The organism is Nitrososphaera sp. (assembly GCF_013388945.1).
Lineage (GTDB): Archaea > Thermoproteota > Nitrososphaeria > Nitrososphaerales > Nitrososphaeraceae > Nitrososphaera.
Map to the genome: position 1 here is coordinate 330,090 of NZ_JACAEH010000004.1, position 97,664 is coordinate 427,753.

106 protein-coding genes and 1 tRNA gene (1 of these 107 only partly in view) are annotated in these 97,664 nt (G+C 51.1%); 50 read left to right on the top strand and 57 right to left on the bottom strand.

Going from position 1 to position 97,664, the window contains the following annotated elements:
• From HXY31_RS03535 to HXY31_RS03565, 7 genes are all read left to right on the top strand, one after another.
• On the top strand, window positions 1–363 hold the 3' portion of the coding sequence (locus HXY31_RS03535) for a V-type ATP synthase subunit E (RefSeq protein ID WP_292639722.1). Its footprint begins 264 nt before the window's first position; only the last 363 of its 627 coding nucleotides appear in the window; its start codon lies beyond the left edge, outside the window; its stop codon occupies window positions 361–363.
• Window positions 363–2,165, top strand: a complete 1,803-nt coding sequence (locus HXY31_RS03540) for a V-type ATP synthase subunit A (protein WP_292639724.1) — start codon at window positions 363–365, stop codon at window positions 2,163–2,165. The genes HXY31_RS03535 and HXY31_RS03540 overlap by 1 nt, the downstream gene beginning before the upstream one ends.
• Window positions 2,158–3,549 carry a V-type ATP synthase subunit B gene (locus tag HXY31_RS03545; RefSeq protein ID WP_292639726.1) on the top strand — a complete coding sequence of 464 codons (1,392 nt, stop codon included), beginning with the start codon at window positions 2,158–2,160 and terminating at the stop codon, window positions 3,547–3,549. Before HXY31_RS03540 ends, HXY31_RS03545 begins: the two co-directional genes overlap by 8 nt.
• Window positions 3,549–4,211, top strand: coding sequence for a V-type ATP synthase subunit D (locus HXY31_RS03550; RefSeq protein WP_292639729.1), 663 nt, complete (start codon window positions 3,549–3,551; stop codon window positions 4,209–4,211). The genes HXY31_RS03545 and HXY31_RS03550 overlap by 1 nt, the downstream gene beginning before the upstream one ends.
• A complete protein-coding gene (locus tag HXY31_RS03555) occupies window positions 4,208–4,333 on the top strand; it encodes a hypothetical protein (RefSeq protein WP_292639731.1) in 126 nt (41 codons plus the stop codon). The genes HXY31_RS03550 and HXY31_RS03555 overlap by 4 nt, the downstream gene beginning before the upstream one ends.
• Window positions 4,334–4,462: 129 nt before the next feature.
• A complete protein-coding gene (locus HXY31_RS03560; RefSeq protein ID WP_342816047.1) occupies window positions 4,463–4,756 on the top strand; it encodes an ATP synthase subunit C in 294 nt (97 codons plus the stop codon).
• Window positions 4,757–4,854: 98 nt separating this feature from the next.
• Window positions 4,855–6,954 carry a V-type ATPase 116kDa subunit family protein gene (locus tag HXY31_RS03565; protein WP_292639736.1) on the top strand — a complete coding sequence of 700 codons (2,100 nt, stop codon included), beginning with the start codon at window positions 4,855–4,857 and terminating at the stop codon, window positions 6,952–6,954.
• A 1-nt stretch (window position 6,955) separates the two neighbouring features.
• Here HXY31_RS03565 and HXY31_RS03570 read toward each other — a convergent pair whose 3' ends face one another.
• The 7 genes from HXY31_RS03570 to HXY31_RS03600 form a co-directional block, all read right to left on the bottom strand.
• Window positions 6,956–7,123 carry a hypothetical protein gene (locus HXY31_RS03570; protein ID WP_292639739.1) on the bottom strand — a complete coding sequence of 56 codons (168 nt, stop codon included), beginning with the start codon at window positions 7,121–7,123 and terminating at the stop codon, window positions 6,956–6,958.
• An 85-nt stretch (window positions 7,124–7,208) separates the two neighbouring features.
• Window positions 7,209–7,526, bottom strand: coding sequence for a DsrE family protein (locus HXY31_RS03575; RefSeq protein ID WP_292639742.1), 318 nt, complete (start codon window positions 7,524–7,526; stop codon window positions 7,209–7,211).
• Between the two features lie 44 nt (window positions 7,527–7,570).
• Window positions 7,571–8,311 (bottom strand): sulfite exporter TauE/SafE family protein, encoded by a 741-nt coding sequence (locus HXY31_RS03580; RefSeq protein ID WP_292639745.1) that lies wholly within the window; start codon window positions 8,309–8,311, stop codon window positions 7,571–7,573.
• Between the two features lie 5 nt (window positions 8,312–8,316).
• A complete protein-coding gene (locus tag HXY31_RS03585) occupies window positions 8,317–8,619 on the bottom strand; it encodes a PadR family transcriptional regulator (protein ID WP_292639747.1) in 303 nt (100 codons plus the stop codon).
• Window positions 8,620–8,649: 30 nt separating this feature from the next.
• Complete coding sequence (locus HXY31_RS03590; RefSeq protein ID WP_292639750.1) at window positions 8,650–9,867, bottom strand: MFS transporter; 1,218 nt, start codon at window positions 9,865–9,867, stop codon at window positions 8,650–8,652.
• A 56-nt stretch (window positions 9,868–9,923) separates the two neighbouring features.
• The gene (locus HXY31_RS03595; RefSeq protein ID WP_292639752.1) at window positions 9,924–10,982 is read right to left on the bottom strand and encodes a V-type ATPase subunit; all 1,059 of its coding nucleotides are present in this window, start codon (window positions 10,980–10,982) and stop codon (window positions 9,924–9,926) included.
• A 55-nt stretch (window positions 10,983–11,037) separates the two neighbouring features.
• Window positions 11,038–11,274, bottom strand: a complete 237-nt coding sequence (locus HXY31_RS03600; protein ID WP_292639755.1) for an Lrp/AsnC ligand binding domain-containing protein — start codon at window positions 11,272–11,274, stop codon at window positions 11,038–11,040.
• A gap of 135 nt (window positions 11,275–11,409) precedes the next feature.
• Here HXY31_RS03600 and HXY31_RS03605 point away from each other — a divergent pair, with 135 nt between their 5' ends.
• Window positions 11,410–11,553: a hypothetical protein gene (locus tag HXY31_RS03605; RefSeq protein ID WP_292639757.1), complete on the top strand. Its 144-nt coding sequence runs from the start codon at window positions 11,410–11,412 to the stop codon at window positions 11,551–11,553.
• A 40-nt stretch (window positions 11,554–11,593) separates the two neighbouring features.
• Window positions 11,594–12,025, top strand: a complete 432-nt coding sequence (locus HXY31_RS03610) for a winged helix-turn-helix transcriptional regulator (protein WP_292639760.1) — start codon at window positions 11,594–11,596, stop codon at window positions 12,023–12,025.
• Here the strand turns inward: HXY31_RS03610 and HXY31_RS03615 are convergent.
• Both HXY31_RS03615 and HXY31_RS03620 read right to left on the bottom strand, forming a co-directional pair.
• Entirely contained in the window at window positions 12,015–12,263 is a 249-nt protein-coding gene (locus HXY31_RS03615) for a hypothetical protein (protein WP_292639762.1), read from the bottom strand. The genes HXY31_RS03610 and HXY31_RS03615 overlap by 11 nt on opposite strands.
• Window positions 12,264–12,317: 54 nt before the next feature.
• Window positions 12,318–12,575 carry a hypothetical protein gene (locus tag HXY31_RS03620; RefSeq protein ID WP_292639763.1) on the bottom strand — a complete coding sequence of 86 codons (258 nt, stop codon included), beginning with the start codon at window positions 12,573–12,575 and terminating at the stop codon, window positions 12,318–12,320.
• 306 nt (window positions 12,576–12,881) lie between these two features.
• Here HXY31_RS03620 and HXY31_RS03625 point away from each other — a divergent pair, with 306 nt between their 5' ends.
• Genes HXY31_RS03625 through cbiT form a run of 3 tightly spaced genes read left to right on the top strand, consistent with a single transcriptional unit; the run spans window position 12,882 to window position 14,300 of the window.
• Window positions 12,882–13,352, top strand: coding sequence for a hypothetical protein (locus tag HXY31_RS03625; RefSeq protein WP_292639765.1), 471 nt, complete (start codon window positions 12,882–12,884; stop codon window positions 13,350–13,352).
• 45 nt (window positions 13,353–13,397) lie between these two features.
• Window positions 13,398–13,697: a hypothetical protein gene (locus HXY31_RS03630; protein ID WP_292639767.1), complete on the top strand. Its 300-nt coding sequence runs from the start codon at window positions 13,398–13,400 to the stop codon at window positions 13,695–13,697.
• A 21-nt stretch (window positions 13,698–13,718) separates the two neighbouring features.
• Window positions 13,719–14,300: a precorrin-6Y C5,15-methyltransferase (decarboxylating) subunit CbiT gene (gene cbiT / locus HXY31_RS03635; RefSeq protein ID WP_292639769.1), complete on the top strand. Its 582-nt coding sequence runs from the start codon at window positions 13,719–13,721 to the stop codon at window positions 14,298–14,300.
• Here cbiT and HXY31_RS03640 read toward each other — a convergent pair.
• The 4 genes from HXY31_RS03640 to HXY31_RS03655 form a co-directional block, all read right to left on the bottom strand.
• On the bottom strand, window positions 14,287–15,123 hold the full coding sequence (locus tag HXY31_RS03640; RefSeq protein ID WP_292639974.1) for a site-specific DNA-methyltransferase: 837 nt from the start codon (window positions 15,121–15,123) through the stop codon (window positions 14,287–14,289). The two genes, cbiT and HXY31_RS03640, sit on opposite strands and share 14 nt — an antisense overlap.
• 33 nt (window positions 15,124–15,156) lie before the next feature.
• Window positions 15,157–16,224 (bottom strand): hypothetical protein, encoded by a 1,068-nt coding sequence (locus tag HXY31_RS03645; RefSeq protein ID WP_292639770.1) that lies wholly within the window; start codon window positions 16,222–16,224, stop codon window positions 15,157–15,159.
• Window positions 16,225–16,250: 26 nt separating this feature from the next.
• The gene (locus HXY31_RS03650) at window positions 16,251–16,835 is read right to left on the bottom strand and encodes a hypothetical protein (protein ID WP_292639771.1); all 585 of its coding nucleotides are present in this window, start codon (window positions 16,833–16,835) and stop codon (window positions 16,251–16,253) included.
• Window positions 16,836–17,116: 281 nt separating this feature from the next.
• A complete protein-coding gene (locus HXY31_RS03655; protein WP_292639773.1) occupies window positions 17,117–17,431 on the bottom strand; it encodes a rhodanese-like domain-containing protein in 315 nt (104 codons plus the stop codon).
• Between the two features lie 475 nt (window positions 17,432–17,906).
• On the opposite strand from HXY31_RS03655, the gene HXY31_RS03660 reads away from it, so the two are divergent.
• Genes HXY31_RS03660 through HXY31_RS03670 form a run of 3 tightly spaced genes read left to right on the top strand, consistent with a single transcriptional unit; the run spans window position 17,907 to window position 19,500 of the window.
• A complete protein-coding gene (locus HXY31_RS03660) occupies window positions 17,907–18,488 on the top strand; it encodes a hypothetical protein (RefSeq protein ID WP_292639775.1) in 582 nt (193 codons plus the stop codon).
• Between the two features lie 3 nt (window positions 18,489–18,491).
• Window positions 18,492–18,851, top strand: coding sequence for a hypothetical protein (locus HXY31_RS03665; protein ID WP_292639777.1), 360 nt, complete (start codon window positions 18,492–18,494; stop codon window positions 18,849–18,851).
• Entirely contained in the window at window positions 18,838–19,500 is a 663-nt protein-coding gene (locus HXY31_RS03670) for a hypothetical protein (protein WP_292639779.1), read from the top strand. The genes HXY31_RS03665 and HXY31_RS03670 overlap by 14 nt, the downstream gene beginning before the upstream one ends.
• A 130-nt stretch (window positions 19,501–19,630) precedes the next feature.
• On the opposite strand, the gene HXY31_RS03675 is transcribed toward HXY31_RS03670, so the two are convergent.
• The 3 genes from HXY31_RS03675 to HXY31_RS03685 form a co-directional block, all read right to left on the bottom strand.
• On the bottom strand, window positions 19,631–20,362 hold the full coding sequence (locus HXY31_RS03675) for an LLM class flavin-dependent oxidoreductase (RefSeq protein ID WP_292639781.1): 732 nt from the start codon (window positions 20,360–20,362) through the stop codon (window positions 19,631–19,633).
• A 96-nt stretch (window positions 20,363–20,458) separates the two neighbouring features.
• On the bottom strand, window positions 20,459–23,284 hold the full coding sequence (locus HXY31_RS03680; protein WP_292639785.1) for a DEAD/DEAH box helicase: 2,826 nt from the start codon (window positions 23,282–23,284) through the stop codon (window positions 20,459–20,461).
• A 70-nt stretch (window positions 23,285–23,354) separates the two neighbouring features.
• Complete coding sequence (locus HXY31_RS03685; protein WP_292639787.1) at window positions 23,355–24,074, bottom strand: hypothetical protein; 720 nt, start codon at window positions 24,072–24,074, stop codon at window positions 23,355–23,357.
• A gap of 230 nt (window positions 24,075–24,304) precedes the next feature.
• Between HXY31_RS03685 and HXY31_RS03690 the strand changes: the two genes are divergently transcribed.
• The 3 genes from HXY31_RS03690 to tmk all read left to right on the top strand — a co-directional run bounded on the left by HXY31_RS03690 (window position 24,305) and on the right by tmk (window position 27,152).
• Window positions 24,305–25,450, top strand: a complete 1,146-nt coding sequence (locus tag HXY31_RS03690) for a hypothetical protein (RefSeq protein WP_292639789.1) — start codon at window positions 24,305–24,307, stop codon at window positions 25,448–25,450.
• A gap of 46 nt (window positions 25,451–25,496) precedes the next feature.
• Window positions 25,497–26,438, top strand: a complete 942-nt coding sequence (locus HXY31_RS03695) for a radical SAM protein (RefSeq protein WP_292639791.1) — start codon at window positions 25,497–25,499, stop codon at window positions 26,436–26,438.
• Between the two features lie 78 nt (window positions 26,439–26,516).
• Window positions 26,517–27,152, top strand: coding sequence for a dTMP kinase (tmk, locus tag HXY31_RS03700; RefSeq protein WP_292639794.1), 636 nt, complete (start codon window positions 26,517–26,519; stop codon window positions 27,150–27,152).
• Here tmk and HXY31_RS03705 read toward each other — a convergent pair.
• Window positions 27,133–28,104 (bottom strand): DUF2797 domain-containing protein, encoded by a 972-nt coding sequence (locus HXY31_RS03705; protein WP_292639795.1) that lies wholly within the window; start codon window positions 28,102–28,104, stop codon window positions 27,133–27,135. The genes tmk and HXY31_RS03705 overlap by 20 nt on opposite strands.
• An 81-nt stretch (window positions 28,105–28,185) precedes the next feature.
• Window positions 28,186–28,557: a hypothetical protein gene (locus HXY31_RS03710; RefSeq protein WP_292639797.1), complete on the bottom strand. Its 372-nt coding sequence runs from the start codon at window positions 28,555–28,557 to the stop codon at window positions 28,186–28,188.
• A gap of 270 nt (window positions 28,558–28,827) precedes the next feature.
• Here HXY31_RS03710 and HXY31_RS03715 point away from each other — a divergent pair, with 270 nt between their 5' ends.
• From HXY31_RS03715 to HXY31_RS03735, 5 genes are all read left to right on the top strand, one after another.
• Window positions 28,828–30,327: an ATP-binding protein gene (locus tag HXY31_RS03715; protein WP_292639798.1), complete on the top strand. Its 1,500-nt coding sequence runs from the start codon at window positions 28,828–28,830 to the stop codon at window positions 30,325–30,327.
• Between the two features lie 81 nt (window positions 30,328–30,408).
• Complete coding sequence (locus HXY31_RS03720; RefSeq protein ID WP_292639799.1) at window positions 30,409–30,630, top strand: hypothetical protein; 222 nt, start codon at window positions 30,409–30,411, stop codon at window positions 30,628–30,630.
• A 19-nt stretch (window positions 30,631–30,649) separates the two neighbouring features.
• Window positions 30,650–31,333, top strand: a complete 684-nt coding sequence (locus tag HXY31_RS03725) for a hypothetical protein (RefSeq protein WP_292639800.1) — start codon at window positions 30,650–30,652, stop codon at window positions 31,331–31,333.
• Between the two features lie 62 nt (window positions 31,334–31,395).
• Entirely contained in the window at window positions 31,396–32,241 is an 846-nt protein-coding gene (locus HXY31_RS03730; RefSeq protein WP_292639801.1) for a hypothetical protein, read from the top strand.
• Between the two features lie 50 nt (window positions 32,242–32,291).
• The gene (locus HXY31_RS03735) at window positions 32,292–33,803 is read left to right on the top strand and encodes a hypothetical protein (protein ID WP_292639802.1); all 1,512 of its coding nucleotides are present in this window, start codon (window positions 32,292–32,294) and stop codon (window positions 33,801–33,803) included.
• Between the two features lie 171 nt (window positions 33,804–33,974).
• Here the strand turns inward: HXY31_RS03735 and HXY31_RS03740 are convergent, their stop codons facing one another.
• Window positions 33,975–34,355, bottom strand: a complete 381-nt coding sequence (locus HXY31_RS03740; protein WP_292639804.1) for a hypothetical protein — start codon at window positions 34,353–34,355, stop codon at window positions 33,975–33,977.
• Between the two features lie 195 nt (window positions 34,356–34,550).
• On the opposite strand from HXY31_RS03740, the gene HXY31_RS03745 reads away from it, so the two are divergent.
• Both HXY31_RS03745 and HXY31_RS03750 read left to right on the top strand, forming a co-directional pair.
• Window positions 34,551–34,694, top strand: a complete 144-nt coding sequence (locus tag HXY31_RS03745; protein ID WP_292639805.1) for a hypothetical protein — start codon at window positions 34,551–34,553, stop codon at window positions 34,692–34,694.
• The gene (locus tag HXY31_RS03750; RefSeq protein WP_292639806.1) at window positions 34,694–36,100 is read left to right on the top strand and encodes a hypothetical protein; all 1,407 of its coding nucleotides are present in this window, start codon (window positions 34,694–34,696) and stop codon (window positions 36,098–36,100) included. Before HXY31_RS03745 ends, HXY31_RS03750 begins: the two co-directional genes overlap by 1 nt.
• Window positions 36,101–36,198: 98 nt before the next feature.
• On the opposite strand, the gene pcn is transcribed toward HXY31_RS03750, so the two are convergent.
• The 5 genes from pcn to HXY31_RS03775 all read right to left on the bottom strand — a co-directional run bounded on the left by pcn (window position 36,199) and on the right by HXY31_RS03775 (window position 46,248).
• Window positions 36,199–36,981, bottom strand: a complete 783-nt coding sequence (gene pcn / locus HXY31_RS03755; RefSeq protein WP_292639807.1) for a proliferating cell nuclear antigen (pcna) — start codon at window positions 36,979–36,981, stop codon at window positions 36,199–36,201.
• 143 nt (window positions 36,982–37,124) lie between these two features.
• Entirely contained in the window at window positions 37,125–40,238 is a 3,114-nt protein-coding gene (locus tag HXY31_RS03760) for a helicase-related protein (RefSeq protein WP_292639808.1), read from the bottom strand.
• Window positions 40,235–44,398, bottom strand: a complete 4,164-nt coding sequence (locus HXY31_RS03765; RefSeq protein WP_292639809.1) for a hypothetical protein — start codon at window positions 44,396–44,398, stop codon at window positions 40,235–40,237. The genes HXY31_RS03760 and HXY31_RS03765 overlap by 4 nt, the downstream gene beginning before the upstream one ends.
• Before the next feature lie 68 nt (window positions 44,399–44,466).
• On the bottom strand, window positions 44,467–45,966 hold the full coding sequence (locus HXY31_RS03770) for an MBL fold metallo-hydrolase (protein WP_292639810.1): 1,500 nt from the start codon (window positions 45,964–45,966) through the stop codon (window positions 44,467–44,469).
• 138 nt (window positions 45,967–46,104) lie between these two features.
• Window positions 46,105–46,248, bottom strand: a complete 144-nt coding sequence (locus HXY31_RS03775; RefSeq protein ID WP_292639811.1) for a hypothetical protein — start codon at window positions 46,246–46,248, stop codon at window positions 46,105–46,107.
• Between the two features lie 213 nt (window positions 46,249–46,461).
• On the opposite strand from HXY31_RS03775, the gene HXY31_RS03780 reads away from it, so the two are divergent.
• Window positions 46,462–47,931: a toll/interleukin-1 receptor domain-containing protein gene (locus tag HXY31_RS03780; protein ID WP_292639812.1), complete on the top strand. Its 1,470-nt coding sequence runs from the start codon at window positions 46,462–46,464 to the stop codon at window positions 47,929–47,931.
• A gap of 75 nt (window positions 47,932–48,006) precedes the next feature.
• Window positions 48,007–49,554, top strand: a complete 1,548-nt coding sequence (locus HXY31_RS03785; protein WP_292639813.1) for a hypothetical protein — start codon at window positions 48,007–48,009, stop codon at window positions 49,552–49,554.
• A gap of 438 nt (window positions 49,555–49,992) precedes the next feature.
• Here HXY31_RS03785 and HXY31_RS03790 read toward each other — a convergent pair whose 3' ends face one another.
• The 3 genes from HXY31_RS03790 to HXY31_RS03800 are packed head-to-tail and all read right to left on the bottom strand — an operon-like array spanning window position 49,993 to window position 51,654.
• Window positions 49,993–50,316 carry a hypothetical protein gene (locus tag HXY31_RS03790; protein WP_292639815.1) on the bottom strand — a complete coding sequence of 108 codons (324 nt, stop codon included), beginning with the start codon at window positions 50,314–50,316 and terminating at the stop codon, window positions 49,993–49,995.
• Window positions 50,309–50,680, bottom strand: a complete 372-nt coding sequence (locus HXY31_RS03795) for a PPOX class F420-dependent oxidoreductase (RefSeq protein ID WP_292639816.1) — start codon at window positions 50,678–50,680, stop codon at window positions 50,309–50,311. The genes HXY31_RS03790 and HXY31_RS03795 overlap by 8 nt, the downstream gene beginning before the upstream one ends.
• Before the next feature lie 32 nt (window positions 50,681–50,712).
• Complete coding sequence (locus tag HXY31_RS03800; protein ID WP_292639818.1) at window positions 50,713–51,654, bottom strand: flippase-like domain-containing protein; 942 nt, start codon at window positions 51,652–51,654, stop codon at window positions 50,713–50,715.
• A 76-nt stretch (window positions 51,655–51,730) separates the two neighbouring features.
• On the opposite strand from HXY31_RS03800, the gene HXY31_RS03805 reads away from it, so the two are divergent.
• From HXY31_RS03805 to HXY31_RS03815, 3 genes are all read left to right on the top strand, one after another.
• Window positions 51,731–52,273, top strand: coding sequence for a hypothetical protein (locus tag HXY31_RS03805; RefSeq protein ID WP_292639820.1), 543 nt, complete (start codon window positions 51,731–51,733; stop codon window positions 52,271–52,273).
• 34 nt (window positions 52,274–52,307) lie between these two features.
• Entirely contained in the window at window positions 52,308–52,502 is a 195-nt protein-coding gene (locus HXY31_RS03810) for a hypothetical protein (RefSeq protein ID WP_292639822.1), read from the top strand.
• A 233-nt stretch (window positions 52,503–52,735) separates the two neighbouring features.
• Window positions 52,736–53,422, top strand: coding sequence for a hypothetical protein (locus HXY31_RS03815; RefSeq protein ID WP_292639824.1), 687 nt, complete (start codon window positions 52,736–52,738; stop codon window positions 53,420–53,422).
• A 118-nt stretch (window positions 53,423–53,540) separates the two neighbouring features.
• On the opposite strand, the gene guaA is transcribed toward HXY31_RS03815, so the two are convergent.
• From guaA to HXY31_RS03835, 4 genes are read right to left on the bottom strand one after another with little or no spacing between them, the layout of a single operon-like run.
• Window positions 53,541–55,073 carry a glutamine-hydrolyzing GMP synthase gene (guaA, locus tag HXY31_RS03820; protein WP_366933073.1) on the bottom strand — a complete coding sequence of 511 codons (1,533 nt, stop codon included), beginning with the start codon at window positions 55,071–55,073 and terminating at the stop codon, window positions 53,541–53,543.
• A gap of 14 nt (window positions 55,074–55,087) precedes the next feature.
• Window positions 55,088–55,669, bottom strand: a complete 582-nt coding sequence (locus HXY31_RS03825) for a hypothetical protein (RefSeq protein ID WP_292639829.1) — start codon at window positions 55,667–55,669, stop codon at window positions 55,088–55,090.
• Window positions 55,670–55,706: 37 nt separating this feature from the next.
• On the bottom strand, window positions 55,707–55,859 hold the full coding sequence (locus HXY31_RS03830; RefSeq protein ID WP_292639832.1) for a hypothetical protein: 153 nt from the start codon (window positions 55,857–55,859) through the stop codon (window positions 55,707–55,709).
• Window positions 55,860–55,861: 2 nt separating this feature from the next.
• Window positions 55,862–56,578 (bottom strand): 6-hydroxymethylpterin diphosphokinase MptE-like protein, encoded by a 717-nt coding sequence (locus HXY31_RS03835; protein ID WP_292639833.1) that lies wholly within the window; start codon window positions 56,576–56,578, stop codon window positions 55,862–55,864.
• A 93-nt stretch (window positions 56,579–56,671) separates the two neighbouring features.
• Here HXY31_RS03835 and HXY31_RS03840 point away from each other — a divergent pair, with 93 nt between their 5' ends.
• Window positions 56,672–59,014 carry a valine--tRNA ligase gene (locus HXY31_RS03840; RefSeq protein ID WP_292639836.1) on the top strand — a complete coding sequence of 781 codons (2,343 nt, stop codon included), beginning with the start codon at window positions 56,672–56,674 and terminating at the stop codon, window positions 59,012–59,014.
• On the top strand, window positions 59,011–60,030 hold the full coding sequence (locus HXY31_RS03845; protein WP_292639839.1) for a zinc-binding dehydrogenase: 1,020 nt from the start codon (window positions 59,011–59,013) through the stop codon (window positions 60,028–60,030). Before HXY31_RS03840 ends, HXY31_RS03845 begins: the two co-directional genes overlap by 4 nt.
• Here the strand turns inward: HXY31_RS03845 and HXY31_RS03850 are convergent.
• Window positions 60,027–60,392 carry a DUF6659 family protein gene (locus tag HXY31_RS03850; protein WP_292639841.1) on the bottom strand — a complete coding sequence of 122 codons (366 nt, stop codon included), beginning with the start codon at window positions 60,390–60,392 and terminating at the stop codon, window positions 60,027–60,029. The two genes, HXY31_RS03845 and HXY31_RS03850, sit on opposite strands and share 4 nt — an antisense overlap.
• 78 nt (window positions 60,393–60,470) lie before the next feature.
• Here HXY31_RS03850 and folP point away from each other — a divergent pair, with 78 nt between their 5' ends.
• The 3 genes from folP (at window position 60,471) to HXY31_RS03865 (ending at window position 63,484) form a co-directional block, all read left to right on the top strand.
• On the top strand, window positions 60,471–61,307 hold the full coding sequence (gene folP, locus HXY31_RS03855) for a dihydropteroate synthase (RefSeq protein WP_292639844.1): 837 nt from the start codon (window positions 60,471–60,473) through the stop codon (window positions 61,305–61,307).
• 292 nt (window positions 61,308–61,599) lie between these two features.
• Window positions 61,600–63,033, top strand: coding sequence for an IMP dehydrogenase (gene guaB / locus HXY31_RS03860; protein ID WP_292639846.1), 1,434 nt, complete (start codon window positions 61,600–61,602; stop codon window positions 63,031–63,033).
• A gap of 1 nt (window position 63,034) precedes the next feature.
• A complete protein-coding gene (locus HXY31_RS03865; RefSeq protein WP_292639848.1) occupies window positions 63,035–63,484 on the top strand; it encodes a hypothetical protein in 450 nt (149 codons plus the stop codon).
• On the opposite strand, the gene pheA is transcribed toward HXY31_RS03865, so the two are convergent.
• The 3 genes from pheA to HXY31_RS03880 are packed head-to-tail and all read right to left on the bottom strand — an operon-like array spanning window position 63,481 to window position 65,207.
• Window positions 63,481–64,302 carry a prephenate dehydratase gene (gene pheA, locus HXY31_RS03870; protein ID WP_292639850.1) on the bottom strand — a complete coding sequence of 274 codons (822 nt, stop codon included), beginning with the start codon at window positions 64,300–64,302 and terminating at the stop codon, window positions 63,481–63,483. The genes HXY31_RS03865 and pheA overlap by 4 nt on opposite strands.
• A 5-nt stretch (window positions 64,303–64,307) precedes the next feature.
• The gene (locus tag HXY31_RS03875) at window positions 64,308–64,889 is read right to left on the bottom strand and encodes an exosome complex RNA-binding protein Csl4 (protein ID WP_292639852.1); all 582 of its coding nucleotides are present in this window, start codon (window positions 64,887–64,889) and stop codon (window positions 64,308–64,310) included.
• Between the two features lie 42 nt (window positions 64,890–64,931).
• Window positions 64,932–65,207 (bottom strand): hypothetical protein, encoded by a 276-nt coding sequence (locus tag HXY31_RS03880; protein WP_292639855.1) that lies wholly within the window; start codon window positions 65,205–65,207, stop codon window positions 64,932–64,934.
• Between the two features lie 209 nt (window positions 65,208–65,416).
• Here HXY31_RS03880 and HXY31_RS03885 point away from each other — a divergent pair, with 209 nt between their 5' ends.
• Entirely contained in the window at window positions 65,417–67,582 is a 2,166-nt protein-coding gene (locus HXY31_RS03885; RefSeq protein ID WP_292639858.1) for a CDC48 family AAA ATPase, read from the top strand.
• A gap of 234 nt (window positions 67,583–67,816) precedes the next feature.
• Window positions 67,817–69,073, top strand: coding sequence for a hypothetical protein (locus HXY31_RS03890; RefSeq protein ID WP_292639860.1), 1,257 nt, complete (start codon window positions 67,817–67,819; stop codon window positions 69,071–69,073).
• 15 nt (window positions 69,074–69,088) lie between these two features.
• On the opposite strand, the gene HXY31_RS03895 is transcribed toward HXY31_RS03890, so the two are convergent.
• Window positions 69,089–70,069: a multicopper oxidase domain-containing protein gene (locus tag HXY31_RS03895; protein WP_292639862.1), complete on the bottom strand. Its 981-nt coding sequence runs from the start codon at window positions 70,067–70,069 to the stop codon at window positions 69,089–69,091.
• Between the two features lie 99 nt (window positions 70,070–70,168).
• Between HXY31_RS03895 and HXY31_RS03900 the strand changes: the two genes are divergently transcribed.
• On the top strand, window positions 70,169–70,447 hold the full coding sequence (locus tag HXY31_RS03900) for an acylphosphatase (RefSeq protein ID WP_292639864.1): 279 nt from the start codon (window positions 70,169–70,171) through the stop codon (window positions 70,445–70,447).
• Here HXY31_RS03900 and HXY31_RS03905 read toward each other — a convergent pair.
• Complete coding sequence (locus HXY31_RS03905) at window positions 70,444–70,782, bottom strand: hypothetical protein (RefSeq protein ID WP_292639867.1); 339 nt, start codon at window positions 70,780–70,782, stop codon at window positions 70,444–70,446. The genes HXY31_RS03900 and HXY31_RS03905 overlap by 4 nt on opposite strands.
• Window positions 70,783–70,872: 90 nt before the next feature.
• On the opposite strand from HXY31_RS03905, the gene HXY31_RS03910 reads away from it, so the two are divergent.
• Window positions 70,873–71,487, top strand: coding sequence for a hypothetical protein (locus HXY31_RS03910; RefSeq protein WP_292639870.1), 615 nt, complete (start codon window positions 70,873–70,875; stop codon window positions 71,485–71,487).
• A 21-nt stretch (window positions 71,488–71,508) separates the two neighbouring features.
• On the opposite strand, the gene HXY31_RS03915 is transcribed toward HXY31_RS03910, so the two are convergent.
• The 11 genes from HXY31_RS03915 to HXY31_RS03965 all read right to left on the bottom strand — a co-directional run bounded on the left by HXY31_RS03915 (window position 71,509) and on the right by HXY31_RS03965 (window position 81,379).
• Entirely contained in the window at window positions 71,509–71,910 is a 402-nt protein-coding gene (locus HXY31_RS03915) for a hypothetical protein (protein WP_292639871.1), read from the bottom strand.
• Window positions 71,911–71,955: 45 nt separating this feature from the next.
• Window positions 71,956–72,765 (bottom strand): imidazole glycerol phosphate synthase subunit HisF, encoded by an 810-nt coding sequence (gene hisF / locus HXY31_RS03920; protein WP_292639874.1) that lies wholly within the window; start codon window positions 72,763–72,765, stop codon window positions 71,956–71,958.
• On the bottom strand, window positions 72,762–73,469 hold the full coding sequence (gene hisA, locus HXY31_RS03925; RefSeq protein WP_292639876.1) for a 1-(5-phosphoribosyl)-5-[(5-phosphoribosylamino)methylideneamino]imidazole-4-carboxamide isomerase: 708 nt from the start codon (window positions 73,467–73,469) through the stop codon (window positions 72,762–72,764). Before hisA ends, hisF begins: the two co-directional genes overlap by 4 nt.
• Complete coding sequence (gene hisH / locus HXY31_RS03930) at window positions 73,466–74,089, bottom strand: imidazole glycerol phosphate synthase subunit HisH (protein WP_366933074.1); 624 nt, start codon at window positions 74,087–74,089, stop codon at window positions 73,466–73,468. Before hisH ends, hisA begins: the two co-directional genes overlap by 4 nt.
• A complete protein-coding gene (locus HXY31_RS03935; protein ID WP_292639880.1) occupies window positions 74,086–74,676 on the bottom strand; it encodes an imidazoleglycerol-phosphate dehydratase in 591 nt (196 codons plus the stop codon). Before HXY31_RS03935 ends, hisH begins: the two co-directional genes overlap by 4 nt.
• A 16-nt stretch (window positions 74,677–74,692) precedes the next feature.
• Complete coding sequence (locus HXY31_RS03940) at window positions 74,693–75,625, bottom strand: HAD-IA family hydrolase (RefSeq protein ID WP_292639882.1); 933 nt, start codon at window positions 75,623–75,625, stop codon at window positions 74,693–74,695.
• A complete protein-coding gene (hisC, locus tag HXY31_RS03945) occupies window positions 75,607–76,665 on the bottom strand; it encodes a histidinol-phosphate transaminase (RefSeq protein ID WP_292639884.1) in 1,059 nt (352 codons plus the stop codon). The genes HXY31_RS03940 and hisC overlap by 19 nt, the downstream gene beginning before the upstream one ends.
• Entirely contained in the window at window positions 76,662–77,945 is a 1,284-nt protein-coding gene (gene hisD / locus HXY31_RS03950; protein ID WP_292639887.1) for a histidinol dehydrogenase, read from the bottom strand. The genes hisC and hisD overlap by 4 nt, the downstream gene beginning before the upstream one ends.
• The gene (gene hisG, locus HXY31_RS03955; protein WP_292639890.1) at window positions 77,942–78,919 is read right to left on the bottom strand and encodes an ATP phosphoribosyltransferase; all 978 of its coding nucleotides are present in this window, start codon (window positions 78,917–78,919) and stop codon (window positions 77,942–77,944) included. The genes hisD and hisG overlap by 4 nt, the downstream gene beginning before the upstream one ends.
• Before the next feature lie 207 nt (window positions 78,920–79,126).
• On the bottom strand, window positions 79,127–80,257 hold the full coding sequence (locus HXY31_RS03960) for a hydroxymethylglutaryl-CoA reductase, degradative (RefSeq protein ID WP_292639892.1): 1,131 nt from the start codon (window positions 80,255–80,257) through the stop codon (window positions 79,127–79,129).
• A 9-nt stretch (window positions 80,258–80,266) separates the two neighbouring features.
• Window positions 80,267–81,379 (bottom strand): sorbosone dehydrogenase family protein, encoded by a 1,113-nt coding sequence (locus tag HXY31_RS03965; RefSeq protein ID WP_292639895.1) that lies wholly within the window; start codon window positions 81,377–81,379, stop codon window positions 80,267–80,269.
• 57 nt (window positions 81,380–81,436) lie between these two features.
• Here HXY31_RS03965 and HXY31_RS03970 point away from each other — a divergent pair, with 57 nt between their 5' ends.
• Window positions 81,437–82,537 carry a CBS domain-containing protein gene (locus HXY31_RS03970; RefSeq protein WP_292639898.1) on the top strand — a complete coding sequence of 367 codons (1,101 nt, stop codon included), beginning with the start codon at window positions 81,437–81,439 and terminating at the stop codon, window positions 82,535–82,537.
• A gap of 1 nt (window position 82,538) precedes the next feature.
• Here HXY31_RS03970 and HXY31_RS03975 read toward each other — a convergent pair.
• Window positions 82,539–82,658, bottom strand: a tRNA-Ser gene (locus tag HXY31_RS03975).
• 172 nt (window positions 82,659–82,830) lie between these two features.
• On the opposite strand from HXY31_RS03975, the gene HXY31_RS03980 reads away from it, so the two are divergent.
• Genes HXY31_RS03980 through HXY31_RS03990 form a run of 3 tightly spaced genes read left to right on the top strand, consistent with a single transcriptional unit; the run spans window position 82,831 to window position 85,239 of the window.
• On the top strand, window positions 82,831–84,363 hold the full coding sequence (locus HXY31_RS03980; protein ID WP_292639901.1) for a hypothetical protein: 1,533 nt from the start codon (window positions 82,831–82,833) through the stop codon (window positions 84,361–84,363).
• 47 nt (window positions 84,364–84,410) lie between these two features.
• Window positions 84,411–84,686 carry a hypothetical protein gene (locus HXY31_RS03985; RefSeq protein ID WP_292639903.1) on the top strand — a complete coding sequence of 92 codons (276 nt, stop codon included), beginning with the start codon at window positions 84,411–84,413 and terminating at the stop codon, window positions 84,684–84,686.
• A 1-nt stretch (window position 84,687) separates the two neighbouring features.
• Window positions 84,688–85,239, top strand: a complete 552-nt coding sequence (locus tag HXY31_RS03990; RefSeq protein ID WP_292639906.1) for a hypothetical protein — start codon at window positions 84,688–84,690, stop codon at window positions 85,237–85,239.
• On the opposite strand, the gene HXY31_RS03995 is transcribed toward HXY31_RS03990, so the two are convergent.
• The 5 genes from HXY31_RS03995 to HXY31_RS04015 form a co-directional block, all read right to left on the bottom strand.
• Window positions 85,225–85,809 carry a hypothetical protein gene (locus HXY31_RS03995; protein ID WP_292639909.1) on the bottom strand — a complete coding sequence of 195 codons (585 nt, stop codon included), beginning with the start codon at window positions 85,807–85,809 and terminating at the stop codon, window positions 85,225–85,227. The genes HXY31_RS03990 and HXY31_RS03995 overlap by 15 nt on opposite strands.
• 63 nt (window positions 85,810–85,872) lie before the next feature.
• The gene (locus HXY31_RS04000; RefSeq protein WP_292639911.1) at window positions 85,873–86,409 is read right to left on the bottom strand and encodes a 4Fe-4S dicluster domain-containing protein; all 537 of its coding nucleotides are present in this window, start codon (window positions 86,407–86,409) and stop codon (window positions 85,873–85,875) included.
• A gap of 62 nt (window positions 86,410–86,471) precedes the next feature.
• Window positions 86,472–87,644 (bottom strand): ArsA family ATPase, encoded by a 1,173-nt coding sequence (locus tag HXY31_RS04005; RefSeq protein ID WP_292639913.1) that lies wholly within the window; start codon window positions 87,642–87,644, stop codon window positions 86,472–86,474.
• Between the two features lie 45 nt (window positions 87,645–87,689).
• A complete protein-coding gene (locus HXY31_RS04010; protein WP_292639914.1) occupies window positions 87,690–88,916 on the bottom strand; it encodes an ammonium transporter in 1,227 nt (408 codons plus the stop codon).
• A 126-nt stretch (window positions 88,917–89,042) separates the two neighbouring features.
• Window positions 89,043–90,137, bottom strand: a complete 1,095-nt coding sequence (locus HXY31_RS04015; protein ID WP_292639917.1) for a DegT/DnrJ/EryC1/StrS aminotransferase family protein — start codon at window positions 90,135–90,137, stop codon at window positions 89,043–89,045.
• 278 nt (window positions 90,138–90,415) lie between these two features.
• On the opposite strand from HXY31_RS04015, the gene HXY31_RS04020 reads away from it, so the two are divergent.
• The 6 genes from HXY31_RS04020 (at window position 90,416) to HXY31_RS04045 (ending at window position 95,893) form a co-directional block, all read left to right on the top strand.
• On the top strand, window positions 90,416–91,270 hold the full coding sequence (locus tag HXY31_RS04020; RefSeq protein WP_292639919.1) for a hypothetical protein: 855 nt from the start codon (window positions 90,416–90,418) through the stop codon (window positions 91,268–91,270).
• A 204-nt stretch (window positions 91,271–91,474) separates the two neighbouring features.
• The gene (locus tag HXY31_RS04025) at window positions 91,475–92,896 is read left to right on the top strand and encodes a glycosyltransferase (protein ID WP_292639921.1); all 1,422 of its coding nucleotides are present in this window, start codon (window positions 91,475–91,477) and stop codon (window positions 92,894–92,896) included.
• Window positions 92,897–93,110: 214 nt separating this feature from the next.
• A complete protein-coding gene (locus HXY31_RS04030; protein ID WP_292639924.1) occupies window positions 93,111–93,860 on the top strand; it encodes a polysaccharide deacetylase family protein in 750 nt (249 codons plus the stop codon).
• Window positions 93,857–95,278, top strand: a complete 1,422-nt coding sequence (locus HXY31_RS04035; RefSeq protein ID WP_292639927.1) for a glycosyltransferase — start codon at window positions 93,857–93,859, stop codon at window positions 95,276–95,278. The genes HXY31_RS04030 and HXY31_RS04035 overlap by 4 nt, the downstream gene beginning before the upstream one ends.
• Complete coding sequence (locus HXY31_RS04040; RefSeq protein WP_292639930.1) at window positions 95,275–95,439, top strand: hypothetical protein; 165 nt, start codon at window positions 95,275–95,277, stop codon at window positions 95,437–95,439. The genes HXY31_RS04035 and HXY31_RS04040 overlap by 4 nt, the downstream gene beginning before the upstream one ends.
• Window positions 95,440–95,461: 22 nt before the next feature.
• Window positions 95,462–95,893, top strand: coding sequence for a translation initiation factor IF-2 subunit beta (locus HXY31_RS04045; RefSeq protein ID WP_292639934.1), 432 nt, complete (start codon window positions 95,462–95,464; stop codon window positions 95,891–95,893).
• Here HXY31_RS04045 and HXY31_RS04050 read toward each other — a convergent pair.
• Together HXY31_RS04050 and HXY31_RS04055 are read right to left on the bottom strand one after the other, a co-directional pair.
• On the bottom strand, window positions 95,884–96,099 hold the full coding sequence (locus HXY31_RS04050) for a hypothetical protein (RefSeq protein WP_292639936.1): 216 nt from the start codon (window positions 96,097–96,099) through the stop codon (window positions 95,884–95,886). The two genes, HXY31_RS04045 and HXY31_RS04050, sit on opposite strands and share 10 nt — an antisense overlap.
• Before the next feature lie 64 nt (window positions 96,100–96,163).
• The gene (locus HXY31_RS04055; RefSeq protein ID WP_292639938.1) at window positions 96,164–96,661 is read right to left on the bottom strand and encodes a hypothetical protein; all 498 of its coding nucleotides are present in this window, start codon (window positions 96,659–96,661) and stop codon (window positions 96,164–96,166) included.
• 215 nt (window positions 96,662–96,876) lie between these two features.
• On the opposite strand from HXY31_RS04055, the gene HXY31_RS04060 reads away from it, so the two are divergent.
• Window positions 96,877–97,095 (top strand): hypothetical protein, encoded by a 219-nt coding sequence (locus tag HXY31_RS04060; RefSeq protein WP_292639940.1) that lies wholly within the window; start codon window positions 96,877–96,879, stop codon window positions 97,093–97,095.
• A 26-nt stretch (window positions 97,096–97,121) separates the two neighbouring features.
• Here the strand turns inward: HXY31_RS04060 and trxA are convergent, their stop codons facing one another.
• On the bottom strand, window positions 97,122–97,550 hold the full coding sequence (gene trxA / locus HXY31_RS04065; protein ID WP_292639942.1) for a thioredoxin: 429 nt from the start codon (window positions 97,548–97,550) through the stop codon (window positions 97,122–97,124).
• Between the last annotated feature and the right edge of the window lie 114 nt (window positions 97,551–97,664).

A 97,664-nucleotide genomic window follows, 5' to 3' on the forward strand; every position in this document is an offset into this window, starting at 1 on the left:
GCGTTTGAGGAGGCAAGAGAAAGGCTCGCAAACTCGGGCAAGGACAGCTCGTACCAGGCGCTCATGTCCAAGATAGTCGAGGAGAGCATCCCGCAGGTGGCCTCAGACGAGGTGGTAATCGAGTGCAACAAGAACGATGCAGACTTGGTGAAGAAAATAGTCGCCGACCTTTCTAAAAAGAACGCCAGGCTCAGGGCCAGCGTGTCTGACAGGCCCATAACCGCGATAGGCGGCATTCGTGTGAAATCTGCGGACGGCACCATGTCGTTTGACAACACGCTTGACTCGCGCATCGAGCGACTCAAACCTTTAATAAGGAAAAACATTGCACGCATGCTCAGAGGAGAGGAAGGCGAGGAATAATGGTAGCAAAGGGACGCATTGTTTGGGTCAGCGGTCCGGCGGTCAAGGCCGACGGCATGGCCGCTGCCAAGATGTACGAGACTGTAGAGGTGGGCGATTCAAAGCTCATCGGCGAGGTCATCAGGCTGACAGGCGACGTGGCGTTCATACAGGTATACGAGTCGACGTCCGGCCTAAAGCCGGGCGAGCCGGTGGTAGGCACAGGCCAGCCGCTGTCGGTGCTCCTGGGCCCGGGCGTCATTGGCAAGATCTACGACGGGATCCAGAGGCCACTTGACGAGATAGCAGAGAAGTCGGGCGCGTTCATCGGCAGGGGCATCCAGACCACGCCGGTCGACATGAAGAAGAAATACCACTTCAAGCCGTCCGTGAAAAAGGGCGACGAGGTGGGCCCGGGGTACATCCTCGGAACGGTTGAGGAAACTCCGCTTCTGACGCACAGCATACTCGTCCCGCCAGACCACGCGCAAGGCGCGAAAATAACGGACGTTGCGCCGGAGGGCGACTATAACATTGAGCACGTGATTGCGACGACAGAGAAGGCAGGCAAGAAGGTGGAACTGAAAATGTACCACAAGTGGCCGGTGCGCAAGCCGAGGCCTTATGCCGAGCGCTACGACCCGACAGTCCCGCTCGTGACAGGCCAGCGCGTAATTGACACCTACTTCCCTATTGCCAAGGGCGGAACGGGCGCAATCCCAGGAGGCTTTGGCACGGGCAAGACAGTCACCATGCACCAGATTGCCAAGTGGGCCGACTCGAAGGTAGTCGTCTACATCGGATGCGGCGAGCGCGGAAACGAGATGACAGAAGTGCTCGTCGAGTTCCCACACCTGCTCGACCCGAGGTCCGGCAGGCCGCTGATGGAAAGAACAGTTCTGGTCGCAAACACTTCAAACATGCCGGTCGCTGCAAGGGAGGCTTCAATCTACACGGGCGTCACCATGGCAGAGTACTACCGCGACATGGGCTTTGACGTCGTGCTTGTCGCTGATTCAACCAGCAGGTGGGCCGAGGCGCTCCGCGAGATGTCAGGACGCCTCGAGGAGATGCCGGCAGAGGAAGGCTACCCGTCGTACCTCGCGTCAAGGCTTGCAGAATTCTACGAGCGCGCAGGTCGCGTCCGGGCGCTTGGCTCTCCTGACAGGGCAGGCTCTGTCACGCTTGTGGGCGCAGTCTCGCCTTCAGGTGCCGATTTCACGGAACCAGTCACGACGCACACCATCAGGTTCATCAAGACCTTCTGGGCGCTTGACACTAGGCTTGCGTATTCCAGGCACTACCCGTCAATCAACTGGATGCAGTCGTATTCAGGGTACCTTGAAGACGTTGCAAAGTGGTGGAGGGAAAACGTCAGCGGCGACTGGTACGAGCTTCGCGCAGAGTCGTACCAGATCCTGCAGAGGGAAGACACCCTGAAGGAAATCGTCAGGCTGCTCGGCCCCGAGGCGCTCCCGGACGAGGAGAAGCTGGTGCTCGAAGTCGCCAGGATGATAAAGATTGGCATCCTGCAGCAGAACTCGTTTGACAAGATAGACACTTACTGCAGCCCCGAGAAACAGGTGAAACTTGTGAAATTGATGGTCAAGTTCTTCAAGGAGGCGCAGAAGGCTCTGAAGTCGGAGGTCTCGCTGGCAGACATCAGGGCGATGCCGATAATCCCGCAGCTCTTGAAAGCGAAATTCGAGATACCAGAGGACCAGCTTTCAAGGCTTGCAGACCTGGACAAGCAGGTTGACGAGGAGTTCCGCAAGCTGGGCTCCGCAAGCAGCAAGAGTGAGGAGGTAAAAGTAGTTGCCTGAAACAACATCTGGAATTGAATACACAAAGGTAGCAGAGATCAAGGGGCCGCTGATGGTAATAGACGGAATCACCAAGGCCTCTTTCGACGAACTGGTGGAGATTGAAACGTCAGAGGGCGAGCGCAGGCTCGGCAAGGTCCTCGAGGTGGGCTTTGGCAAGGCAGTGGTGCAGGTCTTTGAAGGAACGACCGGCCTGACCATCACCGGCACAAAGGCCAAGTTCCTCGGCAAGACCATGGAGATGCCGGTCTCGCAGGAGCTTTTGGGCAGGGTGTTTGACGGCCTCGGCAGGCCAAACGACGGCCTTCCCGATCCCATTGCCGACAAGTTCCTCGACGTAAACGGCGAGCCCATGAACCCCGAGCGCAGGGAATACCCGACATCATTCATCCAGACCGGCGTGTCTGTCATCGACGGCATGCTGACGCTTGTCAGGGGCCAGAAGCTCCCGATATTTTCCGGCTCTGGCATGCCGCACAACATACTGGCGGCTCAGATAGCCAGGCAGGCGTCAGTCGTCGGAACCAAGGAAGACTTTGCCGTCGTGTTTGCGGCAATCGGCGTGCAGTATTCAGAGGCGCAGTACTTCAAGCGCTCGCTTGAAGAGTCTGGCGCGCTGAGGCGCTCGGTGCTCTTTTTGAACCTTGCAGACGACCCGGCAATCGAGAGGATCATCACACCCCGTGTCGCGCTGACAGTAGCAGAATACCTTGCGTACGACCTTGGCATGCACGTGCTTGCAATACTCACAGACATGACCAACTATGCTGAAGCCTTGCGTGAAATTTCTGCGGCAAGAGAGGAGGTCCCCGGCAGGAAGGGATACCCCGGCTACCTCTACACAGACCTGGCGAACAACTACGAGCGCGCAGGCAGGATAAAGGGCAAGAACGGTTCTGTCACGCAGGTGCCGATTCTGTCCATGCCGGCAGACGACATCACGCACCCAATTCCAGACCTTACCGGATACATCACAGAAGGCCAGATAGTGCTTGGCCGCGACCTTTTCAGAAAGGGCGTCTACCCGCCTGTCAACGTCTTGATGTCGCTTTCAAGGCTCATGAAGGACGGAGTCGGAGAGGGCAAGACCCGCGCGGACCACGCCGAAGTCGGCAACCAGATGTACGACCTGTATTCAAGGGCGCAGGAAGTCAGGGCGCTTGCAGAGATTGTGGGGCGCGCCGGCCTGACCGGAACCGACCTGAAGTACCTTGACGCCGGCGACATGTTCGAGAACCATTTCCTGAAGCAGGCGCCGGACGAGAACAGGAACCTCGAGGAGACGCTCAGCAGGGCGTGGGAAGTGCTCTCGACGCTCCCAGAGGGCGAGCTGACAAAGATCAAGGAAAAGCACATCAAGGCATACTACAAGGGTAGCAAGTAATGTCGTCAAGAAGGGTCACGGCAACCAAGATAGAGCTCATCAAGATACGCCGCTCGATGCAGGTCGCCAAGATGGTCCACAAGATCCTTGACGACAAGCGCGAAGTGCTCCTGAAAAAGATAGACGAGATGATAGAGGAGGCCAACAAGGCCCGCGAAGACATCTGGTCGCCTCTGGGCGAGATCTATTCAGCCGTCTACACCGCGTACATGACCCTTGGCACCACGACCCTTGAATCCATTTCAGATTCGACTCCGAGCGTCATGGAGACAGACGTCAACGTGCGCAGGATTGTTGATGTCAAGATCCCGACGCTTTCAGTCAAGACCCGCGAAGGCGGCCAGCACCTCTCTTATGGTTTCATAGAGACAAACGCCTCTGTCGACAAGGCGTCGAAACTGATAAAGAACATGCTGCCCGCAGTCTGCAAGGCCGCGGAATACGAGAACGCGATATTCAGCCTTGCAAAGGAGCTTGAGCGGACGCAAAAGCTGATAAACGCTCTTGAATACATCATCATCCCGCAGTACCAGGACGCCATCTACTTCATCAAGGCGACGCTTGAAGAGCGCGAGCGCGAGGAGTTTGTCAGGATCAAGAAGGTTAAAGTAGTGCTTGACAAGAAAAAGATAGCAGAGCAGGAGGCAATGGCAAAGGCATGAGCGATATTTCCAGTCATTTCGAAAAGGCAAAGGCCGACCTGAAGGCCGAGCGCGACTCGATGGCGCAGAAGGTCAAAGACGAGGTTGCCCAGAGCAAGCGCAAGGCCCTTTCAAGGGTCTAGCCGCCCTTTTTCCGTATTTCATTTAGCGCAGAATTCATCCAACTCGCAGTGTAGTTATAATTAAATAGGGCTGACGGCGCCCAAGCCATAATGAAGAGGCAACTGAAAGTAAGAGGAGCAATCTCGCTTTTGACAGTTCTCGCGGCAGTTGCGATTGCAAGCATAACCTTTGCGACGCCATCTGCGTATGCACAGGAAGCAGCAGCCACTGAATCCAGCGCGTTCAAGTTCCTGGCGGCAGGCCTTGCGTTCGGCCTGGCTGCGCTTGGCGCAGGCATCGGACTTGGCTTCGTGACTACAGGCGGTCTTGCGGCCATCAGCGAAAACCCCAAGATGCAGTCCAGCGTGTTCATCTTCGTGGGTATGGTCGAGTCAATCGCCATCTACGGCATCGTCATGATGTTCATCATCCTGGGCCAGTAGAAAAACCACGGGCCGCAAAAGCGGCCATTTTCCTCCTTTTCTCATTTTTGCCTCACAGAAACGATTTTAAAGAGAACGTCTTGTCATCGTATTGAAGCATGGGGCTAGCGACGCTGAAAAAGGCCACGATCATCCTGCCAAGGCTGGAGACGCAGGAAGCCGTGAGCAAGCTTGCAGAGCTGGAGTGGTTCCACCCTATCCAGGCCCCATCGAGCACCGAGCACATCAACCCGTATTACGACGATCTTTTGCTAAAGGCGCAAAAGCTGTTCCAGGACATTGATGAAGTGGTCAAGGCGCTTGGCATACCCGTTGAAGCCGGCGTCATGGCGACCATGTTCAAGGGCGCGCCAAAGGGCAAGACCGACTACCAGATTGACGACATGCAGGGCTTTATCGCGGACCTCGAGGAGAGGAGCGCCAAGGCCCTTGAGGAGCCCCGTCGCGTAATCAAAGAGCGCGAGGGCATCCGCAAGCATCTGGAAGAGTACGGCAACCTTGCGTCTATCACGGAAGGCGCGTCGAGCCTGAGCATGGACCTGACAAGCCTGGGAAAGCTGAGCAAGTTTTACGCCGGCATTTTCGTTATTGACTCGACTGACGAAGCCGAGATAAGAAAGAGCCTCGAGGATCTCCCGCTTTATTCCACCCGGCTTGGGGAGAAGAAAGTCGCGCTGTCTGTCATAGGCGCGGCAGGCGACACCGAGCGCATAACAAAGGTGATGCGCAGTTTCGGCGTCAACCCGCTTGCAATCCCGGCAAACATGCCCCAGAACCCGAGCGTGGCGTTTGCAGAGGCAACCGCCAAGGTTAAGGAGCTTGAAGCCGCGCAGGAAAAGCTCGACAAGGAAATTGAAAAGCTGACCCAGTCGATAATCACGACGATGCTGTCGCTACGAGAGGCGGCAGGCGTAGCCAAGGACGTGCTTGAAACCACGAGAAAGCCTGGAGGCACGCGCAACTTTGCAGTAATCCAAGGCTTTATCCCAAAAGAGATGGAGGGCAAGTTCAAAAAGCTGACAGGCGACTATGTCTCCATAGTCGAGGACGCCGGCGTGACTGTGGACTACCACGACGCGGGCAAACCTGCGATGCCGACGCTCTTGAACAACAAGGGCTACTCCAAGAACTTTGAAGTCGTGACTGAAACACAGGGCCTCCCGCGCTACGGCGAGGTCGACCCGACGCCCATAATATCGATTGTCTGGCCGGTCTTTTACGGGCTGATGTTTGCAGACTTTGGTCACGGCATCCTGCTCTTTGGACTCGGCATGCTCTTTCGGATACGCGGCCAGGGCAGGCTCAGCGTCTGGGGCACCCTGATAGCTGCAAGCGGAGTGGCAGCGGCAGTCGGCGGGCTTGGGACCGGAGAGATGTTTGGTTTCCATTTCGATCACCTTGCGATACTTGAAGACTTTGCGAATGCACTGCCGTTCGTAGGCCTGCTTTCAGTCTCGGAACTGAGCTTTGATCAGGTGGTAAAGATCCTTGCCATCTCTATAGCCATAGGCATCGTGCACCTCCTGATGGCCTTCTTCCTCAGGCTGAGGTCGGACCTCAAGGCAGGCAACAAGACGGTGGCGTTCCTGCACGACGTGCCTATTATCGTCCAGTACCTCGCTGTCGTGGCGCTGATACTTGCCTCAATAGGCGCCCAGTACGACATCATAGACATGTTCCTTACGTGGGATCACAACGAGCCCGTTCCGTGGCTTACGTTTGCGTTTGGCAATTGGGTGACCGTCAACCTGGTGGCAAAGGCCGGCCCGCCTGTCATCTTTGCCTGCATGGCTATCACAATCATCGGCGGCATGAAGGAGGAGAAGCACTACAAGGCAATGGGCAAGGACTCCCCGCACGGCGGGCTCATGGGCATCATAGTCGAGACCTTCATGGTAAGGACGATAGAGATGCTTGCCAACACCATCAGCTACTCACGGCTTGGCATCATGCTCCTTGTGCACACAGCGTTGCTCGTTACCGTGAACAACTCGTTTGAGCACGGAGGCGGCCTTGCAATCCTGATAGGCGGCAACATCGGCATCATGATGATTGAGGGCCTGATTGTATACATCCAGACCATCAGGCTCCACCTGTACGAGTGGTTCCCCAAGTGGTACGCTTCTGACGGCGTCCAGTTCAAGAAGCTGGTACCCCAGATGCTCTATTCCAACCTGAAGTGGAAGGAAGACAAGTAGCCTAGGCTTTTATTGCAATCTTGGGCTTGAAGTTCTCGAAAAGGTCGTAGGTGGCGCAATAAGTGCAGGCTTCTTCCTCGTCGTTGCAGGTGTAGCCCTCGCGCTGGTAGAACCTGCACAGGGAAGCGTACCTGCACCGGACCGTTTTGTTCGCAGCCTGCGATTCCATGCCCTAGCCAACGCTGGCTGGCTATATGGCAAGTGCGAGTACTGTGCAATGCAATGTGTGCATTAGACTGCACTGTACGCTGCCATCAGAAGGTCAGAACCCTGTCAGACTCGACTACGAGCTTGAGCATGTCCTTCATGGTCGAGATGGGGCAGACTTCAAACTGCATGTTGCGCGACTTGATGCACGTCCCGCACGCAAGCATGGTGCCCCCAAGCTGGCCCAACTTGTCCAGCTGGTCCTTTACGTCGAACCTGTCGCTCTCGATGCTCTCGATCTCGACGCCCTGGCCCAGCAGAAAGACCTTGACCTGATGATCTTCCAATATTGCGGTGTTTGCAAACCGGAGCGCGTTCCAGACAGTTTCCGGGTCGGTCTGGGAGATTATGATGCCTATTTTCATCCACCACTGCAGGCGCTCGAAGGACTGATTAATCTTGCGCCAATCTACAGCTGAATCGCCACGGCGCCGTCTACAATGAACTTGATGCTTGCCAAGATGATTGCAATCAAGACCATCTTTCTGAACTTTGCCTGATCTATCCTGCCCACTATCCTGCGACCCACATACGAGCCGCCAAGCGCTATTGCAAACAGGACAGGGATAAGGTAGTAGTACTGCTCTGTCAGAAAGCCGCTTGCGATGTAAGAGGGTATCCTGGTCGCGTCCGTGCCAAGGGCTATCACGGCTGCCGTGGCGATGTACTTTTCCTTCTCTATCTTCAGGCCCGTGAGAAAGGTCGCCCTCAGGGCCCCGCCCGTGCCTATGAGGCCGACTATAAAGCCCGAGACCCCTCCTCCTATCACCAGGGATTTTGTGGACGCAGGAAACGCGATCTTGGGTCTTACAAGAAACACAGCAGAAAGCGAGATCAGAAATATCCCGAGAAGCAGCTTCAAAAACGTCTGCGACAGGTCGCCCACAAGCGTGGCGCCAAGCAGGCTCAGGGCAAAGCTCGGCAGCCCGAACACCAGCAAAACTTTCCTGTCAAGGCCGTGCCTGAAAAACGCTATCCTGCCGACGTTTCCAAAGAGGTGGAATATCGCCACCAGCACCAGCGCGGTCTTGAAGTCGACAAGGTAGGAAGCAAGGGGCAGGTAGATGGTCGACGAGCCGAATCCTGCCATCGTGCCGACCACTTCGGAGAAAAACCCGATCACGATAAGGAGAATGTCCGCAAGCTCCATGTGGATCACTCTAGGACTTCGGAGACAAGCTCGTCAATTTTGGGCCTGACGTGGCGCAACGCCTGCCTGCCCTTTGGGGTGGCACTGTAGTAAATCCTTGCCCTGCCCTTTTCAGTCCTCTTTTTGCTCTCAAGATAGCCATCCTCTTGCATCTTGTGGAGCGTGGGGTAGAGCGTTCCCGGCCCTATGCGGTAGCCGTGCCTCCTCAGCTCCTCCATCATGTCGACGCCGCAAAAGCCCTCTTTCTGGGCATGGTAGAGGACGTGGATCTTGATGAACCCGAGGAGGAACTCCCTTGAAATATCCATAATATCGATTCGCGATATCGTAATACGATATTATATAGGTTGTTGCGTCTTGTATTTTCGCAGGAAAACTCCCATCGCAGAGATCGCAACCATTGTTACGGCCGCGCTGTAAGAAACTGCAGCTGCAAGGCCAAAGCTGTCCCACAGGAACCCAAACATGACGTTGCTTGCAAAAAAGCACACGCCGATTATCAGGTTGTACAGTCCAAACGCAGTTCCGCGCAGCTCCGATGGGACGTACCTTGGGATGACGGCCCTCTGGACTGTCTCTGAAATGCCTACATACAGGCCAAATACTGCGGCAAGCACATACGCGTAGAGCACGTTTCCGGCAAACATCACCATAAGGAGCGTTGAGACAAGAAAGACCGAGTACCCGATTATCAGGGTCTTTTCCTTCCCTATCCTGTCCGCAAGAATACCCGACGGGATGCCTATGACGGCGTGAGACACGTTGATGGCGGCGTAGACGAGCGGGATAAAGCTCTCCTCGACTCCGAGGTCCGACGCGCGCAGGAGCACGAATGAAAAGTTGAACGCGCCAAGGCTAAAGATCCCGGCGACCCCGAGCAGTAAAAGGAGCGGCCTGTTGCCTTTGAGCAGCACCCTGATGTTGCCCAGCATCGTCGTCCCGGCCTTGCTCTTTACAGCAATTTCTTTGACAAAGAATACCAGGACCAGGACTGCAATCGCTCCGGGTATCAAAGACGCAAGGAAAACGCCGCGTATGTCAACCACCTGCAAGAGGGCAAACGCCGCTACTGGGCCGACTATGGCTCCAAGCTGGTCTATGGTCCTGTGCAGGCCAAAAGCCCTGCCTACTCTGGATTCCGGGACCGAGTCTGCAATCAGGGCGTCCCTCGGCGCCGTCCTGATGCCCTTTCCAACCCTGTCGCCCGACCTTACAAGAAAGGCGTCGACCCAGCTTGAGGCGGCGGCAAAGAACGGCTTGCTTGCAGTAGACGCCGCATAGCCTGCAAGGACAAACACCTTTCTCCTGCCCGTTTTGTCAGACCACGAGCCGGACAGCATCCTAAAGGCATAGCTGACAAGCTCTGCCGAGCCTTCGATGGTCCCTAGCAAAAGCCGCGAAGCGCCCAGTGTGCTCACGATAAAGAATGGCAGGACGCCGAGGACCATCTCTGTCGAAACGTCCGTAAAAAAGCTGACTATGCCAAGCGCCGTGACGTTTCGCATGCCGCCTGCCGGCGCGGCTGGTTCCGGTACGGGACGGTCAGGCGGCTCCAAGATGCACCGTCAGTAGGCTAGAGATTGTATAAAAGGTTCTTAGTGCCTGGCCGGCGTTACTGCGGGCCTACCTTGACAAGGCTTGACATTATCTTGTCGGCAGGTATCTTTTGCTCGACGCCAGTTGCAATGGCTGCGAGGTTCTTTATCTCAAAGGCCATCAGCTTGAGCGACGCAAGCATATTGCCCACGGTGAAAACTGCGCGATAAGACGCGGCTATCCTCTTGACAGACATCAGCTCAAAGCCCTGCTCCAGCTGCATGATGGCGTCGATGTCGTTTGCAGCCGCCTTGGGTATGAGGTCGCGGTACGGCGTGTTTGCAAGCTCGCCGATTGCGTCCTGGATCTTCTCCACGTTTATCATCTTTGAAAGCGTCTCGCGGCTTGCCTTTGCAGTCGTAGTCACAATCAGGTCGTTTGTCTCGGCGGCAGAAAGCCCCCAGTACTTTGCCCTGAGCACCGCAAGTATGTTGTAAGAATCGATGTCGACTCCGACGAGCTTTTGCACGTCCTCCAGCTTTGATTCATTCAAAAGCGACCTGTCAAGCGACTTGTAGAACGCGTGGTCAAGGTAGGTGTCAAACAGCCTGACGTCGCCCTTCTCCTTGTATGCTGCCGCGGCTTTTCTTGCGTCCTCGCCAAACTCGCTCCCCTGCAACGACGCTACCGCTTCTTCAAAGTCCTTGGCTACAAGCGCCTTGACTACAAGGTCGCGCCTTCCCACGAGCTCCTCCGCCCTCAGGTTGACCTTTGGCAGCAGGTCGTCGTAGGTCCTGCCAAGCGCCTTGCCCTTCAGTATTATCTTCAGGTTCCAGGTGATGTACCTCACGAAATAGGCATTCAGAACGGCAGCGCCGGACGCAATTGCGACCATCTTGGCGTGCGTGTTAACCAGGTGCTCCCTGAGCGCGCCTTCAACCTTCTCTGCGGTGAACGGCTTTTGCAGCTTGGCCAGCACGTCGAGGTAGACCGTGTTCTTCATACGGGTCACGAGCTCTTCAACGTCCCTTGACTCTGCAAGTGTCTGGAGCGAGGTCCTCGACAGCATCTTGCCGCGGATAGTGTGGGCAAGAACGGTGCCAAAGATCTTGTTGGGGGTGCTGACCTTGGCCATCGTTCTCAATGCCCGGGGCGCTTTATTTATAGATTGGCGAGCGGGAAAAACCTGCTTACAGGCGTATGTTGTAGACGATGCTGGTAAGAATGGAGCCTATACCTGAAATCATGGCCATGTTCCTGATAGTGTTGCGGAGCTCTTTTTCGTCCTTTGTCTTTACCTTCAGCACCATGTCGTACGCGCCGGTCGTGGGGTGCGACTCTACCACTCCCTTGACTTCTCTGACCTTCTTTTCTGCGCTGGAGACCTTGTCCGGGTAGCACTTTACAAACACCAGGGCGAAAGTCATGTCCGGTACTATGGCATCCAAGAATTAAATGAGTTTCGGACATGATCTAAGTGGGCTGAAAATAATGTGCAGATCATGAATTTCCGGAAAAATCCGTCGCAACTTTTTTGAACCATGCGCGCGAAAAAACATGACGTGCGCAAGATCCAGCTGGTGTACAGGTTAAAGCGCAAGGGCATAAACACCGACGAAATCATCCCGTACCTGTTCGTGCTTGCGCCCATAATCACCGTGCTTTTCGTGATGCTTCTTTGGTCTGCGACCGGCGCAGGCCGGTAGGCCGCGGCAGGGTTATATCCTCATTTCTGGAAGCAAGACTGTGCCAGTTGACCTGGATGACACCGACGTTGCGATATTAAAGTCCCTCATGGAGGACGGCAGAAAGTCCTTCCGGGCAATCTCACGGGAGATAAGCGTGAGCACGCCGACTGTCAAGGCCCACTACGAGCGTCTCGTGAACATGGGCCTGATAAAGGCGGTCAAGCCCGAGATAGACGTTTCAAAGATAGCGGGCCCCGGCAGGGATCTTTTCAAGGGCCCCGTCACCAAAAAGGTCAGGCTCGAAGGGTTGAAGGTAAAGATCAAGTGCGAGTTCTGCGGCGGGCCCGTACACGGCGCCCCCAAGGTGCTCAGGTTCGCAGGCCTGGAGCGCTTTTTCTGCTGCACGTCATGCAGGAACGGCTACCGGGAAAAATATGCAGGCAGGATCCAGTCGCTTGTAGAGCAGCACAAAAGGCGGCCTAGCCGGTAGGCGCCAGCTGCACCGTCTCTTTCTTGGCCCTTCTTCTGTCGCCCGTCTTTCTGGTCATGCTGTCGACGGTGCCAAGCGCAAACACGTACCTTATCCCTTCTGCCTTCATCTCCGGCGTCAGGAGCGAGTTCATCTTTTCCACGTCGCTTTTCACGTAATCCTCAGAGTGCTTGTTGGTCCTTGCGACCACGTACTGCAGCTCGTCGCCCCTGTACTTGTGGATCTCGAAAACCTGCATTGCTACCACTTGCAGATGCCAAAGTAAATTGCAGGTGTCAAGAATTCTAGGGCTTTAATCCTCAAAAAGCTTGACAAGGCCTGATGAGATCTTTTTCGAGAAAGCCAGAATTGCAAAGTGGATTCCAAACCCGATTGCGGCTGCAATCGCAATGCTGACGCCTGACTGGTACAGTCCGATAAAGAGGCCGACCGGCGGGAGCGCAAATATCATGGCAAGGGCGGTGCTCATCCACATCGACCTGGCGACGAGCTCCGGCGTGAGGTTCTCAAAACTTCCGCTCTTGAATTTCAGCGCCTGTCTGCTTCCCACGATATTATCTTGAAAAACGTACAGAATATTAATATTAGCACGCTAAAACATTCAATTATATTATCACGTTAAGCAGGTTTTACATCACGGCGAGCTTGAGGCGCTGCAACAGTTGCATCAAAACCGCCCTCAATTCGTAATTTCTGCGATGTTTTAGTCCTGCATTTTCAAGGTTTGTCTGCAGTATTTTCAACATATCTTGATATCCATAAAATATGTTAGTTATCGGGGCCGGCCGCCGCGAAAATTAGCACGAAAACCCGCGACAAAATAAACTTAATTAGCATCAACGACAATTACAGGCAGATGCAAACACCGGCGCTATCTTCACAGGAAGAAAAGGCACAGCTGGAAGAAAAATACGAGAAGCTGATAGACCAGTTCGAGCAAGAGACGGCGCAGTACGACAGGCTCTCTAGGATCGCTGCAATAGCAACGTTTGGCGGGGTCCTTGCGTCGATACTTGTTCCATTGCTGTATCTCACCGCCACTGCGGCAGACCCGTTCAGGGCGTTTGTCTCGGGTCCGCTTCTATACATAGTGATAGGCGGCGTGCTTGCAAGCAAGGTCGCGCCCAAGCTGGTGATAATGTACGCCAACCACAAAAAGCACGAGGTGTCGAGGCTGAAATACAGGCCGGTGACAGGCGTGTGCATGTGCGACCTCTACCAGTACCGCACCCACCTGCGCAGGATGGAAAAGTCAGACACGCCGGGCGAGCGCATGAGGCACGCCAAGCTGGCTGCGTACTACAAGCACCAGATGGGCTGGGGCTAGCCGCAAGGCATTTTACCGGCTCAAAAATAACCAGTAAAGGCTCGATTGACCAGCCTAGACAAGGTATACTACATGCGCATCGCACTTGGCATAATCGCCGGCGTGATATCCGGTTTTGTCATCGCCCCCGAGTTTGACCAAGGCACGTCGGTAGGCATCGCCTTTGGAGTCGCAATAGCCTTCTTTGGCATTTCAATTGGCATCAGCAAGGGCATGACAAAGGACCAGCCAAAGGAGGTCAAGAAGAAGGCCGGCTACGACGGCATCGTTCCTTTCATCTTCATGAACTTGGTGTTCATGATACTTGTCTACTCTGCGCTGCACCAGGGCACCATTTTAAAATAGCCCGTTCCCATTACGGCTGGCATGTGGGACTCTCGAACGCCCGGCATCCCAGACGAGCTTTTCGAGCGCACCGAGGAGGTCCCGATAACAAAGGAGGACGTGCGCGCGCTTGTCATAAGCAAACTGAGATTGAGAGAGGGCCAGTCTGCCATCGATGTAGGCTGCGGCAGCGGAAGCATCACCGTGGAATTGTGCCTGCAGACAAGGGGAGAGGTGCACGCAATCGATTTTGACCAGAACGCGATAGAGCTGACGAAAAAGAACCTGAAAAAGTTCGGCGTCAGCGCGCACGTCGTTCAGGGCAAGGCGCAGGACGTATTGCCTGAGTTGCCGCAGGTGGACGCAGTAGTCGTCGGCGGGACGTGGGGCGACGCCGGCAAGGTGATAGAGCTTGCAGTCGGCAGGTTGAAGAAGGGCGGCCGGATAGTGATAGACACCATCCTTATCGAAACGATGTACCACGCCCTTGCCAAGGTAAGCGAGCTACAGCTGGCAGACATAGATGTCACGCAGGTCACGATTGCAAAGGCGCGCAAAGTAACGACCGGCACTATGATGCTTGCGAGGAACCCCGTGCTCCTAATCTCGGCTACGAAACCCTAGCTATCGCGGTTTCCAGGTACTCTTTATCAATCTCAAAGCCAACGAACGACACGCCCAGCTTTTTAGCGGCAACCGCAGTCGAGCCAATGCCTGTAAACGGGTCGCACACGAGCCTTGCATGGCCGTGAAGCTTTATGCACATCTCTGGAAGTTTCACCGGAAACGTCGCCGGGTGCGGCCTGTCCTTCTTGCTCTGGATTGTTTCATACGGCATGAACCAGGTGTTTCCCCGGTCGCGCCTGTCCTGCCTTGCCTTCTTCCACCTGCCGATGTTTGACTTGTCCTGGTACGGGATTCCGACTGCCAGCTTGTCCATCTTGGCGTCGCCTGCCTTTGTGAAATGAAAAACGTACTCGTGGCAGTCGTTGAGAAAGCGCTCGCTTGAGATGGGCTTGTAGTGGCCGACGGCGATGTCGCCGGATATGCCCGGATAGTTGCCGACGTCTGCCTTGGAAATCGCAATCGACTTGACCCAGTGGACGACGTTTTGCAGGACAAAATGCTTTCGAAGCGCCGACGCGACGTCCCATGCTATCCACTGATCCTTTGGCCTGTTGCCTATGTTCAGGAAAAACGAGCCGTCGTCGGCAAGCGCGCGCCTGACCGCAATGCCGACCTGCCCCATCCACTCCAGGTACTTTTCCCGCGGGAGTTCGTCATGATACGAGTTGTAGCCGATGCCGATGTTGTACGGCGGCGAAGTAACAACGACGTCGACTGACTTTTCCTCCACATCCTCGTTGAGGCCGGCCACGCAGTCTTTGAGGTAGAATTCCGCGCTCTTGCCCCCGTATCGCACGACCCTGTACGGCCCGCCTCTCATGTACTGCAAGATGCACGCCGGCCGTGCATTTATCTATTTCAAAACTGCAAGTTCTGCCCTTTGCGCCATCTTTTGGCCGACGAGCGCGCCGACTATGCCCATGGAGGCAGCAGGCACGGAGACGAGCGGGAACACCGTCCCGAGGATGTCAAAGTATATGAGCGCAGTCAGGCTCGCCCACACGGTCCTGTTCTGCATGGCTTCCTCGTACGTGTGCGTTATGAGCGGGTAGTAGAGGACTACAAAGGCAAGGCCTGCAATCGCCCCTGCAACAAGGATAGAGTATGGCGAATTCCAGCGCGACATTACAACGTCGGCGCAGGCAAGCGGGATCAGCGCTGAAACATAGAACGGTATCGTGGACCATAGCGCGTCGTTTGGCAGGATTGACGTCAGCGTGCCCACGAAAATGAAAGCCGCGCCAAGCACGGTCACGGCGCCGGGCCGGCGGCCAAAAAGCGCGGACGCTGCAACTACGATTGCAGCAGTTATTATTGGAAAGCCAAGCGTCGCCACTATTGCGCCTGCGCGGGGCTCGGGGTTAAAGTCGAAAAATCCCGTCTTGGAAAACGGCAATGAGAACATGTGGATTGCGCCCGCTGCAGAGATCCAGACAGGCAGCAGCGCGACCAGTACGAGGGAAAGCGAGAGCGCCTTGCGGTCAAGCCTCGGGTACGCAGTAGAAATGCCGATAGCAGCCGCCACGCTGCTTGCCACCATGCCGCTTACAAGCACTGAATGCGGCGGTGAAAGCAGGCCGTCAAGCCCGAAAGCCGAGTGCCAGGCAAAGTCGATGGGGCCGGCGGCGAGCAAAAGCGATACGCCGGCAAGCACGAGCTTTGCAGGCCAGCTCGTCCTTTTTGCAGCCCGCGATGCAGAGATGACACTGATTGCGCCTGCAAGCGCGGTCCCGGCCCCTGAATAGAGCGCGGCATGAGGCGGCGAAAAGAACGTCTCGGGCTTGTTGAGCAGGTGGTTTGTCACGTCCCACGTGCCGCCCGATATTGCGACCAGTATGCCGAGGCTTGAGATGACGTACCCTGCGACGAGTCTCCTTGCGGGCTCGTGCATCACGTCAAGCAGGCCGCGCTGGTAGTTCAATGGCTATCCTGACGAATCCGAGAATTTTAAGGCTTTGTCACCGTGACTTCATACACGTCCACATACTCGTTCTGCTGGTCCAGTATGCCGCCGGCGGGATAGTGCGCCTGGTCACCGTTGTGGGGCAGGCCGACAGCCTTGACAAAAATAACGAACCTGCCCTCGCCCTCGGGCTTTATCGACAGGTCGATGTTGAACGCCTCGCCGGGCTCCCAGGGCCGGCTCTGCGCCTCGATAGCAGGGTAACCTGCTTCGATGTTCTGTATGCCGGTGTAGCTTGCGGCTATCGGGTCGCCTCGATTTATCGGAAGAGGAGTCTGCTTGAAGTTGTGGTCGTTGACGGTGGCTATGGCAGTGCTGGTCGCGTTGGGAAACGCAATCGACACGAGCTGCAAATCCGCGGGGTCGCCCCTGTTCGCCGCGCTCACCCTTATCGAAAACTCGCCTCCAAGCGCAATCGTGTCGTTTGAAAGCGTCACGCTTGTTATCACCGGCGCCGGCCTTGGCGGTACAAGCGTCAGCAAATAGGGCTGGGGCAGGAAAAAGACTGCAAGCGCAAAATAGATGACTACAGCTGCGACCGCCCCGCCTGCGACGAGCCTGGTGTTCACTGCGCCTTGGAAACATTCATTCGCTTAAATTATTTCATTGTTAAAATGACTTTTTCCACGCTCATTATGCAACAAAAGCGTTGCATAACTCGTTGTATAGTCGATCATCCCGCAAAAAATCATTGGTACTAAATTTCATGAAGCAAACAATCAAGTATTACTATAAAATTTTCCGACTTTAATATTTGTAATATGGTATATCTATCCCCCTACTACCTCAGTGCTTTCCCTATGTCCTGCATACCATACAGTTCAGTTGTGAACATGTAGCTTCTTGTCTTTTACTTCTTTTTGCCGTTGGCTTCTTTCCAAGCTGCATAGCCGCCTTCAATTGTAATTGAATTAAAGCCTGCTTTGCCAAGTTCGTCAGCTCCAATATTCCCTCTATAACCTCCATTGCAGTAAGTGCAAATTGTCTTACCCTTAAGGTCATTTAATGCGCCTTGTCGTGCTTTTCTTATTAGTTGTCCGAGCGGGATATTTGTAGCTCCATCAATTTTGCCCTCTTCTGCCACTTCATCAGCCTCCCTGACATCGATAAGAACAAAATCATCCTTTTTCGCTACGAGATCTTTTGCAGCTATCTTGTCTGCCATACTTGTCTAAGTCAACAATGGCGGATTTGCTATTTGAAACCTGTTGTTGCAACGCGTGCGTATTTTCTGCACATATTCGCAGCTGTGCAGCTGTGGAACACTTATTAGCTATCCCTTGAACCGCATCTAGCACAATCAAGCACCGTTACTATACTATATCAATAACTGTTCACGTATTTACTATTGTATGAGTTTAGCTACTGACATTTTTTGTGCATTGGGTCAATGCTGGATAGGTGAAGGCATTGACGGCATATACGTTGTCGCAAGTACTCTTCTTGAAATTGCCATAAAGCTATCACCACTGTTTGGTACGCTGTACTTTGGATACTGGCTGTTCTTGGTGATCAGGACAGTGAAGGAAGGCAGCCCGGAGCCAATAATGAACCATGTGATGTTTGTATGGCAGGTGATCACTAGCATAGTTCATGCCTTCATGAGCTTCATCAAGCTCTTTATACCGTGAGGTGTAAACATGATAGACATCGAATTTATCATTGAAATTCTAAACAGCGAGGTCGCGGTCTTCGGAATAATTATGGGGATCGTGGCTTTGCTTTCAAAACTTGTTATCCCCAAGACGCTACCGGCAATAAGGAAGATGTTGGATAGGCGGCAGCCAAAAGACAGCAACATACCAGAAAGCCTTGGTACTCTCAAGGTTTTCATTAGGAAGGGTGATCTGATAAAAGAGTCGCGTGGCAGAATACTCAAGGATGGCTCAATAGCAGCTGACGGAAAGACATGGGTGATTGAACAGATTAAACCTTACCTGCTTACAAAGGGCCGGAATTCAAGACCAGCTGTCTTTCTTGATGCAAGCAAACAGATTGAATACAGGTTCAAAGACGCCGCAGAAAGTAATAGCTCAGAGAAGCATGAAGATATTGCCGGCCAAGCTACTGACCCGCATTTGCTCAAGCAATTCTCAGACAGTATAGTAATTCAGAAACTGGCAGCGGCCAAGCCCGACAAAACAATGATGTATATGATGTTTGTGATGGGAATGTTTGCACTCATGATGCTTCAGCAATTCATTCCTAAGGGAGGACCATGAGAGATGAGTGAGCAAAAGAAAGATCTGAAAGACACTGAGCCCTGGACTTCTGTGGTCCTAGCAACAAGAGCTCTAACAAATCCACAGGGTAACGAAATCTTCACGCTAACGGAGCTGAATGAAGCCGAGATAAGGTACGGCGTTCAGGCGTTAATTCTGGCTGATGCTTTCAAGACAGATCTATTGAAAAACGTGGTAGTCAATCTAGCAATACTGAAGAGAAGTCGCGACAGAAAGGGAGAATCTAGTGTCATCAAGCTTGTAAGGAATGCTAGCATGAAAATGATGCAGAATGTCCAAATGAGTAGGTTTAAGCGGGTGATGTCAAATAGGGACGATTATACTGACTATGACAAGGATTGATGAGCTCAGAAAGCAGGAGCGGCAGCTTACCAAGCTAATTCTGAAGTGGCATAAAGAAGGCGAATTCAGGCTTGTTTTGATATATGGAACCGGTGGTATAGGGAAAACAAGCTATGCAATGCAGTGCGTCAAGCAGGTGGATCCCGAACATTACAGAGATCGGTTCATTTTTCCTCCGAAGGATTTCGTTGATACTGTAAGCTGGTTAAAGAACAATAACATCAGAATACCCGCACTTGTTTGGGATGACATGGGTTTCTGGATGTATACGCTTGATTACAATGATCCATTTGTCAAGTCGGCCGTCAAGTTCTTTAACGTAGCTAGAACCGTGGTATCCTGCATAATTGGAACAACTACAAGCATGAAGATGTTAACAAGCTCTGTTAGGAATATGGATGCGCTGACTGTGAAGGTAGTGGCAGCAAGGGATAACCCTTACACATCACTAGCTAAAGGCTACAGGACATCACTCCAACCAAACCTTATGCGGCTAGTAAAGACTGTCTTTGAAGACGAATATCCCAGATATATGGAGCAAGACGATTATCGGTGGTACAGACCTGTCAGGGATGGCTATGTAAATGAAGCGATAAAGTTGATGCAAGAATCATTGACCAGAAATCGAGTAGACCTTAGGGAAGCATAACATGTATTGAGAAACTGCTATTTAAGAAATGCCTGACATATTATTTTACCAACGAACTAAATATTCATGAAGAGTTGATTGATCCATAGGCTCTGGGAAAGTGAAAACCATCGAAAAGGTTAATTCTGAATTAAGAAAAACAAGGGATCACATCTTTGGCAAATGTACCAAGGCTTGCCAAGTAATTTTCTTGGTCTCCTCCGGGATAGATGGCAATGAATTCGCATCCCGCCTTTTCTAGATCATCGATCTTTTTAATGTAAGATGAAGGGGTTCGAGACCCGCTCATATGATAGCCAAAGCTAAAATTCCTTTCTATCTTTTTTGCCTTTCTGATTGAACGAATGCGATCCGCCAGTAGATGGTATTCGTCTGACTCGATATTGGAAGGAATCCAGCCATCCGCCAAACTGGCAGCAACCTTTATCATGAAGGGTCGTTTCGTCCCCACCCAAATAGGTGGATGCGGAGATTGAATACATTCGAAATGAGGTCGGTTCTTTATTCGTCCTGATCCAACTGCTTTAAGCAACGATGAGATTGTTGTAATGCCTTCTCTGGTTGCCCTAACTCTGTCTTTAGTGCTAGTCCACAAACCGAAAAGATCGAATTCATTCTTATGCCAACCTGCACCAATGCCAAGAATAGCTCTACCATTAGAAATCATATCTAAAGATGATATAAGTTTAGCAGTATTAACAGGTCCTCGTAAAGGCAAGGGTGTTACGCAAGTGCCTAGCTTTGCCGTTTTAGTTAATCCTGCAAGATAGAACAATACAGAAAATGCGTCGAGTGTTTGATTGTTATGTGAGTAAAGAATATGGTCCCACGTTAGCACAGAATTGTAGTACGAATCCGCCATTTCTGCAATAGATCGAAGTATCGAAATGCTACAGAACCGACCATAATTTGGATATACTATTCCGAATTTCAATCGATCACATACTCTATTCCGATTCTACGATCTACCATGACCTGTCAAGAGCGACCTAATTTCATCATATAGCACATGTGCGCACGTCATATTGTCCGGAAACAACGCTTCGATGTCTTCCCTTCTGATCTGTACTAGTGTTTTTTTGCTTGTCTTCATGAACCTGCTTAACTTTATTGCAGTGCTACGACCCATATGGGGAAGACCTGACTCCATAAGTCCAACAGTGACCGGATCTGAACATCCCAGTTTGCAGAACTTTGCCAGATCTTTTATACGCTTTCGCTGACTGTTAGTCATATGTACAATACCGTCGGATATCGCAGACATCGCTGAAATAATCCAGTATGCGTCCTCTCTAAGCGATTCTTCAATGAACGCTGCATCAGTTTTACGCAGGCCTGTCAGCTCAATAATCCTTTCAGTGTCATATGCGTTAATCCAATACCACAATACTGTGGCAAAATGTGCTGCAAGCTTAGTGTCATCATACTGCTCCATAAGGGACTGATCTTGTTTTACTATTTGTTTCACCATTTCTGCATTAGGATTCACCTTGACTGCTGACATAATCTCATCATATGCTCGCATTTCCTTAGGTACTCCTACCAGTGCAAGAACAAGAAGGTCAAATTTCTCTCCACTGAACCGTCCTTGAATAATTTTTTTACAGTTATCAATAAGATTCTTGATGCTAAAGGGGTAGAGCATCGATTGTGTCACGAGTCTACCGGTGGGTTTCAAGGTCAATTTTCCGCTCCTATCCTCTAGAAAATCAAACATCCTCAGCTTCTTTATCTCCCATGAGAGTCTTTTTGGAAGCTTTTCTTTATACTCCTCATCCGCAGATCTCCAAAACCATAACTTTTTCATTTGATCTATCAAGTCTGCTTCACTCTTTTCATCACGGTCCAAAATGCCCAAAATTTCTGCCTGGACAGCATACCTTGTCTGAGGCACGCTTCTGACAAATTTTGTCATGGCTGAAACTAGGCGCTCCTCATCACTTTCAAAATAAACTTTTCGCAGTTCTGCAGCTTCTTCTTCGGTTAGGGCTACTAGGATGCTTTTGCCTTTTGAATCAAAGTCGGGTCTTCCAGCCCTTCCGGCTAGATTCCGGTAGCTTGAGACAGGCAGTTTCCCTCTAAACCTTCCTCTTCTTTCCTGCGGAAAGGGAAATATCACCATGCTTACTGGCAAATTAACGCCAGCTTCAAGAGTCGTGGTAGCAACTAGAGCTCTTATTGCCTTGCTTTTAACACCCTTCTCTATTATGCTGCGATACTTAAGCGGCAATCCTGCATGATGATATGCGACACCAAATTGAATAAGTTCGATAAGATTGCGAGCATACAAGGGCATTTCAGGTTCGATATCTAAAATATGACTGATCAGATCCTCTCTCAAGCTAGTGTCCTTCATGCGAACATTGCGGATATCAGGGAGGAAATGTTCGGAAGATCTAAGAATATCACATAATTCTTGGGCAACCTCTTCTACCTTGGATCTGGAAAGAGAAACTACCATGCATTGACCATCCTTTATTATTTCCTCCTGAATAAGGCGTGCGGCAATCGTTACTCTCTTAACATGGTCGTTTCCTGGAACAGATATAACAGGCATTAGATATGCCGAACCATCTTTCCTATTCAATCTGCCATTACAATAAATCATTTCATCCAGATCAACTGGACGCCAACTACTCTTAACATAGTTGGCCTCTAGCCATTCAGAGAAATCCTTTACATCGGTATCGTTGACCATACCAGATAACGCAACGATCTGGGGTCCTTTTCCATTAAGATTTTTGAATTGCGTTAGTATGAACTCTAATGGTATTCCTCTCTCCTCTTCAGACATTTTATGAACTTCGTCCACAACAAGGGAGCCTATCTTATCCTCAGACAAGAGGTTTCTTCTAGTGATGCTGCTAAACTTCTCGTATGTCGCAACAATAACCTCTGCATCATTGAGGTTTTCATCCGTCTCCGGATGTTCTCTAGTAGAAATGGCAACAGTTTTTCCAGATTTCAAAAGCAAATCCTGCATTTTTGCAGCAACCTCTTCGACAAGACTTCTTGTCGGTCCCAAATAGGCGACTTTGCTTTCTCTAGTCGCTTTTGAGGCGAGTAATGATGACAAGAATGTTTTTCCTGTTGCAGTATTTGTACAGACGACCATTTTCTGACCTTCAAGAAAGCCTTTGTTTACCACTTCCATTTGAGGTGTCCAAAGCTCGATCCTCTTCAAATCTATGAGCCTTTCTAAGGCACTTTCTGGCAGTGGGAGATGGAGTATACTTCTATTTATTGCAGAATTCATAGCCATGCAGCATAATCTAACAACCATAGAAAGCCATGATGCTGAATCGCTGTCTCGAGCTACATTCTGAAGATCTACTATGACAGAAGCGAGTTCAGAAAGACGACCTCGATCCTTTCTAACTATTACTTCCTTGTACTTCAAAATCAGATCGAGCATGCCAAGCAATATCACTCGATCATCTTCCTGTGTTGGATAGTCTAAGCTAAAGCCAAGCTTATTCCTAGACTGTAATCTTTCTAACGCTCGAAATACATCATTTGCAGCCTCCTCAATGTTAGCTAGGTCACGTAAACCAAAATATGATATTGCGTTAGTGTAGGATTTTGCAATGTACTCTGAATTGCTGAATGCCTTTTCTATGGGTAAATTTGTGGCAAGCAAACTTGTATAGGCTTTTCTGCTTCGGGGTGCTTCTCCTGCTGCATCGAAGGCTAGGCCTGTTATTGCAAGATACACAGATTCATATTTCTTCGAGATAAGTTGCCGGTTGCAAAGGTCCTCTAAGGTCTTGGCAGATTCTATCAACTGGTTAGGATCACTTTTGCTACGAAAAGCACTAGCGATTCCTGCTAGGCTTCTCGCTAAAAGTGCAGTATCAAGACTTAGGTTCGACAAACTTACCACACATCGATCTGGTTATTACTTCAAGATTATTAACTCCGACTATGTGAATTTTTATATTCTGACCATATTCCGGAAGTGGGGCTGGAAGTCCAGCCATACAACGATTAAAGACGTCTGTTGTGCAGTATTTTCCATCAGAAAATACCGAGATCTCCAATTGATAGCTGCACTGCTCTAAAGATTCCTTCAAAAATAGATATTTGTCGTGAAGCTCTGATACATCGCCGCCTGTAGCCTCATAAGAATTCATATTTTCAGCAAAATCTGCTATTACTCTGGAGAGACTTGTTAGCACATGATCAAGATCTGATTGCTCCAATGCTTCAGTACATTTGTCCATTATTACTTGATGTTTGATCATTGCAGATTTTATCTCACTATGAACGTGCTTGCTCTCTGCTACAAGAAGTTGTCTACGCCCCGCGTTCTCCATTGTGACTATGAGATCAAGACCTTTAGAATGACTTGAACCAGATTTTCTCCACTTTATGAACACGGGCACATGACCGTTGCTAAGAGCCATATCCTCGAGCAAAATTTCGCCTATAAGGCCTTTGACATCATTGTAGTCCAAATAAACATCTTCGATTTTTTCTGAGAGTTTGATGCCTCTCGCGCCAATGTTTCTTATTACTCTTGTTCTATGTATGTTCGCCTTTCGTTCTCTCTTCTTGCATTCTGCCTCGCGCAATAACACTTCCAACGCTTCCGACTCCTTGCTTTCGATGGTTGATAATATGTGTGTCCCAGTTCCCCGATTACTCCAAATCCTTGTTGAGCTATTGTTGGCATAGATGAGACTGAGAGCTCTACTAGGCATCCGCTGGTGTAGGATTCGACGAAATAATAAATATTGTTACAATAAACGAGGATATGCCTGAAAACCTTATAACGTGAGCCCACTTCACGATATCAACTACAATGCGCGTCATAGTGACCGGACAGTCTGGTCTTAGCAAGAAAGCGTTTCTTGATGCCGGTGCATCGTTCTGCAATCAAAAGACTATTCCGTCCGATTCAAAATTCAGTTTTGACCCTTTAGTAAAAATTGATGATAAGATCCTTGCCCAGGCAAGCATAGATGGAGTATACGATCTTGAAGATAGAATGTGTAAAACAGAGGATTTACGGTCGCCAAATTATCTTGATATGTCTATGAAAAGATTGAACGGTTTCAAGGGTAGAACACTGGAAGTAATCGATGCAGAAAGCAAGGGTCATAGGAATACCATCGTAGGAATGCATATGACATACTTTAGAAAGAACAGCATATACGAAGTTGCTGATTGGAAAATTCTGCGTAAATTCAAACCAGATATGATAATAACTTTGATCGATGATATTTACAGCATTAAGAAGCGGATCGCTGAACGGAATGAAGAAACCGATTATGTTAGGGCGCTTTCATTAAAGGACATAGCATGGTGGCGAGAAGCAGAAATATCCTCTTCGAAGAACCTTGCAGACAATCTTCTAGATTCTCCTATCCCGCATTATGTAATTGCAGTTTCACATGGTCCTCAAATTATCCTTCAGCTGATGTTTGAAAGCAGGCACGCATTAAAAGACAATGGCAAGCGGAAGGTCTATGCAAGTTACCCTATTAGTTTGGCAAAGAGTGATAAGAAACTAAAGGAAGAAGCAGATCTATTTGTCTCTAACTTAAAACGCCACTTTATTGTATTTAATCCGGGAACAATAAAAGAAAAGGTTCTACATGATGGATTTGTGGAGAATTTCCGAAGACCAGTACCAGATGGTATTATAAAATTAGATGGTGAGGAGTATCAAGTCAGTGACATTGCTCAGGTTATTGTAGATATTAACGGACAGATTATCACACGTGATGAACGCTTGATAAATCAATCTGACATGGTCGTGGCTTATCGACCTGCAAAGTCTATAGGTTCGGAATATGAAATAAATTATGCACAACAGACTGGCTCGATTCTTACGTATGTATATCATCCCATGGAGGATGGAACAAGCCCATTTGCAACTGCCTACAAGGTCTATCACCAGTTTGATGAATTCATGAAAGAGTTACCTAACTTTGGAAGGACATAGTTGAGGTAACTTTATAATTTGCATTTGTTATTGGTGAGTGTTGATCGTGGAAGGGAGCTCTGGGAGTGCTACTAATATTCAGAATCTTCCGTTCAATTTTGACCTACAAGCACATTGTTTTGTCAGAAAAGGCGATGCGGACCTCAAGCTCGATTTGCCAGTATCAGTAACATTGCAAATAACAAGAAGATGCAATCTCGAATGCATTTACTGCAGCGAAGACCTGCAGCTTCGGGAGTACGATACTGATACAGTCAAGAGGATGGTTGATAATCTAAGTGGAGTTAGTCGAATAATAGTTTCTGGGGGAGAGCCTACTTTGCGAAGAGACTTGGTGGAGATCCTAAAATACATCAAGGACAAGGGATTTCCAACTATAGCAGTTGCTACTAATGCTACTGTTATAACAAAGAGTCTTGCAAAAGAACTCAGCTCCGTCTTGAGTTATGCTGATGTGACCATAGACGGCACCCCTGAGATTCATAATAAAATAAGAGGACAGTTTGATAAGGTGTACACAGGAATTCGGAACTTGGTGGAGGCCGGCGTGGATGTATCGCTTGTAAACGTCCTCCTTTCTGACAATAAATCAGATCTCGTAGACGTTTGTCAGATGGCTGACAATTTGGGAGTCAGAAAGCTGAAGATTCTCTCACCCATCCGAAAGGGTCGAGGAGCCGATATCCTTTCCCATGGTCTAAGCTCAGAAGAGCTAAGTGAAACATATGAAATGCTAAAACTGGTAAAAAGGGAAAGAGGATGGAAAGTAAAAATAACGTTAACAGATTGGGAAAGAGTCAGGGAAGGACATGCCATACTTATTCATCCTGATGGAGACATCGTTGCCTCGCCAGTTCCCTCGGAGGCAACATGCATAAAGAAATTTGGTAACATTTTAACTGAGCATATAACCGAGGCATGGAAGCAATATCCGTATGTTCAAAACCATATCCGGAAATACTTTGAAGAAAGTCTACTGGTATGCTAAGATGGAACGACCATGCATGATTAACATCAAAATTGGCAAAGAGCTTCTGTGCCTGGCCCGGTTATGGTCGATGACTACTTGACCGAACAGAAGCAGAACATATCTCGGTTTGGCATTTTTTTAGTTTTCGAAGGACCTCATGCTTCTGGCAAGAGCTACTTTGCAAAAAGATTGATAAACCAGATGTCTTCAACAAACCTGCAATTCGTTTATACCAAAGAACCTTATGATAGCAAGCTAAAACCAATAATAAGAGAACTATCGACAAAGAGATCTAACGACCCGTTTGTACTCTTTTATCTCATAGCTGCTGACAGGGTGCTTCATCTTCGTAAAGTGGAGGATCTGTTATCATCCGGCGTAAATGTAATTTCAGATAGATACATACATTCAACAGAGGTTTACCAACGGATGCAGGGAATTCCACTTAAGCTCATACATCATGTGAATAGTCTGACAAGGCAACCTGACTTGCTTTTCTATGTGAATACTCCTTTTGCAGTAAGAAAAAAGAGGATCCTGAATAGGAACAAGAAAAGTAAGGACCTTTTCTATCAGGATGCATACCTAACCTTGGAAAATGATTACTATCTTCAAATAAAAAGAAGGTTAATGCGTAAGCCATATGTCACCATTGTTGACGGACAGTCAAAAGATGACATATATAAGATCAAAAAAGTTATCATGAAAAAGCTCAGCCAAAAAAGTCTGTAATGGATCTTTGCGAAGTAATTGACACAGCATTATTATGATCGGAGGCTATCTCAATTTCACTTATTTTTCCACGCAGCTCTCTTATATCGAAGACACAGAGCCGGTTTTGCATTTCAAGGCAAAATAGAGCCCCTTTCATACCTGCAAAGTGTCCATGAAGATCATCTATCGAATTAAGTCGCGAAACCGATCCCTTAAACGCCAATCCATAGAATTGTTGGAGATCTCTAATTATCGGTTCTTTCACCGCCAATGTTTCACCGTATTTATGCATGATCCATTCCGCAATAGTCTTAACTCTATTGTTATATTCTTTCTTAATACTTTGTTCAGGGTTGGTGGTATCTTCAAATAATCTCTCGTTCTGAATAGAAATAGATTTTAGCTTCTTCTGAATCCTAACTCCTTTTGTAACTTCAAATTCCTTAGACACTGCGCTTTCTATCTCTCTTGCAATAAGACCATTAGGTGCAACAGCTATTTCCGATGCGTAATCTGCTCCCTGTTCTATCCACCTTTTAAGTAGTCTGTCCTTTTTCGATACTCCAACCTTCATCATATCTCCAAAGAATGTAATGTATACCGAAGTAGGCGTGACTTCGCAGACATTCCACATACTCTTTATGTTAATGCACTCACTGCCATTGCAAATCATACATGGAAATAGAAGGTCTTTGTTCTTGCATCTGCTACATTGAATTCCTTTTTCCACTATGGATTTCGATGGGCAAGGCTCGTAGTGGTGATACTCGTCCTTAACATGATAACCTACACAATACCTACTTTCGCCTGTTTTCCAAACTAGAGTCTTTCCGTATTCGAGGTTGATGGTTGATACAGAATCATCTCGTAGGTTCCGAAATATTAGCAAAGGGGTATAACTAGGTGACAAATCAAAATCAACAAATATCTTGGCACTAGCGCTGTTGGATGATTCTTGCAATTCTGTCACTCTCAATCTATCCTTTTATTTAAAATTAAAGTTTCTGGAATACTCTATTTTCCTATAAACACGATGTCGTTCTCTGGTCGATCACATGGAAAGCTGTATCAAGCCATGTTCAAGCTGCCTACGGTGATAGTTAGTTCTGGATGCTGGGTGAGGAAGGTAATGAATATCTATACTTCTACTCTTTGCAATTGCCTTCATTAGGCAGTTATACATGTACCTTCCAACGACTATTATTCTATATCCCTGTCGATATCTCCTTTGTATTTTCCTAATGACTTCTGGTTTGATCCTGCCCATCTCTTCCTCATGTCGAGATCCCCACAAGTCCATGAGTAGGGCCTCAATATTATGTGAGGATAGGATTCTTCGGAGTACTTTGCCTGAACGGGTTTCATATGAAAAAGGTTCTTTGTATCCTTTAGGATATCCGCCTATTATCAGCAGCTTAGCCATACTATTATTTTCTTGCATAATATAACAAATTAACGTCAGTAGAATATGTCTTTATTGTTTGAAATAGCTAACCACAATTACCTAAAAGGCAACGACGTAGGTAGAAAGTTAAGGACGAAAGTTGGTATTCACAAGGAAATGGGGGTCGTGCAAAACTAAATTGCGATCTCATTCCTATTGATCGAATGTTGTATTTTCTGCTGTGAGCTAGTAAGGCTTGTCAATAGACTGACAAGGTGTTTATAAATAACTTGTCAAAATATCTACAATATGGGTATCGCGATTGACTTGGTTGACCAAAATCCTTGGTGGAAGAAAAGGGAGGTCATCGGCCAGGACAAGCATCTAACTGAACTTGAAAAATCCAGTGTCAAATGGCAGCCAAGAATAAGATACAAGTTCAATTTGGGCAAAGACATTGTATACACATTGAGGGGTCCAAGACAAGTAGGAAAAACTACCTTGCTAAAGAGTATGATTAGAGATTTGCTTGGTAAAGTTCCTGATCCACGATTGATATTCTACTATACCTGCGACCTCATCGACAATCCAAAGGAGCTAGTAGGTACGGTCAATTCCTATCTTGATTCGACTAGACCAGATAGAAAGAAGAGAGCATATCTATTCTTGGATGAGATCTCATCTGTAAGGGACTGGCAAAAAGCGATAAAGCACTTATCGGATACTGGCAAGCTGACAAATACCACAATCATTCTTACTGGCTCCCATACACTAGACATCAAGAAAGCTTACGAAAAACTACCCGGAAGGAGAGGAATCTTAGACGATGTTCCAGACAAGATCCTTCTGCCTATGAAATTTGTAGAATATGTAGAAACCATAAATCAGGATTTGCAAAAGACGCTATCTAAGCAACAGATAATTGCATCAGGGCGCAGAATAAAGCTTTTACAGGAACTTAGCAAGGGCAACGTTCCGAAAGAAATCAAAGAGTTGTCGTTGTATTCTAAGGATCTCGAATTGCTGTTCAACAGCTATCTCATGACAGGAGGAATACCTAGGGTGACTGATGAGTATCTAAGGACTGGAAAGATATCAGAAGGCATCTACAGGACGTATATCGATGTGGTTTTAGGAGACCTTGCGCGGTGGAACAAGAAGGAAACTTATCTGAGACAAATCCTGCGAAGGATATTCATTACAGCCGGAAATCCGGTTAGCTGGAATACCCTAAAAGATGACACTGATGTATCTAGCCACAACACCATCGCCGAATATATCGACACTCTGAAAGACAGCTTTGTCCTGTATTATGTTAGCTTTTACGATATTGCGCGCAAGCTGCCTTCGTATCAGAAGAACAAGAAGATACACTTCTACGATCCATTTTTCTTTCATGCACTTAGAGCGTGGATAGGTGGTCAAGATCCGTTTGTAGCAAGCATAGAATTTCTAAAGGACTCACAGAATGTTGGAATGCTGACTGAGAGTATTGTTGGTTCGCATCTGATAAGACTCGCGTTTTGCTTGAGCCAACAAAAACAGCTCTTTGATTATGAGAATTCCCTTTTCTACTGGAAGAGTAGCAAGGACAGAGAAATAGATTTTGTTATCAAGTTAGGCGATAATTCAGTTCTACCAATTGAGATTAAGTACCAATCTAGCATCTTGAAAAGTGATAGGTACGGAATAATAGATTTCAAGAAGAGTTCCGGCACAAACAAGGGTATACTATTGTCAAAAGACAAAACCGAAGTAAAAGCAGGGATAGTGACAATTCCTATCTGGATATTTCTGATGCTCATCTGAAGCATAGTCTATAGCACTGTTCATGGTCACTAAGGACACTGTGCTAAACGCTTATCTTGAACTGTTCCATGAATATTATACATGGTTACAAAACCAAACAAACAATCCAAGCACGCAGCCATAGTGGCTTTTTTGGCAACACTTGGAGTGATTGCCACTAGCTATGTAGTGCCGGCGCCGGCGTACGCGCAGACATCTACGCAGACCATGGACATGACGCCGCTGGTGTCGGTAATAGTGGCAATCATTCCCGTGTTCATCATGATTGCGCTGCTTGACAAGCTGATGGGAAAATTCAAGTAAAGAGGAAGATGATGCAATAATGAAAATACAAGACGCAATCCTGATCGCAGCGTTTGCAGTAGCGGTCTTTATGGCGGCTACAGTTCAGTCAATCTACGCCTTGCCTAGCCCGATAGTCTTTCAACGCAGCATACCTTTCTCTGTGTTCAACACAACATCCGCTACAATCTACACCGCAGACAAACCCATCTCGCCACCATTTGAAATAGATATTGTGAACCAATTGACTTATGAGGCTACAGGAACCAAGGCAGCAGTGGTAAAGTTCCAAGATGCAACAAGCGGCCCAATGAATGCGCTTGAGATAAAGGTGTACAACAACAAGGCCATAGACATTCTGTGGACAGACAAGACTACCGGTTCAAGCACAAAGATAGGAGGGATGACAAGTGAGGACCTGCAGGCATTTCCAAAGGAGATAATTGTAGAAAACCAAGGCTCATCTCTTGACATCAAGCTGATGGATGGTACATCGATCATAGACAGCTTTGTCCTTCCAAGCAACTTCAAGATAGTTGCAGTAAGCGGGTATGGAAATGAGGCCGGAGTGGCAACTGACGGCTTTGTCACTGTCTATGTCGGAGGACTGAGCCCGACAAAGATGGTAAGCGTGAGCGTGAACGTGATGGTGCCACTGCTAACCGCGATAGTGACAATAGGAATAGTTTTCACCCTCTTCAGCAAACTAAAGAAGAAAATATGAGCGGCAAAATCCCCTCCCATCAGCTTATTTTTCTGGTTACTGCAATATGCGTAGCGATGACCTTGGCAGTCATGGTATGTCTGCCTACGTACGCAGCCAATCCTTCCTTTAATTCTACAAAGGCGTTTGAATACATCGCAAGCAATTACAACTCTACATATGGCCTAGTGAGAGAAAACGAAAATACTGACAGGTACTGGCTATGGACCGATAATATTCTCGCTAGCCATGTCTTAAAAGATTACGACTATGCCAAAGCTACAAACATTACCAGCACAATTAGACATTATAATGAGCTTTACGACCTTGATTTCAGACATCCGGTAGGCTCATTGTTCGACCAAGTAGCCTTTTTCAATTCACTAACCGATAAGAACGTGGTAAACAACATCTGGATCTCTGATTCTGATGGTTCTGTTGAGCTAGAATGCAGCGATTATGGAGATATCGCATTTTACAAATCCATCTACTATTACAAGGCCGGCAAAGTGGCTAATGCACGATCATGCTATGATAAAGGAGTCAACATGTTTGACGGTATTGGCATAAGAGATAAGGCGTTTGCTGCTGACGGGCAGAGATATAGCTCCTACAAAATTGCACTTTGGAAGATTGCCAGCAACATAACTGGCTTTGGAGAAGCAAAAGATGCGTTGACAATTATCTCGTATATGCAGAATTCTACGACTGGAGGTGTCTATACTCACTACCGTGCCGACATGTTGCCGGATAGCCAGACTAATGTTGAAACAACTTCGTTAGCAATACTGGCTTACAAAGGCATGGCATTTTCTGATGGAATAGCCAAGCCGGTTGATGGCAGCGATGTGCAACTACCTGTACTGCTGGTTGGAATGTTTATTGTTCTTGGTTTTGCGATAATCTTATTAAAACGGTTCAGAAAATGACATAGAACCGTGCATCATACTTATCTTGAACTGTTACTAACGTAGTTTGTATGCGTGAATGCGCATACAAGGCAAACAAAACGAAAGAAGCCGCACTAGCTCTTGCAGCTATTGCGCTGGTTCTGTCAGCCTCACTTTTTGTCATGCCTGTACAGCAGGCTGCGGCTGCCGGACCATCACATACAAGCATACAGACAAGGCTGAATCTGGCAAAGGGATTCATCGACAACATATACAAGAACACATACAACGCAGAAGTTGATACAACAAATGAAGCATTGTTAGCAGAGTATCCTTCGATACCTATCTGGGTCGTACACTCTGATGGCAGAAGGATAGCAGCTGGAGAAGATGTCAACGTCAAACTCGACATAAAGACAAGCTACATTGATGCATACAGCGAGACGGGAACAGACACAATACAGTACCAGATTAGGTTCAGGACAGTAGATGTTTTCGGCTCGACTTGGGACAAAGTGCCTCTGCTGTTTGTCACCGTAGACTATGACTATGGCACAAATAGGAATGTAAAAGTTACTGTAAAGAACCAGCAGTGGGATTCCAACTCTAAAGTCTCATGGGCTGATGTCTACTTGGGATCTACCTATCTTGGCAGGGCAAGCTCTTCAAATGTCGGCACAACTTGGACATATACAAGTTCAGTCAACTTTGGCAACGACAACTTCTTCAGGTCACATAGGTACATTGAAAGGCATGGCACGCAACTTGGCATGGAATACTACAACATCTACGACACCAATAGAGCTCTTGCGCTGGGAGCAAGGCTAAGCAACCAAGGATATACTTTACACAAAGACATCTATGCTCCAATGTTTGGCAGTGGCTACAGCTTGCCGTACAACTATCTGTATGAATCGGGATCGACAGGCGTGTACCGGGATTGCTATACAGAGCCTACAAAACATGACAGGTCGTATCAGTACCATAGCAAGGTTTGCAACAATGTGGATCTGTACATCTACAACTCCGCAAATGGCGATTGGCTAGTTCCTATGCTGTGGGCTCTGCACTTGTTGAACAAGGGAGTTGGACCAGACACACCTATGTACGATGGATGGAATACAAGGTCGCCAAGGCAGGTTGCAAGGATGGCAGAATCGCACTGGATTGCAGATTATGGCATTGCATCGCCAACTAGCAGCACTGTAGCTAGCGGAGTCAGAACGGCTGCATTTCTGGCACTTGAGACAAAACTTGGATATGGCCTAGGCGATACTACCAGTAAGACATATGCAGACAAGGCAGCAACCGCGCTATTGAACCCGCAAGTTGGCAGCAGCCAAGTCATAAGAGAGAATGAGGATGGCAGCAGCACTACATTCACAAGGCCGCTGTTCAAGGGAGGATTTCTGACAGCATGGAATGGCTACAACATGGTGGCAAAGAAATCAATTCTGCAACAGATAGCAGATTGGTTCAACCAACCCGATGAGACGCCCGATGTTAAGCCGTCAAATGCAGAAACAACGATAACCATCGCACAATCACTACGTGTCTATGACTGCTATGTCAATGGATACAACTGCCTGAACGTGCCATAGATAAACATACAAAAAGCCTTTAATCTTTCATTCCCTTTTTCTTTTGTCACCATATGACCAGAAAATACAAGTTTCTAATTGCTGGCTTGGCATCATTTGCAATCTTGGTATATGTTGGCCTGTCTTGGATAATTGCTGTCGGGGCCGCGCCACCATAAAGAAAAATGATGGCTAGAGAGTAGCAATTTTTGGCTTCTTTATCTCGCCGGCAAGCATTAACTTTCTGACTTCATCCAAGCTTAGAGCAAAGCCTATGTGTATGCACTCATCGCTTTCGCATGCAGGACATCGCAGCTCGCCATCAACTATTCTCACTTCGATTATCTGCCGCTTTTTGCTGTCAAATATCCCGACTTTGTCATCATACAGTCCAAATTTAGAAAGCCTGGGCATTTTCTTGCTCCATTCCCTGTGGAGGTTGAGCAGGTATTCTAGGAACATGTTAAGCCCAACATCGGTCTTTGAAGACGTAGAAAGCTTTTGCCTCTCCTGCATGATCTCTTCAAAGACTTTTTCGCTTACCGTTAACGACTTTTGGCCAGTTCGTGGCATTGATAAGTTATACACGGTGCATCATATTTAAATTGAACGGTTACAATTACGGTAACTGTCCCCTGCCTTTAACCATTTTTCGGAACGAATTGCACCGTTCATAAGAATAAAAAGACACGGTTACTTTATATACAAGCGAACTGCTATTACTATTGGCGATGCACAGTGCCACGGTACAACCAGAAGTCAATAACCGTGTCGATAAGCTTGAAGAACAAGATCAGGGATTACATGAAGGACTATGGCTTTCGCAGCCAGCCGCAGGCGATAGAAGATGCGCTGGAATTGGCAAAGTCGGTACGGGCTGCGGCAAAGAAAAAGGAGGCTGCGGTTAACTAATGGCTCAATCAGATGCAATATTGGAAAAAAGCGATCGCGCTCAAAAGCTTGATGTCCAAAAAATTGAAAGAAAAAAGAGTCGCCTAAGAGTCAAGGGCATCAAAGTCAAAGACAGGGAAAAGATCAAAGAAGCTATTATGATCAGTATCCAAAAAGGCAATTACACTACGCGCGAGATCGGCCTTGACATCGGCAAAGACTACAGCACTGTATCGCGATACTTATCAGAAATGGAAGCTGATGCAAAGTGGGGAGTAAAGCGCGATTCAAATGGCAACATCGTCATGTCGCTCCAGGAGCAGCTGGCACATGAATATGCCAAGCTTCAGAATGAAAAGTTCAATCAGCTCCCATCAATTCAGAAATGGATAACATATCTGAAATCAGCAAAGACTCCAGCTACCAGAATCAGGTACATGATAAACATCATTCATGGCATATCGGACCAGCTGATGGTGATGCCAGAAACTCTGGTTAGCCACGGCGTTCCAATAGACGCAGCAAAGCGCAAAGAGATAGCCATCGAATACTGGCAGAACTTCCTTGCATGGTTCAATACTGCTTATCCACAGATGCAGCGCACAAATACCATCGTTGCGTACCGCAGCTTTTTGTCAGCCCACAGCATCAACTTCGCTCATGGCGAAGGCAAGCGGTACGGTCTTTCAACCACGTCCGAGAAGCTTGGCGAGTACAAGGAAATCATGCTTACGCCGGAGCAGATTGAGATGGTAAACAGGCGGCTGGAAAATGAGAAGGACTGGGAGGCATGGTCGTTCATGAACATCGACCTGCATACCGGAGCTAGAGCGTTTGCAATGGCATCCATGAGCTGGGACAGGGTAGCAATGTCTCCCGTTTTCCGGGTAGAGCAGTTTGAGCCCAAGATAAAGAAAGGCTCATGGTATCTGACAAGGGAAGGAAAGTGGTGGGTCAAGTACCCAACAGAAGAATGCCGCGCTATTGTTGAAACAGCTCATGATAGGCTGCCAAAAAGAGATTTCATGTTCTTTGACGATGCTCGCAGTGACAAGGCGAATTGTCTGAAGGCCCACTATTTTGCGAAGAGAATGACGGCTAGGTTCAGAAAGATATTTTCAGAGCTTGACAAAAGAAGCTGGCTAAATGAAAAAACCAGGATCTACGCATTGGGAGACGCATTGTACTTTGATGGCCGTCCATTGCACCTGTTCAGGCACACGATGGCTCAATACTATCTTGCAGCAACGAATTGGTCACTTGCTTATGTGGCAAGCTTAGGTGGATGGGAAAATACAGAGATATTGAACAAGTGCTATGGTGGGATACCTGAGCATATTAAAGCTCAGATTGCTAAATCGTTACATGTAAAATTTGATACTATGAACTTGAACTCCTCACTAATGGTAGAGTCGCTGAAATTCTAGTGGTAAATTAGGAGGCACTGCATCAGGTATTACAATTCGAGTGGCCTTGCATGAAGACATCCTACTCTGATTATCTACATATTGGTTCTACGCTGGAATTAGTCCTCAACTCTTGGAGCCATAAAGAACTCTATCTTGACTGCATTTGGAAGAGCAAATATGAGTTTCAGCGGCATCTTTGAGGTAAACTCTGCTGTCACTTTTTCTGACGAGGCTCCAACTGCCTTTACCATCTTGGACATGAATTCAGAACTATAGGTCGCCTTGCTGGGTTTGGTAACCGATATCTCGTTTAGGTTTTCAATGCCGCTCTTGTCATCCAAAGTGACTGTAGCCTCACCTGAATCGCCCCTTGTACTGCAAATGACTTTCTTGTCTTCTGTAGTCTCTATTGTAATCTTGTCAGATACAACTTCGATATCGCTTAAGATTCTGTCAAGTATAGCAGGAGCCATTACCAGCCTGCTGCCAAATTCCAGCTTTGGAAGTGGGGTTGAAGATCCGCTGCTGCTTTCTATCAGTCTTAACTTGTAACTTCTGGTATAGCCGCCTGATGTCTTTATGTTCAGCATGCTGTCTTGGAGGCCAAGCTCCACTGAATCGCTAGTACCTGCTCTTTTGATTACTTTGGCAAAGTCGTCAACTCGGAAGCCGAACTTGACTTGAGAAGGACATTCATACTTTTCAAATGCAACTGCAGGACAGCTTATATCAATAAGCGCGATATGCGATGGGTCCATTGACCTGAACTGTAAACCTTCGCTAGTGGCTTCAAAGTGTGCTTCATCGACAATTGTCATTATTGCTGAAGAAATAGACTTCCAGAGATCGGCGGTTCGTGTAGTAGCTGAAAATTGAAGCTGAACCTCTTCCTTTGCCATATAATGTTCCGGTTCTGGGTGTAGCTGCTTCTTAAATTAGCTTGCGGTCAGTGCTATCCTATTTTGCTCCATTCTTTGAACGCCGGATTCACTAAAAACATACAGCCAACCAGAACTAAATCTTCTGGCTTCACCTGGCGCGCTTACGCCATCTCCCTTCCCTTAATCTTGAATTCCTCAAAGAGCTTGTTCAGTGAAGTGATCAAATTCCCGATGCTTTGGTCTTGTAGATACTTTTCGTGTATTTGCCTAAAGTCTTCCTCCCATGCAGGGTAATTGGTCTTGGCTAGTAGTTGGTAAATCGGAATGATGTCGTCCTTTGCTACTTTAGCCGTGTCAAACATTTCATATAGTAAGAGGCGCAGTTTTTCCTGATTCTTGCCTTTAATCTTGGCGGCTTTGCGCGCTTCAAATGGCGCGTTTACAGCTATCAATATCTCTTGTCTCGCCTTCTCGTCTATCAGCTTTAATTGCGTAAAAAGTTGCTCTCCTTCAAGAGGCATAACCCTAGGTTCGTCTTCTCTACATTCAGCATGCCTGAATATCCAAGTCACGTCTTCTGAATGGTCAAATTTCGCATGTTTGAAGTCATAAAACAGCAAGTGCATCGAATCATCCTTTTTCTTCTCTTTATATGCCAAAATCAGGCCGCTTTCATCGGTAGATTTTTTCCCACTCCTTTTGCCGTATGGGATGGCCTTCAATTCTTTTTCTCCGACCTTCTTCAAATAGCTTAGAATTTCTTGGAACGGTGTCTGCATTGGTAGAAGCTCGGCTCCGTGCTCCATTTCATCTATGAGAGATGAATCCTGCTTTTTGATTCTGTCAAAAGCGTTAAAGTTCTTGGGACTTGACGGTTCGCCCAATATAGAGACTTCTACTCCGACGGTGCCTGCTGCTTTCTGTATCTTTGTACTAAGCTTGATTACAAGTCCAAGGAGGTCTTCAAGCTCTTTTTCTGGAAAGAATACCGCCGATGTAACAACTGGAAATTCGCTTGTCAATCTATCAACGCGGCCGACACGTTGAACAATCTTCATAGGGTTCCATGGCAGGTCATAATTGATTGCATAGTTGGCATCTTGCAGATTCTGCCCTTCGCTGAGAACATCTGAACAAATCAGAATATCGATCTCTCTTTCGATTGGTTTGTTCTTTGGATTGTTTGACTTTGGAGCAAATTCCCGTAGAATTCTTTCTCTAGCTTCAGGCTTTGTTTTTCCTACCAAAATATCTATTTTTTTGTCTGGGATTTCTTTCTTCAAATACTCGTAAAGGTAATTTGCAGTATCGACAAACTGCGTAAATATGACGACCTTCTTGCCGCCAGTTGTAAACACCTTATCCTTTACAAAGACATTCTTTAGAGCATTCAGCTTTTGATCTGCCCAAGGCTGGATCGTCTGCAGGCTGTCTTTAAGAGGTTGAAGTTTCTTGATGTCTTCCTTTAGTTCGCGCTGCATCCTTTTTGTGTCTAGGTCGCGGACTGGTTCTAGTTCAATGGCTCTTATTTTTTCGACAAACCAGTCATCGTCGATTTCCTCATCTTGGTCCTCGTATTCTGACAGCAATTCATGGAATTTTTTATTGTCGAGGATTTTATCTTCTGCCAGCGAATCTGCAAACCATTTGTAAAATGTGAGAAGCCGGTCAACACTTTTTCGTATCGCTTCTACACTACTTTCGAACCTCTTCAAAAGGCCGTACTTTTGTAGCGATGCTCTATGTTCTGCTTCCTCCTTTTCCTTTTCTTCAGCAGTTATCCTGTACGAATCTACTCTGTAGGGAACCATGTTGAGGTTATCAATTGTATCAATAACCTGCTTGTAAACTGGGCCAAACAAAGCCGTAAGGCTATATTCGACTTTGGTTAGTTTTCTCTCGGGGAACTTGATTGGCTTGCCGTTGAGAGTAGCATTTGGATAGTTCTCCTTGATAAAGTTCCTAGTTCGGCGAATCATTACTTCATCAAGAAGTCTGACAATATCTTCTACACCGCTTGCCAGCTGTTTCCTGTCTGCTCTATTAAAATATGTCCGCAAATCAGCGATCCCAAGATCAGCAAAGTGTGCATCATCTCCGGCAGTAATAAGACTAAGCTGGTTATAGAGGTCGATTAGACTGTTGTTGACAGGCGTGGCTGTCATTAGTATAACTTGTTTGCGTTTGCCGCCTGCTAATACTTTCATCAGGTTGTTATGACGTTTGGTAGATCCGGAGCGGTAGTTGTGGCTCTCATCCACAAGTACAATGTCAAAGTCAAGATAATCCGTAGGGTCAAAATTGTCAGTGCCTGTGCTTTCTAGCGTCACATTCTTGGTCTTGATGCTTTCGTCTAGAAGCCGCTGCTCCCAAACTGCATCCTTTACTTGCTTTGGCGCGATAAGCAGAATCTTTTTTCTTTTCAGAGCCAGATTATGCAGAAGCCATAAACCAATGTGGGTTTTTCCAAGGCCAGTAGAATCTGATATTATAACTCCGCCAAACTTGTCCATGATCCGCTCTGCCATTGTAACAGCGTCTCTCTGAAATTCTGTTAGAAGTTCAATGCCTGTATCCTTGCCTTTCTGAAGCTCTTCGAGTGTTGGACGATAATACTCGTAAAGCAGCTTCATATACATCTGAAACGGATCCAGCGGAAGCCCAAACTTGGAATTCTCTAGGATATTTATCAGGTCGGCTTTGGCGTCTTCAGCTTCGTTCCAGCGCCTTTCAAACCAGTCCAAAAGTTCCCTCTGAGCAGAGGGTTGGTAGAGAACTGCATTAAGTTCAACATTGCCTACTAGTCCAGCTTTTGTAAGGTTGCTAGAGCCAACGGCGGCGGTATCGTCAAAGATGTAGCATTTTGAATGGTTGAACCTGTTCTTGTTGGTTCTCACTTGAACTCTATCCTGCAGCAGAAAATGGATGAGGTCGTCAACAAGCTTGGCAGATTCCCACTCAAGATCAAGCCTGTTTAGTTCACTTTGCAAATCCATTTCATTTTGTGTGTCGGGCAATCGTTCTACCAGTTCTTCAAAAGTCATTTTATCTTCTTTGACGCTAATGGCCTCTTTGCCGAATAGGAATCGCAGATTGAAATCTGGACGCTTTGAGAATTTCCAAAGCGAATCACGAATTAGTTGATAGCCGCCGACATTGAAGAAGCCCGAAGATATTGATAATCGACCCTTATTTCTGTCATTATGCAGCTCCTCATTTAGGAATTGAGACATCGTATACAAATCTTTTTGGTTGTCTATGATTTCTTTTCTCATTTGTTTTCTCCTATTAATTTCGCTTGAATAATATCATAGTTGACTAATGCTCTTTTCCTCATCTCTCCATTAAACTTCTTAATCAGTGTCTCATCCCAGTTTATTCTTGCCAAATCCTCAATAGAATTGTCTTCTCTGAAGTCTTCAAATGTGCCGAGCACATACTCATATTCTTCTTTAGACAAACCGTAAAGATGTGCAACAAGAGCATCTAGCCTAGCTGTCATTTCCAATCTCTGCTTCATTGTAGGGGTCGAACATTGAATTCCAATCGGAATTGCTAAGTCTTGGAATCTATCATCTGCACAACTTAATTTCGCAGATATTTGGACAATTTCATGCACTAATGGACTATCTAGAATTGCGGGAATAGGTGTCTGATATACTAGGAAGAAGTTAAGATTCATGAAAACTCGCCGAAACACAAGGAAGTCGAAGACACATGAGTTGAATATTCCAACTAAATACGAGATTATCTGGTAATAATCCTTAGTTAACATAAGCATACCGTTCATACGGGGTACTACGATCGAGGCATTGTTTGGACTGAAAGTGTGCTTTGGAAGAATGCATGCGATAATGCTTCTTATGTTGGTGCTTCCTCCAAAATTTCTAAAAGCTAAACGGGATACATTATGAAATTCCTTGTTTAGATCTCCATATTCTCTAACCTTAGATGTCCACTTCAGTCCCTCTTCTTTATCAATTGTGAAATCAGGCTTTTCATAGTCTGGAATAAATTGATGAAAATGCTTTCCTTCGATTAAAGGCCACCCTTTACCGTTTGTTTTAAAAAGATGAGCAGCATTAGTCCTATCTATTTCTCTGACGAACCTGAAACTCCATTTTTGATTGGCACCTATTCCGTTAGAGATAATGGGGTGATTGGAATATAGTTTTGTGAATAATCTGACCTCCTTCTGATTTCTTACTTCTGGAATTGAAAAACTCTCAGGCGACACTAACCTCACGAATTTGTTAGACATAGTTAGAAACTTGTCCCGCTCGACGCGGCCATCGAGTGCATCCATATCGTGCAGATAGAAAGCTGCTGGAAATTCCGTTGCAGTTCCCCTATTGGTTGCTATTAATAGCACAAACTTGTAATCACTGTGGATAGCAGGAAATATGCGTTGTATATTGTCAAACTCGTAAAGATGCATGATTCGCTTATCGAGGAGTTCTGACCTAAGCCCTGTTGCACCTTCGTTGTTGAGGACTCCAGATGGCAAAAGAATTGAGAGTGTGCCATCATTGGAAAGGAGAGAGAATGTCCTTTCAAGGAAAAGTTTCCACATATCAATGTCACCGCTACCTCTTTTTGTATACTGTTCGGAGCCTTTGTAAAACGACATTTTACTATCTATTGCTTGTATGTACGAATGATGAGCCTTTGCTATACTGACGTTTTTCAATAGTTTTTCTTTAATCTTCTTCTTATCGGCCTTACTCTTTATCTTCCTGAACCCGGGATGATATTGTGAGAAGAAATCATCATCGTCAGGTTTAACAGCATCCCATGGAGGATTCATGACTATGAGGTCGAAACCTCTCTTTTCGTCAGTGAACGCATCGGGAAACTCTAACTCCCAATGAAAGAACCGATAGATTTTCGCGTACTCTAAGGATTTAAAGACAGGTTCTGACCAGATGACTTTATCCAGCCTTCCATTTCGTATTGTTTTTTCGATCAATGGTAAGTTTGGAGGAAGTCTCTTTCTCAATTCTTCATCAATTATCCCTGCTGATTGCATGTCTAAGAGTACTCTAAGTGGCTCACTTGCCTTTCTGAATTGTTCATAATTGTCCCTACTCTTCTTTATTTCATCAATATTCAAATCAGCAGGGTAACTAATCTCTTCAAGGATGTCGCCAATAGCTTCTACATCGCCCATCCAGCCATCTAATGTTGTATTGTCTGGTTTTCTTGCTTTCAGATTATTCATCCATAAGCCAATCAGGCTATCACCGGTCCTTATGTGATGGTCTAGGAAGGTGAGCGGAGTACCGATGGTAAATGAATCAAGCCAAAGAGAGACCTTTGCAAGTTCAACCGCCAAAGGATTGATATCCACACCAAAGACACAGCGCTTCATGACCATCCTCTTAAGTATGACATTGAAGGTAAGAAGATCTGTGTCTAACTCAATTCTCTTTGATTTTTGTTCTTCGATAATCCTTTTTCTATCTTCCTCAATCTCTCTTTCAAGCGGTGCATCGGGATATTTGTCAAGAACGCCCATTATCCACTTTGTAATTTCATCTACCACATTTACGAGGAAATGACCGCTACCCATAGCGGGATCCACGACTTGTATGTCTAGCAGCGCTTCAGTGCTTTTCTCTCCTGCTTCCTTGTCGCCACTGTTTCGCCATTTTTGATACAGCTCTGCAAACCTCTTTTCCCTATCAGCAAATATTGGCTCCAATCCCTTCTTTACAAGAAACTTCACTATCTTTTCAGGCGTGAAATAACTGCCCGTACCTTTCCTCGCTAGTCCGCCTGCTGATAGGTAGAGTTCTCCTTCATCTATAATGCGTTCGTATTTCATACCCTTTGCAAACTTCATGTCCAAGATTTCGTCTTTGACTATTGCCAAGTCAGTCTCTGCTTGCCTGACTGAGTATTCAAGAAGTGCTTCATACAGTGAACCCAGTTGTCTCACGCTAAGATTCTGATAATCGATGCCCTTACCATCCCGTTCCATTAATGCCCGCAATGCTGGAACAAGATGTTTGTTCATCACGCTCAGCCTATCAATAGTTTCATCAAACTCGAAAAGAGCACCATCATACTGAGGAAGATTAACAGTCGGATCACCTTCGCTTATGCCCCTGAAAAGTCTGCTTAAAGCATCCCATGCAGACGAAGAATCCGGGTCTTTTTCCATTCCATCCAGTCGTTCCTTTATCTGACCTAAAGAAATCTGTGAATAACGCTTATCCTTAACCGGTAGCAGGCTGCGGGATTCTGCATACAGAATAAAGAGTAACCTGTAAAGCAGCTTTAGTGCTTTCCTTTTTGCGTCTGCAAGCTGCTCCTCATTGTACTTCTTCTTCCTGGAATGCCGCAGAACTCCTCTTACAAGGTCCAGAAAGAGTTGCTTGTCAAAGACCTTTGTCCTAAGATCCTCTTCAAGCTCAGTTGCATACTGAGCTCCTCCTTCAAGTATATGGTCAAGATCCGTCACATCTTGTTTTGGAACAAGTGCGCTTGCCGAGAAGAGAGACACGAAATACTTGAGCCTTTGGTCCTTCTCGTCAGTGATGCCATCAATATCAACTTCAAAATAGTTCGTACTTGCAGAAGACACCTTCGAAGAATAGAGCCGCCAAAGCCTTCCGTTGGTAAGGATTACCCATGGATATGTTGCTAGGGAAGCTACTGCCTGAACGCTGGGTACAGTCCTATCGTCACTCTTCATCACGTCAAGATTATCCGCGCTTGACACTACAGCAATTGTGGTTTGCATCTGTTGTGGACCAGATGACAAGATATATTGCGTTGGTGATGGATTCCCTACTGCCTTAGTCTGATATCCGAGTGCCTCAAGTACCTTTGGAATGTGTTCAAAATCGGTAGGGATTCCACCTCCATCACTTGCAAATTTTGAGAAGAATGTCGCGGCCTCCTTCCAAACGTCTCTTTTTCTGTCAGAAAGTGCTTTTTCGAGTCGTTCTTTAAGAAAATAGTTTGAAAACAGGCCGCGGTTGATGAACGGTCCTTCGCCGCTGCCAGACTTTAGCAGATCAATCGACTTGTTTATGGCATAATGCGCCGACAGAACGTCGGAAGTAAAATTCTGTCCCCTAAAAACTGTAATAACTGCATCATAGTCCTTATCTTGCCTTAAGGTAAGAACAAGGGGCTGTTCTCCTCTCTTGTGTCGGCTCATACATAAAACATCAAAACCGTCTAGTTCAGCTATAACGATATAATGCTCGGCTTGGATTCCGGTAATTAAATTCCTGATTTCAACCGTCTTCGCACCTTTAGCATCGATCTTGTAGAGCGGAAAATGTGCGTCGTCAACGGTAAATGCCTTCCAAGACTTTGGCGCTGGCTTTAAGGAAAATGTAAACGACGTCGGATGAAAAGACGAGGGATCAAATCCAAGGGATTGTATTATCCTGTCTGAATGCTTTAGGACTGACGTCAATAGCCTCTAAATGCTAGAAATCTCTTCTATTTGACTTTTCTGTGATTAATCGTCACCTTCTGGTAAAATCATTGAAGGGCAAGCTGATGGTTAGAGGTGACCTCTATGACGTTATTATGCCATTTCTTGTGATACTCTTCGTGTTCTGTATGAATCGGCACAAGCATCTTTGACTTGGTCCCTTCAATGACCTTCTTTATCTGGTCGCCAGAGCCATGCCCGGAAACATGAGTATGGGTCCAGTCCTTTTCGCTTGTTATCAATCTAAAATGCTCAATCCATCTCTTCACTCGCTCTTCTTTCAGCTCCATTTCGTCGTCAAACGGCTCTGTCTGCGACCTGATGTAACTTGAACCTTCTATCGGCCTTACGTCGATTAGTTGCTGCAGCTGATAGTCGTTGCAATAAAAGATGTAGTCCTTTTGCTTGTTGAAAACATCATGATAGTTGACGGCATTGCCATAATTAAGAAATTGTCTTTCCCACACTTCATAATCTTGCAGCAGCTGCTTTTCAGTCCAGTAGCTGCTGATGTCGTCTTCTTCTCTCCCAACCAGACCCCATGACTTTCTTGGCAGGTATATCTTGATTCTCTTGTCATCCGGCTTTGGAAAGACATTCTTCCACTGCTCCGACTTTTGAAACAACTTCAAGAGGTAGGCTTGCTTTAGGTCAATAACCAAGTCTCTTTCAGACTCTTTGGCGGCATTGTAAAATGAGAGCAGCCTATCCAGATCTCGAGTTGGGTATGTGCACACAACCAAGCCCTTTGTCTTGTTTACTATCGTCTTGACATCCTGCTCTACGCTAAACTCTGTGGTAGAAAACGTCTCCTCAACCCTGGTGCCCTCGCACAAAAGAACGTCAATGTCAGAATTGCCGCATCGCTCTACAAAGCGCTCTGTATCGCCGGCCCTTCTTCCGTGATAACGAATATCGGCAGTATAGCCAATGGAGCCCTTTGACGTATGCATAATGATCCCAGTTACGCCGGGCAGCGAGTGGTCAACTGCCAGAGGCTCGACTTCTATAGAGTCAAGGGTAAATTTTTTTGCATTTTCAAATACCGAAATCTTTCTTGGCTCCTGATAGTCCTCTCCCTTGCCCCGGCTCATCTCGCCCTTTTTGTTTTCATAAATGCGGAAATTGTGCTTGAATGTCAGGTAATCCTCTTTGCCGCCCGTGTCCTGTATGCCTTGCAGTATCAATTTTGTAGCTTCAGAGCAGTAGACTGGGATGTCAGGCCGCAGATAATGGATGTATGCAGCGTGGTCTACATGTGCATGTGTTAAAACCAGCGCGTCAAAAGCAGTCTCTTCCTTCCCGTCAAAGCCCATATGCTTGGCGTAATCCTGTCTGTATAAGCCTGGAAGCTTGGGCAACAATCCAAACTCAAACAAGTCGCCCATGCCGTTGAGCGCCCTAGGCTTTAGAAATTCAGAAAAGTAGTCGTTTACCTTGCCCATCTGCATTCCAAAGTCAAGAAAGACCCGAGTGCCCTTGTCCTCGACCAAGAACTTGTTACCCCCTATCTCGTGTATGCCACCATAGAAGGTTATCTTGGTCAAGCATCAATGGTAATGGGTGCTTGCTTATTAGGCTGCTGATGTAAAGGAGCCGATCATTTTTCTGATTCCTCTTCGTTCTCCTCATCTTCTTCTTCCAGATGATCCTTAGGTGTTAGGGCAAACCATCCCGTGTTAATGTTAGGTTCTAACCTCCTCAATGTACATGTTGAGATCATCTAACAGCCTGCCGAAAAGAAAGACAACTCCTTGCTCGTTAATCGGGCTATAGACGAGGCCACGGAAATTGATTATTTCCCCAACTATGCTGTCTTCTTTAGGCAACATGGAACCTTCTAATATAATATTTTTAAGTATTCTGTATGGCACAATGGGTCGGTTACTTCAAGAGGTCATCTATGATATCGTACGTTTATTCCTAAGCGGAGTTCTTTCGTAAAATAGCATCTCAAGCTAGCTTAAAGCTTAAGAAAAGCTTTCCTGACACGACATATAATAGGTACCACCTATATTTACCTCAGCCGGAAGCGTAACGTCGTGAGAAAGAGTGCAGCAACTGCCACACCTCAAGGATCGTCTTCTGAAGCGGACACGCCTGATGTCTTTCTCTCATACCAACATGATGATGAGGAATGGGTAGGAAAATTAGCTGCCAAAGTGGAAAAGGAAACTCTCAATGGCAGACACCTGAAAACTTGGTTCGCACCTTGGGATATTCAACCAGGTGATAACATTGTCCTGAAGATAGAAGATGGCCTCAGAAAAGCCAGATTTTTTGCCCCAGTCATGACACCAGAGTGGTCTGCCTCTGCATGGGCTAATCTCGAAAGAACAATGGCGACATTTAGTGACCCATTAGGCATCAAGAGAAAGATAGTTCCAATATATCTGAGGGAATGCGAGATTCCACTTTCTCTTCAGGGCACGCTATGGCTTGATTTCAGGTCGGAATCAAACTATGCACGAGAAACAAAGAAGCTCATAGCACTGCTAAAAGGAGAGTCCCTGCGGCCACGGCCCGGGGGAGTGAATGAACCTTCACCAAAGCCTTCGCTTCTATCAGTAGCTCCTGATCAACAAGAAGAATTGATAGTTTCCAATCTTTTGCCTGTAACCAACATGCCGCAACAGCTGTTCTTGGCAAAGACGACATTGCGTAAAAGGGGCGATGTCTGGGACATCATACCAAATACCAACCCTCCTCCATTCGCATTTGATGACAAGGACCAGACAATACTGTCATTTGCGAATCCACAAACCAATGAGCTCAAGCAAATACTTGCATCAACGCAGGTCAAGAAAGTGACATTGGAACAATGTATTGCGAATTTACCCGTAACGCTAGTTGATCTGCTCAATCGATGCAATACCCGGCACACGCAAAGTCTGGGTCTATATTATGATTATCGCAGCATGAAAAAGAACTTCTTTGTGCCAGATTCTAAGGCCACAAAATACTACAAGGATGGCAAAATCATTACAAATGACACGGGAAAAGACTCAAGGAGGCTGGGGAGAACCCTCGTAAAATACGTTGAATCGATAGAGCCGTTTTACGTTCATCGGTCATGCAAGACAGGCTTTACAATCGTTGGCAAATCGATCTACTTCAAGATAGTTCCCGGCTGGCACTTCACCACAAACGGCACAGACCCTGTTGACAGAAGGAAGATGAGTTCACTCTCAGCTCAGTGGATGAACAGAGAGAGAAACCATGCTGTATTAGATGATTTGAGACTTTGGACAAGAATCTATGCCAGAGAAGCAGATAGCATTGCAATGGATGTAGGAGTGACAGAGCCGATAACAATTGCAACGACCCCGCTCCTTGCAAAGCTGGAGGTTGGCATCTTTGGTGATTACAGAGATGGAATCTGGGAAAAGGAATCAGCAACCGATGAAGAGATAGAAGAACTTGAAGAAAACATCGATGCTGATGCAGAGCAGGCTATGCAATCGACGGACGCTGGTCTGGAGGATGATTCTGTGGAGGAAGATGAGGAGTGAGGAGACTGATTGGCTAGCAAAGCGATTCTAGGTCCTCGAATGGAAGCATGGTTCGTTAACGAGATGCCGCTTACGTTGGGTGGTAACAACAAAGACTATGACCAGAAGCATGGGTTGGCGCTATATGGTCCTGCTGAATGGTCAGGTGATGATGCAGGGGATTCTACCCCACTTAAGATAAGGATTGGAATAGTAGGTACAGGAGATGGCATTACTGAAGTCAACGGATTATGCAGGAAGTTATCTGAAAGAATAATCAATAACTTCAAACAGCCAATCAAGGCTCCTCCGTTCCCTGGCATTGAAAAATCATTCCGCGCCAAACTAGTGCTAAATGATAGCTGGAACGTAGTACTAAGCAGCGGCGAGGTGCAACGAATACTTGACATAATGAATTATGACAGAAGAGTGAAGGAAGCTGCTACCATATACGCAGATAAAGTAGGCAATATCTGTCGCCGTGATTCAAAGCCTGATGTCATAGTGTGCCACCAAGATTCTAGGCTTGAAAATAGCATCGGAGCTAGCACATCCCCTGAAGAAAAGAACCGCACTATATTGAGTAGGCAGGACAGAAATCGTATTAACAGAATTAAAGATAATCTGTCAAAACACCTTTTCACCTTTGCACCACTTGACCCAGAAGTACAGGACATGATTGAAATGCAGGTTCAGCAGGACTTTAGGCGTCAATTAAAGGCGCTCTGTATGGACCATGACATTCCAACGCAAATTCTCGCCCATAGCACCATAACAGATATTCAGAAGCCTCCCGCGCCTGTTATTAGGAATAATACAGGCAATAACAGAGATGATGAAGGAAGGGAAGTTATGAAAAATCAAGATGCAGCAACTATAGCTTGGAACTTGTGTGCTGCGCTCTACTTTAAAGCTGGATATTCCACATGGCGTATCTCTGGCCTTAAAGAGGGAACATGTTATGTTGGGGTCTCGTTCTATCGAGATATTGAAAGTACAAATAATGATATGCGAGCCAGCCTTGCCCAAATTTTCACCGATGAAGGAAGAGGGATGGTATTGCGTGGAGACTTGTTTCATTGGAGCGAATCAGATGGTCCGAATCCTCATCTGTCCAAAGACTCTGCACTCGCTCTTTTAACAGACGCTCTAAAGCTGTATGAATCCCATACAGGACACAAACCATCAAGAGTGATAGTTCATAAGACATCTGATTATCTTGAAGATGAAGCAAAAGGTTTCAGGGAAGCTGCTTCTGAGATACCATACCACGACTTTATCTCAATGAGAAAAAGCAGGGGTCTTTACATGTATAGGAATGGTTCTGAACCACCGCTGCGTGGGACAGTAGTCAAATTAGAGCAAAACAGATACTTGGTATACACTGTAGGATATGTTCCTTATCTCAAATCTTACCCAGGACCAAGGATTCCACATCCTATTGAAATATGGAAGCATGAAGGGGATTCCTCTGTTGAAGAGCTAGTAAGAGAGGTTCTGGCACTGACACGTTTGAATTGGAATAGCACCGGATTCAATTCTTACTTACCCATAACTCTTCAATTCGCAAGATCTGTTGGCTCTATATTGACAAGAGTTCCAAAGAATTCCCGAATACAAAATGAGTATAGATACTATATGTGAGTCATTATTGTCGTTTTTCTTCGTAAAGTCAGCTCCGAGTTTAAGCCTGAAGTGTCGTCATATGTGTTGCATATAACATTACCCCTAGTCTGAATGCGCCTCGTTATGCAACAAAATACCAGTTTAATTCTTATAACAAAAGGGGGTATTAGGCGCTTGGCGATCCCGCGTCACGACCTGTTACAGCCTTTGCCGTTAAAGTCGCGGTCTGGCACCTTTCGACGCAGTTTTGCTTCCGTCGCCGCCAAGCGCCAACGTTAAGCATCGTTTCTCGGCAGCTTCACAGGTAGTATTATACAAGATTTTCTATTAAAGGATTGTGTTTTCATAAAAGATTGATGTTTTTTGTTGTATAGGATAGAATTAGAATTGAAAGAAGGTATTTAATGAATTTACTGGATCGTGCGATATGCGTATTCTAACCGGCTATTGACGATACTACCCGAACCCGAAATAATGCACGCGCTGGTGCAGGTTGCGCTCCACTTCGTTGCGAAAGACGGTGGCGCAATAGCCGCACAGATACAATCCAAGCTGCTCGATGTCGCCTTCCTTCAATACCGCAAGCAACATCGGGTCTTCTGTGCTTTCTGCCACGACATAGCCTTCTGGCAGCATCTTTTCTATCGCCTGTTTTACCTGCGCCGGAGTGCCTGACGCGAATATCCTGCCTTCCTGCTCCTCTGCTCCTAGCGCTTCAACTATGGCCGGCTTGCTTGCGTCGCACAGGCGCGAAATGTCTATCTTCACGGAATCAGTCAAGCGCTATCGAGATCCCCACAAGCTCGCCCTTGGTGCGCGAGACAAACCCGGCAAGCTTTGCCTGAAAGCCGTACTTTTTGTTTCGCGCCTTGAGCGCCCTTTCCAGTTCGTCTTTATCAAGGAACCTTGCCTTTCCTTCCACCCACTCGCCCTGGGGCTCGCCCCTCATGCCGGAGGGCACTATTCTAACTTTGTCGTTGTTGCGCAGGCGCTTGACCTTCCCGGTCTCGCTCTTTGTGACGACGATAATCTGCCCGCCTTCTGCCATGAACCACACGGGCGTGGCGACTGCCTGCCCGCTCTTGCGGTACGTTTCAAGGTTGATGTACTTGCCTGAAAACTGCGCCAGCCTGTCGGTGCTCATTGAATTAATGACGTGCTTTTGCAATTAAAGTCTTATTCGTAGCTTGCTATCAGTATCCTTGCGGCTATTATGCCCACTATCGTGGTGAGCCAGAGGGTCGACATCCTTGCCAGGAGCGCGACTGCAGCTGCTGTGGAAAGCGCTAGGCCCTCTTCCTGCAAGAGCCCTATCATGCTTCCTTCCGTCACCACGAGGCCGCCCGGGATTATGCTGAGCACGCCGGCTCCAAGCGACGTGAAATATACGACTGTTGAATGCGCGAACTCGAAATCGACGCCAAGCGAGACGAACACGAGGTAGACAGTCACCGCCTCCATGAACCAGACAGGCAGGCTCAGGAGCCACGCCCTGCCAGCGACTTGCAGGTTGAGGAACGTGGAAAAGCTGTGGTGCATGTCGCCAAAGCCGGCGGCGTATCCCTTGACAAGCCTGAACCTGCCAAAAAACTTGGCAAAGCCGTCAAAGACCGCCCTGTTTCTTGCAAGGACGTAAAACAGGACCGCGACCGGCAGGATTATCCCTGCGACTACAAAGCCTTCCCAGAGCGGGAAAAATGCAAGGGAGACGAACATGACTGCAAGCACTGTGATTATGTCCAGGAACCGCTCGACAAAGTACAGCGGCGCGGTGGTAGGTATCGGAGCGCCCGACTCTTTTTTGATAAATTGCGCCCTGACAAGCTCGCCTGCGCCGCCCGGCGTAATGACTACGACTGCAAGCGCAGACAGGTAGATGAGGATGTGCCGCCAGAACGCGATTGATATCCCGATTGCACCGAGGAGGAACCGGTTGCGCATCGCCCTCAGCCCAAGCACCGCAAGCTGGGAAATTATTATCAGCGGGATATATTCGGCCTTTATGAGGTAGAACTGGCTGACAGTGGTCCCGGCGCCTGTCAGGATGATTATTGCGATATAGATGGCAGCAGCGGCAGCCGCAAACATGTACACTTTATTGAATAAGTGGTCTGCCATTGCACGATAATGTCCAGATGCGTTATAAGGGTTCTAGGTCAAAATGTTTTAGCACCGGCGCGTTTTATCACGTTGCATGAGCCTGGAGATTACAAAGTCGCTGAAGGGGGCGCTTGGCGAGCTTTACTACAAGGAAGGAAGCGACCAGAAAGGTTGGGCGTACATTTCGCTCGAGAACATCCACAACAGCGATTTCAAAGACAACGTGCTTGTATTCAAGAAGGGGTTCCACCGGATAAAAATCAAGATCCACGATAATCTCATTCGAGAGATAAAGGAGATCTCAAAGCCCACCAACGATTCAAAGGAAAACCCTAGCTTTGTGTTTGACTACCTTGCCTGCAAGGTCAGCCAGCGCGAGCGTTACGACGGCGTACTGGTCGCCAATCCAACCGCGCTCTGTTGGGTCGAAGTAAAGACAGGCAGAAGCGGATTTTCAGACAATCAAGTTGACGCGCTGGAAAAGATCAAGATACCTCTTGCATTGTTTTACATACAAGATGTGCTTGCGCCGCCACGCAAGATCGAGATAGAATGGGACACCAGGACCGGCGACGAGTGGCTCGACGAGCTCGACGACAAGCGCGACCAGGCAGAGTCAGACGACGATTTTCTCTGATTGGTTAATTAGGCGGCAGTTTCAAGTTGTCATGATGTCTGCAAGGCAGGTCTGGAAAAAGTGCACGTTCTGCGAAAACGGAAGGAGGAGATGCTTTAACTGCGGCGGCTCTGGCAAGGTGGGGCCGAGCTGGCAGACATGCTACGACTGCAAGGGGATCGGGACTGTATTGTGCACGGAATGTGGCGGCGCAGGCGGCCGGCGCGAGACTATCTGGAAGCAAGAATAGCTCTTAATTGTAACTCTTGCGTATCGGTATTATTGGCGGCGTGCAAGCATTGGGCGTGCAATCTGTCTGACAGCACCTGCGTCGGTTGTGGGGTTAGGATATGTCCTCAGTGTTTGAAGGAACCCGAGTTTTGCAGGTGCGAGAACAAGGATGAATGCTGCGAGTAACTTCCAGACACTATCTATGTCTTGGAGAGTGCTTAATAACAAGAGAAACGTGGAAGCCCTATTCCAATGACTAAGGAAAGTCATGGATCAGGGTGGGCAAAGGCACTGGTCCCTGCTGGCATCGCAGCGATCATTGCAATTACTATAGCGGTTTGGCAGGGCAACGACCTTCGAGATCAGATTAATCAGCTTTCCGCACAAACTAATGCGCTTATTGAACAGAACAGAATTCAAGGCGAAACATTAGAAGAACAAAAAAAGATAGTCACGGTACTAAACAAAACCCTAGATGCCACCCGCGAGGGGTTGGCTAAGAAGTCATTCATAGATGTGGTCGTTGTACCACATGTTCCTAGGGAGGATGTACGCTCTATTACTGTTACTCACAGCGCTTCTGATGGCTTGATTACTGTTAGTGAACCAGAGATTTCAGCTGAATATGGAGATCTGATTCTTTCAAATCCTACTGCCAGTTTCGATATACTCGTATCGAATTTTGGTACAAACGGTGCATTTATCGAAAGATACACTGTGAATGTAATTCCGAATAGCGAAGTCCTAACAGCTCTCGGTGTTGCCGAAGAAAATATTGCTACGTATCTAAAACCTGGCGAAGGTCCAATAACGATCCCTCTCGAATTTAACGTTACAAAAGACTTTGCGCCATCAGGGGAAATTGTTTTCAAAATCTATCATAATTCTAATTATGAGATACGAACGTATCAATATCAGTATGCAATTGCTGATAGGTAACTTCTAAATTATTAGATGCGACGAAATTCACATTTTATCAGTATAGTATTACCAAAGTCATATTTCCTACTCTACTGCTACAAGTAGTTTCAAATTCAGCCGCCTATCATCCGCATTCTTACTGCGGCTCTATCGTTGCCGGTGGCTTGCTCGACACCGCGTACGTCACCCATGTCGCGCCGTCAACCTCGTTTGTAATCCTGTTGCTAATCTTTTCCAAAAGATCGTACGGCAGGCGCGTCCAGTCTGCAGTCATGGCGTCTATCGACTCTACGACTCTTACCATCACGACGTGGCCGTAAACGCGCTCGTCGCCCAGGACGCCAACCGCCCTGTCGTCGCCGACAGCCGCATACGCCTGCCACACCTTGTCATAAAAGCCAGCAGCTTTCAGCTCGTCTTCAACAATCTTGCTTGCCTGCTTGGCTATCCTTATCTTGTCCGGCGTCAACACCCCTATGACCCTGACCGCAAGGCCGGGCCCGGGGAACGGGTGCCTCTTTAATAGCTCGTCGGGCACGCCAAGCAAGCCTGCGACCTTTCTCACCTCGTCCTTGTACAGATACCTCAGAGGCTCGATTATCTTTAGCTTCAGCCACTTTGGCAGGCCGCCGACGTTGTGGTGCGTCTTTATGACGGCTGCAGGACCTTTCGACACGCCGCTTTCAATCACGTCAGGGTACAGCGTGCCCTGCGCAAGCCACTGGAACGGCCCGTGCTTTTTGGCAACTGTTACAAACTCTTTTGCAAACTGGTCGCCTATTATCTTGCGCTTCTTTTCAGGATCGGATACGCCCTTCAGGCGCGCAAGGAATCTCTTTTCCGCGTCGACGTAGATCAGGTTTATCCCTAAATGATCCTTGAACAGTTTGACGACTTCCTTCTCCTCGTCCTGGCGCAAAAGGCCATGATTGATGAAAACGCACGACAGCTGCTTCCCGATAGCCTTGTTCAATAATGCTGCAACTGTAGTAGAATCGATGCCGCCGCTCACAGCCGCCAGCACATGATCCTTGCCGACCTTCTCCCTCACCTCTTTGACCGTCGTCTCGATAAAGCTCTGCATGTCCCACTCTGGCTTGGCACCGCTTATCTCCTGCGCAAAGTTCTTCAGCAGCTGCACGCCCCGCTCCGTGTGCACCACTTCGGGGTGGAACTGTATGCCGTAGAATTTTTTCTCCCTGTTGCCTATCGCTGCAGAAGACGAGTTGTCCGTGTGCGCAAGCACCTGGAAACCTTCTGGAAGCTTTTCTGCCGCGTCGCCGTGGCTCATCCAGCAGTTGATGCCGGTTCCAAGATCCTTGAACAGGTCTGAATTGTCGTCTATCTTCAATCCTGCCCTTCCATATTCGCGACTTGCCTGGCGCCTGACGCTTCCACCAAAGTTGTTCACGAGCACCTGGTGGCCGTAGCATATCCCAAGGATTGGCTTGCCCATCTCGAACAGCTTTTTGTCCGGCTTGGGCGCCCCTTTTGCATAGACGCTTGCAGGCCCGCCCGAGAATATGATGCCTTTCGGGTTCATCTCCCTTATCACCTTGGCAGGCGTGTCATAAGGGAGAAGTTCGCAGTAGACGTTAGCCTCCCTTATCCGTCTGCAGATGAGGTGGCTGTACTGCGAGCCAAAGTCGAGGACGACTATCTTGTCCATCTTGTCGGACATGCCTACGCGGACTTCTCCAGCATGCGCGTGAACACCCACGTCGAGGTGTTGAATATCTCGCCGAGGCGCTCCTTGTCGCGGTAGTTGCTTATCGTTATGCGCTTTATCTGCCCGTTTGACTCGTCCACCGAGTACGAGAGCGCGTCGCTCACGCCCTTCTCGGCGTCCTTGGCTTTCATGCCGTCAAGTATCCTGCTCAGGAAAAACGACTTGAACGGTGGAGTGTTAGAACTAAGATTAACGACAGGCGTGATTATGACAGAGTTGGGAGTCACCTCTGCGTTTGCCAGGAGAAATTCGTCCTTGGCGCGCTTTAATTGTCGAACATCTTTGCCGACTTCAAAGCTTGACTGCTTTGCCGGCGGTGGAGGCGACATTGCCATCGCCTGCTTTGCGGGCGCCAGCTTGGGTTCCGGCGCCAGGGTCGCAGCGGCGCGGAAGCTGCCCTGCTTTAGTATGCTGTCTACTACTGCAAGCGTGTTCCGGAGCCTCTCCAGCTCCTCCTGCTTGTCTGCTATCTGCTTCATGAGCCACTCGCGGATATCGGCCGCGCGCCTCACGTCGTCTTCAGCAAACCCGGACATCAGCAAGCCCTCTTGATTCTAAATGGTATAATAGCTTTTACCGCCTTTTCTTGTTTATCTTGAGCATTATTATTATCGCGACGCCCCAGAGGATGAACGCCGGGATCGTCTGCCCAAAGAACCACGCGGCCCCGCCTGCCACTGCAAAGAACATGCCTATTATGGCGATTGCCTTGCGCTGGCTGACCATGCCTAGTAAGGCGAAAAGCCCCTTATCGGCTTTTTAGACGTGTCAAAGAGCTGCGAGCGCGACTGCTTGGCAAGGACCTCGAGCAGGCGCTTGCCGGCCTCCATCTTGCGCTTTTTGAGCGCGGCGTCTTTTACTTTTTTCTTCGAGTATTTGCCAATCACAGAGCCAAAGTCCATGCCCACGAGGACTATTTTCTTTGCGCCAAACTCTTCTGCCAGGAACACGCACCTGTCGCCGTCTGTGAAACCCCCAAAGTTGTGGACGTTCTCGACCGGCATCACCTGCGTGGTGCCGACAAGATTCTTGAACTTGGGCACCAATTTCTTTAGCATGGGCATGTTGTCGCCGTGCGCGTGCACCACCATTATCGCGCCTCCTTTTGCGGCCTTTTGCAATGATGCAGCATCGCCGTCCAAGTCTGTCACGACGATGTCGGGCTTGATCCTGTTTTCAAGAAGCGCCTGCGCCGCGCCGTCTGCAGCTATTTTCACGGCGTTCTTGTTCTTTTTCAGCACGTCGATATTTTCTTCAAGGCTCGGGCCTGCACCCACCACAAACACGTTCTTGCCCTTCAGCTTTTTCTGGAGGACCTTGGGGTCAAGCGCCTTTTTCTCTATCATCGCAGAAAGCGTCCTTGCCGCCTCCTGGTCCTTCTCGGTGCTGTAGCCGAATTCTGCACGGATATTCTGGTAATACGGGAACCAGTCGACGAATCTCACGAAATGGGTTGTGCCCTCGATGATAATAATACTTTACTGAAGGGCAGGCTTAACGGTTAATAACGGCATAAAGGCACTTGCAACAAAAGCCCGATGGAGCCCAAGATAGAGAGCAAGGCGTGGAACCACGAGATTGAAAGCGCAATCCTGAAAAAGTGGCAGGACGACGACGCCTACCGTTTTGAGATAAGCGACAAGCCCGCGTTTGTCATAGACACCCCGCCCCCATACCCCTCGGGCAAGCCCTGGCACATGGGCGCGGCCGCCCACTATGCGCAGATTGACATGATAGCCCGGACCGCAAGGATGTCGGGCAAGAACGTGCTCTTTCCCATAGGCATAGACCGGAACGGCCTGCCTGTGGAGATCTACACGGAGAAAAAGTACAAGGTAAGGATGCGCCAGATGGACCGGCAAAAGTTTCTTGATCTTTGCAAAGGAGCATTGGACGACCTGGAGGCAGAGATGCTCCAGATAATGAAGAACATGGGGCTCTCCGGCGACTTTGCGCACTATTACAGGACCGACTCTGACGAGTACCGGGCGCTCACGCAGGCGACGTTCATCGACCTCTGGAACCGCGGGCTTGTCTACCTTGCAAACAGGCCGAACAACTACTGCCCCGACTGCGGCACAACGATTGCGGACGCGGAGATAATCTACGACGACCTGCCGACGAAACTCGTGCACATGAAGTTCAGAGTCGCCGGCACCGATGAAAATATCATAATCGCCTCGACGAGGCCCGAACTGCTGTTTGCCTGCCAGGCTGTCGTCGTCAACCCGGACGACGAGCGGTACCTCGACTACCAGAACAAGTCAGTCATCCTTCCTATCTTTGGCAGGGAAGTCCCGATAAAGATGCACCACTCTGCCAAGCCCGAGTTTGGCTCCGGCGCAGTCATGGTCTGCTCGTACGGCGACCAGAACGACGTGCAGGTTTTCAGGGAATTGCAATTAAAGGAGATAGTCGCGCTGTCTGAAAACGGCATCACTACAGAAGCGGCAGGCGCCTATGCCGGTCTGCGCATCAACCAGGCGCGCACGCGGATAATCGAGGACCTGAAGGCCGCCGGCCTCGTGGAAAAGGAGGAGAGCATCATGCACCGGACTCCACTGTGCGAGCGCAGCAAGACCCCGATAGAGATAATCCCGCTCCACGACTACTATGTCAAGCAGCTTGAGTACGTTCCGCAGCTGCGCGAGCTTGCCATGAAGCTGAAATTCCACCCCGAGATGCACCGGCAAATTTTATTGAACTGGCTTGACTCTGTCGCTATAGACTGGCCGGTCTCAAGGAGGCGCTTTTACGGCACCGAGATCCCGATATGGTACTGCAACTCTTGTAAAACGCCATTGTTGCCAAAGCCGGGCAAATATTATCGCCCCTGGAAGGAAAAGCCGCCGTTTGACACCTGCTCCAAGTGCGGCGGCAAAGAGTTCACGGGCGAGGACCGCACGTTTGACACCTGGATGGACTCGTCAATAAGCCCGCTTTATGTCACCAAATTCAGAAGTGACGACAAACTGCACAATTATGCGTACCCTGCTTCTGTCAGGCCGCAGGCAAAGGACATCATTCGCACATGGTTGCATTACACGATGCTCAGGTGCGTGCAGCTGACAGGCAAGATGCCTTGGTCAGACGCTTGGATAATGGGCTACGGCGTAGACGAAAAGGGAGAGAAGATGAGCAAGAGCAAGGGAAACGTCATCGACCCGTTCCCGATAATACAGAAATACGGCGCCGACACGTTCCGGTTCTGGGCCGCAAGCGAGGCCAACCTGGGCTACGATTTCAGGTGCTCAGAGCAGAGGATAGCCGGCGCGCAAAAGTTCCTCAGCAAGCTCTGGAACGTGGGCAGGTTCCTCTCGTCGTTTGACATCGTCAGGGAAAAACCTGCCAAGCTGGAGGCGTCTGACGAGTGGATACTTGCCGAGCTTGCAAGGCTCGTGCAGGAGTGCAAGAGGGGCTACGACGAGTACAACTTTTTCGTTCCTGCAAACGCGATACGCGACTTTACCTGGAACGTCTTTGCCGCCCACTATATCGAGATGGTAAAGGGCAGGGCGTACGAGGACAGGCCCGGGCACGCGTCGGCGCTTTACACTCTGCACAGGGTGTTCTCTACGCTTTTGCTCTTGCTTGCACCGATAACGCCGTTTATCGCAGAAGAGCTGTGGACAAAAATGTATTCAGAAAAGAGCGTGCATCTGCAGGAACTTCCCGCCGCAGGAGCGGAAACCGGCATGGCAAAGTTCACGAAAGCGATATCCGACTTTAACTCGCAGGTCTGGAACAAAAAGAAGGAGACAGTCTCGCCGGAGACGGGCAAGCCGCTCTCGCTCAAAGACCCCATTGACATCCCGGTCCCAGACGACCTGACGCCTTTTGCCGCCGACCTCGTCTCGATGCACAACCTGACCCGGAAATGAAGGCAGTCGCTTTTCACGAGCACGGGTCTGCCGGCGTCCTGAGATACGAGGACTTGCCTGACCCTGTCCCGGGCAAAGGCGAGGTAGAAATCGACATCGAATACTGCGGCGTCAACCACCTGGACATCTGGACCCGGATGGGAATCACGGGCAAAAAGATACGCCTGCCGCACGTCTGCGGCTGCGACATAGTCGGCACCGTGCGCAAGACCGCGCAAGGATTCAGGCAGGGCGAGCGCGTCATGGTCTATCCGGGGATGAGCTGCGGCCGCTGCGGGCACTGCAGGGCAGGCAGGGAAAACCTCTGCAGCCAGTTTGCCATCATCGGCGGCATGAGCGACTATGACGGCGGCTACGCCGAGCAGATAGCCGTGCCGGCAAGAAACGTGATAAAACTTGGCAGGATGAAAAGCGAGGTTGCAGCCACGCTTGCAGTCTCGTACCTCGTCTCGTGGAACATGCTCAGGGCAAACGGCGCCGGGAAGGGCAGGTCGCTCCTTGTCTACGGCGCGGCTTCTGGCGTCGGCATGGCGACGATACAGCTTGCCCGGGCGCTTGGCGTCTCTAAAATAATCACTACTGTTTCAAGCGCCGAAAAAGCCGAGTTTGCAAGGCGCACAGGCGCGCACCACGTAATAGACCGGTCACAGACCCCTGACATCGCCGGCGAGGTAATGAAGCTGGCAGGCGGGGTCGACATCGTGATAGACCACGTCGGCGCCGCAACCTGGCAGACAAGCATCGCGTCCCTCAAGGTAGGAGGCAGGATGGCAGTCTGCGGCATGACGTCTGGCAACGACGCGCTGGTGCCGGTAAGGACGTTTTACAGCAAGCAGATAACGATGACAGGCGCGCTCATGGGGACGAAAAAGCAACTGGTCGAGCTTGCCAGGTTTGTGGAGGCAAAAAAGATCCGCCCTGTCATCGACTCTGTGTTCCCGCTTGCGCAGGCCCGCGACGCGCAGGAAAGGATGGAGCAGGGCCGGCACGCCGGCAAGATACTGCTGGCCTGCTAGCGCTTGCTGTCCAGTATCTCAAGCGTGTCTTCTGCTATGTCCATCGCGGTGTGCGAGTCGAGGTTTGGCTCCAGCGTCACCACGAGCGTGTGCCCGTTCATGAAAAACGTCAGTATGGATATCTTGTCCCGTTCGACGTAGGCAAAGCGCGCCTTTCCCATAGACGCGTCAAACTTTTCCCTCATCGACTTGCGGAGCGCCGTCTGCGCCAGGTACAGCTCGTCGTTGCTCTGGTCTGTGATAGAGTCGATGCCCTTGCGCATGCCGCCTTCCATCACCGCGCCCATGTCGTCGATGACCGCGGCGTACCTGATGTCGTCGTTCAGCGCAAAAACCTTCTTGCAAAGCTTGGCAAAATCCATTGCTCTTTTCTGGGATTACTGCCTTTTGAGCTTTTTCGACCATCTGGTTTAAAGCGCACTTGCATCCATGTTACTCTGTTGAAGATAGGCCCGGTCGAGATCGGCGCAGGCTCGCACGTAAAGGTGATGGGCATAATCAACGCAAGCCCCGAGTCTTTCTACAAAAGGTCAGTCAGGACGGGCGCGACAGAGATAGCGCAGGCGGCAAGGGAGATGCAGGAGGCAGGCGCGCACATCATCGACATCGGCGCCATGTCAACTGCGCCGTACCTTGAGACAGTCATTCCCGTCGAGGAGGAGACAAGACGCATGACGGAGGCGATAGGCGCAGCCAAGTCTGCCTGCAGCCTGCCAATCTCGGCAGACACGCCCCGCGCCGAAGTAGCGCAGGCGGCAGCAAAGGCCGGCGCGCACATGATAAACGACGTGACCGGCCTGAAGTATGACGGCAAGATGGCAAAGGCAGCCGCAAAGGCCGGCCTGCCTGTCATCGCCGGCGCCTACAGCAGCGCGCCTGTAAAAGGCGACGTCGCCGGCACGCTTGCCGCGCTGAAGGAGAGCATGGTGATTGCCAAAAAGGCCGGAATAAAGGATGTCATAGTCGACCCGTCGATTGGCTTTTTCCGAAGCGAGGGCAAGAACCCCTTTTTCACGAAAATGACCGACGTGCCGTGGTACGCCCGCGACCTGCAGGTTCTTTCTAACCTGGACAAGCTTGCCCGGCTTGCGCCCGTGTGCGTCTCTGTCTCGAGAAAGTCGTTCATGGGCCACCTGCTGGGAGTCGACGCCGACGAGCGCCTTGCGCCCTCGATAGCTTGCGAGATAATGTCGGCAATAAACGGCGCCAGCATCATCAGGACCCACAGCGTCAAGGAGACGGTGCAGGCTCTTGCGATGCTCGAGCTTTTGCGCTAGCTGGGGCTTTGTAAAAAAAAGTCCGCCTTAAAAGAACCAATTCTGCGCACGAGATTGTTTTTGCCTCCTGCCATCATGCAAAATTGTATCATTTTTTCGTGCTCAAAATGTTACATGATGTAACATTTTTTCTGCAGGTAGAAAAGGGGTTCGGGACCTGTCCGGATTGGGCACAGAGTCCGACTCTGGCTTTGTAAATGTGCAGGCAGAGGCATCGAGAGGCGGCTTTTTTTAAGCCGCTAGCTGGCAAACGCTTATAACACTTCTTGCCGACTAGACAGCAAGGGAATAGTTGGACTTTAAAGAAGGCCTCACGTTCGACGACGTGCTTCTTGTCCCGAAACGATCGCCTATAGTCTCGCGCAGCCAAACCGATCTCAAGACGCGGCTGTCGCGAAACATACACCTGAACATACCGCTTGTAAGCGCCAACATGGACACGGTGACAGAGTCGCACATGGCAATCGCCCTTGCGAGGGAGGGAGGCATCGGAATCATCCACCGCTTCATGAGCATAGAAGACCAGGTGGACGAGATACTGCGCGTCAAGAGGTCGGAATCTGTCATCATCGAGCAGCCCTACACCGTCAGCCCGGACATGACGGTCACGGATCTCAAGAAAAAGATGGCCGAGTACGGCGTCTCGGGGATGCTCGTCGAAGAAGCGGGCAAGCTTGCCGGCATCATCACAAGGCGCGACATCACTTTTGAAAATAACCACCGGCGCAAAGTTTCTGAACTTATGACAAAGGACGTCATCACGGCCAAGGCCGGCACGACGATAGAGCAGGCTAAAGAGATCCTGCACAAGCACAGGATCGAAAAACTGCCACTGGTAGACGCCAAGGGCGGGATAGCCGGCCTGATAACGAGCAAGGACATACAAAAGATGGAGGACTACCCGCACGCCACAAAGGACAAGAAAGGCCGGCTGCTGGTGGGCGCGGCGGTAGGCGTCAAGGGCGACTACCTTGAAAGGACCGAGGCTCTGCTTGAGGCAGGCGCGGACACGCTCGTGGTCGACATCGCGCACGGCCACAGCGACAACGCAATCAACACGGTCAGGATGATAAAGAAGGCGTTCCCGGCCTGCGACCTAATCGCAGGCAACGTGGCAACAGGCGAGGGCGCACGCGACCTGATAAAGGCCGGCGTGGACGCAGTCAAGGTGGGCGTCGGCTCGGGCTCTATCTGCATCACCCGCGTGGTGACAGGCTCGGGCGTGCCGCAGCTCACAGCAGTGATAGACGCGGTCAAGGCCGCAAAGGAATACGACATACCGGTTATTTCAGACGGCGGCGTCAGGACTTCGGGCGACGTGACCAAGGCACTTGCAGCAGGAGCGTCGTCTGTGATGGTCGGCAGCCTCTTTGGCGGCACCGACGAGAGCCCCGGCAAGACGCTTGTAAAGAACGGCAAGAAATACAAGATGTACAGGGGCATGGCGTCGTACATGGCGTCGCTTGGCAGGAAGTACCGCGAAGAAGGGGAGCAGGTGGTCGACACGGACGACCCCAACGAGTACGTGCCAGAAGGCGTCGAGGCGATGGTGCCCTACAAGGGGAGCGTCGTCGAGATAGTGCGCCAGCTTGCAGGCGGCCTGCGCTCAGGGCTTTCCTACTGCGGCGCAAGGACCATACCGGAGATGCAAAAGAACGCCGAGTTTGTCAGGATGTCGTCTGCAGGGTACATGGAAAGCCAGCCGCACGACGTAGACGTGATGTAGCTTGTCTCAAAAGATCTTTTACGCGATGATAGGGGCCGGCGCGATTTTCATCGCAGTCGGCATAGCGGCAGCTCTTTATTCCGGCGTCGCGGTGACGGTCCCGCTTGACAAGACGCTTGGGCCCGGCCTCACCGACGAGATAACGCCTGAGATGGACGTGGGCAACACGCTTTCCATACGCGCTTTAGGCTCCACCTTTGACTTTACCGTACAGGACCCGGACGGAAACGCCCTCGCCTCTACAAAGGACCAGTCGGACTTTAGCTACAACCTGACGGCAGACAAGGCCGGCGAGTACACCGTAACGATAAAGAACACCGGCACTTCCGACGTTGAAATAACCGGCACCACGCAGACAAAGGCCGGCCCGCTAGGGTTCACCGGGCCCATGATGCTCATCATCACCGGGGTCATAGTGGCCGGCATCAGCCTGAGGTTCCGCCAGCGCTAAAAGCTGGCCTTTTTGTACGAGCCGAGCACCTTCAGGTACGACGTCTTGGGCTTTATGGCGGCAAGGGCCTGCTTGACCGCCCTGTCGCCCAGGTGGCCCTCAAAATCTACGTAAAAGTTGTACTCCCACGGCGTCTCCTTTGTGGGACGCGACTCTATCTTTGTCAGGTTGAGCCTGCGCAATGCAAACTCGACCAGGATGCCAAACAGCGCGCCGGGGACGTGCCTGACTGAGAATATTATCGAGGTCTTGTAGTCCCTGCCCGACCTGTCGCCCGCCCTGGGCGCCATAATCAGAAACCGTGTGAAGTTGTTCTTCCTGTCCTCGATGCCTTCTGCAAGAATCTCCATGCCGTAAAGCTCTGCCGCGCGCCTGCTTGCTATCGCCGCCGAGTCACGCATGCCGCGCTCTTTTATCATCTTGACTGCGCCTGCCGTGTCGTACGCCGGTAGCGGCTCGAGCTTTTTCTTTCGCAAATAGCCCCTGCACTGGCCCAGCGCCTGCGGGTGCGAATAGACGGACTTTATCTGCGATATCTTGGCGCCCTTGTTTGCTATCAGGCAGTGGTGGACGCGCTGGTACACCTCGCCGACTGCCTTGAGCTTTGTCAGGAGCAAAAGGTCATAGACCTCGCCGACGCTTCCTTCTATCGAGTTTTCAACCGGGATTACTGCGTATGCAACTTTCTTCTTTTCTGCCGCCTCAAACACGTCTGCAAAAGACTTGCACGGCACCAAGGTCGCGCCGGGAAAGTACTGCAGGGCGGCCATCTCGCCATAGGCCCCGCGCTCTCCCTGGAAGGCAACCCTGGCTGCCATCTGGGCTACTTGCCCGCCCTGTATACCTGCCGGAGAGCTTCCCTGCCGTAGTCGTGGGTGACCTTCCTCGGCTCCCACGCGCCGCACTCGATGCACTTGACCGTGTCGTTCACCCTGACGGTATCGCCACCGCACATGAAGCACAGGGTGTAGAGCACGCCGAATTCTTTTTCGGCCATCGTCAGGTGCACGGTGTTGTTGAGCAGGCTAGTCACGCGTCCGCGGATGATGTCGCCCGTGCGGAATATTGGCCTGTCGCGCCTGTCCCTGCCGACGCGCATGGACGCGATTGCAGAGAAGCCTGACACCGACTTTTTGTCGTTTATGTAGAGTACCTTTACCGACACCATGCTGGAAAATATCATCTCGACTACTCCGACTATAATGTCGCCCACCTTTGGAAGCGTCGGCGCGTTCTTGGGCTCTATCTTTACCGTGCGCCTTTTCAGGTCGTAGACCTTGGTTCCGACCGCGGCCGACCTGACGGTGCCGTCGGATGTGAGGTAAGTGTTCTTGCCGCCTTCGAATTCTTCAATCGAGGCAATCTGTTCGCCCGGCAATATGGGCTGCGTATCCTGTCTTTCCAATTCAAGTCAAGTTGCTCTGGGCAAGTTATAATCCTTTATGGGTCATTGCAGGAGCTCTGCCGTGTGCGTCCTTGCAGCCTCGCTCGCAGTCCGGGAGCTCACCCTGCGCGAGAACCTCTCCATCACCCACAGGTCGAGCGTAAACGGCCAGTTGTACGGAAAGTCCTCGAGCATGGTGGCGCTGTCGATAATCTTTTCAAACATCATGTTCGGGTGGCTCGTCGTGATGGCCTTGAACCCCGGCTCGCCGGCGACCCTTATCCCAAACTCGGTCTCTCCCTCGTTTGCCCACAGCTCTACCATGCGGCATTTTGTCATGGACGGAGAAGATGTAGGCGCAAGTAAAAGCGAGCTTGTGTAAAAGCGCGGACGGACGGCGGGTTCCGGACACACAAAAAATAGCAAAATCCTGCCTGACAGTTTGGAAAATATTCACGCGGGCTTTGAAAAACGGTGCGTGTTTGTAATATGCAATCTGGGCGAAAGATAATAAAGGTATAAAGACAAGTTACGGCAAAGGTGTTAGTGTGAGCCAGAATACTCTGTCACTAAAGGTTCTTGAGGCGTATACTAGGGACGTCGGTAGGGGCGTAGCCAGGATCGACTACGACTCGATGGATTCTCTGGGCGCGTCAACTGGCGACGTTATCGAGATAAGGGGCAAGCGCAGGACGGTTGCCAAGTGTTTACCGCTCTACCCGTCAGACGAGGGCAAGGGCATAATCCGCGTCGACGGGCTTGTGAGGAACAATGCCGGCATCGCCATCGGCGACACGGTGACTGTCAAGAAGATAAAGGCAGTCCCGGCAGAGAAAGTGATAGTCGCTCCGCTTGAGGCAATCCCGCCGATAGACGAGCGCTACCTTGCAGACGCGCTTGAAAGCGTGCCTCTCATCAAGGGCGACAACGTGATGGTGCCGTACTTTGGAGGCAGGCTCACCTTCCAGGTAATAGGCGTCACGCCGGCCGCAGACGCGGTGCTTGTCACCCAGAAGACGATATTCCACATCGCCGAGAAGGGCGAGACCATGAGGGGCGTCCCCCAGGTCACCTACGAGGACATCGGCGGCCTGAAGGAGGAGATCCAGAAGGTCCGCGAGATGATAGAGCTCCCGCTCAGGCACCCCGAGATTTTCGAGAAGCTTGGAATCGAGGCGCCAAAGGGAGTCTTGCTGTACGGTCCTCCTGGCACCGGCAAGACGTTGCTTGCAAAGGCAGTCGCCAACGAGAGCAACGCCCACTTTATCTCCATATCCGGCCCGGAGATCATGAGCAAGTTCTACGGCGAGTCAGAAGCCCGGCTCAGGGAGATATTCAAGGAGGCAAAGGAAAAGGCGCCGTCAATCATATTCATCGACGAGATAGACTCGATTGCTCCAAAGCGCGAAGAAGTTACAGGCGAGGTGGAGCGCCGTGTAGTGTCGCAATTGCTGTCGCTGATGGACGGCCTCGAGGCAAGGGGCAAGGTCATCGTGATTGCAGCGACGAACAGGCCAAACGCAATCGACCCGGCGCTCAGGCGCCCCGGCCGGTTTGACAGGGAAATAGAAATTAAAGTTCCTGACAAGCGCGGTCGCTTGGAAATCTTGCAGATACACACGCGCAACATGCCTCTCGACACCGACGTCGACCAGGACAAGATAGCCGGAGTAACCCACGGCTTTGTGGGCGCAGACTTGGAGTACCTGTGCAAGGAGGCAGCGATGAAGTGCCTGCGCAGGCTCTTGCCGGAGCTGAACCTTGAGGACGAAAAGCTCTCGCCAGAAGTGCTCAACAAGCTGATAGTGACCATGGCCGACTTTGAAAACGCAGTCAAGGAGGTCATGCCGTCTGCCATGAGAGAGGTCTACCTCGAGTCGCCTGACATCCCGTGGTCCGCAATAGGTGGCCTCGACGAGGTCAAGCGCGAGCTCCAGGAGGCAGTCGAATGGCCTTTGCGCTACCCCGACCTTTACACAAAGCTTGGGCACACCATGCCAAAGGGCATACTGATGCACGGCCCGTCCGGTACAGGTAAGACCATGCTTGCAAAGGCGGTAGCCACCGAGTCGGAGGCCAACTTTATCAGCGTCCGCGGTCCGGAACTGCTGAGCAAGTGGGTCGGCGAGTCGGAGCGGGGAATCCGCGAGATATTCAGGCGCGCCAGGCAGGCTGCGCCGTGCGTCGTGTTCTTTGACGAGATAGACTCGATAGCGCCGACTAGGGGCATAGGAGGCGACAGCATGGTGACAGAGCGCGTCGTTTCGCAATTGCTCACCGAGCTTGACGGCATACAGTCGCTTTCAGGCGTGGTCGTGATTGCGGCGACAAACAGGGCAGACATCATCGACCCCGCGCTACTGCGACCCGGAAGGTTTGACAAGATTGTGTTCGTGCCGATGCCTGACAAGGCAACGAGGCTGAAGATACTGGACATCCACGCCAAGAGCAAGCCGCTTGGCTCCGACGTGGACCTGGGCAAGGTGGCCGAGCTGACCGACGGGTTCAGCGGCGCGGACACGAGCTCGGTGGTCAACACCGCGGTGTCGCTTGTCCTGCACGAGTACCTTGCCAAGTACCCGACGCCGGAAGAAGCAGCAAAGCACGCGGCCGAAGCGCACGTCATGATGCGCCACTTCGAGGACGCAATCAAGAAGATAAAGACGCAGCGCGAGGGCAAGCCTGCAGAAAAGGCCGTGCCGTACTACCGCTAGGCGCGGCCCGAAAATCTCGGCGCCAATTTTTTTGGCGCGCAAAATTTTTCCGGCAGGTTTTTGCTCAAACTTTCTTCACCACTTCCGGTAGGATTTCCGGGGTAATGTTTTTAAAGTGATGGTTTATTGATAACACTAACTACAAAATTGGCAGATAACTCCCAAATCCAACTTGTAAGCAAACCGACTGCCGCACTTCTGAACCGCTTTGCAACACCGCTTGACGTAAAGAATTTGGCTGCAGAATATGGCACACCACTCTATCTTGTTGACGAGGACACGCTCCACGCCAAAGCGCGCGAGCTGCACAGGGCCTACTCAAAGTACAAGGGCCCGGTCAAGGTGGCGTACTCTATCAAGGCCAACTTTTCCCCGGCGGTAATCCGCGCGTTCATGAAGGACGGGCTCACATTCGACCTCACGTCGCTTGGCGAGCTCCACTTTATACGCCAGTGCAACGCCGACCCGGAGAACGTCATCTACACGAGCGTGACCGAAGAGCCGGAAGAGTACGTCGAAGTGCTCAGGAGCGGCGTGCGCAGGGTGGTCGTCAGCTCCCACAAGGGCATGATGAACCTGGCATACGCGGCAGGCAAGGCAGGAGTGCGCCCGCTTGCCATGGTCAGGATAAACCCCGAAGTCGCAACTGACGCCAAGGTCCGGGCATCGTACAAGAACGGCAAGTTCGGCGTGCCATTCAACGGCGGCACCATCGACAGCGCGGCAAAGATGGTCAAGCACATGCTTGCAAGCGACCTGCTAAAGTTCGAGGGCTTCCACTTCCACCTAGGCTCGCAGATAACGGACTTTTCCTGCTACACCCACGCACTGGACAAGATGGACGCCTTCATGACAAAGATGAAGAAGGAAAACCCGGCGTTCCAGGTAAACACGTTTGACATAGGCGGCGGGACGCCTGTCTTTTACAACGACCCCGTGCCGACTCCGGCAGAGATGGCCGAGAACCACACAAGCAGGCTCAACCAGCTTGCAGACAACCACGGCGTGTTCACCTTGATGATAGAGTCCGGGCGCTTCCTCGTGGCAGAGTCGTCGATACTGGTATCAAAGATAGTGAACACCAAGGAGTACAACGAGCACAAGATAGTCATAGTCGACGCAGGCTACCACATCCTTCTCGACGCAGCGCTCCTGAAGCAGGAATACCCGCAGGAGGTAATCCCGGTGGTGGACAGCAAGGACCAGACCACGGGCCTTGCGGCTCCAAAGAACACGCACCTTGCCGGCAGGTTGTGCGACACGTACGACGTGTTCCCGCTCTCAAAGGCGTCGGACATGAGCAGCCCGGAGGTCGGCAACTACGTCTCGTTCTACAACGTGGGAGCCTACTCTGTCGTGTTCAACATGCCGTTCCACTGCCAGACAAAGCCGCCCATCGTCATGAAGGACAGCGACGGCAAGTACCGGCTGGTGAGAAAGGGCACGACGTACGAGCACCTGTTCGCCGAAGAAGGCGGACACCTGGCCTGATTTTTTTCGGCCACGCTATTTTGCGTATACTGCAAATCCTGCGCCGGACAGTAGCCGGCCCTCGTCATGGTCGTTTCCAAAATACACCCCTTTTTCAGGGAACACCGTCTCTATGACGGCAGCCGAGCCGGGCGGTATGCTCCACGTCTCGTCGTGCAACGGCCTGCCGTCAACTGTGTTGATTATGCCTGCGCCAAAGTTGAACGCGACGTGCCCCCTCGGGCCGGCGTTGACGATGTACCACCTTGTCAGCTCGCCTGCTTTCACATCAAAGCGCTCCGCGTCGTTGTTGAGCTGCATGGTGCTTGCAGATCCGAAATAGGGTATGTACCTGTAGGCCATGCCGTTTGTAAGTATCAGGTCGGGCCTGTTTGCAATAAACTTGTCCAGATCAAAAGATCCGATTTCTCTGACAGCGCCTGAAAACGGCCCGTCGCCTTCCGTATTGTAGAGCTCGCCAAACACAACGTAGAACTCTTTTACGGGTTTTTCGTCGCCCGAGCGCACCACGATGCCGCCGTACATGCCGCTTGCGATGTGCTCCCAGATGCCGTTGAGGTTGTCCCCGTCGCAGTGGTACATGAAGACGCCCGGCGTGTCTGCCACAAACGACCATGTCTTGCTCTCGCCGGGCCTCACCGCCTCCGACAGCACCTGGCTCGGGCCTACTGCCGCGTGAAAGTTCAGACTGTGGATTATGTCGCCCTGGTTTTGAAGCGTTATCTCCACCGTGTCGCCCTTGTTGACTGAGATGAGCGGGCCGGGTATGGTGCCGTTAAACGTCATTGCATGGTACCTTATTCCTCCCTGATGCAGCGCGCTGTCGGGCGCCACCTGCACCACGTTCTCGTCAGCAATCAGGGTTATCCGGCGCAGGGTTGGTTCTATGGTGACAGCAGTCTCTTGCTCCGGCTGGCCCGACACTACAAACATGCCTGCCAAAATGCCGGCTACAAACAGGCCTGCAGCAAGACCGGCGGCAAGGACGTTTTTCACAAGTTCGGATATTGGCTTTTGTTCTATAAGAGCGCGGTGTACAGTGCAAGGCATTGGAAGCAAAGCACAAATTTGGCGCCCTTGCCACCTCTGCCGGCTATGGCAGACATCCGCGTCCACGTGTTTGTTACCGGCAAGGTGCAGGGAGTCTATTTCCGACAGAACACCATGCGGACCGCTAGGGAGTACGGCGCCACGGGCTGGGTGCGGAACCTCGACGACGGAAGGGTCGAGGCAGTGATTGAAGGCACAGAGGAGGTCGTGAGAAAGGTGGTAGAGTGGTGCCACCAGGGCCCGTCGGCTTCAAAGGTCGACGACGTGCAGGTCAGGTATGAGCGCTACACGGGCGAGTTCTCTGACTTTACGATAACCGGCTAGCGGATCTTTTCAAAAGCCTGCGTTGCCTGCTTTTTCACCTGCTCGAGGTCCTGCTGCGTCCTTACATCAAAGCGCTCGGCAGGTCCTGCGCGCCCTGACCTGACCTCCACGGACAGGTGGTCGCCGGCCGGCTCGACATCAAGGAAAGTCCTGAAAGTGAGCGTCTTTGCATAGACGACCCTGTGCGGCCTAACCTCCTCAATCACATTTGGCCCAAGCGTCTTTGCAAAGCTGCGGATATCCAGCATAATCTCCTTTCTCTGCGCGTCAAGGTGCTCTAGGTGCGCCTCAAAGGGGATGCTGTTTCCGGAAGGTAGCAGGCCGAACTTGTCCATGCCGACTATTCTGTAGAGTAATAATATACGCGTTTCCAAAGCAGCCTGCACAAGGCTGAAGTATCCGAATTGCGAATTCAAGGCAAATCGTTGAAACGCATTATTTTGACTCTTTTTGGCACCCTTGTAATCGCATTTTTCTTACTGGGCTCCGTCCAGCTTGACCGAGCCTACGCATGTGAAGTGATAGGTCAGCGGCCTCTTCAGGATTCACTTGAAAACTCAGTTGCCATATTTTCTGGCAGAGTTGCAGAAGTCCAAACCTTTACGGTTGAAGGCTATGGCGATTGGCATCTGATGTCCTTTGAAGTCGACAGGTACTGGAAGGCCCCGGATGGAAAGGACTACAATCAGCTAGTCGTCTTTACTGGAACGAGCGGCGATGTTTGCGGCTACGAGTTTGAAAAAGGCAGGAGCTATCTTGTATATACAATACAATGGTGGCACGACGATAATTATCTCTACACCGGGCTTGGATACAGGAACCAGCCAATTGAAGGCGCGCAGGAAGATCTAGATTTTCTAGGCGAGGGCATGGCGCCCGCCACGCAGTCGAGTTGGTATGAACAGATAGATGGGATAAACATTCAGCCGCTGCCACAGCCGCAGATAGAAGAAAAGACAGTTGTATTGTCGATGGTCGGGATAGGAGTGGCCGTAGCAGGGACGGTAGCTTTTTTCACGATGAGAAAGGTCGGAAATTGATCGTCCGGCCGGCGCCAAACACTATTTCAGGCACGTCTCTGTCTCGGCGTAATTCACGATGTCGTCATACGTGAATCTGGGCTGGCCTTCAGCATAGCACTCTACAAACATCTCTTGGGGATTGCCATCGTCGTCGGAAAACACCCTCAATCTCAGATATTCTGAACTTTCGTCCACGCTCTTGTCCACCCTATAGTCCGCTGCCAGCCTGCCGCTCCTGTCGACGTTTGTCTTTGCGTCGGGATACTTGTCAAGAAACGCCCTGACCTCTGGCAGGTCCTCCTGGTTCGCAAGAATTACTTCAGCCGGCAGCTCCTCTTCGCTTGGCGCTTGCCTAGGATAGTAGGAATATACGACAACTCCGCCGGCACCAATTATTGCGACCGCGATTATCCCTGCAATTGCCATCATCTTTCTAGCCATCGCCGGCTCTCATTGTCCATATACACGTTAGAAAATAAAAACATGCTATGCCCTTATCTTAATGCCGCTTCTCTTCAGGTATCTCTTGACCTTGTCCACCGTCGACTTTTCGTAGTGGAATATCGACGCGGCGAGCGCGGCGTCGACGTCGGCCTTTTCAAACACGTCGCGCATGTGGCTCGCCTTTCCGCAGCCGCCAGACGCTATGACCGGAATGTTGACCGCCTTGCAGATGGCACCTGTGAGCTCGACGTCGTAGCCGTTCTCCGTCCCGTCGGCGTCGATGCTTGTGAGGAGTATCTCGCCGGCGCCAAGCGACTCGGCCTTTTCCGCCCACTTTACCGCGTCAAGGCCTGTGCCCTCTTTTCCGCCGTATATCATCACCTCAAACCAGTACCTGCCTTTCTTGTCGCGGAACATTGTCTTGCCCTTTGCCGCGCCCTTGGTGTAGATTCTCTTGGCGTCTATGGCTACCACGACGCACTGCCTGCCGAAAATCTCCATCAGCCGGGTTATCAGCTCCGGAGTCTTGACTGCAGCCGTATTTATCGACACCTTGTCGGCGCCTGACAGCAAAATGTCGCGGGCGTCTTCAAGCTTTTTTATCCCGCCGCCTACGGTGAACGGGATGTCTATCACGCTTGCCACCTTTCTCACCACGTTTTTCATCGTGTCCCGGCCTTGCTGCGACGCCGTGATGTCGAGGAAGACAAGCTCGTCGGCTCCCTGCTCGCTGTACTTTTTTGCCAGTTCAACAGGATCGCCGGCGTCCTTGACATCGGCAAAGTGCACGCCCTTTACAACCCGGCCGTTGTCGACGTCAAGGCACGGGATTATCCTCTTTGCTAAAGTCATGCTACTGCCTTCACCCTCTCGACGGTAACCTTGCCGTCGTACATCGCCTTGCCAAGTATGACGGCGGCGCAGCCGGCGCTCTTGACCCTGACGGCGTCGTCGACGCCTGAAATGCCGCCGCTTGCGATTATCCTTGCACGGCTGTCAACGCCTGCGGCCTGCGCCAGCGTCTCGACGTCGGGGCCGGCAAGCGTGCCGTCCCTGTCTATGCTTGTGAGCAAAAAGTCCTCGACGCCCATGCCGAGGAACTGCACAATTGCGTCCTTCACGCTGACGCCGGCGGACTCTTTCCAGCCCTTGACCATTACCTTGCCGCCTGACTGGTCGATTGAAACAACTACCCTGCCCGGGTATTTCTTTGCCAGCTTTCTGACAGAGTCGGGGTCGCTGTAGGCCATCGTGCCTATGACCACCCGCGCGGCCTTTTCTAGGGCGTCCTTGGCAGCATCTGCAGTCCTTATGCCGCCGGCGACTTGCACAGGCACCTTCACCGACGACACAAGCTTGGCTATTGCGTCCTTGTTGCTTCCGGTGCCAAACGCCGCGTCAAGGTCGACTACGTGGATAAGGTCGGCACCTGCAGCCTCCCACTTTTTTGCCATCTCTGCCGGATCGTCGCCGTAGACCACCTTGTTTGCCGGGTCGCCCTTTACCAGCCTCACGACCTGCCCGCCCATGATGTCTACTGCTGGGATTACCTTCATTTCTCTTCCTTTGCCTCTTCGCACATCGCAAGGAAGTTCTTTATCATCCGCGCACCGACGTCGCCTGACTTTTCAGGGTGGAACTGCACGCCAACGAGGTTGCCTTTTTCCACGACTGCAGGGACGGTGGTGCCATAATCCGACGTGGCTACTACCAGCTTTTTGCTTGCAGGCGCCGCGCGGTACGAGTGCACAAAGTAAACCCACGAGCCGTCCTTTACGCCTTTTAAAAACCTGCTCTTGCCCTTTATCTTCAGGTTGTTCCAGCCCATGTGCGGGACCTTGACCTTGCGCTTTGGGAGCATCACGACCTCGCCGTCCAGTATCTTTAGCCCTTCAAGTTTTCCTTCCTCGCTCCTGTTGAAGAGCATCTCCATGCCAAGGCAGATGCCCATCACAGGCATGCCACTGTCTATCGCTTTTTCAAGCCTGCCGGCGCCCTTTGCCACCGACTCGATCGCAGGGTCAAAGTTGCCAACGCCGGGGAGCACCAGGCCGTCAAACCTGTCGAGGTCTTCCATGTCGCGGATTATCGTGACCTCGGCGCCGTTTCGCTCAAGCGCAGCCTTTAGGCTGAACAGGTTTCCTGCCCTGTAGTCAAATATCGCTATCTTCATCACATCGCGCCTTTGGTGCTTGGGACTCCCTTCCTCTTCGTGTCCGCGCCACATGCGGCCCTGAGCGCAAGCGCCAGCGCCTTGAGCGCGGCCTCGACCTTGTGGTGGTCGTTCTCGCCGTACTGCACGACCATGTGCGTGCACGCGTTCAGGTTCTGCAAAAGAGACCGTACAAAGTGTTCAAGATCCTCGCGCGGCATGCCCTCTATGCTCGACCTTTCCAATTTCAATTCCACCTTCTGGTACTGGCGCTTTACCAGATCAATGGCGACATAGGCAAGCGACTCGTCCATCGGCACCATCGCGCTTCCAAACCGCACTATTCCTGCCCTTGCCCCGAGCGCCTTGTCTATTGCCTGCGCAAGCGCTATTGCGACGTCTTCTGCCAGGTGGTGCACAATCCCATCGTTTGACTTGCCTGAAAGCGTGATGTCTATCATCGAGTGCTTGCCAATCGACGTAATGAGGTGGTCGATAAACGGCAGGCCGGTCTTTACTTTTGCGTTGCCGGCACCGTCGATGTTTACCTGCACGGTGACTGCAGTCTCTTTCGTGACCCGCTCGAGTTTTGCCCTTCTAGCAGAAGCCAAGTACAATTCAAGCCCCCTATACTTTATTTAACAGTAATGGCAGCGAGTTGACGCTCTTTGTCACCGCGTCGGCGCCCTGCTCCCTGAACTGCCTCAGGGTCTTTGCAGGCTGGGGGCTCAGGCCGTACACGCCCACAAACGCGATGTCAAAGCCTCCTTCTTTCTGGGCCCGCCTTGCCATCATCATGTCCTCCGCAGAGTCGCCGGCATAAACCGCGCTTTTTGCGCCCATGACCTGCATCGCCTTTTTGATTGCGTAAGGGTTTGGCTTGGCGTGCTCCCTTGCCTCGTCTTCTAAAAACACGCAGGCAGGCAGGTTGAAGTATTTCATGACAGGCGCAAGCGAGTATTCTGCTGCAAGCCTGCTCCTTCCAGAAACAATGGCAAGGTTGCCGGAGAACCGATCGTGGAGGCGCTTCATCGTTTCCTTCTTGACCGCAATCCTGTCGTTTGCTATAAACGGCCTTTTGACTTTGCAGTACTTTGGCTCAAGGCCGTTCTGCTTCTTGAAAAGCTCGGGCCCGTAAAACAGCTCGTCAAACACCCTGCCGATGTAGCTGTCCTTTACCGGCGCAGGGTATACCAAATCTTGCCTGTGCTTTTCAATGCCGTACTCTGAGAGGAACTTTTCTACTGCTACGATGCCGGTGTCGTCGGCGTTTTCTGCGACTTTGAACAGGAACTTTCTCATCGCAGGCGTTTTCTGCGGGTTTGCCATCGCCGCCAGCGCTATCGCATAGCTCGTGTCGGTGTCGTTGTTGAATCCGCCTCCCTGCCGAAAGCGCAGTATCAGCTGGTCGGTGACAAGCCCACTGTATTTTCTGCCCGCCTTTTGCTCGAGCACAAACTCGACTGTCTTTTTTATCGCCTCGTTGTACGACCTGCGTATGTCGACGAGCACGCCGTCGATGTCAAACAGCGCGCAGTCCATCATACCGATTCCACGCATTGCAGGAACCTGCTGTTCGTCCTGCGCGTCCCTATGGTCACGCGCATGCAGCCTGGGTGGCCGGCGACGTTTCCAAGCAGTTTTACCACTATCTCTTTTTTCGCAAGCGCTTCCGCAATTGCGTGGTACTTCCTGCCGGCCTCGATGAATAGAAAATTGGCGTCGGAGCGGTACACCTTGATTCCCTTGACCTCAGAGAGCCTCTTTGCCACGCGCTCGCGCTCCCTCCTGACAGCCTCGATTGTCTTTTTGACGTGCGCCGACCTCTCTAGCACGCTTGCGGCTATTGCAAGCGAGAGCGTGCTCACCGGGTAGGGCGACTGTATCGTGGAATTAAAGACGCCTGCCATCCTCTCGTTTGTCACCATGTAGCCCACGCGGGCGCCTGCAAGCCCGAAAGCCTTTGAGAGCGTGCGGAGCACGATGACGTTGTGGCGCCTTGCCGCAATCTTGGCAAGCGAGTAGCCCGCAAAGTCGGCGTACGCCTCGTCGACCAGCACAAGCGTGTCGTCCAGCTCGTCGATTATGGCCTCGGCAGTCCTTCTCGGGATCTGGCCGCCGGTGGGGTTGTTTGGCGAGCAAAGGTAGACAAGGTCTGCCCTCCTTGCGCGCTTGACAAACACGGCCGCGTCAAGCTCGAAATTGGAATCAAGCGGGACCCTGTCTACAAGTATGCCGTGGAGCTCGCACCTGTTTATGAAATACGAAAACGTCGGCACGAAAACTGTGGCCCTGCTGCCTTTCTGCGCAAGCGTGGTGAGCAGGAGCTCGATTATCTGGTCCGAGCCGCTGCCGACGCTGACGCACTCTTGCGGCACGCCGGCGTACTTTGCAAGCTTGGCATAGAGCCCTTCAAGCTCGTCTATCGGGTATTCCCGCAGGTCGACGCGCCTTGCCGCCGACTTTGCCACCGCCGTTATGAAATCCTTGTCAAGGGCAAAGTTCTCGTTAGAGTCTAGCTTTATGGCGCCCTCTATTTTTTCCGGGCGCACGTACCTGTCAAGCTTGGATATCCTTGACAGTTCTCTTGAGAACCTCACCTGCGCTTCCCCCTTGCCTTTACGGCCTCGTAGTGGTTGGGCAGGCCCTCTGCAGTCGCCATCTCTCTCACGGCCTTTTCCACCTTCGCAAGGCCGGCCTTTGACACCTTTACCCTGTTCACCAGTTTTACAAAGTCAAGCACCGATAGCGACGCTCTTGATTTTGCAAAGCCAAGCGTCGGAAGCACATGATTTGAGCCAAGCGCATAGTCGCTTGCAGACGACGGGCTGTCGGGTCCGACCAGCACAAGGCCGGCAGACCTGAACTTTTTCGCAACCGTATCGGCCCTCTTGCAAATGACTTCAAGGTGCTCGGGCGCAAACTCGTCGGCAAACTCTATGCACGCCTTTTCGTCGGCGCAGACTGCGGCAAAGCCGTTTTCGCCGAGGCTTTTTGCAACGATGTCAGACCTTGCTATCTGCGGCAGCATCCTGTCAACTTCAGCCTGAACGCTTGACGCCAGCTTTTGCGACGCGGTGACAAGCCCGCACACCGTATCTGGGCTGTGCTCTGCCTGAGAGATGAGGTCTGCGGCCACAAGCCTCGGGTCCGCAGACGCGTCAGCATATATCAAAAGCTCCGTCGGACCGGCCACCATGTCGGTGGACGCGACGCTTGCCGCCGCAAGTTTTGCCGCAGTCACGAACATGCCGCCGGGACCCGCTATCTTGCTCACCGGCCTGATGGACTGCGTGCCGTACGCAAGCGCCGCTATTCCCTGCGCGCCGCCGGCCTTGTAGAATTCGTTCACGCCACAGATGTCTGCAGCGACCAGCGTGAGCGGGTCGATGCTGCCGTCCCTTGTCGGCGGCGAAATGGCGACAATCCTCCTGACGCCTGCGACTTTGGCCGGCACCGCGCACATGACGACAGTGCTTGGGTAGCGCGCCTTTCCGCCCGGTATGTAGCAGCCGACGCTTGAGACGGGCGCAAGCGCCCTCTCGATGGCGACGCCCTCTGATCTTACTTTGATTCCGCGCAAGCGTTTTGCGACTGCAAGCTCGCTCTTTTCAAGGCGCGCCTTCATCAGCTTCAATGCCTTGATCTGCTCTTTTGTCACCTTGCAGTACGCGTCCTTTATCTCCTGTTTTGTTACAGCAAGCGACTCGAGCCTGACGCCGTCGAATTTTGCAGTGTAGTCGATGACGGCCGCGTCGCCGTGTTCCTGCACGTCGCGCATTATGCCTACTGCCTGTGCCATCAATTCATTGGAAATGTTAACTGACTTGCGCATCCCTGCAGCGGCTGACGCCGGCTCGGTTACGTCCAGGATCTTCATGAGTAGCCGTCCAGGTTTACCTCGTCAAGCGGCAGTATCTGCCTTGGCTCGAGCACGACTATGCCCTGCGCCAGCTTTCTCATCTTGGGGACTATCTTGATGAACTCGCGCTTGTCGATTACCGTGTTGACTCCAAACCAGCCCTCCTCGGAAAGCGGGCTCACAGTCGGCCTCTTTAAGGCCGGCAATGATTTGAGGAGCTTGTCGAGGTTCTCCTTCCTGACATTGACAAACAGGTGCAGCTTTTTCCTGCCCTCCACCACGCCTTTGAGCAGCGCGACCATGTCGGCTATCTTTTCGCGCTTTGCCGCGTCCTTTAGCGACTTTTTGTTTGCGACAAAGACTGCCGTCGACGTCGCTACCGTGTCGATTATCTTCAGGTTGTTCTGCGCCAGCGTCGTTCCTGTCTCGGTGATGTCGAAAATCGCGTCAACGTCTTCAGGAGGCTTTGCCTCAGTCGCGCCAAACGAGAGGAATATCTCGACCTTCTTGTTGTCGCCCACGCGAAGCCACGGCGTTATTATGGTCGGGTCAGAGTCGCCGTAGTGCTTTTTGTACGCCTTGGTTGCCTTGATGTACGCCGACGTGGTCGTCAGGTACTCTGCAGAAAAGCGGAGCGTCTTTTTCTTTTTAGCAAAATCGTCAATCAGAGCGTCCAAGCTGTCGTAGGGAAAGCTGTTCGGAATCGCTATCACCTGGTTGACCCTGCCGATCTCAAGGTCGAGCAGGACCTCGACGTCTGCCTTTGCCTCCTTTATCCAGTCCCTACCTGTTATGCCAACGTCGTAGAACCCCTCCTGCACGTATGTCGGTATTTCCTGCGGCCTGAGGATCTTGGTCTCTATCTCGGGGTCGGACAGCTTGACCCTGTAGGTGCGCCCACGGCCGCTTACCGTCTGGTAAGCCTGCTCGAGGAGCTTGAACGTGACTTCCTCTATGCTACCCTTTGGAACCGCAAATTTCACAGTGGGCATTGGCAGATGCTCAAATCGGTCTATCGGATATATATCTTGTAGTAGGTTGTTGAGGCGGCATTAAGACTGTATTTGCGGCAAGTCAGCATTCTGTCAGCAAGCCTTTCCAGTGGAAATATGGTGCATTGTGCACCATTTTAAGCACGAAAAAATGGTGCAATTTTTGTGATTATCCCAAGTTGCCTCATCCAACGCTTGTCATAGCGCCTATTTGCCGAATTTCCGGGCGTGCAGCCTCATGTGGCCGGCCTGGATGCCCTCTGCAGAGAGCGCCCTTATTGCTGCCAGGTTCTGGGCAAGGCCTGCTGCCGCCATTGCCATCGCAAGCTCCTGCGCGCTCTTCACGCTCATTATCTTCAGTGCAACCTTGGCAGTCGGGTTGACGTTTGCAACGCCGCCGACGATACCTACCGCCAACGGCAATTCGATCTCGCCGGCAAGGTCGCCTTCCTTTGTGCGCCACCATCTTGTCAGAGAACGGTAGGTGCCGTCGCGTGCAGCGTAGGCGTGCGCGCCTGCTTCGATTGCGCGAAAGTCCTGTCCTGTTGCCAGTGCAACGGCATCGATGCCGTTCATCACGCCCTTGTTGTGCGTTACTGCGCGGTACACGTCGGAATGCGCAAGCGCGTACGCGTACAGGATGCGCTTTACGATTTTGCTTCCTCCAAGCTCGCCCTTGTCAAACACGGCCTTGCAGCGCACCATCCTCTTTGTCGCATAGTTTGAGAGAATCTTCAGCACCACCTCGCCGCCCGTTATCTCGGCAATCTTTGGCGCTATTGCCTCGCACATCGTGTTCACCGCGTTTGCGCCCATCGCGTCCTTGGCGTCTATCGTCAATTCAACAACAAGCATCCGGCCCATCCTGTTCCTGCTAGCGTCGCGCACTTCACGCGCGCCCAGGCCGATGGCAGCAACTGACTTGCTCTTTGCGTTTGCTATCGCAAGGATCTCCTTCTTTTTGGCAAGCACCTTTCGTCTTGCGCCGGCGACGTTTTTTACCGAAACGACCTGCACCTGGCCTATCATCAATGATCTGTCTGCCTTTGCGGTAAATCCGCCCTTTGCCCTTGCAATCTTGGCCGCCTTGCTTGCAGCCGCTATCACGGACGGCTCCTCTATCGCCATCGGCACAAGGCGCTCAACGCCGTTTATCACGAAATTGGTCGCAATCCCGAGCGGGACGGACATGATTCCGACCGCGTTTTCGACCATCCTGTCCGCGCTCTCAAATGCCAAGGGCGCGCCAAGCGACGCCTTCTCCTCCTCGGAAAGCCCGACCGCGTTTTTGATAAAGTCGAGGCGCTCGTCCCTGACCATCTCGTAGAACTTTTTCATCCAGAGAAGCTAGGGGGAGGTTATCTTTAAAATCTTGTCATCGCCCTGCTCCGGGATCGCCCTGCCGTCCCGGTTTGACGTGAGCACGTAAAGCGAGCCGTCGGGCGCCTCTGCGACGTCGCGTATCCTGCCAAAGCTGGTCAGTATGTTGTTGCTCTCGCCAGTCTCTAGGTCTATCTGGCGCACGTGCGCGCCCTTGAGCGACGCCATCAATATGTCGCCCTTATATCCCAGTTCGTCGGAAGTTGGGATCACTATGCCGCCGGGAGCAAGGGCGGGGCTGAAGCACCGGACCGGCTTTTCGAAGCGCACTGCATCGCACTCTTCCACCGGCCAGCCATAGTTTTCGCCCGGCTTGATGAGATTTATCTCGTCGTTGCCGCTCTCGCCGTGCTCGCTTGCGTACATTGCGCCCGTGTCCGGGTCCCACGCAAGCCCCTGCACGTTTCTGTGGCCGTAGCTGTAGACAGGCGAGCCGGGGAACGGGTTGTCGTCCGGGATAGTGCCGTCGTCGTTTATCCTCAGTATCTTACCTGCCAGCGAGTTTGCGTTCTGGGCAAGCTCGGGCTGCCTTGCGTCGCCGGTTGCGACGTACAGCTTGCCGTCGGGGCCGAACTTTATCCGCCCTCCGTCGTTTCGGTCTGCGGCAGGTATGCCGTCAAGGATGGTTGCAGAGTCGATTATCTTGTCGTCGCGCTCTGTCAGCATCACCACCTTGTTGAACACGCCTGTCGAGTTGGCATAAGTGTGGTAGATGTACAGCCTGTGGTTTTCTGCAAAGTCGGGGTGCAGCGCAAGCCCGAGAAGGCCGGACTCTGTCCTCTGCTCGACGTTGATGTAGGCTGCAGGCTCTGCTAGCAGCGTGCCGTTTTCTATTATCCTTATCCTGCCGGCCCTCTCTGTGAAAAAGACCCGCCCGTCGTCTGCAAAGTCGACAGCCCAGGGCACTTCCAGGTCCTGCGCTATGACCTGTATGCCAGACGAAATGCCTGTATTGTTCTGGCCAGTGGTGGGCTCTGGCAATGGAATAGTCGTCCCGCCGGGCGAATACATTATCGTGACTATGGTCGCTATTATCACCGCTGCGCCGGCGACAAGGGCAAGCCGGCGGTCTCTCTCCATCAGGAAGGCTTGCAAAAGAGAAGGCTTAAAATGTAATCCCCGGCCACGCTAAAGGCAATGAAGGTCTCTGAAATCATGGTTACAGACGTTGCCAAGCTGACAGCCGAGGACACCGTTGCAAAGGCCCTTGCCCTCATGGTGGACCGCTCCATCCACCAAGTCCCGGTCGTAGACGAGTCAGGCGCCTATTCAGGCATGATATTTGCCAAGCAGTTCCTTGCTTCCAGCGCACAGCCAGCCTCAAAGCTGAAAAGCTTTGTGACAAGCACCACGTCGCTCTCGCCTGACCAGGAAGTTGAGGACGCGGCAAAGACGATCCTTGGGACCGGGAGCAGGGCGCTTCCCGTGGTGCAGGACGGGAAACTGGCAGGGATGCTGAGCGAGACTGACATCGCCCAGACCGCGGATTTCGGCCACGCAATCGTCGACGAGGTGATGACGGGCGCAATCGTGATTGAAGAGGACACGCCGCTTGCAGACGCGGTATCGAAAATGAGGCGCTACAACATATCGCGCCTGCCGGTGATAAGCAAGGCCGGCGTGATACGCGGGATTTTGAGCATCCTTGACGCCGCAGGAATAATGGCGGCGCCTACAGAGCGCACCAGCAAGTCTGCGGCCATATCTGGCGGCAGGTCGAAGGTGAAAGGAGAGGTCAAGGTAAAGGACATCATGCGCCGGGCAATTTCAGTCGAGCGGGGCACAAAGCTGAACGAGCTGTCAGACTACTTCAAGAAGAACGAGGAGCTTGTAGTCGTTGGCGACGGCAGGCCTATTGGAGTTGTAACGCCAAAGGACGCGCTTGAACTTGTATTGCCAAAGAAGGGCGAGATTGCCATCCACATCGCGCACATGGGCGACGAGGACGACAGGCGCGACATCGAGGATCATCTGACAAAATTCGTGAAAAAGATCCAGGGCCAGATCCGCGATTTGCAGAACGTCGTCGTGTACGCGGACAAGCACAGGACACGGAAATATTCCGTGCGGTGCAGGCTGATAACCGGCAAGGGCGTGATAAACGCGCACGCAGTGGGCTTTGACCCGATAAGCGCGGTGAAGGAGCTGATACGCAAGCTGGACAGGCAGGTCAAGGCCGAGCACACGCAGAAGGTCAAGCAGAGAAAGAAGCAGCGCGGGACGCCAAGAAGAGGATAGGCGCGGACGAGGAGATTTGAACTCCTGATCGCCCGAGGGCGAATCGGCTGTCCGGCAATGACTCGACTCAAGGCCGACGCATTACTGTGTCTCGCGTGAGAGACCACTCTGCCACGTCCGCGCAAGTGGGTTTTCTTGCTGCCTTACTATTATACGTTAATGGGAGTTGGTATCGACCTAAGCGCCTGACATTCATCCGATAGATTTGTCACCGAAACGAGCTTGGTATGGACATTGCGATTCTTACAAAGGGATCCGGCAATGGTTAAATTGTTCATAATTGTGTTAATGATATGACTCTGGAAAGCAAGTCAAATGCAGATAATCTTCAGGATTGGTTCTCAAATTTAATAGACCATTTTAGAGAAGAATATGAAAAAATATCTGATGAAGAAAAAAGCTATGGGGTAGATACTTCTGTCAACTATCGCTTTCCCTGCCAGATAGAAGTATTCTGGCTCGAGAACCCTGAAATTCAACTCATTTTCAAGTTCAATTCTGGCAACAGACCTGACAAAGAAATAATCATTCACGGTCCGCTTGACAGTCACAATTTCATTGACCGTGTGGAACCGATATTGAAAGAACCTAGATGGTCTGAGGTGAGCAGTGGTAGACGGCCTTATCTTGATGAACCCGGAACGACTCTTGCATTTACGTTGGCTAGGCATCTCCATAGACTCGTCGAGATGGCAAAAGCCATGCATTTTGAACGCCGAGTGCACAGAGGGTCGGGAATGGGCTTGCTCGAAGGTACCAATATCTGGACATCGTATCATTACGGCAACATCGCTGAACAAGACTATGTTACAATTGTTAACGAAATATTGCGCGAAACAAGGTCAAGAGCTAAGAACATGAAGGAGAGGTCGGAAGGCAAAGCAAAGGAAAAGGTACATGTGCTTGACAAACCGAGAGATAATCCCAAAGCTTATGGCGTACATTTCTTTCCGCCGATATTCGTTGGTAGACAACCGGAATTGACGCCTTCTGACGTATTATATGGTAGAATAAGCAATATGCCCTACATCTCTCCTTTTGAAAACGGAATTTCAATGTCCTTCGGGAAGCATGCAGCTATAGTCAATGCTGACGGGTTCATTTTCATACCAATCTCAAATAAGGAAATTGCACTTAGAGCTCTAAATGTGATAATGGCGGTGGGCATGTTAAGAGGACTAGACTTCTTAGCAGTTAGAGAACACGAACTGTCTACCATCGAATACAACAAAGAGACTATGACGCCGGGAAGCATGACCTACGACCCGGAAGTAACTTTGCGAACTCGTCAGTTTCTAGATCGGATGGGGCAAGGTACCTCGGGCTATAGAAGAAGGGAGATCGACGAAATGACTCTCCGACAAATCGTTGCCAAAGCTGGCAGGATTTTTGATGAAGGGAAGTATGTGGAGGATCTGAGATTACTTTCAGAATCGTTTACGCATTTTAATGATGCTGAATATGCGCCTTCTTTTGTTATGAGCTGGAGCATTATTGAAAGACACATCTCAAAATTGTGGAAGAAAAAAGTGGATGAAAAGGATCTGGATGAAGACAGAACAAATAAACTCCTTGATACTAATCGGTGGTCGGCTGATTATCTTCTCGAGGTACTAAATCTTAACGAGGAGATATCAGAAGATGATTATGATAGGTATATGGAGATGAAATCAAAGAGAAACAGGTTTATTCATAGAGGAAAGCAAATAGTTCGTGAAGATGCAGAAAGATGTTTCAACATCGCGAAGGAAATCGTAGTCAGAAAGGTCGGAAGCTTGAATCGTAATAAGATTTCCGATTTTGCTGCCTTGATAACTAGGGCATAACATGCATTTCGACCCATTTTTATATTCGTGAAGTGATCAGAGTACCGTTGGCCAGACGAGCCGAGCAGAGGTTAAAGTCCATTTCGGTGCTTGTACCACTGGAAAGAGTGCAGGCAAGCCTCTCCGAGATAGGCTTTTTGCTGCAGGACACCGCCACAGTCGTTGCGGACGGCAAGTTCTGGCAAAAGATGCTCTACGTCCGCGGCCAAGAAACGATAAGCGTGTCTGAAGAAATTGGCGACGTTTACCCGAAGGACCCGATTATCACCATCTGCGGCTCCAACAGGACGATATCGCACGTCGTAAAGGGCGTGGGTGGCTGAAATGCCGCTGTACGAGTGCAACGAGCACCAGTTCGTGGAAAACGTCCGCCGGCTACTGGAGGCAGGCGACAAGTTCATCGTAAACAGGCGCATAACGATGCACGACGACGCAAAATACGGCCCCGCTACTTTGCCGGACGAGGAATTCAAGCGCTATGAAACACTTGTCACAAGAAAGGTGGTCAACTCGACGGTAACCACAAAAATCCCGTTTGTAGACACGTTCCACAGCAGCAGGTTCTACGACGCAGACGAGACCGTGCATTCCACGACTGCTCTGATGTTCCCGAGGATGTCCATCCCGTACTACCGCGTAGAGTATTCTGTCAACGTCTGGGGCGGCACCTACTTTTTCGCCTTTGACGCGCTCTTTGACCCGGAAATAGCGATAGAGAAGAGGAGCGGCAGGCGGCTTGGAAAAGGCGCGCTGGTGCACGTGTTGCGCTACAGCCCGCCAAACGAGCGCGTGCTTGCAATCAACATGCCAAAAGGCGTCGTTGTCTTGGACGTCAAGCACATGGTCCGGGTTATTGATCATTCATCCAACTTTTGACAGCCAGTCGAAAAACGGCACAAGAGGGCTGAACGGCAGCTCTTTTGCGCTCTTGGCGTTGTATCCAAGAAGCACCATGCGCCCCTCGAGCTTTTTCTGCAAGGGTGCCGGCACCTGCTCCTTTGCAAGCGGCCCGAAGATCTCGAAATAGAAATTCTGGGAAAAATGGGCGACGTGCTGCGCAAAGCAGTCCAGCAATATAGTGGGGTCGCCGGCGACGCGCCTGTTCATCTCCTCCTGGCTCATCCCGCGCGTGTCGACTGCAATCTGCAGCATCCTTTTCGTATAGTTTTCACGCGTAAACGTGGGGTCGAGCCTGCCCGGGTTTGACTGGTACATCCTGATCTCTTTGGCCGCCTGCTCGACAGTCCTGCGCGCGAGGTCCTTTGCTTCGTTTATTTCAACGTCGCCATGAATTCCAAAATCCTTGCCGAAAATGAAAAACGCGCCCATCTTTTCTTCCTTCTGCACGTACGGGAAGGTAGAACTGCCTGTCAAAAACCGCGTTATCCTCTTCTGAATGTCTGCCGGCAAGAACATGCCCATGTACGAGTCCAGTGCCACCGGCACGACTATCGACAGCGCACGCTGGGATTTATTCCTTAAAACAAAAGAAAAGAGAAGAAAAGAGGGCTAGTGCGCGTGAGGCGGAGGTGCGCTGCTCTTCGAGAGTGCCTCGTTGAACGTGCCTGAGGCCTTCTCGTGGAATTCCAGGTTTGACTGGTCCACCTTGACTGCCTGCGGCGGGCACACCGAGACGCACGCCATGCACCAGATGCAGTCGTGCTCCCTGATTGGGTCTGCCTTGTCCGTGTAGTCCTTGCGCTCTTCCTTGACGGAGCTGCCAGTACCCGCAAACTCCATATTTATTGCCTCTTTTGCCGGCACGTCGTGCTCGGTTCTGTACCACTGGTACACCTGCACTGGGCAGGCCTCGATGCAGGCGCCATCGGCAACGCACGAGTCCCAGTCAATTGCGACCATCGTGCCGCTTACGCCCAGCGGGACCAGCTCCTCGCCGTGCTGCTCGTAGGCGTGCTTTACCTCCTCGTTCTCTGCGGCCTCTGCAGCTTTGCCCGGGCCCCAGAAGTAGTGGTAGTGCTCGCCATCCGAGTGCTTTATCTTGCCTATTACCTGATGATTCCTCGGAAAGTCTGGATCGATTGGCATGTTACTCTTCAGTACTGGGATTCAGATATTATATAAACTGTTTGCGAACGAATACTAGTGATCTATTTCTCAAAAAGCACGTCTAGCACCCGCTCTTCAAGCCTTGCCCTTGCAAGCTTCATGCTTGCAGTCGCGACTGGAAGCGGCACGATGTTTACGACCCTGCCTGCGGCGGTCCTGACGCTGACTGTCAGCTGGTCGCCGTAGCGCTCTATTGCAAAGTCGTCCTTTTCTGAAAACGGCACCTGCACCGTCATCCTTACCGTCGTGCCCTCGGTTGTGAAGTGGTACGGCTTGCCACGGTAGAACACGCCTGCCGGGTCGTCGCTTCCGTAGATCCTGTCGCCGTGCTTTGAGAGCATCTCGATTCCGCGAAGCTCCGTCTCGTACAGCTCTACTTCCCTTATAGGCAGCGGGTAAAAGTTGGCCTTGGCGTCGGCTACCTTCCCTTGTTGGAACCTAGCCCACCTGTCGTAGTAGGCGTCAGACGAGCCGGCCATTATCTTGTTCACTATCGCAAGGTCGACGTTTATGCCGTACAATGAAGCCGACATAAGCGCGCGTTTGGCGTTTTCGATGCTGAACGTGTCCGGGTTTGCGACAAGCCGGATGCTCGTAGCGTCGTTGTCCTTGATTATCTCTGCAAGCGAGTCAAGCCTGTCAAGCAGGTCCATCTCGCTCTGGATGACGTCCCGCGACGGGGCAGGGATTTTTGCAAGCGGCTGGAATATCCTGCCAAACCCGGCAAACAATCCTGCAAGCCCGGTCAGCTTGCGCCCGATGCTTCCCACCAGCTTGGGGAAATACAGGTACCGCAGCGCCTCGCCGGACGCCGGCATGTCAAGCACGATTGCGTCGTACGCTTTGGTCTGCCATGTCTCCTCTATCTTTAACAGCGAAAAAAGCTGCGTCATGCCCGGCAGCATCGCAATCTCGTACGCCAGAGTCTCGTCGATTCCCTTTGCCGAAAACACGGACGCCATGTACGACAAGATTGTGTTGTACTTTTTGCCCATCTCGGTGACGGGGTCTATCTGCTGCGCATGAAGCCTGGGCGCGACCTGCAACGGCTCGTTTCCGACTTCGGGCACCATCAGCGCGTCGCCAAGCGTGTGCGCAGGATCTGCCGACAAAACGAGGGTCCTGTGGTCCCTCCCTGCAAGCTTTATCGCGGTCGCGCACGAGGTCACGGTCTTGCCCGTGCCTCCCTTGCCGGTGTATATGATGAGCCTCAAGCCTGAAAAATGAGTTTAAAAAGGGATAAAAGAGTTTGGAGGGGGCTAGTACACGTAAGCCCTTTCCGCGTGCTGGCTGATGTCCAGGCCCACGTCCTCTTCCTCCTCGTTCACCTTCAGGCCGATGGTCCTGTCTATCACCTTCATGATGGCGACGGTGCCTCCAAAGCCCATGATTGCCGCGACTCCGACGCCAAGCGCCTGGATTGGGAGCTGCATCGGGTTGCCAAACAGCAGCCCGTCGGGGCCTGCAGGGTTGATGAGCGAGGTTGCGACGAGGCCGATTGCAAGCGACCCGATTATTCCGGTAACGCCGTGCACCGAGCTGACGTCGAGCGCGTCGTCTATCTTCCAATGCTCCTTGAAGAGCAGGATGGCATAGTACGAGGCAAGGCCCAGCACGATTCCAAGGAAGAACGCGCTCTGGCCGCTGATAAAGCCGGCGGCCGGCGTTACGCCTGCAAGTCCGCATATCGCGCCGTTGATGGCAGCTGTTGTAGAAGGCTTGCCTGACCTCTTCCACGAAAGGATTATCCACACAAACGCCGAAGTCGCCGCGCCTATCTGCGACGTGATTATGGCGTTGGCGGCAAGCCCGCCTGACGCAAGCGCGCTGCCCCCGTTGAATCCAAACCAGCCTACCCACAGGAGCGATGCGCCGATGACTGCAAGCGGGATGTTGTGGGGGACCATGATGTCGGGGCCAAAGTTCTTGCGCCTGCCAAGCACGAGGGCCGCTGCAAGCGACGCCATGCCTGCGCTAGTGTGAATGACGATGCCTCCGGCAAAGTCAAAGACTCCAAGCTGCGCAAGCCAGCCTCCGCCCCACACCCAGTGTGCAAGCGGGTAGTAGATGAAGACGCTCCACGCGATTATGAAGACGAAAAACGCTGACCACTTTACGCGCTCTGCAAACGCGCCTGTTATGAGAAGTGGAGTTATGACTGCAAACATCATCTGAAAAGTCGCAAAGGTGACGCCCGGGATTGTCGACGCCTGCGGGAGCGCATCGTCGACCGGCACGCTGTTGAAAAAGAAAAAGTCGCCGCCACCGATGAACCCTCCCATCGAAGGGCCGAACACGAGCGTGAATCCGCCTATGAACCAGACGGTTGACAGTATGCCAAGACCCGAGAAGGTCTGCATGATTACTGAAAGCGAGTTTTTGGTCCTGATGAGGCCCGCCTCAAAAAAACCCAGGGCAGGTATCATGAGCAATACAAGCCCAGTGGATACAAACATCCACGTGGTATCTCCCGTATCGATCGGCATTTCCAGAAAATCCTATATCCAGATGCTATAAAAACGCATCGACCTATGTAATTAACATAATATACAAATTTTATGATATAGTCTTACAAGTTGGGAGAATTGACGCGTCATTGCAAAATGGCGCTCTCAGAGCGCCGCTATCGTTGCAGCAGTCCGCTCCACGTCGGCTTGTGCGACGCCGGGGTGGACCGGAAGCGACAGCACTCGCCCCGCGCACCACTCTGTGGCCGGCAGTTTTGTTTTCGGCGCGGCCTTGCGGTAAAACGGGGTCCTGTGGACCGGCGGGTCGTAGTACACTGCAGAGCCTATGCCGGCCTTTTCTAATGCAACTTTTGCGGCTTCCCTTGCCTTTGCAGTTGCAAATGCAACAGTGTAAAGGTACCAGTTGAACTTCTTGTCGGCAGTTTCTGCCGGCAATGCGACGCCCTTTACTCCGGACAAAAGTCGTGACATCAGCTCCGCGTTGCGCCTCCTTGCGTCAAGCATCGCGCCCAGCTTGCCCATCTGCACCTTGGCGATGGCCGCGCTCATCTCTGGAAGCCTCAGGTTGAGCCCGAGCACCCTCGTGTCGTAGCCGTGAACCATGCCGTGGTTGCGTATCATCTTCAGTTTTCCAGCAAGCCTGTCGTCGTCCGTGGCGATTGCGCCGCCCTCGCCGGACGTGAGCACCTTGCTTGCGTACGTCGAGAAGCAGCCCATCATCCCGAGCGTTCCGGTCTGCCTGCCGCGAAAAGTCGAGCCAAGCGACTGGCAGGCGTCCTCTATCACTGCAAGCGAGCGCTTCTCTGCAATTTCAAATATTTCCGCGTCGCACGGGTGGCCGTACAGGTGGACGGGGATGACTGCCTTTGTCCGCCTGCCTATCTTGCGCTTCATGTCCTGGCTGTCGATTGTGTAGTCGCTTTTCTTGATGTCGACAAATACCGGCCTTGCGCCCGACGCGACTACGGCGTTTGCAGTAGCCACGAACGTGAACGCCGGCAAGAGCACGTCGTCGCCGGGGCCGACGCCTGCTGCAAGTAATGCCGCGTGGAGCGCTGCAGTCCCGGAATTGACCGCTATGACGTGCTTTGAGCCTAGATAGCTGCCGAGCGCGCTCTCAAAGTCCCTGACGCGCCTGCCACCGTCGCTTGCGGCGCTTGTCAGCGCGTTTTCCTCGATGACTCTCATGACTTCAAGCTTTTCCTCCTCGCCAAGCCACGGCCTGTTTATCGGGATCACGCCGGCCGTACTTGCGGACTGGAATAAAAACAGATGGATGGAAAATACAGGAAATTGTTATCTGGCTGCAATCTGGAACAAAAAACGGCAATCGTTAATAAAGACCGGAGCGCAGATGCGTGCGTAACGCGTTTTTGCGTTTTGTCTCACTGTACGTAAGGTTCACCTATATTGGATATTGTATGTATTAGTTTCCCAACATAGAAAACAGTTACGTTACTTTTGACTATGCCCATACTGCGTAATGGCTTTTAATTTTCCGGCAGCGCTTCTTCAAGATGAACGGAAACAAGGTTCTAGTCATTGGACTCGGGCAGATAGGATACAGCAACGCGGAATACATGACGATGAAGGGGTTGGCAGTCGACGGCTTTGACATCAGCGACAAGGCCGTCCAGCGCGCTATCGACGATCAGGTGATCCGCAAAAAGGCGTCAAGCTTTGCGGGCTACGACTATTATATCATCTGCATCTCGACGCACAGGCCGGACGACATGTTCGTGCCGTACCTCGACGGCCTCTTTGACATCGCAAAGAGGATAGCGTACGAGGGCAAGACAGGCGCGCTCGTGGGAGTCGACAGCACGATTACGCGGGGCACGTCGGAGAAGATAATGGAGATCTTCCGCCACCGCATGCACGTCGTCCATGTTCCCCACAGGTTCTACATCAACGAAAAGCACGACCACGGCGTGCGGCAGACCCGCGTCATAGGCGGCTGCGACGCATGTTGCCTGCAGAAGGCCAGGCACTTTTACGGCGAGCTCCTCGACATTCCGCTTCATGAAGTCGAGTCTGTCGAGGTCGCCGAGCTGACAAAGATAGTGGAAAACTCGTACAGGTTTGTCGAGATAGCGTTTGCCGAAGAGCTCAAGATGTTCTGCGACCGCGCTGGCATCGACTTTGACGAGCTGCGCAACGCGATAAACACAAAGTGGAACATCAAGGTTCTCGAGGCACGCGAAGGGATTGGCGGCCACTGCCTGCCGAAGGACAGCCAGATGTTTCTCAACCTGTCCAAGAACCTGCTTGAAGCCAGCATCATAGATGCCGCAAAGAAGGTCGACGCCGAGTACAGGGAGCACATCTCGTACGCCGTTCAGGCGAAGGTCAAGCCAGTCGAACTGCACTGATTGTAACGTACGATAGATTCAACGATAACGCAATGCACTGACCGGTTCCGCGGGGTGGGCCGAAAAGAGTGGCGGAACCGCACTGACGTACTAGGGTTGGCCTAGAAGCGGGAAACACATGAAGGAAAACAGTGGAAAAATCAAGAAAATAGCAATAGCGCCGGCGGGACTTGCAAGGTCACGCGGCATAGCAGGTGCGCCGGCATGACCGAACAGCAGGAGCAGCAGCTGTCGCCGTCGCTTGCAGTCAGGTGCCAGCAGACCGTTGCGCCTTCGGGCAGGATAAGGGTCAGCAAGAAGGCGTGGGCGGTGAGGGTAATGACCGTCGTCCTCACAGCCGTGCTGATAGCCGTCACAGTCAGCGTCACGCTCGAGACGGGCGACCCGTTTGTGATGGCCGGCGTGATAATTCCGACGCACTCGCTTGCCTACCTCATCATCGGGTGGTTCTTTTTCAGGTCGCCGGCGACCGGCAAGCCCGGCAACGAGCTCGTGTCAGTCATAGTCCCCATATACAACCAGAAGGGGCTGATAGAGATGGTGATAGACGCGATATTCCGCTCCACCTACCAGAACATAGAAGTCATTGCGGTAAACGACGGGAGCACCGACGGCACCAAGGAGGTCCTCGACAGGCTTGCTGGGAAGTATCCCAAGCTGAAGGTCATCCACAAAAAGAACGAGGGCAAGCGCAAGGCAGTGGCAAGCGCGTTTGTCAACTCGCACGCGCGCTACGTGGTCCTGATAGATTCTGACAGCATAGTGGAGGAAAACGCCATTTCTGAAATGATGAAGGCGTTTAGCGCCGACCCGAAAATAGGGGGCGTCGTCGGCTATGCCAAGGTCTGGAACGCCAAGAAGAACGTCCTCACAAAGTGCCAGGACGTGTGGTACGACTACTCGTTTAACATCCGCAAGTGCGCCGAGAGCCGCTTTGGCGCAGTCATGTGCCTCTCCGGGTGCCTCGCAGGCTACAGGCGCGAGGCGATAGCCGACTACATCCCGTTCTGGATAAAGGCCCGGCTCAAGGAAAGCGAGGACCGCGAGCTGACGACGTACGTCATCGCGCCGCCAAAGGCAAGGCATTTGCTTACGCCCGGGACAAAGAAGATGATGCGCTGGATGTCGCAGTACGACGACGCGGAAGACAGGGGTCTGACAGGACAGGCGCTCATCGACTGGAAGTCAGTCTACGTGCCGTCAGCTGTGGTGTACACGGACGTGCCGGAAAACGTCAAAGTGTTCTTGAAGCAGCAGAAGCGCTGGAAGAAGGGGACGCTTCGCGTCAACTTTTTTGTCAGCGGCTTTTTCTGGCGGCGCAACCCCATCATGTCGCTCCTCCTCTTTTACGTCGAGTTCATGCTGATGTTCACAAACCCGCTCATACTCCTCATCGCGTTCGTCTACGAGCCGGTCTTGCTGAACAACTACCTGGTGCCTGCGATTTTCCTCACAGGCTCGGTCCTGACAAGCTTTGGCCACGGCCTTGACTACAAGTTCCGGGACCGCACCTCGACTACCTGGTACTACAAGCCCCTGATGAACCTGATAACCGCGTTCGTGATATCGTGGATAATATTCCCCGCTATCTGGAGCCTGCGCAGGAACGAATGGGGAACGCGCTGATGGTATTATCTACTATAACATTCTCAAAACGACCTGCATCTAGAGTGGAGCGTATAGAAAGAGCCATCAAAATTATTAAAAAAAATAAGGCAGGATGCTTCACTGGAATGACGGTTGGTCGTACAGGCGCTAGCGAGCTTGCTGGCAGCACGATAGGGGAAGCCGGCCACGCTTCATCGCTCCATTCCGGCAGGGCGCAAAGCCGCGCAGGGGCATGCCCGGCATAAGGATGGCGCTCCTTGGCGCGATAGCCACGACGATAGTTATAGGGATAGGGGTACTGATAGCCATAGGGCCGTCACTGATACAGACGCTTGAGCGCACCAAGCCGACGCCTGTGATGCTCTCGTTTTCAATGGTGAACGGCTGGAACGCGCCGCAGTGGTGCAACGATCTCGCCTCGGTGCTCCAAAAGCACGACGTCAAGGCCACGGTGTTTGTGACAGGCGAGGTGGCGGAGCAGCACCCCGAGTGCGTGACTGCCTTTGCCTCCCAGGGCACCGACGTGGGGAGCCAGACCTACAGGTACGTCAACCTCAACGCCGTCGCAGACTACCAGTATGCGCTTGAAGAGGTGAGGATGGGCAAGGAGGCAGTCGACAGGGCCGGCAACATAGACTCGCACGTCTTCAGGGCGCCGTTTGGCGAGACCAACCAGGACATCTACTCGCTCCTCTCAAGCTCGGACATAACCGCCGACTTTTCCTACACGACGCAGTACAACAAGTACGAGGGAGACCAGTTCGTCAAGCACGACCTCGTGTCGTGCGACTGCCGCGACGAGCCGGAGAGAATAGAGCAGCTTCTGAAGCTCGACCTGCCCATCATAATAAACATCGACAACAACACAGCCGTCGGCGAGATAGAGAGCCTGATAGTCTCGCTCAAGGAAAAGGAGATGAGCCTTGTCAGCGCGTCAGAGCTGACCGAGACTGACCTGACGGTGGAGGGAGCATCGGCATGACAGACCCCAGCGACAAGTCGTACGTGCCGGCTTCCCGGTTCACGTCCCGGCAAAAGGTGGCGCAGTCCGGCAGGATAAAAGTAAGCAAGGGGGCGTGGGTGTTCAGGGTCCTTGTCATCCTTGCCCTGCTTGTATTCATGACGTACATGATACAGCGCGGCTGGGAGGCTCAGGACCCGTTCCTTCTGGCAGGCATAATCTTTCCGATACACGCCGTTAACGCGCTTGTGATTGGATGGATCTTTTTCAAGTCGCCGGCGACCGGCAAGCTCGGGGACGACCTTGTGACAGTCATCATCCCCGTATACAACCAGCACGGGATGATAGAGACAGTCGTAGACGCGATATTCAGGTCGACATACAAGAACCTGGAAGTCGTAGCCATAAACGACGGGAGCAAGGACGGGACGACTGACGCTCTCAACAAGCTGGCCGCCAAGTACCCGAAGCTGAAGGTCATCCACAAAAAGAACGAAGGCAAGCGCAAGGCCATTGCGTCTGCGTTCTACAACTCCAAGGGCACTTTCCTGGTGTTCATCGACTCTGACAGCGTGGTCGACGCAAACGCCATCGCAGAGCTGGTCAGAGCGTTCAAGGGCGACCCCAAGGTGGGAGCGGTGGTGGGACTTGCAAAGGTCTGGAACTCGCACAAGAACACGCTGACAAAGTTCCAGGACGTGTGGTACGACAACTCGTTTAACATACGCAAGGCCGCAGAGAGCTACTTTGGAAGCGTGCTGTGCTGCTCGGGCTGCCTCTCTGCATACAGGCGCGAGACCATCGCAAGCTACGTGCCGTACTGGACCAAGGCCAAGGTCCCGCTTGCCGACGACAGGGAAATGACGACTTATGTCATTGCGCCAAAGAAGGGCAAGCAGCTGATGACCCCGACGACTAAAAACATGATGAAGTGGATGTCAAACTTTGATGATGCAGAGGACCGCAGCCTCACCGGCCAGGCGCTCATGCAGTGGAAGGCAGTCTACGTCCCAAGCGCAGTCGTCTACACAGAAGTCCCAGACGCGATGAAGATATTTTTAAAGCAGCAGAAGCGCTGGAAGCGCGGCACGCTGCGCGTGAACTTTTTTGTCAGCGGCTTTTTCTGGCGCCGGAACCCCGTGATGTCGCTTTTGATATTCTACATGGAGTTCATGTACATGTTCATCAGCCCGCTTCTGGTGGTGACTTCTTTTATCTACGAGCCTCTTGTGCTGAACAACTACTGGGCGCCGATGATAATCCTGGCAGGCATGATACTGACCGGCATCGCCCAGGGCGTCGACTACAAGTTCCGCGACCCCGGCTCAAAGTACTGGCACTACAAGCCGCTTGAGACTTTGATGTTTGCGTTCGTGCATTGCTGGCTCATATTCCCGGCAATCTGGAGCCTGCGCAAGAACGACTGGGGGACGAGATGATGCAGGCCTTCCAGATATCCACAAAGTGCAGCAGGTGCGACATACTGCTTGACGGCAGGGATCAGTTCGTCGGCCACATGATCCACAGCCACGACATGGGCTTTGAGCAGGCAGACGCCGTCTGGAAGTCCATGTGCGCCGCCACCCACAACACACATTAAACAGAAACGCCGTGCTGATGCCGTGAGCAAGACCCAGTCTGCCGAGTACGACGCGCTGCTGAAGCGACTGCAGGACAAGATGGGGACCGGCGCCAAAAAGGCCACATCAAGGCTTGAAGTCCCGGTACCGCAGATAATCTGGGTGGGCCAGAAGACTATATTCCGCAACTTTATGGACTTTCCAAAGGCCCTCAGGCGCGACCCCGAGAAATTGCTGCTGTACCTCAACAAAGAATTAGCGTCTGCCGGCTACATCCAGGGCGAGCGCGTCATCTTTTTGGGCCGCAAGACCCCGTCGTCGTTTGGCGCGCTCATAGACAGGTACGTCAAGGACTATGTCCAGTGCCCTGTGTGCGGAAGCCCCGACACCCGCACGGAGAAGAGCAAAAAGCTAGGCTTTTTGATCTGCGAGGCGTGCGGAGCCAAGTCGTCGATAAAGGGCAACTACGCCTGACCAGACAGAAAGTCGTGCGCGTGCAGGTTCTTTATCCAAGCGCTGACGACTGAAACGTCGTTTTCATAGTGCCTGCCGACAAGCGCGTTCATTTCGTTAAACTCGGCCACCTTTTTCCTGACGGCGTGGTTCCTTCCGGCGACGTGCACTGATATTTCAGTTGAATCGACAAGCTCGTCGCACATGTTGCAGCGCAGTTTCTCCATGCCTGCATGAGTCCTGCGCCCGGATTTCTACCATGACACCAAGCGCGCTTGCCACATTCGTCAGCTATTTTTGATCATCGTGCGTGCGCAGAACGTCGAGCACGTGCGCAAGCTCGGGGTCGCTTGTCAGCCTGTCAATAAAGCCGCGAACAATCTGCCTGGTCGTGCGCTCTGCCGCGCCTTCTCCCCTGTGCTGCCTGTTTACAACTTGTTCATACACAAACGGGCTGATGTAAATCGAGCACACGTCTGCAATCCATCCAAACAGAGTTGCAGTCGTCTTGTCGTCGAGCATCTGCTGGCGCTTTTCTTCAAACATCTTGCCGATTATCCTGACGTTGTAGAGGTACATCTTTTTGCCGGTCTTGCTGTCGTGGCCGGTGAAAAGCACGTTGTCGCGCTCGTCATAGATGAGCCCGAACGAGGCGTTGCCGGGCATTTTCACGTGCCGCGACTTTTGCGCGTGGTCAAACAGCCCGTCCATGAGCGCCTTGAGGAGGGCGTAGAACCGCTCGGCTGCTTTCTGGCGCTCTTCCTTGTCCTCCTTCTTTAAAATGCCCACTTCCTCAATGCACGCCGCCGGCGAATTAAAATGTTGGTTACAAACGCGGTTGTTGAGGCGGAAAAAAACCTTGCAAAATATATGAGATGTACCTTCTCAATCGATAAAAATTCCAAAAAATCGCCTCGATCAACGCGCCCATGTCAACCTTGTTCACTACCAAATTGGATAATGTTGACTATTGGTTCTAAGTACGAACCAGGCTGTATCTCATCATGACAGCCATAATGTCGCTTCACACCGAAGCAACCAACAACAGCAACTTTACGACCGGCCAGAGCTGGGGCGCACTGAGGAAGGCATGGAAGGGATACCGCATCGCAAAGGTTCAGGGCGATGCTGCAAGGATGAGGGAATACGCAGGCAAGATCCGCAAGATCCAGGGCGAGCTCGGCGTAAGTGTTGCCTCCTTTCCGCACCTAGGCATAAACTAGGCGCGGAAAACTTCTCTTTTTTCTTATTATCCGTAAATCGAACCGCTTGAGAGATGCTGCTTTAGTTTCGCCTCAATCGCTCCCTTTGGCAATGCGCCGATTATGACGTCGACTGCCTTGCCGTTCTTGAATATCATCATTGTGGGTATGCTCTGGATTCCAAACGAGCCTGCAACGCGTGGGTTCTCGTCGACGTTGAGCTTGCCAAACACCACCTTGCCAGAATATTCTTTTGCAAGCTGGTCTATCGAGGGCGCCACCATCCTGCACGGCCCGCACCACGCGGCCCAGAAATCCACGAGAAGGACTGGGTATCTTGCAACCTCTGTCGAGAAGTTGGAGTCTGTGAGGTGCACCGGTGCTGTTATCGAAGAGAGCGCTGCCCTTGCCTCGGCTGCCTTTTGCAGCTCGGCCATCTTTTTCTGCTTTATCGCCTCAAGCTCGTCGTCGGACACGGCGTGAGGTTGGCAAAAAGCGCTATTATTCTTTTGGGGATAGGTAATTATCCGGCCGACAAGCATTCCTTTCGATCCCGACATGGCTGATGAAGAGAAGGACATCGAGGTCGA

Bases quoted from the DNA above. Each gene is read 5' to 3' on its own strand.
- HXY31_RS04035 (WP_292639927.1), top strand. From the start codon at position 93,857: ATGACAGACCCCAGCGACAAGTCGTACGTGCCGGCTTCCCGGTTCACG.
- HXY31_RS03830 (WP_292639832.1), bottom strand. From the start codon at position 55,859: ATGGTCAGCCAGCGCAAGGCAATCGCCATAATAGGCATGTTCTTTGCA.
- HXY31_RS03555 (WP_292639731.1), top strand. From the start codon at position 4,208: ATGAGCGATATTTCCAGTCATTTCGAAAAGGCAAAGGCCGACCTGAAG.
- HXY31_RS03880 (WP_292639855.1), bottom strand. From the start codon at position 65,207: ATGACAAAATGCCGCATGGTAGAGCTGTGGGCAAACGAGGGAGAGACC.
- HXY31_RS03615 (WP_292639762.1), bottom strand. From the start codon at position 12,263: ATGCAGGTTTTCGAGATCCACAAGTACAGGGGCGACGAGCTGCAGTAC.
- HXY31_RS03540 (WP_292639724.1), top strand. From the start codon at position 363: ATGGTAGCAAAGGGACGCATTGTTTGGGTCAGCGGTCCGGCGGTCAAG.
- HXY31_RS03580 (WP_292639745.1), bottom strand. From the start codon at position 8,311: ATGGAGCTTGCGGACATTCTCCTTATCGTGATCGGGTTTTTCTCCGAA.
- pheA (WP_292639850.1), bottom strand. From the start codon at position 64,302: ATGGCAGCCAGGGTTGCCTTCCAGGGAGAGCGCGGGGCCTATGGCGAG.
- HXY31_RS04050 (WP_292639936.1), bottom strand. From the start codon at position 96,099: ATGGAGAAACTGCGCTGCAACATGTGCGACGAGCTTGTCGATTCAACT.
- HXY31_RS04030 (WP_292639924.1), top strand. From the start codon at position 93,111: ATGCCCGGCATAAGGATGGCGCTCCTTGGCGCGATAGCCACGACGATA.
- HXY31_RS03725 (WP_292639800.1), top strand. From the start codon at position 30,650: ATGAAAATACAAGACGCAATCCTGATCGCAGCGTTTGCAGTAGCGGTC.
- HXY31_RS03550 (WP_292639729.1), top strand. From the start codon at position 3,549: ATGTCGTCAAGAAGGGTCACGGCAACCAAGATAGAGCTCATCAAGATA.
- HXY31_RS03815 (WP_292639824.1), top strand. From the start codon at position 52,736: ATGACTAAGGAAAGTCATGGATCAGGGTGGGCAAAGGCACTGGTCCCT.
- HXY31_RS03805 (WP_292639820.1), top strand. From the start codon at position 51,731: ATGAGCCTGGAGATTACAAAGTCGCTGAAGGGGGCGCTTGGCGAGCTT.
- HXY31_RS03585 (WP_292639747.1), bottom strand. From the start codon at position 8,619: ATGGATATTTCAAGGGAGTTCCTCCTCGGGTTCATCAAGATCCACGTC.
- HXY31_RS03915 (WP_292639871.1), bottom strand. From the start codon at position 71,910: ATGGCTAGAAAGATGATGGCAATTGCAGGGATAATCGCGGTCGCAATA.
- HXY31_RS03990 (WP_292639906.1), top strand. From the start codon at position 84,688: ATGCCGCTGTACGAGTGCAACGAGCACCAGTTCGTGGAAAACGTCCGC.
- HXY31_RS04025 (WP_292639921.1), top strand. From the start codon at position 91,475: ATGACCGAACAGCAGGAGCAGCAGCTGTCGCCGTCGCTTGCAGTCAGG.
- HXY31_RS04020 (WP_292639919.1), top strand. From the start codon at position 90,416: ATGAACGGAAACAAGGTTCTAGTCATTGGACTCGGGCAGATAGGATAC.
- HXY31_RS03665 (WP_292639777.1), top strand. From the start codon at position 18,492: ATGAGTGAGCAAAAGAAAGATCTGAAAGACACTGAGCCCTGGACTTCT.
- HXY31_RS03715 (WP_292639798.1), top strand. From the start codon at position 28,828: ATGGGTATCGCGATTGACTTGGTTGACCAAAATCCTTGGTGGAAGAAA.
- HXY31_RS03960 (WP_292639892.1), bottom strand. From the start codon at position 80,257: ATGAAAAAGTTCTACGAGATGGTCAGGGACGAGCGCCTCGACTTTATC.
- HXY31_RS04060 (WP_292639940.1), top strand. From the start codon at position 96,877: ATGACAGCCATAATGTCGCTTCACACCGAAGCAACCAACAACAGCAAC.
- hisG (WP_292639890.1), bottom strand. From the start codon at position 78,919: ATGCCCACTGTGAAATTTGCGGTTCCAAAGGGTAGCATAGAGGAAGTC.
- hisD (WP_292639887.1), bottom strand. From the start codon at position 77,945: ATGAAGATCCTGGACGTAACCGAGCCGGCGTCAGCCGCTGCAGGGATG.
- HXY31_RS03840 (WP_292639836.1), top strand. From the start codon at position 56,672: ATGGAGCCCAAGATAGAGAGCAAGGCGTGGAACCACGAGATTGAAAGC.
- HXY31_RS03905 (WP_292639867.1), bottom strand. From the start codon at position 70,782: ATGGACAAGTTCGGCCTGCTACCTTCCGGAAACAGCATCCCCTTTGAG.
- HXY31_RS03825 (WP_292639829.1), bottom strand. From the start codon at position 55,669: ATGTCCGGGTTTGCTGAAGACGACGTGAGGCGCGCGGCCGATATCCGC.
- HXY31_RS03750 (WP_292639806.1), top strand. From the start codon at position 34,694: ATGGCTCAATCAGATGCAATATTGGAAAAAAGCGATCGCGCTCAAAAG.
- HXY31_RS03795 (WP_292639816.1), bottom strand. From the start codon at position 50,680: ATGAGCACCGACAGGCTGGCGCAGTTTTCAGGCAAGTACATCAACCTT.
- guaA (WP_366933073.1), bottom strand. From the start codon at position 55,073: ATGGACAAGATAGTCGTCCTCGACTTTGGCTCGCAGTACAGCCACCTC.
- HXY31_RS03965 (WP_292639895.1), bottom strand. From the start codon at position 81,379: ATGGAGAGAGACCGCCGGCTTGCCCTTGTCGCCGGCGCAGCGGTGATA.
- HXY31_RS03655 (WP_292639773.1), bottom strand. From the start codon at position 17,431: ATGGCAGACAAGATAGCTGCAAAAGATCTCGTAGCGAAAAAGGATGAT.
- cbiT (WP_292639769.1), top strand. From the start codon at position 13,719: ATGTGGGACTCTCGAACGCCCGGCATCCCAGACGAGCTTTTCGAGCGC.
- HXY31_RS03565 (WP_292639736.1), top strand. From the start codon at position 4,855: ATGGGGCTAGCGACGCTGAAAAAGGCCACGATCATCCTGCCAAGGCTG.
- HXY31_RS03710 (WP_292639797.1), bottom strand. From the start codon at position 28,557: ATGGCTAAGCTGCTGATAATAGGCGGATATCCTAAAGGATACAAAGAA.
- HXY31_RS03800 (WP_292639818.1), bottom strand. From the start codon at position 51,654: ATGGCAGACCACTTATTCAATAAAGTGTACATGTTTGCGGCTGCCGCT.
- HXY31_RS03845 (WP_292639839.1), top strand. From the start codon at position 59,011: ATGAAGGCAGTCGCTTTTCACGAGCACGGGTCTGCCGGCGTCCTGAGA.
- HXY31_RS03595 (WP_292639752.1), bottom strand. From the start codon at position 10,982: ATGGCCAAGGTCAGCACCCCCAACAAGATCTTTGGCACCGTTCTTGCC.
- HXY31_RS03970 (WP_292639898.1), top strand. From the start codon at position 81,437: ATGAAGGTCTCTGAAATCATGGTTACAGACGTTGCCAAGCTGACAGCC.
- HXY31_RS03660 (WP_292639775.1), top strand. From the start codon at position 17,907: ATGATAGACATCGAATTTATCATTGAAATTCTAAACAGCGAGGTCGCG.
- HXY31_RS04010 (WP_292639914.1), bottom strand. From the start codon at position 88,916: ATGCCGATCGATACGGGAGATACCACGTGGATGTTTGTATCCACTGGG.
- hisA (WP_292639876.1), bottom strand. From the start codon at position 73,469: ATGAAGGTAATCCCAGCAGTAGACATCATGGGCGGGCAGGTCGTGAGG.
- hisF (WP_292639874.1), bottom strand. From the start codon at position 72,765: ATGACTTTAGCAAAGAGGATAATCCCGTGCCTTGACGTCGACAACGGC.
- HXY31_RS03570 (WP_292639739.1), bottom strand. From the start codon at position 7,123: ATGGAATCGCAGGCTGCGAACAAAACGGTCCGGTGCAGGTACGCTTCC.
- HXY31_RS03740 (WP_292639804.1), bottom strand. From the start codon at position 34,355: ATGCCACGAACTGGCCAAAAGTCGTTAACGGTAAGCGAAAAAGTCTTT.
- HXY31_RS03625 (WP_292639765.1), top strand. From the start codon at position 12,882: ATGCAAACACCGGCGCTATCTTCACAGGAAGAAAAGGCACAGCTGGAA.
- HXY31_RS03640 (WP_292639974.1), bottom strand. From the start codon at position 15,123: ATGAGAGGCGGGCCGTACAGGGTCGTGCGATACGGGGGCAAGAGCGCG.
- HXY31_RS03850 (WP_292639841.1), bottom strand. From the start codon at position 60,392: ATGGATTTTGCCAAGCTTTGCAAGAAGGTTTTTGCGCTGAACGACGAC.
- HXY31_RS03760 (WP_292639808.1), bottom strand. From the start codon at position 40,238: ATGAGAAAAGAAATCATAGACAACCAAAAAGATTTGTATACGATGTCT.
- HXY31_RS03675 (WP_292639781.1), bottom strand. From the start codon at position 20,362: ATGGCGGATTCGTACTACAATTCTGTGCTAACGTGGGACCATATTCTT.
- HXY31_RS04000 (WP_292639911.1), bottom strand. From the start codon at position 86,409: ATGCCAATCGATCCAGACTTTCCGAGGAATCATCAGGTAATAGGCAAG.
- pcn (WP_292639807.1), bottom strand. From the start codon at position 36,981: ATGGCAAAGGAAGAGGTTCAGCTTCAATTTTCAGCTACTACACGAACC.
- HXY31_RS03670 (WP_292639779.1), top strand. From the start codon at position 18,838: ATGACAAGGATTGATGAGCTCAGAAAGCAGGAGCGGCAGCTTACCAAG.
- HXY31_RS03575 (WP_292639742.1), bottom strand. From the start codon at position 7,526: ATGAAAATAGGCATCATAATCTCCCAGACCGACCCGGAAACTGTCTGG.
- HXY31_RS03735 (WP_292639802.1), top strand. From the start codon at position 32,292: ATGCGTGAATGCGCATACAAGGCAAACAAAACGAAAGAAGCCGCACTA.
- HXY31_RS03600 (WP_292639755.1), bottom strand. From the start codon at position 11,274: ATGACTTTCGCCCTGGTGTTTGTAAAGTGCTACCCGGACAAGGTCTCC.
- HXY31_RS03980 (WP_292639901.1), top strand. From the start codon at position 82,831: ATGACTCTGGAAAGCAAGTCAAATGCAGATAATCTTCAGGATTGGTTC.
- HXY31_RS03900 (WP_292639864.1), top strand. From the start codon at position 70,169: ATGGCAGACATCCGCGTCCACGTGTTTGTTACCGGCAAGGTGCAGGGA.
- HXY31_RS04040 (WP_292639930.1), top strand. From the start codon at position 95,275: ATGATGCAGGCCTTCCAGATATCCACAAAGTGCAGCAGGTGCGACATA.
- HXY31_RS03810 (WP_292639822.1), top strand. From the start codon at position 52,308: ATGTCTGCAAGGCAGGTCTGGAAAAAGTGCACGTTCTGCGAAAACGGA.
- HXY31_RS03690 (WP_292639789.1), top strand. From the start codon at position 24,305: ATGCGCGTCATAGTGACCGGACAGTCTGGTCTTAGCAAGAAAGCGTTT.
- HXY31_RS03940 (WP_292639882.1), bottom strand. From the start codon at position 75,625: ATGCGTGGAATCGGTATGATGGACTGCGCGCTGTTTGACATCGACGGC.
- HXY31_RS03720 (WP_292639799.1), top strand. From the start codon at position 30,409: ATGGTTACAAAACCAAACAAACAATCCAAGCACGCAGCCATAGTGGCT.